This is a genomic window from Neisseria sp. P0024.S006, from assembly GCF_051956595.1.
Lineage (GTDB): Bacteria > Pseudomonadota > Gammaproteobacteria > Burkholderiales > Neisseriaceae > Neisseria.
Genome location: NZ_JBQCXH010000002.1, coordinates 1 through 115,343 on the forward strand (window position 1 = coordinate 1; position 115,343 = coordinate 115,343).

102 protein-coding genes, 2 tRNA genes and 1 riboswitch (1 of these 105 running past the window's edge) are annotated in these 115,343 nt (G+C 50.0%); of the genes, 43 read left to right on the forward strand and 61 right to left on the reverse strand.

Annotation, left to right across the window (positions count from 1 at the left end; genetic code table 11):
• The 15 genes from ACTHUF_RS03745 to ACTHUF_RS03815 form a co-directional block, all read right to left on the reverse strand.
• Positions 1 to 2,500 (reverse strand): ESPR-type extended signal peptide-containing protein (locus ACTHUF_RS03745; protein WP_440407129.1); only part of this gene is annotated, 2,500 nt, incomplete at its 3' end.
• A gap of 762 nt (positions 2,501 to 3,262) precedes the next feature.
• A complete protein-coding gene (locus ACTHUF_RS03750; RefSeq protein WP_256388401.1) occupies positions 3,263 to 3,391 on the reverse strand; it encodes a hypothetical protein in 129 nt (42 codons plus the stop codon).
• 185 nt (positions 3,392 to 3,576) lie between these two features.
• Positions 3,577 to 4,092 (reverse strand): SMI1/KNR4 family protein, encoded by a 516-nt coding sequence (locus tag ACTHUF_RS03755; protein ID WP_440407131.1) that lies wholly within the window; start codon positions 4,090 to 4,092, stop codon positions 3,577 to 3,579.
• Between the two features lie 73 nt (positions 4,093 to 4,165).
• On the reverse strand, positions 4,166 to 5,746 hold the full coding sequence (purH, locus tag ACTHUF_RS03760; protein ID WP_440407133.1) for a bifunctional phosphoribosylaminoimidazolecarboxamide formyltransferase/IMP cyclohydrolase: 1,581 nt from the start codon (positions 5,744 to 5,746) through the stop codon (positions 4,166 to 4,168).
• A gap of 162 nt (positions 5,747 to 5,908) precedes the next feature.
• Positions 5,909 to 7,078, reverse strand: coding sequence for a chloride channel protein (locus tag ACTHUF_RS03765; RefSeq protein WP_440407335.1), 1,170 nt, complete (start codon positions 7,076 to 7,078; stop codon positions 5,909 to 5,911).
• Positions 7,079 to 7,186: 108 nt separating this feature from the next.
• Entirely contained in the window at positions 7,187 to 8,005 is an 819-nt protein-coding gene (locus ACTHUF_RS03770) for a hypothetical protein (RefSeq protein ID WP_440407135.1), read from the reverse strand.
• Between the two features lie 63 nt (positions 8,006 to 8,068).
• Complete coding sequence (locus tag ACTHUF_RS03775; RefSeq protein WP_440407137.1) at positions 8,069 to 8,944, reverse strand: DMT family transporter; 876 nt, start codon at positions 8,942 to 8,944, stop codon at positions 8,069 to 8,071.
• A gap of 76 nt (positions 8,945 to 9,020) precedes the next feature.
• Positions 9,021 to 9,755 carry a glutamine amidotransferase-related protein gene (locus ACTHUF_RS03780; protein WP_440407139.1) on the reverse strand — a complete coding sequence of 245 codons (735 nt, stop codon included), beginning with the start codon at positions 9,753 to 9,755 and terminating at the stop codon, positions 9,021 to 9,023.
• A 43-nt stretch (positions 9,756 to 9,798) separates the two neighbouring features.
• Complete coding sequence (locus ACTHUF_RS03785) at positions 9,799 to 10,038, reverse strand: Fis family transcriptional regulator (protein WP_003684241.1); 240 nt, start codon at positions 10,036 to 10,038, stop codon at positions 9,799 to 9,801.
• A gap of 128 nt (positions 10,039 to 10,166) precedes the next feature.
• Complete coding sequence (locus tag ACTHUF_RS03790) at positions 10,167 to 10,688, reverse strand: hypothetical protein (protein ID WP_440407141.1); 522 nt, start codon at positions 10,686 to 10,688, stop codon at positions 10,167 to 10,169.
• A gap of 31 nt (positions 10,689 to 10,719) precedes the next feature.
• Positions 10,720 to 11,091, reverse strand: a complete 372-nt coding sequence (locus ACTHUF_RS03795) for a toxin (protein WP_188213011.1) — start codon at positions 11,089 to 11,091, stop codon at positions 10,720 to 10,722.
• A gap of 38 nt (positions 11,092 to 11,129) precedes the next feature.
• A complete protein-coding gene (dusB, locus tag ACTHUF_RS03800; RefSeq protein WP_440407143.1) occupies positions 11,130 to 12,134 on the reverse strand; it encodes a tRNA dihydrouridine synthase DusB in 1,005 nt (334 codons plus the stop codon).
• A gap of 131 nt (positions 12,135 to 12,265) precedes the next feature.
• Positions 12,266 to 12,916: a site-2 protease family protein gene (locus ACTHUF_RS03805; RefSeq protein WP_070836974.1), complete on the reverse strand. Its 651-nt coding sequence runs from the start codon at positions 12,914 to 12,916 to the stop codon at positions 12,266 to 12,268.
• A gap of 384 nt (positions 12,917 to 13,300) precedes the next feature.
• Positions 13,301 to 14,719, reverse strand: coding sequence for a type I glutamate--ammonia ligase (gene glnA / locus ACTHUF_RS03810; protein ID WP_003748442.1), 1,419 nt, complete (start codon positions 14,717 to 14,719; stop codon positions 13,301 to 13,303).
• Between the two features lie 238 nt (positions 14,720 to 14,957).
• A complete protein-coding gene (locus ACTHUF_RS03815; protein WP_440407145.1) occupies positions 14,958 to 15,344 on the reverse strand; it encodes a surface-adhesin E family protein in 387 nt (128 codons plus the stop codon).
• Between the two features lie 168 nt (positions 15,345 to 15,512).
• Between ACTHUF_RS03815 and aroE the strand changes: the two genes are divergently transcribed.
• Positions 15,513 to 16,322: a shikimate dehydrogenase gene (gene aroE / locus ACTHUF_RS03820; protein ID WP_440407147.1), complete on the forward strand. Its 810-nt coding sequence runs from the start codon at positions 15,513 to 15,515 to the stop codon at positions 16,320 to 16,322.
• A 2-nt stretch (positions 16,323 to 16,324) separates the two neighbouring features.
• Positions 16,325 to 17,026, forward strand: a complete 702-nt coding sequence (mtgA, locus tag ACTHUF_RS03825) for a monofunctional biosynthetic peptidoglycan transglycosylase (RefSeq protein ID WP_003748438.1) — start codon at positions 16,325 to 16,327, stop codon at positions 17,024 to 17,026.
• Between the two features lie 39 nt (positions 17,027 to 17,065).
• Here mtgA and pncB read toward each other — a convergent pair whose 3' ends face one another.
• Both pncB and ACTHUF_RS03835 read right to left on the reverse strand, forming a co-directional pair.
• Positions 17,066 to 18,286, reverse strand: coding sequence for a nicotinate phosphoribosyltransferase (gene pncB, locus ACTHUF_RS03830; protein ID WP_070712162.1), 1,221 nt, complete (start codon positions 18,284 to 18,286; stop codon positions 17,066 to 17,068).
• Between the two features lie 94 nt (positions 18,287 to 18,380).
• Complete coding sequence (locus tag ACTHUF_RS03835) at positions 18,381 to 19,676, reverse strand: M23 family metallopeptidase (RefSeq protein WP_440361994.1); 1,296 nt, start codon at positions 19,674 to 19,676, stop codon at positions 18,381 to 18,383.
• A 363-nt stretch (positions 19,677 to 20,039) separates the two neighbouring features.
• Here ACTHUF_RS03835 and ACTHUF_RS03840 point away from each other — a divergent pair, with 363 nt between their 5' ends.
• Entirely contained in the window at positions 20,040 to 21,023 is a 984-nt protein-coding gene (locus ACTHUF_RS03840) for a hypothetical protein (protein WP_440407150.1), read from the forward strand.
• Between the two features lie 6 nt (positions 21,024 to 21,029).
• Here the strand turns inward: ACTHUF_RS03840 and rfaQ are convergent, their stop codons facing one another.
• Entirely contained in the window at positions 21,030 to 22,103 is a 1,074-nt protein-coding gene (rfaQ, locus tag ACTHUF_RS03845; protein WP_440407152.1) for a putative lipopolysaccharide heptosyltransferase III, read from the reverse strand.
• 147 nt (positions 22,104 to 22,250) lie between these two features.
• Positions 22,251 to 22,295: riboswitch (PreQ1 riboswitch) on the forward strand.
• A gap of 3 nt (positions 22,296 to 22,298) precedes the next feature.
• On the opposite strand from rfaQ, the gene queF reads away from it, so the two are divergent.
• Positions 22,299 to 22,772, forward strand: a complete 474-nt coding sequence (gene queF / locus ACTHUF_RS03850) for a preQ(1) synthase (protein ID WP_003748427.1) — start codon at positions 22,299 to 22,301, stop codon at positions 22,770 to 22,772.
• Positions 22,773 to 22,872: 100 nt separating this feature from the next.
• Entirely contained in the window at positions 22,873 to 23,550 is a 678-nt protein-coding gene (locus ACTHUF_RS03855; RefSeq protein WP_070814256.1) for a 7-cyano-7-deazaguanine/7-aminomethyl-7-deazaguanine transporter, read from the forward strand.
• A gap of 68 nt (positions 23,551 to 23,618) precedes the next feature.
• Here the strand turns inward: ACTHUF_RS03855 and ubiM are convergent, their stop codons facing one another.
• The 3 genes from ubiM to rplU form a co-directional block, all read right to left on the reverse strand.
• Positions 23,619 to 24,803 (reverse strand): 5-demethoxyubiquinol-8 5-hydroxylase UbiM, encoded by a 1,185-nt coding sequence (ubiM, locus tag ACTHUF_RS03860; protein WP_315094229.1) that lies wholly within the window; start codon positions 24,801 to 24,803, stop codon positions 23,619 to 23,621.
• 274 nt (positions 24,804 to 25,077) lie between these two features.
• Complete coding sequence (gene rpmA / locus ACTHUF_RS03865; RefSeq protein ID WP_002212328.1) at positions 25,078 to 25,350, reverse strand: 50S ribosomal protein L27; 273 nt, start codon at positions 25,348 to 25,350, stop codon at positions 25,078 to 25,080.
• Positions 25,351 to 25,377: 27 nt separating this feature from the next.
• Positions 25,378 to 25,686: a 50S ribosomal protein L21 gene (rplU, locus tag ACTHUF_RS03870; RefSeq protein ID WP_002216394.1), complete on the reverse strand. Its 309-nt coding sequence runs from the start codon at positions 25,684 to 25,686 to the stop codon at positions 25,378 to 25,380.
• Positions 25,687 to 25,949: 263 nt separating this feature from the next.
• Here rplU and ispB point away from each other — a divergent pair, with 263 nt between their 5' ends.
• The 3 genes from ispB (at position 25,950) to ACTHUF_RS03885 (ending at position 27,468) form a co-directional block, all read left to right on the forward strand.
• Positions 25,950 to 26,924, forward strand: a complete 975-nt coding sequence (gene ispB / locus ACTHUF_RS03875) for an octaprenyl diphosphate synthase (protein ID WP_440407154.1) — start codon at positions 25,950 to 25,952, stop codon at positions 26,922 to 26,924.
• Positions 26,925 to 26,928: 4 nt separating this feature from the next.
• Entirely contained in the window at positions 26,929 to 27,375 is a 447-nt protein-coding gene (locus tag ACTHUF_RS03880) for a DUF441 domain-containing protein (RefSeq protein ID WP_254343702.1), read from the forward strand.
• Positions 27,376 to 27,393: 18 nt separating this feature from the next.
• Positions 27,394 to 27,468, forward strand: a tRNA-Arg gene (locus ACTHUF_RS03885).
• Between the two features lie 101 nt (positions 27,469 to 27,569).
• Here ACTHUF_RS03885 and ACTHUF_RS03890 read toward each other — a convergent pair.
• A complete protein-coding gene (locus ACTHUF_RS03890; protein WP_440407156.1) occupies positions 27,570 to 28,727 on the reverse strand; it encodes an NnrS family protein in 1,158 nt (385 codons plus the stop codon).
• A gap of 86 nt (positions 28,728 to 28,813) precedes the next feature.
• Complete coding sequence (locus ACTHUF_RS03895; RefSeq protein WP_440407158.1) at positions 28,814 to 29,194, reverse strand: hemerythrin domain-containing protein; 381 nt, start codon at positions 29,192 to 29,194, stop codon at positions 28,814 to 28,816.
• Positions 29,195 to 29,340: 146 nt separating this feature from the next.
• Between ACTHUF_RS03895 and ACTHUF_RS03900 the strand changes: the two genes are divergently transcribed.
• Positions 29,341 to 29,799: an RrF2 family transcriptional regulator gene (locus ACTHUF_RS03900; protein WP_004518811.1), complete on the forward strand. Its 459-nt coding sequence runs from the start codon at positions 29,341 to 29,343 to the stop codon at positions 29,797 to 29,799.
• 598 nt (positions 29,800 to 30,397) lie between these two features.
• Here ACTHUF_RS03900 and ACTHUF_RS03905 read toward each other — a convergent pair.
• The 8 genes from ACTHUF_RS03905 to ACTHUF_RS03940 all read right to left on the reverse strand — a co-directional run bounded on the left by ACTHUF_RS03905 (position 30,398) and on the right by ACTHUF_RS03940 (position 37,101).
• A tRNA-Ile gene (locus ACTHUF_RS03905) sits at positions 30,398 to 30,473 on the reverse strand.
• Positions 30,474 to 30,566: 93 nt separating this feature from the next.
• A complete protein-coding gene (gene folP / locus ACTHUF_RS03910) occupies positions 30,567 to 31,418 on the reverse strand; it encodes a dihydropteroate synthase (protein WP_440407160.1) in 852 nt (283 codons plus the stop codon).
• Between the two features lie 83 nt (positions 31,419 to 31,501).
• Entirely contained in the window at positions 31,502 to 33,163 is a 1,662-nt protein-coding gene (locus tag ACTHUF_RS03915) for an electron transfer flavoprotein-ubiquinone oxidoreductase (protein ID WP_440407162.1), read from the reverse strand.
• A gap of 132 nt (positions 33,164 to 33,295) precedes the next feature.
• Positions 33,296 to 33,733, reverse strand: coding sequence for an ExbD/TolR family protein (locus ACTHUF_RS03920; RefSeq protein WP_440407164.1), 438 nt, complete (start codon positions 33,731 to 33,733; stop codon positions 33,296 to 33,298).
• A gap of 3 nt (positions 33,734 to 33,736) precedes the next feature.
• A complete protein-coding gene (locus tag ACTHUF_RS03925) occupies positions 33,737 to 34,396 on the reverse strand; it encodes a MotA/TolQ/ExbB proton channel family protein (protein ID WP_049348756.1) in 660 nt (219 codons plus the stop codon).
• A 102-nt stretch (positions 34,397 to 34,498) separates the two neighbouring features.
• Positions 34,499 to 35,422, reverse strand: a complete 924-nt coding sequence (locus tag ACTHUF_RS03930) for an energy transducer TonB (RefSeq protein ID WP_440407166.1) — start codon at positions 35,420 to 35,422, stop codon at positions 34,499 to 34,501.
• A gap of 352 nt (positions 35,423 to 35,774) precedes the next feature.
• Positions 35,775 to 36,671, reverse strand: a complete 897-nt coding sequence (locus tag ACTHUF_RS03935) for a tyrosine recombinase XerC (protein WP_440407168.1) — start codon at positions 36,669 to 36,671, stop codon at positions 35,775 to 35,777.
• A gap of 1 nt (position 36,672) precedes the next feature.
• Entirely contained in the window at positions 36,673 to 37,101 is a 429-nt protein-coding gene (locus ACTHUF_RS03940) for an acyl-CoA thioesterase (RefSeq protein WP_440407170.1), read from the reverse strand.
• A 150-nt stretch (positions 37,102 to 37,251) separates the two neighbouring features.
• Between ACTHUF_RS03940 and fba the strand changes: the two genes are divergently transcribed.
• Together fba and ACTHUF_RS03950 are read left to right on the forward strand one after the other, a co-directional pair.
• Positions 37,252 to 38,316 (forward strand): class II fructose-bisphosphate aldolase, encoded by a 1,065-nt coding sequence (gene fba / locus ACTHUF_RS03945; protein ID WP_003748401.1) that lies wholly within the window; start codon positions 37,252 to 37,254, stop codon positions 38,314 to 38,316.
• A 128-nt stretch (positions 38,317 to 38,444) separates the two neighbouring features.
• Positions 38,445 to 39,374, forward strand: coding sequence for a glycosyltransferase family 2 protein (locus tag ACTHUF_RS03950; protein WP_440407172.1), 930 nt, complete (start codon positions 38,445 to 38,447; stop codon positions 39,372 to 39,374).
• Between the two features lie 65 nt (positions 39,375 to 39,439).
• On the opposite strand, the gene ACTHUF_RS03955 is transcribed toward ACTHUF_RS03950, so the two are convergent.
• Positions 39,440 to 41,116, reverse strand: coding sequence for a formate--tetrahydrofolate ligase (locus ACTHUF_RS03955; protein WP_440407174.1), 1,677 nt, complete (start codon positions 41,114 to 41,116; stop codon positions 39,440 to 39,442).
• A 176-nt stretch (positions 41,117 to 41,292) separates the two neighbouring features.
• Here ACTHUF_RS03955 and ACTHUF_RS03960 point away from each other — a divergent pair, with 176 nt between their 5' ends.
• Complete coding sequence (locus ACTHUF_RS03960) at positions 41,293 to 41,724, forward strand: EamA family transporter (RefSeq protein ID WP_003680126.1); 432 nt, start codon at positions 41,293 to 41,295, stop codon at positions 41,722 to 41,724.
• Between the two features lie 75 nt (positions 41,725 to 41,799).
• Here the strand turns inward: ACTHUF_RS03960 and ACTHUF_RS03965 are convergent, their stop codons facing one another.
• The gene (locus tag ACTHUF_RS03965; RefSeq protein ID WP_036492029.1) at positions 41,800 to 42,942 is read right to left on the reverse strand and encodes an extracellular solute-binding protein; all 1,143 of its coding nucleotides are present in this window, start codon (positions 42,940 to 42,942) and stop codon (positions 41,800 to 41,802) included.
• Positions 42,943 to 43,250: 308 nt separating this feature from the next.
• On the opposite strand from ACTHUF_RS03965, the gene rpsT reads away from it, so the two are divergent.
• From rpsT to lpxH, 6 genes are all read left to right on the forward strand, one after another.
• The gene (rpsT, locus tag ACTHUF_RS03970; protein WP_002212556.1) at positions 43,251 to 43,514 is read left to right on the forward strand and encodes a 30S ribosomal protein S20; all 264 of its coding nucleotides are present in this window, start codon (positions 43,251 to 43,253) and stop codon (positions 43,512 to 43,514) included.
• A 168-nt stretch (positions 43,515 to 43,682) separates the two neighbouring features.
• On the forward strand, positions 43,683 to 44,822 hold the full coding sequence (locus ACTHUF_RS03975) for a phospholipase A (RefSeq protein WP_315094201.1): 1,140 nt from the start codon (positions 43,683 to 43,685) through the stop codon (positions 44,820 to 44,822).
• 152 nt (positions 44,823 to 44,974) lie between these two features.
• Positions 44,975 to 45,676 (forward strand): DUF502 domain-containing protein, encoded by a 702-nt coding sequence (locus ACTHUF_RS03980; RefSeq protein ID WP_440407177.1) that lies wholly within the window; start codon positions 44,975 to 44,977, stop codon positions 45,674 to 45,676.
• A 65-nt stretch (positions 45,677 to 45,741) separates the two neighbouring features.
• Entirely contained in the window at positions 45,742 to 47,550 is a 1,809-nt protein-coding gene (gene aspS, locus ACTHUF_RS03985) for an aspartate--tRNA ligase (protein WP_004518826.1), read from the forward strand.
• Positions 47,551 to 47,789: 239 nt separating this feature from the next.
• Entirely contained in the window at positions 47,790 to 49,175 is a 1,386-nt protein-coding gene (locus tag ACTHUF_RS03990) for a PIG-L deacetylase family protein (protein ID WP_004518827.1), read from the forward strand.
• A gap of 151 nt (positions 49,176 to 49,326) precedes the next feature.
• The gene (gene lpxH / locus ACTHUF_RS03995) at positions 49,327 to 50,037 is read left to right on the forward strand and encodes a UDP-2,3-diacylglucosamine diphosphatase (protein ID WP_198400576.1); all 711 of its coding nucleotides are present in this window, start codon (positions 49,327 to 49,329) and stop codon (positions 50,035 to 50,037) included.
• Positions 50,038 to 50,108: 71 nt separating this feature from the next.
• Here the strand turns inward: lpxH and serB are convergent, their stop codons facing one another.
• The gene (serB, locus tag ACTHUF_RS04000) at positions 50,109 to 50,939 is read right to left on the reverse strand and encodes a phosphoserine phosphatase SerB (RefSeq protein ID WP_315094191.1); all 831 of its coding nucleotides are present in this window, start codon (positions 50,937 to 50,939) and stop codon (positions 50,109 to 50,111) included.
• A gap of 311 nt (positions 50,940 to 51,250) precedes the next feature.
• Between serB and ACTHUF_RS04005 the strand changes: the two genes are divergently transcribed.
• The 4 genes from ACTHUF_RS04005 to argC all read left to right on the forward strand — a co-directional run bounded on the left by ACTHUF_RS04005 (position 51,251) and on the right by argC (position 59,364).
• The gene (locus ACTHUF_RS04005; protein ID WP_440407179.1) at positions 51,251 to 53,464 is read left to right on the forward strand and encodes a TonB-dependent siderophore receptor; all 2,214 of its coding nucleotides are present in this window, start codon (positions 51,251 to 51,253) and stop codon (positions 53,462 to 53,464) included.
• 429 nt (positions 53,465 to 53,893) lie between these two features.
• Entirely contained in the window at positions 53,894 to 56,101 is a 2,208-nt protein-coding gene (locus ACTHUF_RS04010; RefSeq protein ID WP_315094187.1) for a TonB-dependent siderophore receptor, read from the forward strand.
• 129 nt (positions 56,102 to 56,230) lie between these two features.
• Entirely contained in the window at positions 56,231 to 57,934 is a 1,704-nt protein-coding gene (locus tag ACTHUF_RS04015) for an ABC transporter ATP-binding protein/permease (protein ID WP_315094185.1), read from the forward strand.
• A 383-nt stretch (positions 57,935 to 58,317) separates the two neighbouring features.
• Complete coding sequence (gene argC, locus ACTHUF_RS04020; protein ID WP_049348769.1) at positions 58,318 to 59,364, forward strand: N-acetyl-gamma-glutamyl-phosphate reductase; 1,047 nt, start codon at positions 58,318 to 58,320, stop codon at positions 59,362 to 59,364.
• 76 nt (positions 59,365 to 59,440) lie between these two features.
• Here the strand turns inward: argC and ACTHUF_RS04025 are convergent, their stop codons facing one another.
• Complete coding sequence (locus ACTHUF_RS04025) at positions 59,441 to 59,716, reverse strand: hypothetical protein (RefSeq protein WP_003748371.1); 276 nt, start codon at positions 59,714 to 59,716, stop codon at positions 59,441 to 59,443.
• 261 nt (positions 59,717 to 59,977) lie between these two features.
• On the opposite strand from ACTHUF_RS04025, the gene ACTHUF_RS04030 reads away from it, so the two are divergent.
• From ACTHUF_RS04030 to ACTHUF_RS04040, 3 genes are all read left to right on the forward strand, one after another.
• Complete coding sequence (locus ACTHUF_RS04030; protein ID WP_315094181.1) at positions 59,978 to 60,664, forward strand: helix-turn-helix transcriptional regulator; 687 nt, start codon at positions 59,978 to 59,980, stop codon at positions 60,662 to 60,664.
• Positions 60,665 to 60,795: 131 nt separating this feature from the next.
• Positions 60,796 to 61,134 carry an iron-sulfur cluster insertion protein ErpA gene (gene erpA, locus ACTHUF_RS04035; RefSeq protein WP_003680162.1) on the forward strand — a complete coding sequence of 113 codons (339 nt, stop codon included), beginning with the start codon at positions 60,796 to 60,798 and terminating at the stop codon, positions 61,132 to 61,134.
• Between the two features lie 335 nt (positions 61,135 to 61,469).
• The gene (locus ACTHUF_RS04040; RefSeq protein ID WP_440407182.1) at positions 61,470 to 62,144 is read left to right on the forward strand and encodes a hypothetical protein; all 675 of its coding nucleotides are present in this window, start codon (positions 61,470 to 61,472) and stop codon (positions 62,142 to 62,144) included.
• A 79-nt stretch (positions 62,145 to 62,223) separates the two neighbouring features.
• On the opposite strand, the gene ACTHUF_RS04045 is transcribed toward ACTHUF_RS04040, so the two are convergent.
• Positions 62,224 to 64,413, reverse strand: coding sequence for a primosomal protein N' (locus ACTHUF_RS04045; protein ID WP_440407184.1), 2,190 nt, complete (start codon positions 64,411 to 64,413; stop codon positions 62,224 to 62,226).
• A 135-nt stretch (positions 64,414 to 64,548) separates the two neighbouring features.
• Here ACTHUF_RS04045 and ACTHUF_RS04050 point away from each other — a divergent pair, with 135 nt between their 5' ends.
• The gene (locus ACTHUF_RS04050) at positions 64,549 to 65,340 is read left to right on the forward strand and encodes a DsbC family protein (protein WP_188213342.1); all 792 of its coding nucleotides are present in this window, start codon (positions 64,549 to 64,551) and stop codon (positions 65,338 to 65,340) included.
• A 134-nt stretch (positions 65,341 to 65,474) separates the two neighbouring features.
• Here the strand turns inward: ACTHUF_RS04050 and ACTHUF_RS04055 are convergent, their stop codons facing one another.
• The 7 genes from ACTHUF_RS04055 to ACTHUF_RS04085 all read right to left on the reverse strand — a co-directional run bounded on the left by ACTHUF_RS04055 (position 65,475) and on the right by ACTHUF_RS04085 (position 75,412).
• Positions 65,475 to 66,158: a 2,3-diphosphoglycerate-dependent phosphoglycerate mutase gene (locus ACTHUF_RS04055; protein ID WP_036493345.1), complete on the reverse strand. Its 684-nt coding sequence runs from the start codon at positions 66,156 to 66,158 to the stop codon at positions 65,475 to 65,477.
• 102 nt (positions 66,159 to 66,260) lie between these two features.
• Positions 66,261 to 67,013, reverse strand: coding sequence for a class I SAM-dependent methyltransferase (locus ACTHUF_RS04060; RefSeq protein ID WP_440407186.1), 753 nt, complete (start codon positions 67,011 to 67,013; stop codon positions 66,261 to 66,263).
• A gap of 48 nt (positions 67,014 to 67,061) precedes the next feature.
• Positions 67,062 to 68,690 carry a sigma-54-dependent transcriptional regulator gene (locus tag ACTHUF_RS04065; RefSeq protein WP_440407188.1) on the reverse strand — a complete coding sequence of 543 codons (1,629 nt, stop codon included), beginning with the start codon at positions 68,688 to 68,690 and terminating at the stop codon, positions 67,062 to 67,064.
• Positions 68,683 to 70,269, reverse strand: coding sequence for a two-component system sensor histidine kinase NtrB (locus ACTHUF_RS04070; RefSeq protein ID WP_440407190.1), 1,587 nt, complete (start codon positions 70,267 to 70,269; stop codon positions 68,683 to 68,685). Before ACTHUF_RS04070 ends, ACTHUF_RS04065 begins: the two co-directional genes overlap by 8 nt.
• A gap of 70 nt (positions 70,270 to 70,339) precedes the next feature.
• On the reverse strand, positions 70,340 to 72,643 hold the full coding sequence (gene parC, locus ACTHUF_RS04075) for a DNA topoisomerase IV subunit A (RefSeq protein WP_440407192.1): 2,304 nt from the start codon (positions 72,641 to 72,643) through the stop codon (positions 70,340 to 70,342).
• Positions 72,644 to 72,851: 208 nt separating this feature from the next.
• On the reverse strand, positions 72,852 to 74,174 hold the full coding sequence (locus ACTHUF_RS04080; RefSeq protein ID WP_440407194.1) for an MFS transporter: 1,323 nt from the start codon (positions 74,172 to 74,174) through the stop codon (positions 72,852 to 72,854).
• 194 nt (positions 74,175 to 74,368) lie between these two features.
• Positions 74,369 to 75,412 carry a LacI family DNA-binding transcriptional regulator gene (locus ACTHUF_RS04085; RefSeq protein WP_049344511.1) on the reverse strand — a complete coding sequence of 348 codons (1,044 nt, stop codon included), beginning with the start codon at positions 75,410 to 75,412 and terminating at the stop codon, positions 74,369 to 74,371.
• A gap of 258 nt (positions 75,413 to 75,670) precedes the next feature.
• On the opposite strand from ACTHUF_RS04085, the gene pgi reads away from it, so the two are divergent.
• A complete protein-coding gene (gene pgi / locus ACTHUF_RS04090) occupies positions 75,671 to 77,311 on the forward strand; it encodes a glucose-6-phosphate isomerase (RefSeq protein WP_004518847.1) in 1,641 nt (546 codons plus the stop codon).
• A gap of 171 nt (positions 77,312 to 77,482) precedes the next feature.
• Here the strand turns inward: pgi and ftnA (ACTHUF_RS04095) are convergent, their stop codons facing one another.
• From ftnA (ACTHUF_RS04095) to ACTHUF_RS04105, 3 genes are all read right to left on the reverse strand, one after another.
• Positions 77,483 to 77,980 (reverse strand): non-heme ferritin, encoded by a 498-nt coding sequence (ftnA, locus tag ACTHUF_RS04095; protein ID WP_003686798.1) that lies wholly within the window; start codon positions 77,978 to 77,980, stop codon positions 77,483 to 77,485.
• A gap of 16 nt (positions 77,981 to 77,996) precedes the next feature.
• Positions 77,997 to 78,482, reverse strand: a complete 486-nt coding sequence (ftnA, locus tag ACTHUF_RS04100; RefSeq protein ID WP_107696729.1) for a non-heme ferritin — start codon at positions 78,480 to 78,482, stop codon at positions 77,997 to 77,999.
• Between the two features lie 842 nt (positions 78,483 to 79,324).
• Positions 79,325 to 79,468, reverse strand: a complete 144-nt coding sequence (locus ACTHUF_RS04105; protein WP_254321482.1) for a hypothetical protein — start codon at positions 79,466 to 79,468, stop codon at positions 79,325 to 79,327.
• A 390-nt stretch (positions 79,469 to 79,858) separates the two neighbouring features.
• On the opposite strand from ACTHUF_RS04105, the gene ACTHUF_RS04110 reads away from it, so the two are divergent.
• The gene (locus ACTHUF_RS04110; protein WP_199903539.1) at positions 79,859 to 81,109 is read left to right on the forward strand and encodes an AmpG family muropeptide MFS transporter; all 1,251 of its coding nucleotides are present in this window, start codon (positions 79,859 to 79,861) and stop codon (positions 81,107 to 81,109) included.
• A 73-nt stretch (positions 81,110 to 81,182) separates the two neighbouring features.
• Here ACTHUF_RS04110 and hpf read toward each other — a convergent pair whose 3' ends face one another.
• From hpf to ACTHUF_RS04145, 7 genes are all read right to left on the reverse strand, one after another.
• A complete protein-coding gene (gene hpf, locus ACTHUF_RS04115) occupies positions 81,183 to 81,497 on the reverse strand; it encodes a ribosome hibernation-promoting factor, HPF/YfiA family (RefSeq protein WP_049335299.1) in 315 nt (104 codons plus the stop codon).
• A 49-nt stretch (positions 81,498 to 81,546) separates the two neighbouring features.
• Complete coding sequence (gene rpoN / locus ACTHUF_RS04120; RefSeq protein WP_440407197.1) at positions 81,547 to 82,902, reverse strand: RNA polymerase factor sigma-54; 1,356 nt, start codon at positions 82,900 to 82,902, stop codon at positions 81,547 to 81,549.
• A gap of 165 nt (positions 82,903 to 83,067) precedes the next feature.
• Positions 83,068 to 83,802 (reverse strand): LPS export ABC transporter ATP-binding protein, encoded by a 735-nt coding sequence (gene lptB / locus ACTHUF_RS04125; RefSeq protein ID WP_003679854.1) that lies wholly within the window; start codon positions 83,800 to 83,802, stop codon positions 83,068 to 83,070.
• Positions 83,803 to 83,873: 71 nt separating this feature from the next.
• Complete coding sequence (lptA, locus tag ACTHUF_RS04130) at positions 83,874 to 84,404, reverse strand: lipopolysaccharide transport periplasmic protein LptA (RefSeq protein ID WP_003748337.1); 531 nt, start codon at positions 84,402 to 84,404, stop codon at positions 83,874 to 83,876.
• Complete coding sequence (gene lptC, locus ACTHUF_RS04135) at positions 84,385 to 84,966, reverse strand: LPS export ABC transporter periplasmic protein LptC (RefSeq protein ID WP_003748335.1); 582 nt, start codon at positions 84,964 to 84,966, stop codon at positions 84,385 to 84,387. The genes lptA and lptC overlap by 20 nt, the downstream gene beginning before the upstream one ends.
• Positions 84,963 to 85,499, reverse strand: a complete 537-nt coding sequence (locus tag ACTHUF_RS04140) for a KdsC family phosphatase (RefSeq protein WP_049348781.1) — start codon at positions 85,497 to 85,499, stop codon at positions 84,963 to 84,965. The genes lptC and ACTHUF_RS04140 overlap by 4 nt, the downstream gene beginning before the upstream one ends.
• 66 nt (positions 85,500 to 85,565) lie before the next feature.
• Positions 85,566 to 86,540 (reverse strand): KpsF/GutQ family sugar-phosphate isomerase, encoded by a 975-nt coding sequence (locus tag ACTHUF_RS04145; RefSeq protein ID WP_070646357.1) that lies wholly within the window; start codon positions 86,538 to 86,540, stop codon positions 85,566 to 85,568.
• 134 nt (positions 86,541 to 86,674) lie between these two features.
• On the opposite strand from ACTHUF_RS04145, the gene tal reads away from it, so the two are divergent.
• From tal to ACTHUF_RS04160, 3 genes are all read left to right on the forward strand, one after another.
• The gene (gene tal, locus ACTHUF_RS04150; RefSeq protein WP_315094152.1) at positions 86,675 to 87,730 is read left to right on the forward strand and encodes a transaldolase; all 1,056 of its coding nucleotides are present in this window, start codon (positions 86,675 to 86,677) and stop codon (positions 87,728 to 87,730) included.
• A 152-nt stretch (positions 87,731 to 87,882) separates the two neighbouring features.
• Positions 87,883 to 88,770: a tRNA glutamyl-Q(34) synthetase GluQRS gene (gluQRS, locus tag ACTHUF_RS04155; protein WP_440407200.1), complete on the forward strand. Its 888-nt coding sequence runs from the start codon at positions 87,883 to 87,885 to the stop codon at positions 88,768 to 88,770.
• A gap of 239 nt (positions 88,771 to 89,009) precedes the next feature.
• Positions 89,010 to 89,744, forward strand: coding sequence for a LytR/AlgR family response regulator transcription factor (locus ACTHUF_RS04160; RefSeq protein ID WP_003686784.1), 735 nt, complete (start codon positions 89,010 to 89,012; stop codon positions 89,742 to 89,744).
• Between the two features lie 275 nt (positions 89,745 to 90,019).
• On the opposite strand, the gene pilC is transcribed toward ACTHUF_RS04160, so the two are convergent.
• Positions 90,020 to 93,484, reverse strand: a complete 3,465-nt coding sequence (pilC, locus tag ACTHUF_RS04165) for a PilC family type IV pilus tip adhesin (RefSeq protein ID WP_440407202.1) — start codon at positions 93,482 to 93,484, stop codon at positions 90,020 to 90,022.
• A 500-nt stretch (positions 93,485 to 93,984) separates the two neighbouring features.
• On the opposite strand from pilC, the gene carA reads away from it, so the two are divergent.
• The 12 genes from carA to ispH all read left to right on the forward strand — a co-directional run bounded on the left by carA (position 93,985) and on the right by ispH (position 107,010).
• Entirely contained in the window at positions 93,985 to 95,115 is a 1,131-nt protein-coding gene (gene carA / locus ACTHUF_RS04170) for a glutamine-hydrolyzing carbamoyl-phosphate synthase small subunit (RefSeq protein WP_188212057.1), read from the forward strand.
• Positions 95,116 to 95,207: 92 nt separating this feature from the next.
• Complete coding sequence (locus ACTHUF_RS04175) at positions 95,208 to 95,465, forward strand: SemiSWEET family transporter (protein WP_049331825.1); 258 nt, start codon at positions 95,208 to 95,210, stop codon at positions 95,463 to 95,465.
• Positions 95,466 to 95,731: 266 nt separating this feature from the next.
• A complete protein-coding gene (locus ACTHUF_RS04180) occupies positions 95,732 to 96,040 on the forward strand; it encodes a hypothetical protein (RefSeq protein ID WP_315094140.1) in 309 nt (102 codons plus the stop codon).
• Positions 96,041 to 96,078: 38 nt separating this feature from the next.
• Positions 96,079 to 99,294 carry a carbamoyl-phosphate synthase large subunit gene (carB, locus tag ACTHUF_RS04185; RefSeq protein WP_440407205.1) on the forward strand — a complete coding sequence of 1,072 codons (3,216 nt, stop codon included), beginning with the start codon at positions 96,079 to 96,081 and terminating at the stop codon, positions 99,292 to 99,294.
• Between the two features lie 403 nt (positions 99,295 to 99,697).
• Positions 99,698 to 101,377 (forward strand): type IV-A pilus assembly ATPase PilB, encoded by a 1,680-nt coding sequence (gene pilB / locus ACTHUF_RS04190; RefSeq protein WP_036493391.1) that lies wholly within the window; start codon positions 99,698 to 99,700, stop codon positions 101,375 to 101,377.
• Between the two features lie 79 nt (positions 101,378 to 101,456).
• Positions 101,457 to 102,698 (forward strand): type II secretion system F family protein, encoded by a 1,242-nt coding sequence (locus ACTHUF_RS04195; protein WP_440407207.1) that lies wholly within the window; start codon positions 101,457 to 101,459, stop codon positions 102,696 to 102,698.
• Position 102,699: 1 nt separating this feature from the next.
• Positions 102,700 to 103,587 carry an A24 family peptidase gene (locus ACTHUF_RS04200; RefSeq protein WP_314553116.1) on the forward strand — a complete coding sequence of 296 codons (888 nt, stop codon included), beginning with the start codon at positions 102,700 to 102,702 and terminating at the stop codon, positions 103,585 to 103,587.
• Positions 103,587 to 104,207 carry a dephospho-CoA kinase gene (coaE, locus tag ACTHUF_RS04205; protein WP_070823709.1) on the forward strand — a complete coding sequence of 207 codons (621 nt, stop codon included), beginning with the start codon at positions 103,587 to 103,589 and terminating at the stop codon, positions 104,205 to 104,207. The genes ACTHUF_RS04200 and coaE overlap by 1 nt, the downstream gene beginning before the upstream one ends.
• On the forward strand, positions 104,204 to 104,386 hold the full coding sequence (yacG, locus tag ACTHUF_RS04210; RefSeq protein ID WP_070823707.1) for a DNA gyrase inhibitor YacG: 183 nt from the start codon (positions 104,204 to 104,206) through the stop codon (positions 104,384 to 104,386). Before coaE ends, yacG begins: the two co-directional genes overlap by 4 nt.
• Before the next feature lie 81 nt (positions 104,387 to 104,467).
• Positions 104,468 to 105,367 (forward strand): glycine--tRNA ligase subunit alpha, encoded by a 900-nt coding sequence (glyQ, locus tag ACTHUF_RS04215; RefSeq protein WP_003685919.1) that lies wholly within the window; start codon positions 104,468 to 104,470, stop codon positions 105,365 to 105,367.
• A gap of 154 nt (positions 105,368 to 105,521) precedes the next feature.
• The gene (gene lspA, locus ACTHUF_RS04220; protein WP_315094130.1) at positions 105,522 to 106,028 is read left to right on the forward strand and encodes a signal peptidase II; all 507 of its coding nucleotides are present in this window, start codon (positions 105,522 to 105,524) and stop codon (positions 106,026 to 106,028) included.
• 13 nt (positions 106,029 to 106,041) lie between these two features.
• A complete protein-coding gene (gene ispH / locus ACTHUF_RS04225; RefSeq protein WP_049331909.1) occupies positions 106,042 to 107,010 on the forward strand; it encodes a 4-hydroxy-3-methylbut-2-enyl diphosphate reductase in 969 nt (322 codons plus the stop codon).
• A 121-nt stretch (positions 107,011 to 107,131) separates the two neighbouring features.
• Here the strand turns inward: ispH and ftsZ are convergent, their stop codons facing one another.
• From ftsZ to ACTHUF_RS04260, 7 genes are all read right to left on the reverse strand, one after another.
• Positions 107,132 to 108,331, reverse strand: a complete 1,200-nt coding sequence (gene ftsZ / locus ACTHUF_RS04230) for a cell division protein FtsZ (RefSeq protein ID WP_003748303.1) — start codon at positions 108,329 to 108,331, stop codon at positions 107,132 to 107,134.
• A 252-nt stretch (positions 108,332 to 108,583) separates the two neighbouring features.
• Positions 108,584 to 109,837 carry a cell division protein FtsA gene (gene ftsA / locus ACTHUF_RS04235; protein WP_003682483.1) on the reverse strand — a complete coding sequence of 418 codons (1,254 nt, stop codon included), beginning with the start codon at positions 109,835 to 109,837 and terminating at the stop codon, positions 108,584 to 108,586.
• A 74-nt stretch (positions 109,838 to 109,911) separates the two neighbouring features.
• Positions 109,912 to 110,631 (reverse strand): cell division protein FtsQ/DivIB, encoded by a 720-nt coding sequence (locus tag ACTHUF_RS04240; RefSeq protein WP_293203804.1) that lies wholly within the window; start codon positions 110,629 to 110,631, stop codon positions 109,912 to 109,914.
• Complete coding sequence (locus ACTHUF_RS04245) at positions 110,621 to 111,535, reverse strand: D-alanine--D-alanine ligase (RefSeq protein ID WP_254324425.1); 915 nt, start codon at positions 111,533 to 111,535, stop codon at positions 110,621 to 110,623. The genes ACTHUF_RS04240 and ACTHUF_RS04245 overlap by 11 nt, the downstream gene beginning before the upstream one ends.
• A gap of 87 nt (positions 111,536 to 111,622) precedes the next feature.
• Entirely contained in the window at positions 111,623 to 113,032 is a 1,410-nt protein-coding gene (gene murC, locus ACTHUF_RS04250; RefSeq protein ID WP_036493406.1) for a UDP-N-acetylmuramate--L-alanine ligase, read from the reverse strand.
• Positions 113,033 to 113,197: 165 nt separating this feature from the next.
• Complete coding sequence (gene murG, locus ACTHUF_RS04255; RefSeq protein ID WP_293203814.1) at positions 113,198 to 114,265, reverse strand: undecaprenyldiphospho-muramoylpentapeptide beta-N-acetylglucosaminyltransferase; 1,068 nt, start codon at positions 114,263 to 114,265, stop codon at positions 113,198 to 113,200.
• A gap of 4 nt (positions 114,266 to 114,269) precedes the next feature.
• Positions 114,270 to 115,343, reverse strand: the 3' portion of a protein-coding gene (locus tag ACTHUF_RS04260; protein WP_003748295.1) for an FtsW/RodA/SpoVE family cell cycle protein. 189 nt of this gene lie beyond the right edge of the window; the window shows 1,074 of its 1,263 coding nt (coding positions 190–1,263); its start codon lies beyond the right edge, outside the window; the stop codon is at positions 114,270 to 114,272.

The window sequence follows — 115,343 nt, forward strand, 5'->3', positions numbered from 1 at the left end:
CTTTAGCACCAGTTGCACCGGTATCGCCTTTAGCACCAGTTGCACCGGTATCGCCTTTAGCACCAGTTGCACCGGTATCGCCTTTAGCACCAGTTGCACCGGTATCGCCTTTAGCACCAGTTGCACCAGTATCGCCTTTAGCACCAGTTGCACCAGTATCGCCTTTAGCACCAGTTGCACCGGTATCGCCTTTAGCACCAGTTGCACCGGTATCGCCTTTAGCACCAGTTGCACCGGTATCGCCTTTAGCACCAGTTGCACCGGTATCGCCTTTAGCACCAGTTGCACCGGTATCGCCTTTTGCGCCGGTAGCACCAGTATCGCCTTTAGGACCAGTTGCGCCAGAAGCACCAGTAGAACCACCACCGATTACGCTCAGGGTGTATTCGTTAGTGCCGTTTGAAGTCATCTTCAGGCCGTCACCAGCGATCAGTTTCAGGGTGTTATTGGCATTTGATTTAGGATCGTATTTGTATGTACCTACAGCTGGTGAGCTACCGCTACCATCGTGACCTTGGAATACAAACGGATTCAGGTTTTCGATACGATTTGCAACAGCGTACAATTGAGAGCCGTTGATTGCATCGGTAGAAGTTGCAGAGATACGACCTGCGGCAACGTTTTGGATTTGACGTTCGTTACCTGCAGAACCTACAGACAATACTGCGCCATTGCCCAAACCGCTGGTTGCACCTGCGAAGCCGCTGTAAGTGTAGCTGCCAACAGTAGCAGTGTTAGTAGGTACGAAGTTGCTGGTTGTAGAACCGTTACCCAAAGCTACGCTGTTTTCGATAGTAGATTTAGCTTCAGTACCCAAAGCCAGAGTGTTTTTAGCTGTTGCTTGAGCACCGTTACCCAGAGCAGTTGCATATTCACCGCCATTAGCTTGAGCACCACGGCCCAATGCAATTGCTTGTTTAGAAGCAGCGTTACTTTGTACGCCCAAAGCTACTGAGTATTTACCAGTTGCTGTAGCAGCAGGACCGAATGCTGCAGCAGAAGTACCGTCAGCTACGGAACCACGACCGATTGCTACGTCAGAACCTTGTTTGGCTTGAGCGTCGCCACCCAATGCTACCGCGCCGTTTGCCAGAGCTTTAGAGCGCTCACCGATGGCTGTTGCTACGATACCGGTTGCTTGAGCTTCTGTACCGATTGCCATTGCCGAACCGGCATTATTTACTACGCCGTCGCCATCAGCGCCAGTAGAAGTACCGTCAGCTGTAGCAGAATGACCTACGGCAACGTCAGCAGCTTGCTTAGCAGTTGCACCGTTACCTTGAGCGATAGAGTTATTGCCAGCAGCTTTAGATTGAGTACCCAAAGCGATAGAGTTGTTACCGATTGCTTTAGCAGCAGAACCTGCTTTATTACCGAAATTACCATCCATCGCACCGCCAATAGCTACAGAATTTTCACCTGTTGCTTGAGCAGATGCACCACCAGCAAATGAGCCTGTGCCATTAGCTTGAGACAACACGCCGATAGCGGTAGCACGGTGAGCAGTTGATTCAGCATAAGCACCGACACCAATTGCGTTATCACCTCTAGAAACTGATTTAGTACCGACAGCAATGGAGTTATTGTTAGACGCAGTGGCAGTTTGACCCACAGCAATAGAGTTAGACTGAGCAGCAGTAGCGTTAGAACCTACAGCAATTGCAGCTTCTTTATTGGCTTGCGCATATGGACCAACTGCAACTGTCAGATTACCTTCTGCTTTTGTATATGAACCAACGCCGACAGCTTGAATACCTGACGCATTTGCGCTAGTACCTGCTGCAATCGCGTGGTCTTGGCTTGCCACAGTATCTTTACCGACAGCAATAGCATTGGTCCAAGCACCATGAGCGTTGTTACCAATAGCGATAGAATCTTGTTTTTCAGCGTTTGCATGCGTACCTACAGCAACTGCAGCAGCATTTGCATTGGAGTTATCACCAATAGCTGTTGCAAATTGTGCACCAGCATTTGCACGGTTACCGAATGCACTTGCGGAGTCTTGAGTAGCAGTTGCACGGTTACCTACTGCAGTCGCACGAATTTGAGTTGCTTGGGCTACATTACCGATTGCAACAGAAGCTTCACCACTTGCAACAGAGCTTACACCCATTGCAGTCGATGCACCGCCGGTTGCGATATTGTTATTACCTACTGCCAATGCTGCGTTTGCAGTCGCAGTATTGTTCGCACCGTAAGCAATAGTGCCATCTTGACTGCTGGCAGTATTTTGATAACCCACTACAACAGAGTTGACACCAACGTTTCTGTTAGAACCGTTGTAAGTACCATCAGGAGTAATGTCTACTGCACTACCTCCCAATCTTACAGCGGCCTCTGCTCCGCTAGATGCCATCAAAGCACCTGCAGCAACCACCGCAGCAGCTACGGCTTTACGCTTGTCAGAAGCGGATTTTTTGCCGTGTGCATGGCTGATTTCGGAAACCGCGGTCCATGTCTGGGTCGCGTGGTTCCAAATGACTTTAAAGACTTTATTCATATCGATTTTCCTGTAAGGGGTTTGATTTCTTTTGGGACGTTTGCTCGGCTATAAACCGCCTGCCCATACATATGCCGCACTTCAGAGTCTCCCCTTTATGCGGTTTTACGTCGTAATCTCTTGTATGCAATTCCCGTGCCAAAAGTCTCCACTCGGCCGAATGGCAGCTAAATTCCTGTTTTATGGGATTTTATGCTGATACATTTTGGGAAGCTTGTGAAGTTTGGGAAACGATGTGCCGTTTTTTGTCAGCTTGTTTCTTAACCAGTCACTTTTTGTCAGCTTCTTTCAATGCATTCGGAATCCTTGTCCAAATTTTATATGCGTTTGGTTTTACAAATCAACTCTTCCGATAAAGTGTTATTTTTTCGCCCTCAACGGTCATGCTGGTTAGATTTACTTGTTGCTTTTTTAAAACGATTGTTTTAAGTATTTAATTTTTATTGATATCTTAAATAAAAATGATTATTAGATATTATACAAATAGGATAGTTATTTTAGTGATAGATTTATATGTCAGCTTTTATTTAGAAATTTAATGAGACTTGTATTGAAGGTTGATTTGAATCATGTGATGGGTTTATACAGTCTGTTTTCAGACGGCCTTTAACGTTTTCTAACATTTAAATGGCGGCTTAATGATGCGAATTTATGCGTTATCGAGCCGATGAACAGTGCAAAAAAGGCAAGTGTAAAACTTGCCTTTACGTTTGGAATCGGTCTGTTTTTATGGTGTAACACCATGCCGTATTTCAGACGGCCTTACCAACGGAATGTTTGGGTTACGCCTGCGGATGCTCCGTTGTTGCCGGCATAGCCGTAGCCACCGGTATGGCTGGAGGCGCAGGCGGTGAGTGTGGCAAGGGTCAGGATGAGGAGGATGTGTTTCATGTTTTTTCTCTGAGTGGGTTGGTTTTAGACTTGGGACGTTTTTTTGCTGCATGAATCGGAATTTGCTTTGTCTTGATTTAATACATTGAAAAGGCCGTCTGAAATCGGTTTTCAGACGGCCTTTATTTTATATCAGCTTATTAGTAACAAGAATATTTGAAATCCTAACTACTTATCCGCCCTGCTTACTCATCTGCAGTCAAACGGCGAATAAAAGCAGCAAAGCTGTCGGCAATATATTCTTCATGAAAATTATCCAAATAAATATTGATAACCGGTGGCTCACCATCGGCATTTATGTTGCGATAATCCAGCGCAAAAAATCCGTGTCCGCTATCTTCTTCGGCAAAGTAAACGCCAATATGCGGTAATGCGTGATTTTTAGGATCTTCCAAAAAACGACTGCCCATTTTACCGCACAGGGCATTATTATTCGTAAACCCAATTCCATATATGCCACGAACCATAAGTTCGCATTCATATCCATCCGTATCGGTATAACGAAAAAAATAACGTTTCAAACTACCGCCATTTTTCTGGCGCATCAAAGTTATATAGTCAATAGGCAGAGAATAGCCCAGCTCCTCTTCCACGCGCGCAATAATCTTATCCGTAAGCGGCGTATCCCCTTCAAAACCTTCGTCATAGTTAACAAAAAGATTGGCAGCAAAATCTGCCAATTCGGTTTGGCTAAAAGACATGACTTATCCCATATATTAAAACTTAGGCCGTCTGAAAATGGGTTTCAGACGGCCTTTATTTTATATCAGCTTATTAGTGGCGGAAATGGCGGATGCCGGTTACGACCATGGCGATGCCGTGTTCGTCCGCTGCGTCGAAGACTTCTTGGTCGCGCATGGAGCCTGCGGGATGGATGATGGCTTTGATGCCCTGCTCGGCAATGACATCTACGCCGTCGCGGAATGGGAAGAAGGCATCGGAAGCGGCACATGCGCCGTTTAAGTCCAAACCTGCGTCCTGCGCTTTGCGGGCGGCGATGCGGGTGCTGTCCACGCGGCTCATTTGGCCTGCGCCGATGCCGTAGGTTTGGCCGCCTTTGCCGAAGACGATGGCGTTGGATTTGACGTATTTGGCGACGTTCCAGACAAACATCAGGTCATTCCATTCTTGCTCGGTCGGTTGGCGTTTGGAGACGACTTTCAAATCGGCGCGGTTAAGGCGGTGGATGTCGGGGGTTTGTACCAACAGTCCGCCGCCGACGCGTTTGAGTTCAAAGCGGTTGGCACCTGCTTCGAGCGGCACTTCCAATACGCGCACGTTTTTCTTGGCGGCGGCGATTTCGAGGGCTTCGGCGGTAAACTTCGGCGCCATGAGGACTTCCATAAATTGGTTGTCGGTAATTTGTTTGACGGTTTCGCCATCCACTTCGCGGTTGAAGGCGATGATGCCGCCGAATGCGCTGGTGGTATCGGTAGCGTAGGCGAGTTTGTAGGCGGTCAATGTATCGGCTGCAACGGCAACGCCGCACGGGTTGGCGTGTTTCACGATCACGCAGGCGGGCGCGTCGAAGGATTTGACGGCTTCCCATGCGGCATCGGCATCGGCGATGTTGTTGTAAGACAATTCTTTGCCTTGCAGCTGTTTGTAGGCGGAAAGGCTACCTGCGGCAGGGTAAATATCGCGGTAGAACGCGGCGCGTTGGTGCGGATTTTCGCCGTAGCGCATGTCTTGCACTTTAATCCAGCTTTGGTTGAACTGGCTTGGGAATTCGCCGATTTCGGGCTGACCGCTCAAGACGTCGTCTGAAAGCGAAGTCAGGTAGTTGGAAATCATGCCGTCGTATTGGGCGGTATGGCTGAATGCTTTGCGTGAAAGGTTGAAACGGGTTTTGTCGCTCAAGGTGCCGTTGTTGGCTTCGAGTTCGGCGGCGATGGCCGGGAAATCGGCTGTGTCGGTAACGATGGCGACGTGTTTCCAGTTTTTCGCGGCAGAGCGCACCATGGTCGGGCCGCCGATGTCAATGTTTTCAATCGCGTCTTCCAATGTGCAGTTTGGTTTGGCGATGGTGGCGGCGAAGGGGTAGAGGTTGACGCACACTAAATCGATGTTGCCAATGCCGTGTTCTTCCATCTTGGCGACGTGTTCGTCCAAATCGCGACGACCGAGGATGCCGCCGTGGATTTTCGGATGCAGGGTTTTCACGCGACCGTCGAGCATTTCGGGAAAACCGGTATAGTCGGCAACTTCGATAACGGGAACGCCTGCATCAGCCAAGAGCTTTGCTGTACCGCCGGTAGAGAGGATTTCTACACCGAGCTTGGTTAGGGTTTGGGCAAATTCGACTGCGCCTGTCTTGTCGGACAGGCTGATCAGGGCGCGTTTGATGGAAGACATGGGATTTCCTTTGTTGAAGGTTTAATCGATATGGGATGAATTTTCAGGGCGGTATTATCCGCTATTTTCGCCTTTTTGGCAGTAGGTTTTTATAGATATTGTTGACAATTTTATTGTAAAAGGCCGTCTGAAACTCGGTTTCAGACGGCCTTTTGCTTTTGCCTATTTAAATCCCATTTTCTTCGCCACGCATACTGCGCCTGCCATGCCTGCGCATAAGGGCATGAGTAAGGCAACGGGGGCGTAGGTGAGTTCTAAGACAAAGACGATGGCCGTCAGGGGCATTTTGAGGGAAACGCCGAGGAAAACGGCGGCGCCGACAACGGCCGCACTTTCGGACGACATGGCAGGAAAGAAAGTATTCCACGCGGCTGCGGCGGCAAAGGCGATGGTACTGCCGAGCATCATGGACGGGGTAATCAGGCCGCCGTATGCACCTGCCGCCAGCGCCATCAAGACGACCAGCCATTTGACGGCGGTCAGCTCAAGGCTGTGTTGCCAGTCGGTCATGCCACCAAAGGTCAGTTGGTTGCCTGCTTTGCCGTTGCCCAAAATTTCGGGAAACCAAACGGCAATCACGCCGATGAGTGCAAACATGCAGACGGCCAAGGGAATGATTTTGATGTTGTCGCGCTTGATGAAGGGGAATTTTTGGGCGGTGCGCTGGAAAAAGACGGCGGTTACGCCCAGTATCGGGCCGATGATGGCGGAAAACCAAAGTAATGAGGTGTTGATGGAAAGGTTGGTCGGATGATATTGCTGTACGTCACCCAGGCCGATGCGTGCGACGGCGGTGGCGATGACGGAAGTCAGCAATGCGGCGGCGACGGCTTGCTGCGTCCATACGCCCAGCATGGCTTCGAGGATGAAAAGTGTGGAGGCGAGCGGCACGTTATACACGGCCGCCAAACCTGCACCCGAGGCGCAAGCAATGACCAGCCTTGCGTCGTCTTCGCTCAATCCGAAACGGTTGACACCGACTGAGGCGAAAGCGGCGGTCATTTCGCGCGGCGCAACTTCGCGGCCGAGCGGCGAGCCCAGCCCGACAGTAATGATTTGCAACAGGGCATGGCTGACGGTTTCCAAAAACGGAAAACCGGCAAGCGGATTTTTAACCACGGCTTTGATACCCGGTTGCGGCCTGCCGTAGCGTTTGAGCAACCACCACCCCAAGCCGACCACCACGCCGCAACAGGCCACGACCACGATACGCCGCGCAGGACTTGCCTGCGCTACGCCCTCTCGGAATGAAACGTATAGGCCGTCTGAACCGTAACCATAGGCAAGATGTTGAATCGTATGCATAATTTCGGTTAATACAATGCCGACCATGCCGCCGATGATGCCGGTAATGATGAGGGCGGCCCAGAGTTTATGAGTGTCTTTCACGGGTTTTGACTTGAGGTAGTAATGGTTTGATCAAAGCGTTTTTCGGGAGAACTATTGTCCGCCCAAGGGATAGTTTTTGGGGGCAACGTGGGTTTTACCGTTATAAGGGAAAATATATTTCTGATTTTTATAATTTTTCTTTCCTGATACGCCGCTGAGTTTTGCAGTCAGCGCCCATACGCCGGATACGGCAGGACGGCTTTTGTCAAAAGCAATTTTGGCTTCCAGGCTGGTATATCTGTCTTTGCAGTCTCGTTTTTCACGCCCTTTCAATTCATCGCAATCGCCAAAATATGCGCCGTTATCGTTACCGCTGATAATAAAGCTTTTACGGATGCGGTTGCTATCATCGGTAAACAGGAAGTTTTGCGAAGTCGTCGTGTCGCCTTGGCCTGTATAACTTGACTCGACAGTGTAGCCCCAGTTTTGCGCGCCCACCTGAACAAACTTCCACGCCTTATTCTCCGGCACATCCCCCCATGCGCCGATTTCATCTCTTCCGTGCTGTTTGATTGCCCACTTGCCGTCTGTTTTTTCCAAAACAAACAATTCTGCCAAACCCGAAGAGGCGTGCGCGTCATTTTTTTCTTTCTCTTCTAAATCGTAGGCAAAACCTGTGTACAACACATAGCGCGCGGCTTTGCCGTTGCGTGTTACGGCATGGTCGGCAACAGGTTTCATGCAATACATGATGTTGTTAGATGGTGCCTGTCCGTCTTTCGGCGGCTCGGTAAGCTGGCATTTGTGCGCGGCAAGCGGTCGGTTGTAATGTTTGGCAATGACGGCCTGTACGGCGGCTTTGTCGTTATCGGGTGCAGCCGATGCCAAGATAGGGCAGGCAAGCAAAAGCAGGGAGATGATGCGTTTCATAGAAATTTTCCCAAAATGTTTGATTGAAAAAGTACGGCTACTTCAGGCCGTCTGAAACTGTTTTCAGACGGCCTTTTTGTGTTTGCTACCGATACGCGCCAACACTCCGGCGACAAAAGTGGACGAAATGACGACGGTAATGCCTAGCGCGGCCATGCTGCTTAAATGTTCGCCCAAAATCAACACCGCCATGATAACGCCGATGACGGGCTCAAGCGAAATCAGCAGGCCGGAGACGTTGGCAGGGACTTTGTTCATGCCTTTGTTCCACAACAGATAGGCGAGCCAACTGCAGCCAATCCCCATATACAACACCGACAGCGTACCGCCCCACGACCAGTTGATTTGATAGCTGTCTGCCAACACCAGCGAAAACGGCAGGCACAACAGCGCCGCCGCCGCCATGGAAGCCGCGGTAAATGCAGGCGCACCGATACGGACAATCATCTGCTGGCTCGGACGTATCACGCCTGCGAAACCCAATCCCGCAAGCAAAATCAGCAGACAGCCGAACCAGTCAATCGTACCGCCCTCTTCTGCGCCGCCCATTACCATCATGCCCACGCCGGCAAACGCTACCGCGCAGCAAATCCAGTGGTAAAGTTTGGCTTTGTCGTTGAAAAAGAAATGACCGACAAAGACCACCAGCAAAGGCTCCAACCCCACCATGGTAACCGCGCTGGCTGCGGATGTATATTTCAAACCGATAAACTGGAGCATCAAAACGACAACGTAGTTGACAAAGGAAATCCACAACAACGGCTTCCATTCGCTCCGCGGAATCCTGCCCAAATGGCGGCGGCACGACGGCAGCACCATCAACGCGGCAATCAACAACCGTGCCTCAACCATCAGCGCCGGGTCGATCATCTCGTAAGAATACTTAGCAGCGATAAACGAGCTGCCCCAAATCAGCAGGGCAAGTATTTGATAGAACATGGTCCGACCTTTTAAAAAGGGTTAATCGTTTCTTCTCTATATTTATTATTCAGACGGCCTGGAGGGTTGGCCTTTTTTATTTTGTCTGCGTCAACGAATCCAAAAAGTCGAAGAGTTTGGCATTCATTTCACTGAAATCCGCCGCTTCGATTTTATCCGGATGCTGGACATAAGTTTGGACTTGGCTTTGTTCGGCTACATTTTCGCGCCCGTCCGCCGCAATCAGCAGCCCGACGGCTTCGCGGTCAAACTCCAAATGAGCCTGGAAGGCATAATGTTTGGGCGCAAAACGGATAATCTGGCGCGGACAGCCTTTGCTGGTTGCCAACACAACCGCCTCATCCGTCAAACCGGGCATATCGCCGTGCCAATGGCCGGTATCCAGGGTTTTGCCCAACAGGGAAACATGGGCATCCGCCAAACCTTCCGCCGTCAGCTCAATTGGATAAATGCCGATTTCACGCTCAGGACTGCGCGTGTGTCGCGCTCCGTAGGCAACGGATAAAAGCTGCGCACCCAAACACACGCCGACAATATATTTATCCGCCGCCATCGCCTGACGCATCAGGCGCAGCTCGGATTGGGGGTCGTAATACGGAAATGCCTGCCTGTCTTCATCAGGCGATTGCGGTCCGCCCATCACAATCAAAAAATCTATATCGTCCACATTGTCAGGCAGGGCTTCCCTTTCGTACACTTTGGTTGCACTGATGTTGTGCCCGCGCCATTGCGCCCATTTCAAATATGCGCCCGGCACTTCAAATGCCTCGTGCAGGATAAAATGGATATTTAATTTATTCAGATTTTTCATTGTTATTTCTCCTTCGACCGTCAGGACGGATTGCCCTGCCGTATTACAGCATACCGTGCTGTTGTAATTTTTTACGCAGGGTATTGCGGTTCAAACCCAAAATGACCGCCGCTTTAGACTGGTTGCCGCCGCATTGCTCCATCACGCAGGCCAGCATCGGCTTTTCCACTTGATGCAACACCATATCATACACGCCGCAAGGTTCCGTACCATCCAAGTCTTTGAAATATTGTCGTAAGTTTTGTTCAATACATTGCGCAATGTCAGTCGTCGTTTGATTCATCGTGATTGTCTTTCTTTAGATTTGTTTCTAAATGATGAGGCCGTCTGAACATTCAGACGACGTTTATTTGATTTGTTTGAATTCGCCCTATCCGATTTATATTTATTTTTTGATTAGCTATCAATATTTTATTTTGAAATAGATTTCTGTAATTTACTGTCCCAAAACGCCTGCCATACGCCATTTTCTTGAGCCAGATAAATAACAAATTCATTATTGACATGATCGGCAACGTAATGGATGGAATACGGTTTTTCTTCACAATTGACTATCCAAACATGAAATTGCCGCACCTTTTTCCAAGATTGGCGGTTATATCCTATTTCTTGATAAGCTCTAGGAATCGGCGATTGAGCCTCTTTTTCCAAAGATGCTTGAACCTGATTATCCCATGCGTTCAAATTCTGCAGGATTTCCATGTATTGAGCTTCATCTCCTGAAGCAAAATACAGCAGGATATTATGCGCTCCCTCACTTAACTCCAGCTCAACCGTATTGCCGTGTTCGTCATAATGTCCATCATCATTGACCAGACGACGAGCAGCATCGGTCAATTCCTGTTCCCAATCCACATGTTCGAAACGATTGCGCGGAAACATGGAATCAGCTTGATGCTTTTTGACAAACAATTGTTTTAACAACTTAAACATAGGGCTTCCTGAAACCATCTCCTCACGCAACCTACTCCCCCAAGCAGGTAATCTTGCCAACCTTTTCTCCGTCCGGTTCGATTTCCGCTACATGATCTCCATATTTATCATCCCAAAAGAAACGCCCGTTTTCCTCATACCAAGGCTTACCCAGTACATACCAAGCCTTGTCTAAACTGTCACCGGGGCGGATGGTTTCGCATGTTGCTCTACTCTTAAACGCACTCATCACGCAAGCATCATGTTGACGGCAATCGGGATTCATGCACCTGCCTTTGTCTTCATTCCAATAGCGATTCATTAATTTACAAGCTATCAGATTGTAGTCATAAGCGTAAATGCTGAATCCTGTCAGCAACAGCGCGGCTATGCCGAAGCGTTTGAGACGTGGGGTCAATTTCATATTTACTTTCAAAAAAGAAAATGGCCGTCTGAAACCCTTTAGCCTTCCCGATAGTGGCATACCCAGCGGTCGGTTTTCTCTGAAAGCGCCTCAAGATAGGCGGCAAGGGTATCGTATTGTGCCGCGGCGCTGTCCAAGCGGTTGATTTCCCGGCGTGTTTGCTCGCCGTCGGGCATTTCGTCGATATACCAGCCGATGTGTTTGCGGGCAATGCGTACGCCGGCAAATTCGCCATAAAACGCGTGCATGGCGCGGATGTGGTTCAAAATGGTGGCGTTGCATTCTGCCAAGCTCAAGGCCAGCGGCAAAACGCCGTGTTCGGCGTAATGTTTTAAATCGCGGAAGAGCCACGGCCTGCCTTGTGCGCCGCGCCCTATCATGATGCCGTCGGCGGCGGTTTGTTTGAGGACGGCGGCGGCTTTTTGCGGCGAAGTAATGTCGCCGTTGACCCAAACGGGGATGTTCAGACGGCCTTTGGTTTCGGCAATCAGTTCGTAACGCGCTTCGCCTTTGTACATCTGCGTGCGTGTGCGGCCGTGGATGGCAAGAGCTGCAATGCCTGATTCTTCAGCGATTTTGGCGATGGTCGGCAAGTTTTGATGTTCGTCGTGCCAGCCCAAACGGGTTTTAAGGGTAACGGGTACGTCCACCGCGTTGACAACGGCTGCCAAGATTTCGGCAACCAGCGGCTCGTTTTGCATCAACGCGCTGCCTGCCTGCACATTGCAGACTTTTTTGACCGGACAGCCCATGTTTATATCAATCACCTGAGCGCCCAAGCCGACGTTATACCGCGCGGCTTCCGCCATCTGTTGCGGATCGCTGCCTGCAATCTGCACGGCCACCACTCCGCCCTCGCCTTCAAAATCGCTGCGGCGCAAGGTTTTTTTGGTATGGCGCAAGCTTGGATCGCTGGTCAGCATTTCGCATACCGCCCACCCTGCACCAAACTCGCGGCAAATCCGGCGGAACGGCTTGTCCGTAATGCCTGCCATAGGGGCAAGTGCGATGGGGTTGTCAATGAAATAGCCGCCGATGTGCATGATATGTGCGCCAAGTTGAAAGGGCTGAGATTGTACAATTTTTAAGCAACTTTTCCAATCGTATTTACATGTTGCACAATGAAAAAGGCCGTCTGAAACTGGGTTTCAGACGGCCTTTTCAGCCAAAACATTTAAATAAACAGCATGACAACCATCTGCACTGCAGCCTGAATCATGTCGATAATCGGCCAAATCAGTTTAGCCAGCAGGCCGGTAAACAACAGGATCAGGATAATCCATGTGCCGTATGGCTCGATTTTACGGAACTGCATGGACTGCTTGGCATTAAGGAAGGTATCGATAAAAATACCGCCGTCCCAAGGCAAAATCGGAATCAGGCTGAATGCGACCCAAATCGAGTTCACCATCACGCCGTAACCGGCCATCTGTGCCAACGGTGCTTGATAAGACTCAGGCACATACGCGGCAAGTACGACCACAAAACCCCAGAAGAATGCCAAAATCAGATTGGCTATCGGGCCTGAAATCGACACCCAACGCCACGCGCGGCGCGGATCACGGAAATTGCGCGAATCGATGGGCATGGGACGCGCCCAGCCGAACAGAAAACTGCCTATCATCAGACACACCAGCGGCACGACAATCGTACCGACAGGATCGATGTGCGGCAGCGGATTGAGCGTCAAACGTCCAAGCTGCTCGCCGGTATGGTCGCCCCAATAACGCGCCGTATAACCGCGTGCCACTTCACGCACGGTAATGGCCAACAACACGGGCAATACTGCCAGCAGAAATACGCCTAAATCAAAATTTGCAAACATGTTTTTCCTTATCAAACACGCCGTCTGAAAACAAAAAATATCCTTAAATACCCTTTCAGACGGCCTGAGGCTTTAATCTTCCTGTTTTTTGTCCGAACCGAAAGACTCTTTCAGCTCTCGCCAAGTAATGCCTTTACCTTGCGGATTCAGCTTGAAGACTGATTACTACAAAGTAATGGCGAATATCTTTAATAAAAGGCCTGTCATGCTGAAATTTAACACGTAGAACCGATTCCATAAAGGCTTTCCAACGGCATGATTCATTGCTTCTCGCTATCATACCCAATTCGATCGCCCTATCTATTTTAAGCCTAAAGGCCGTCTGAAACTTCAAATCCAGTTTCAGACGGCCTTTGATTTCCTATTTAAAATGTTTCAGCTGTTTTACAGGCTGTAATACATTTCAAATTCCAGCGGATGCGGCGCCATGCGAATACGGCGGACATCTTCCTCTTTAAAGGCGATGTAGCTGTCGATCCAGTCTTTGCTGAACACGCCGCCGCGCAGGAGGAATTCGTGGTCGGCTTTGAGGGCGGCCAGTGCTTCTTCCAAAGAGGCGCAAACGGTTGGCACCAATGCATCTTCTTCCGGAGGCAGGTCGTAGAGGTTTTTATCGGCAGGGTCGCCCGGATGGATTTTGTTTTGAATGCCGTCCAAACCGGCCATCAACAAAGCGGCGAACGCCAAGTATGGGTTGGCGGTCGGGTCAGGGAACCGCGCTTCAATGCGGCGTGCCTTGCTGCTATTCACAGACGGAATGCGGATGGAAGCGGAACGGTTTTTGGCGGAGTAGGCCAGTTTGGTCGGCGCTTCAAAGTGCGGCACGAGGCGTTTGTAAGAGTTGGTGGACGGATTGGTAATCGCGTTCAGGGCTTTGGCGTGTTTGATGATGCCGCCGATGTAGTAGAGCGCGGTATCGGACAAACCGGCATAGCCGTCGCCTGCAAACAGGTTTTGACCGTCTTTCCAGATGGATTGATGGACGTGCATACCGCTGCCGTTGTCGCCCATAATGGGTTTGGGCATGAAGGTGGCGGTTTTGCCGAAGTTGTGGGCAACGTTTTGAATCACGTATTTCATGTCTTGGGTTTGGTCGGCACGTTTAACCAGAGTGGCAAAACGCGTGCCGATTTCCATTTGGCTGCCGGTACCGACTTCACTGTGGTGCACTTCCACTTCGATGCCGAGTTCTTCCAAAATATTGACCATGGCAGAACGCAGGTCTTGGCCGCAGTCAATCGGTGCAACAGGGGCGTAGCCGCCTTTGACGGCCGGGCGGTGGCCGGTGTTTTGACCGTCCAAATGCAGGCCGCTTGACCATGCGCCGCTTTCGGACGTGATTTCGTAACGGGTTTTGTGCATGTCGGTTTCAAATTCTACGCCGTCAAAAACGAAGAATTCAGGCTCAGGGCCGAAGTAGGCGGTGTCGCCGATGCCGGAAGATTTCAAATAGGCTTCGGCGCGGCGTGCGATGGAGCGCGGGTCGCGGTCGTAGCCTTGGCCGTCGGCCGGGTCGATAACGTCGCAGGTAAAGACAACGGTGGTATCGTCGTAGAAAGGATCGACGAAGGCTGTAGATGCATCGGGACGCAGCTGCATATCGGAAGCCTGAATGCCTTTCCAGCCGCCGATGGACGAACCGTCAAACGCCTGACCGTTTTCAAACCATTCTTCGGGATCGTCGAGGACGATGCGGGCAGGTACGGTAAAGTGGTGCTGCTTGCCTTTGGTATCGGTAAAGCGCAAATCTACGAAGCGGGCTTCGCTTTCTTCAATCAGTTTTACAGCGTCTTTGATGGACATCTTCAGCTCCTGAGGGATTGGGTATAATTTGTTATTCTATCACGGTAAGGCCGTCTGAAATACATCAGGGCGCCCGTTTTTACGCAATGAAATATAGTTTCAGACGGCAAGATTGTCAACAATATGCTTCGGTTTGTCTGTTCAAAAGCGGAATGCCCGCCCTTTTGTCCGAATGCCGACAAAACAGATGCCGTCTGAAAGCAGTTCAGACGGCATCTGTTGTTTGGTTTGAAAACGGTCAGCGAGGATAGCGGTTGCAGACAAATTTGTACATACTCTCTCCAACCGTATCGGGAATAACATAACGCCATTCGGCATAGGATGGTGTAATAGTGTCGATAGAGTTTCCCGATTTGGAATACCACGTTGCCGTCAAAGTCCTAGAACGTTTACCGCGGCAATCCATTTCTTCCAACATTTTCATTGTATTATAAAATTCCCCATCGCCAATCTTTTTTGGCTTGGCGTACCTTCTTTCAAACCATGCTCTATCGTCCGTACGGCTGTCTGCATCACCAAACGTGGTAGCATTGTCATCGTTAATACTTACAAACACCCAATCCGCCGCCACCGCCGGCGTTGCCAACCCTAATGCAAATACTGCCAAGCACAACATCTTTTTCATGTCCGCCCCTTAAATTGTAAAAAAATAAAGTTAAATTGTAAAAAAGAAATGACTTTTTTTCAAGAAACAAATATTCCATCATGCTACCTGACAACTGTTTCAGACGGCATCGTTTCCATCTGTACGCCGCCGTTATAAAATAGCCGTCCCGTCTTTTGGAACACGACCATGACTACCCTCCCCCGTTACGCCGTTTTCGGCAATCCCGTTGCACACAGTAAATCGCCGCAAATCCATCAGCAGTTTGCGCTGCAGGAAGGCGCGGCCATCGAATATGGACGCATTTGTGCCGAAATCGGCGGTTTTGCCGAAGCTGTTGCGGCGTTTCGTGCCGAGGGCGGGCAAGGTGCGAATGTAACTGTTCCGTTCAAGCAGGAAGCTTTTGCGCTGGCAGACGAGCATTCCGAACGCGCGTTGGCTGCCGGTGCAGTCAATACGCTGGTGTGGTTGGAAGACGGCAGGATACGCGGCGACAACACCGACGGCATCGGTTTGGCCAACGACATCACGCAGGTCAAAAACATTGCCATCGAAGACAAAACCATTTTGCTTTTGGGCGCAGGCGGCGCGGTGCGCGGCGTGATTCCGGTTTTAAAAGAACACCGCCCTGCCCGTATCGCCCTTGCCAACCGTACCCATGCCAAAGCCGAGGAATTGGCTCGGCTTTTCGATATTGAAGCCGTCCCGATGGCGGATTTGAACGGCGGGTTCGATATCATTATCAACGGCACGTCCGGCGGCTTGAGCGGTCAGCTTCCTGCCGTCAATCCTGAAATTTTCTGCGACTGCCGCCTTGCCTACGATATGGTTTACGGCGAAGCGGCGCAGGCGTTTTTGAACTTTGCCCAAAGCAACGGCGCGGCCGAAGTTTCAGACGGCCTGGGCATGCTGGTCGGTCAGGCTGCCGCTTCTTACCATATTTGGCGAGGATTTACGCCCGATATCCGCCCTGTTATCGAATACATGAAAGCCCTGTAACCATGTTCCGCATCATCAAATGGCTGATTGCCCTACCCATCGGCATCTTCATTTTCTTCAACGCTTATGTGTACGGCAACATCATTACCTACCGCGCCGTCGCACCCAGCAAAACCGCCTTCATGTCCATGCGCATGAGCCAGTTTGCAAGCGAAGGGCGCGATGTCGAGCTGGACTACCGCTGGGTGCCGTACGACCAAATTTCCGTCAACCTCAAAAAAGCCCTGATTGCTTCCGAAGACGCCAATTTTGCCGAACACAGCGGCTTTGACTGGAACGGCATCAAATACGCCATGAAACGCAATAAGCAAAGCGGCGAAGTTAAAGCCGGCGGTTCGACCATCAGCCAGCAACTGGCGAAAAACCTGTTTCTCAACGAAAGCCGCAGCTACATCCGCAAAGGCGAAGAAGCGGCGATTACGGCGATGATGGAAGCCGTTACTGACAAAGACCGCATTTTTGAGCTGTATCTGAACTCAATCGAATGGCACTACGGCGTATTCGGCGCGGAAGCGGCGTCCCAGTATTTCTACAAGAAACCTGCCTCCGCCCTCACCCGCCAACAAGCCGCCAAACTCACGGCGCGCGTTCCGGCTCCGCTGTTTTACGCAGACCACCCTAAGAGCAAACGGATGCACAACAAAACCAATATCATCCTGCGCCGCATGGGTTCGGCAGAATTGCCCGAAAGCGATATGGATTAATTCAAAAGGCCGTCTGAACATTTCAGACGGCCTTTGTTTTTAGGCTTTCTCTTCCGGCTCCGGTACGTCAAACACTTGGCGCAGGTAAGCGAGGAAGGTGTTGTTGGTGGTCATGGTTTTGCCCGGGGAGTCGGAGAGCTTGGCGACGGATTGGCCGTTGCACTCGACGAGCTTCAAAACAATGTTCAAAGGCGTATGTCCCAAGTCGTTGGTCAGGTTGGTACCGATACCGAAACTGGTTTTGAAACGGTCTTTGAAGTATTGGTGCAACGCCCATGAACGCTCAATATCGAGGCCGTCTGAAAAGGTCAGCATTTTGGTGCGGCTGTCGATTTTGAGTTTTTTGTAATGTTCGTAGGCTTTGTCGCCCCAAACATAAGGATCGCCGCTGTCGTGGCGCAGGCCGTCGAAGAGTTTGGCGAAGTAAAGGTCGAAATCGCGCAAGAAGGCATCCATGCCGACCACGTCTGTCAGGGCGATGCCGAGGTCACCTCGGTATTCATGTACCCAGCTTTCCAGCGCGGCTTTTTGGAAGTTGCGCAAACGTACGTCCAAGGCTTGGAAGGCTTGGAGGAACTCGTGCGCCATGGTGCCGATGGGTGTGATGCCGAGTTTTTTGGCCAGATAAACGTTACTGGTACCGCGCACGATGTCGGGAGCAGCTTCCAGCAAGGTACGGATAACGTGTTCCTGCCATGCGAGGGTGTAGCGGCGGCGCGTGCCGAAATCGGAAATCAGGAACGGCGGATCATTCGGATTCTGAGTGGCTGCGATTTCTTTCAGCTGTTGCGCTTTGGCCTGCAAACGGCGCTCGCCCTCTTCAATGACGGCAGGCGTTTCCAAGCGGCGGAAATAGAGTTCGTTGACAATGGCAAGAATGAAAATCTCGAAGAACATCGCCTGTATCATCGGGCCTTCGATGCGGATGTTCAGACGGCCTTGGTCGTCGGGGCTGACTTGGACGAAGCGGCGTTGGAGTTGGAAAAGTTCGAGATAATCGACAAAGTCGCTTTTGATAAAGCGCAGGCTGCGCAAGTAGTCGAGTTCGTCATGCGTAAAGCGCAGCTGGCACAGGGCGTCGAGTTCGCGTTCCAAGTCTTCTTGAATATCGGCCAGCGGATACACCATCTCTTTGTTGCGGCAGCGGAATTCGTAGAGGCTGTGGGTTTGCGGGAATTGGTGCAACACGACTTGCAGCATGGTGAATTTGTACAGGTCGGTATCAAGCAAGGATTGAATAATGGGCTGATGAGCAGACATAAGCTTTCTCTGAGTAAACGTGGGCGTTGAGGTATCGATTTTAATGGAAAAGGCCGTCTGAAAGAAACCTTATTCAGACGGCCTTTATCTTAATTTAATCCAGCTGCGCTACGGAAACCGGCAAAGAGCGGATGGTAGACAACATCGTGCTGGCATCTTTTTGCTGTTTGCGGAACGCGGCCATATTGGTCGGGGTCAATTTCGGCGTCGGCAGGGCGACGGTAGTCGGGTTGACCGGCTGGCCGTTGACGCGTGCTTCGTAGTGCAGGTGCGGACCGGTCGAACGGCCGGTTGTACCGACAAAACCAATCACTTCGCCGGCGCGGACTCTGCCGTCGGCAGGGCTGAACGCGCTCATGTGGCCGTACAGGGTTTCCACACCGTTGGCATGGCGAATCATCACGGTATTGCCGTAGCCGCCTTTCCAACCTTTGAAAATCACTTCGCCGTCGGCAGCGGCCTTAATCGGCGTACCGGTCGGCGCGGCATAGTCGATACCGGTGTGCATACGGACAGTATGCAGAACCGGGTGGACACGGTAGCCGAACGGGGAAGAAATGCGCGTGTATGCAACAGGTTCGGTATTAAAGCCTTCTTTTTGTTGCAGGGACTTACCGTTTTGGTCGTAGTAGCTACCGCTTTCTTCGTCGCCTTTGCCTTGGCTGTAATAATAAGCTTGGTAGGTTTTACCGTCTTTAACCACTTCAGCCGCCAAAATATCGCCAACCGCCATTTGCTGGCCGCGGAAATACATGCTGTTGTACAAAAGACGCACGATATCGCCTTCTTTCAAATCGCTCATATTGAATGAGTCGGCAAAGATTTCTTTGAGCTGGATATACACTTCGGAAGGGATTTCGGCACGGAGCATATCGCCGATGGCAGAAGTGCGGATTTGCACGGAGCGCAGGGTCGGCATGGTTTTCATGTCGATTTCGGCATTGGAGATGCGCCATTTGCCTTTGACTTTTTCCAAAGCCACCAAGTTGCGTTCCAATTCTTCATCGGTAAAGAATTGAACGTCGGTCACTTGGCCTGAAGAATCGATGCGGATGTTGACGGATTGGTTGGTCCGCAGGTTTTTCATGTCGAGGTTGGCATTGTTTTTCGCCATGATTTGCTTGATGTCTTCTTGGTTGACACCCATGCGCGTCAAAACGTCTGCCAAAGAGTCGCCGGCTTGGACGACTTCTTGCACCCAATAGCTGGATTGATAGGTATTGGTTTCCACATAAACGGCAGGCAGCTCTTCGGAAATACGCTCGACTTTGAAATCGGTTTGTGCTGGTTGAGGGTCGGTAATGGCGTATGCGGTCATGATGCCTGAAGCCGGCAGCAGAAACGCTAAGAGGGTTGCTTTGAATCGAGTGGAATATTTGTTTTTAATCACGCGTTATCCTTAATGGGGCGGTCTGTTTTTTTAGGTTTGCAGAATGCCGGCACATCCGGCCTGCCGCGACCGCCTGCTGGTTTAAACAGTTTTGGGGATAAAGGACTTGGAGTCTTTTTTCCGATCTGAAAATCAGGTTTTCATTCGGAATGAATGAGGTCGTGTTTGAGATTGACGTTATTATCAGGGCTATTGTGTTGATTTACACCCTGTTTTTCTGAAATTTACGCCACGCATTTTAACATGACAGCCCGTTTTTTCCAAACCGGCCGTCTGAACGGCTCTTTTTGAGTACGTGAGGGCAAGGTTCCGAAACGCATCATTTGTCGCGTAAAATAACGGTTTTTCTATCTATTTGCGCTTATGAAGCTGACCCTCGCCCTCCCCTCGCTCAACCGCTTTGCCGACGAATCCGTCCCTGAGCTTGCCTTACCTGCTTTTAACCGTCTTTTGCGTTATGGCACATTACGCAAAGAAACACTCAGGCCGTCTGAATTTTACGGACGCCATTTGTGGGGCAGCAGCCTCATTGCCCAAGTGCAACGTTTACGCCACACAAGCCAAAAACGCGCGGCCGCTTTTGCCTCTCCGGTTTGGCAACAGATGGGCATGCACCATGTCAACATTATCAGCGGTGAGTTTATCGGCATCCAAAAAGAGGAGGCGCAACGGTTATGTGCGGATTTGTCGGCGTTTTATCAAGATAAAGATTGGCAATTCGAGCCGCTTTGCGAAAGCATGTGGCTGCTCAGTATGCCGAGGATAGAAGATTGGGGGGCGGAATGTGTTCTGGATGTGTGCGGGCAGCCGGAAATGGACGGTCAGGCGCACGGCCAAGATGCGGTGTCTTGGTTGGCCATGCAGACGGAAATCCAAATGTTTCTCCACACGCATCCGATTAACCAAGCGCGGGAACAACAAGGATTGCCGGAAATCAACGGTTTGTGGCTGTGGAATGATGCAAGCGGCGGCACACAGTCTGCGGATATCGTCGCTTCAGACAGCGCATGGGCGCGTTTTTCGGATACGCCCAAACTCGATGCGCCGTATGATTTGAAGGCTTGGTTTGAGATGGTTCAAGAAACAGGCAACACGGTTTCAGACGGCCTTATCTTTTTGGACGACTTGGTTTCCACCTTACAAACAGGCGATGTTTGGGCATACAAAGATATTTTGGAAAGCTGGGAAACCCGTTGGTTTGCGCCTTTATGGGACGCTCTTGATTCAGGCCGTCTGAAAGCCGTATACATTGCCACAGACGGCGAAAACGGCGGCACGCTGGAAATCGGCCGCCGTTCCAAATGGGCATTTTGGCGCAAAGCCAAAACGTTTAACGGATCGTGGTAAGCGGTTTTAAGCCTCCAATTTGGCCGAAATTTTATCCCACACATCCTGCAACGGAATCGCTTTCAACAAACGGGTCGGATCGTTGGTATCGATACTGTCGGGATTGGGCAACTCGGCATAATCGCCGGCATAAATAACTTCGGCCTGCTCGGAATACGGACGCCATTTGTCCACCCATGACGCGCCAAACAAAGCGATTTGCGGTTTATCCAAAGCAGCGGCGATGTGCATCGGTGCGGAATCGACACCGATAAACAGTTTGGCGCCCTCAATGGCCGCCGCCAATTCACGCAGGCTCAGGCATCCGGACAACACCCAAACTTTTCCGCCTTCAGGAATATTCAGACGGCCTATAATTTCCTGAAGCATGTATTGCTCGACATTGTCGGGGGAAGCGGTCAATACGACATTCTGCCCGCTGTTGAGCAGAAGCTGTACGATGGCGGCGTTTTTGCCGTCTTCCCAACATTTGAAATGCCAACGCGCACCCGGGTGCAGCAACACATAATCTTCGCCGCTCCAACCCTGAGCACGCAATTTCTGCCGCATGCTTTCCCTTGCATCTTGTGCCACCCAAAGGCGTACCTTCGCATCGGCTACGTCTTCCGGCTGGATAAGCGGCGCGAGGATATTCAATTGGTTTTCAACGATATGATGGCTGGGATCCAGCTCATGGTTGATAAAATCATGACAGAAACGCCACCAGAAACCGTCGCGCTTGATGCAGTCCAAACCCACGCTGCAACGGGCGCACAGTTTGGCGATTATTGCCGCACGCCATTGGTCGGACAGGTTGAAAGCCCAGTCGTAATCGCGTGCCTTCAGCTTTGAAAAAAGGTTTTTCTCACACTTCAACTGCTTGAATACGCCAAGCTTCTTCCAATTTCGATCAATGGTAAAAATCTGCGCAATCTGCGGATTATCGGCAATCAGCTGCTCCGTACCGGCATACACCAGCATATCGATTTCGCAATCGGGGAAACGGGTTTTCAGCGCATCGACCACAGGCGTGCTTAAAAGCACATCGCCATGATGGCGCAATTTGATGATCAGGATGCGTTTGGGTTGGGCTAAAGACATACAAAACTTTCAGACGGCCTGTTGATTGGCTGCTATTGTAAAGCGGAAAACAGGTTTCATAAAATACAAAACAGGCCGTCTGAAACCTATCCTGCTGATTCATCGCTATAAAATCCGCACAAGCCATGCAATTTATATTACAATCCGCACCCCGTGGTTCGAAAACCTCCCACATTAAAAAACTAAGGAAACCTCATGTCCCGCAACAACGAAGAGCTGCAAGGCATCTCCCTTTTGGGCAACCAAAAAACCCAATACCCGAGCGAATACGCGCCTGAAATTTTGGAAGCGTTCGACAACAAACATCCCGACAACGACTATTTCGTCAAATTCGTCTGCCCCGAGTTCACCAGCCTCTGCCCGATGACCGGCCAGCCCGACTTTGCCACCATCTACATCCGCTACATCCCCCATATCAAAATGGTGGAAAGCAAATCACTGAAACTCTATCTCTTCAGCTTCCGCAACCACGGCGACTTCCATGAAGACTGCGTCAACATCATCATGAAAGACCTCATCGCCCTGATGGATCCGAAATACATCGAAGTGTTCGGCGAATTCACACCGCGCGGCGGCATCGCCATTCATCCGTTTGCCAACTACGGCAAAGCAGGCACAGAGTTTGAAGCTTTGGCACGCAAACGCCTGTTTGAACACGACGCACAATAATTCCGTTCAGACGGCCTAACGCCCTTTTCATGGCAAGACTTTATTTATTGCACAGTCTCGCAAGGCTTCATGCCGTCTGAAAAACCTCCGAAAGATTTCCATGTACGAATTTACCGCCGCACAGCAGAAGAAAGCGCTCTTCTGGCTGGTGCTTTTCCATATTTTTATTATTGCCGCCAGCAACTATCTGGTGCAGTTCCCCTTTCAAATTTTCGGTATCTTTACCACTTGGGGCGCATTTTCCTTCCCCTTTATCTTCCTCGCCACCGACCTGACCGTGCGCATTTTCGGTGCGCCGTTGGCGAGACGGATTATTTTTTGGGTAATGTTCCCCGCCCTGCTGCTCTCTTACGTCTTCTCCGTCCTCTTTCATGACGGCAACTGGACAGGCTGGGCATCTTTGGCCGAATTTAATACCTTCGTCGGCCGTATCGCATTGGCTAGCTTTTCCGCCTATGCGCTTGGGCAAATCCTCGATATTTTCGTGTTCAACAGATTACGCCGTCTGAAATCATGGTGGGCTGCCCCTACTGCTTCCACCGTTGTCGGCAACGCTTTGGACACGCTGGTGTTTTTCGCCGTTGCCTTTTATGCCAGCAACGATGAATTTATGGCGGCAAACTGGCAGGGCATCGCATTTGTCGATTATCTGTTCAAACTCGCCATCTGCACCCTCTTCTTCCTGCCTGCCTACGGCATCGTATTGAGCATCTTGACCAAAAAACTGACTTCCTTAAACGTCCGTCAAGAAATGCCCGAATCGGTTTTAGCCGAATAAGCAATAGATAAAAAAACAAGGCCGTCTGAAACTTCAATCGTTCAGACGGCCTTTTATGTTTTAAACAATTAACCGGTCAATTGTTTGGTAATCAGTTTTTTCAGCGGCAGGAAGTTATTGCTTGCACGCAATACCAAACCGCGCAGCAGTTTCGCCGGAGCAGTTTCATTGGTAAAGAGTTTCAGCAGCATATTGGTGCCGTGGTAAATCGGATGGGCGTGGAGCATATGCTTGGTGCTGTATTTTTCCAGCAGGCTCTTCGCACCAATATCCTGACCGCGTTGCTCGGCTTCGAGAACCAATTTAGCCAAAAGATCGGCACTTGCCAGACCCAAGTTGAAACCGTGCGCAGTAACCGGATGCATACCGACCGCAGCATCGCCGATCAACGCGCTGCGTTTGCCGTAGAAACGTTGGGCAATCATGCCGACCAAAGGATAATTGTGAATGGTGCTGACCAATTCCATATCGCCCAAACGGCCTTTGAGTTGCTCTTTCACGCTGGCTGCCAATTCTTCCGGCGACATGTTTTTAATCGTTTCGGCTTTATCGCTGTCCACCGTAATCACCGTATTGGTCAAATGCTCTTCCAAAGGCAGCAACGCAATGGTGCGGCCGTAGTGGAAGCATTCATATGCAGTATGCAGGTTGGACAGAGTATGCTTCATGCGGCACACAAACATGGTGCGGCTGTAATCGTGCATATCGGAAGAAATGCCTAATTGACGGCGCGTTTGCGAGAAACGGCTATCGGCAGCCAACAACAGACGGCCGGTCAATACTTCGCCACTTTCCAAAATAACTTGCGCCTCATCGTCAGAAGTTTTGACTTCTTTAACATTGGTACCAGTCAGAATTTTCACGTTGTCCAATTGGGACACGACTTCATAAGCGGCTTTACGGATGTTGTGATTGGAAATCAAATAACCCAAGCAATCAGCAGGCTCGCCGCGCGCCTCAGTCGGTTGCGGGAAGTGGAGCTGGTAATCGGAATGACCGTTCAACACTTTGGCATCGCGCAAAGGATAAATTTCGTCTTTTGGAATCAAATCCCACATCCCCAATCGCTGCATGATTTCGCGCGACAAGTGCGTCAGTGCGATTTCACGGCCATCATACGGCGGATTTTGCAACACTTCTAAAGGACTTCTTTCAATCAGGGTTATGTTCAACCCGCTTCCGGCCAACTCTGCGGCAAAACTTAATCCGGCAGGGCCTGCGCCGACGACGAGAATATCACTGTGTAAGCTCATGGGAGGAATTCCTTGTATTCAACTGATACGGATTTTTTCAGACGGCCTTAAGTTTACTGTGTTTAGCTACATGAGGGTAAATCAAAGGCATTTGATAGATTATATAGAAAGCATTGATAGAATAAAACAAATGTTATCAATTGTAAGCGCGTTTTTACTTTGGCCTTAATATAAATCAAGCTTCACGACATACGATTTTATCAAACAGGCAAAACAGTCTGACAAACAAAAACCGCATTCCGAAAAGGGAATGCGGTTTTCAATCGTAAAACGATTATTCTTCAGAACCGGTGTAAGGACGGATGCTGACAGTTTTACGGTTCAGCGCGCCTTTGGTTTTGAATTCAACGTAACCGTCGACTTTAGCAAACAAAGTATGGTCTTTGCCCATGCCTACGTTGTCACCTGCGTGGAATTTAGTACCACGTTGACGAACGATGATGGAGCCTGCCGGAATCAGCTCGTTGCCGTAGGCTTTAACGCCCAAGCGTTTGGCTTCTGAATCGCGACCGTTGCGGGTGCTACCGCCTGCTTTTTTACTTGCCATTTGTAATACTCCTGAACTTACTTGAAATTAGGCGATTGCCACGATTTCGATTTGGGTGAAATTTTGGCGATGGCCTTGGCGTTTTTGGTAGTGTTTGCGACGACGCATTTTGAAAATGCGTACTTTCTCGCCACGACCATGAGCAACGACTTTGGCTGTTACTTTTGCGCCTTCGATAAAAGGTGCGCCTACTTTTACAGATTCGCCGTCAGCAATCATCAAAACTTCAGTCAGTTCGATTTGGCTGTCGAGTTCGGCTGGTATCTGTTCTACTTTCAATTTTTCGCCAACGGAAACTTTGTATTGTTTACCGCCGGTTTTTACGACCGCGTACATACTCAACTCCATGAGAATTAGGTTAACATTCCGCACACCATGTGCGAAACGAGCTATTCTATTTCTATTTGCCTGTTTTGTCAAAATTTATTTTATTTACAACTGAAAAGGCCGTCTGAAAGATATGTTGCATGCTTTTTAACTGATATAATCACGCGCTGGATTGCTGATATTTTTATGCAACGTTATTACCCCGACCGAATGTACGGGTTTAAACAGATTCATTGGAGCCGTCGCTCCGTTTTGCCAACAGAGAATGTTTTATGCTCGAAAACCTGCCTTACTTCCAACGCCACCTGCCCGATGACCTTGCCAAAGTGAACGCGGTCATCAACCAAGCTGTTCAATCCGATGTCACGCTGATTTCGCAAATCGGCACATACATCATCAGCGCGGGCGGTAAGCGACTGCGTCCGATTATTACCATTTTGGCAGGCAAAGCAGTCGGGCATGACGATGAAAAGCTGTATTCGCTGGCGGCGATGGTGGAATTCATCCACACCTCCACCCTCCTGCACGACGATGTCGTTGACGAAAGCGAATTGCGCCGCGGCCGTAAAACCGCAAACAACCTCTTCGGCAACGCGGCGGCCGTTTTGGTCGGCGACTTCCTCTATACACGCGCCTTCCAACTGATGGTCGGTTCAGGCAGCATGCGTATTTTGGAAGTGATGGCCGATGCGACCAACATCATCGCCGAAGGCGAAGTCATGCAGCTGATGAACATCGGCAATACGGATATTACCGAAGAGCAATACGTCCAAGTTATCCAATACAAAACAGCAAAATTGTTTGAAGCGGCCGCGCAAGTCGGCGCAATTTTGGGCAAGGCTTCCCCCGAACACGAGCAAGCCTTGAAAGACTACGGCATGTACGTCGGTACAGCTTTCCAAATCATTGACGATGTATTGGACTATTCAGGCGAAACCGAAGAAATCGGCAAAAACGTCGGCGACGATTTGGCAGAAGGCAAACCTACCCTGCCATTGATTTACCTGATGCGAAACGGCTCCGAGCAGGCCGCCAACGATGTGCGCCACGCTTTGGAAAATGCCGACCGCAGCTATTTTGAAAAAATCCACGACTATGTCGTCAACTCCGATGCTTTGCCGTATTCGATTTCCGAAGCGAAAAAAGCCGTCGACAAAGCCATCGCTTCATTGAACGTGTTGCCTGACAGCGAAGTCAAAGAAGCCATGATCCAACTGGCAAAAGAATCTTTGGCCCGAGTATCTTAATCCGATGAATTTCAGCTTTGTCCCTTTGTTTCTGGTTACGCTGATTTTTTTGGGCGTCGTCAGCAACAACAACTCGATTACGATTTCGGCGGCGGTATTGCTGCTCATGCAGCAGACGGCCTTGTCGCAATATCTTCCCTTGGTGGAAAAACACGGTTTGCATCTGGGCATCATCCTGCTGACCATCGGCGTATTGAGCCCGCTGGTTTCCGGTAAAATCCAGATTCCGCCGGTTTCCGAGTTTCTCAATTTTAAAATGATTGCCGCCGTCCTTATCGGCATTTTCGTTGCTTGGCTTGCCGGACGCGGCGTTCCATTGATGAGCGAACAGCCTGTTTTGGTAACCGGATTATTAATCGGCACAGTCATCGGCGTTGCCTTTGTCGGCGGCATTCCGGTCGGCCCTTTGATTGCCGCCGGCTTATTGTCTTTTTTTGCCGGAAAGGTTTAAAATCCCCTCCTTTACCGCCTCGCCATAGTTCAACGGATAGAACGTATGCCTCCTAAGCGTAAAATACAGGTTCGATTCCTGTTGGCGAGGCCACAGTTTCAATAAAAGCCTTTCATACTTTGAAAGGCTTTTTTATTATCAATAATAAAGGCCGTCTGAAACTTTTCAGACGGCCTTCTTATTTCGCCAAACCGTTAACCCGGACGACCATCCGAACGCGGACGGATCAACCAAGGAATATATTTCCATGCGTACAACAGCAAAGAAGCGGCAAACAAAGCGGCGGAGCAGCGGATACTGTGCGTATATGCCGTACCGTTCACAAAAGTTGCCAAAACACGGACAACCGTTGCGGCAATCATCAGCCAAAAGGCAACAGGAACCACTTTAGGCGGCGGATAAATAGAGTTGCCGGTATGGCCAAGCGCGGTTCGCGCCATCATGCCCAAAGTCAGCACACCGATACCGCCAACGCCGATAAGGTGCACGCCCAAATTCAAGAAACTTGAAATCCAATAAGAAAGACCGACAGCAATCAAGCCCAAACCTGTAAACAGATAGCCTGCAAACAAAATCCAAAGCATAGGTTCTTTCAGTACGGCTTTATACCACCAGCGGTACACCTGCACGGTAAAAATCACACCGGCAGCCAGAGCAAACAACGCGGCCAGTCTCGGCAAAATGTTATGCGCCATCAGCATGGCGGTCAGCATAGGCAGCCAAAGCGATGCGTGCGCCACCCATTGAGGGCTGGGAATTTGCGGCACGTTCAGGCGCTTGGACGTAAAGAACGAGATAATCCGCATACCGATCAAACCGATAAATCCGGCCACCATAATCAAACCGGATTGCAAACCGGTCATCAGCGCGATGGCATCAAATGGCTGTACTTTCAGATGGAAGGCGAAATGGGTGCCGCCCAAAACAAAAATAGCGAACACAGCAACATAGTTGCGCTTGTTTTGAGAACGGATTACCGGCAAAGCCATGCATACCGCGCCATACCAGAAAAAGATCGTACCGAATATGCCACTTGCCGTTACCCCCCAACCGGGGATAAACATACAAATGCGGGCCAACAGCCAAAATGCGGTCAAACCGGCCAACGCCTTACCGCGTGTCGGCGGCTGGCCTGTCCAAGTCGCTACGGCCGTCAATAAAAATGCAATGACAACCAATCCGGCATAGCCCCAAATCATTTCATGGGCATGCCAATAAAAACCCGACAACTCAGGCGTACCCTGAAAGCCGAAGCCCCAAAGCAGTATAGACAATGCGCCATACAAAGCCGCCAACGAATAAAACGGGCGGAAGGCCATTGCCCAAACCGGGTGTTTGAACAAATCGGTCATGGTGGTTCCTTCAATTTTTATATCATCATAAAACAGCAACAGAGGCCGTCTGAAACTTTTCAGACGGCCATCGACTCCTTTCCCTGTTACACATTTTCAGGCAAAGGCAAAAAAGGTTCAATCACAGGAAAAAGCTCGCGCTCCTCAAAGCGCGCATGATCGCGCAAAGTAACAGCAAACTCCTTATTCCATGATTCATTCATATATTCAGGATGCGCCATCATCGCGCGCAATTTGGCATGATCGCCTTCAAAACGCTGCCGCAACGCAGGGTCAATTTTATCCCAATATGGCGCAAACATGGCTTCCTCTTCCAAAAAATGTGGCTCAAGCTCAATAAAATGAGGATCCAGCTCCGCCTGATGGCTTTGATCGGGCGTACGCAGGAGACGGACGCACAACGACAGCGAGCCATGATGTTCGCGGGAAAGTTCTATTAAGGCAGGATGGCGTTTCAAGGGCTTCATAAGTTCGTTATAATGGTAACAGTTTGTCAAACTGGATTAATTCAAATGTTTCAGATATTATGAAACCCAATCCCACATAAAGTCAAACAACCCCTCTCCAAGCACTACGCTTTTGACATATAATAAAAATATCTAAAGAGCCAGCCATGTATCTGACCCAACATACCGATTACGGATTGCGCGTATTGGTTTATACCGCCATCAACGACGACACCCTCGTCAATATCGGCACCATTGCCGAGACTTACAATATTTCCAAAAGCCATTTGATGAAAGTGGTTACCTCATTAGTCAAAGGTGGTTTTCTGGTCAGCGTACGCGGCAAAGGCGGTGGTTTGCGCTTGGCAGACAATCCTGAAAACATCAATATCGGTGCAGTGGTACGCCATCTTGAGCCGATGCAGGTCGTCGAATGCATGGGCGACAACAACGAATGCCTCATCACCCCTTCCTGCCGACTGACCGGTATCATCACCGGCGCCATCAAAGCTTTCTTCAATCATTTAGATCAATACTCACTGCAAGATCTGCTGGACAAGCCGACTTACGACATACTTTATACACCGCGCATCCCAATCAACGAAATACGCGGAACGGCCGACTAAATCCTCAGGCCGTCTGAAAACAATCCAGCCATACTGAAATGGTATTACTTAAATAATAAAAAATGCCGTCTGAAATGAAGATTTTCAGACGGCATTGGTTTACAAAACACTCTACAGCTTAAATAGCTGACTTTCATTTGATAGGTTATTTTTATACTAAATATGTCGAATATAAGACAATAGAAAAACCTAAAATAAGAATAATCATAGCAACCGTAAAATTTATTCTTAATACTTTCAAATAAAATTTATTGGAGATTTTTTGCATTCCAAACAGCACCTTGAAAAAATTAAATTGCATTCTTCTAGCAATAAACAAATATTCAAAAAAACCCGCATTCATCCCTTCTAATTTTGATATTTTATATAGCATTACTAGATTAATGATAATTACAATAAAATACACAAATACTAAAAAAAACAGAAAATAAGGCAATAACTCCACCAAACTACTCCTTCTTTTTTAAAAAGAATTTTTCCTAAAAAACATATTAGACGACATAACCGAATTGCTATTATCGACATTATATTCCAATCTTTCGCAAACCAATGAATACAAAAATGCCCGAAGCCAAAAGCTTCGGGCATTTTTAATATTTGGTGGGTCCGGTGGGTTTCGAACCCACGACCAAGGGATTATGAGTCCCCTGCTCTAACCCCTGAGCTACAGACCCGTCAAGAGTAGAAGCGGATTATAGCATAACTTGTTGCTTGTTCAAGATGCCGGGCAAATGTTTCAGACGGCCTGTCGGTTTTCTATTCGGGCATTATGCCGATATGCCCAATGCTTCCCAAACTTTCAAAGCATCCGATGTTGCTTTGACATCGTGAACACGGATGATTTGCGCGCCTCGGGCGACAGTGGCCAAAGCGGCTGCGACGCTGCCGTGTATGCGTTTGGCGGCATCTTGTTCGCCTGTCAGCTCGCCAATCATACGCTTGCGCGATATGCCGATCAGGAGTGGGAATCCGGTTGCGTCCATCAACTCAGGCAAATGTTGTATCAGGGTAATGTTGTGTTGCAGGTTTTTGCCGAAACCGAAGCCGGGGTCGAGCGTAATGCGCTCGGGGGCAATGCCTGCTTGAACGCATTCTGCCGCGCGTGCTTTTAAATAACGCGCGACTTCTTCGACGACATCTTGATATTGCGGATTAAGCTGCATGGTTTTGGGCAAACCCTGCATGTGCATGAGACACACGCCTGTCTTCGGCTGTTGCGCCAGCAAGGCGACTGCGCCGTCATCATTTAAGGCGGCAACATCGTTGATAATATCGACGCCGCCTTGCGCCAAGGCTTTTTCCATGATTGCCGTGTGGCGCGTATCCAAGCTAACGGGAACATTCCACTTGGCCACCTCTGCCAAAACCGGCTGCACCCTGGCCCATTCTTCTTCGAGAGAAACATCATCCGAACCCGGGCGGGTAGATTCGCCGCCGATATCGAGAATATCCGCGCCGTCTTTCAGCAGCTGCTCGGCATGTGCCAATGCTATTGAGACATTTTGCGAATAGGTGCCGCCATCGGAAAATGAATCGGGGGTCAGATTGACGATGCCCATGATTTTCGGTTTGTCCAAGGCGATTTCAAATCGGCCTGCCTGCCAAATGCGTGTATTCATAATGCTTCCATTGATGAAATAATAGGATAGAGGCCGTCTGAAATTTTTCAGACGGCCTTTAGGTTTTGACTTCAAACAGTCAATTACATTCCGCCGTAATTCGGCCCGCTTGCGCCTTCGGGGCAAATCCAAGTGATGTTTTGCATCGGGTCTTTGATGTCGCACGTTTTGCAGTGCACGCAGTTGGCGGCGTTGATCTGCAGGCGCGGTCTGCCGTTTTCTTCGACGATTTCATACACGCCGGCCGGACAATAGCGCGTTTCGGGCGAGGCGTATTCTTTGTAGTTTACGTCTATCATGACCTGCGGATTTTTCAGCACCAAATGGTCAGGCTGGTTTTCTTCGTGCGCAATGTTGGCAAGGAAAACGCTGCTCAAGCGGTCGAAGGTCAACACACCGTCGGGCTTCGGATAATCAATCGGCTTGCATTCGGCGGCTTTTTTGAGCTGCTCGTTGTCTTTGCCGTGATGTTTCAAGGTCCACGGGGCTTTGCCTCTGAAAATCATCTGGTCGATGCCGGTATAGATTGAGCCGAGGTAAACGCCCCATTTGAATGACGGACGGACATTACGCGCGGCGTAAAGCTCTTGATACAGCCAGCTTTGTTCAAAGCGTTGCTGATAATCGGCCGCCTCTTTGCCACTGTCGAAGCTTTCCACTTCTTCGAGGTTTTCCAACAAGGGGAACACGGCTTCTGCGGCGAGCATGGCGGATTTCATGGCGGTATGGATGCCTTTGATACGCGGCATATTCAGGAAACCTGCGGCATCGCCGACCAAAACACCGCCTTTGAACGAGAGTTTCGGCAGGCTTTGCAAACCGCCTTCAATCAGCGAACGCGCGCCATACGCGATACGGCGGCCGCCTTCAAAGGTTTTGCGGATTTCAGGATGGGTTTTGAAACGTTGGAACTCTTCAAACGGCGACAGATAAGGGTTTTGATAATCCAAACCGACCACAAAGCCGACAGCGACTTTGTTGTCATCAAAGTGATAAATAAACGAGCCGCCGTAGGTTTTGCTGTCTAGCGGCCAGCCTGCACTGTGCATCACCAAACCGGGCTGATGTTTTTCAGACGGCACTTCCCAAATTTCTTTAATACCCAAGCCGTAAGTTTGCGGCTCGCTGTTTTGGTCGAGCTGGAAACGCTCGATGATTTGCTTGGAAAGCGAACCGCGACAGCCTTCGGCAAACAGGGTTTGTTGCGCCCAAAGCTCCATGCCGGGTTGGAATGAATCGGTCGGTTCGCCGTCTTTGCCCACGCCCATATTACCGGTCGCAATGCCTTTGACCGAACCGTCTTCGTGATACAGCACTTCGGCGGCGGCAAAGCCCGGATAGATTTCCACGCCTAAACTTTCCGCCTGCTCTGCCAGCCAGCGGACAACTTCGCCCAAGCTGGCAATATAGTTCGCATGGTTGTCGAAATTCGGGGTAACCGGTAGGTTGAAGGCTTTTTTCTCGGTCAGGAACAAAACCCTGTCCTTCGTCACTGTACGCGTCAGCGGCGCGCCTTTTTCTTTCCAATCAGGAATCAGCTCATTCAAAGAAATCGGATCAATGATGGCACCGGCAAGCGAGTGCGCACCGGCCTCCGAACCCTTCTCCACCACGCAAACGCTGATTTCGCGTCCATTCTTTTCGGCAAGCTGCTTGAGTTTGATGGCGGCAGACAAACCCGACGGGCCTGCGCCGACAATCACAACATCGTATTGCATACTGTCGCGTTCGATGGTTTCTGTCATAGTGGTTCCTGTATTGTCATTATTCAATTTAATCCGCTAATTATACAGCCTGGACATATAGTTACCAAATACAACAAAAGGCCGTCTGAAACTTTACTCAAATTTCAGACGGCCTTGACTGTGTTCAAAAGATTACTGCGCTTTGGTTTCCGTTACAAAACCGATTTTGCTGATACCGGCTTCGCGCGCCGCTTGCAGGGCTTGGTTGACATAATCGTATTCAACCGATTTATCCGCCGCAATCGCCACAATCACATCTTCGTTTTTCGCTTTGGCTTCTTTCAGCTTGGCAGTTACCGTTGCCAAATCCACTTTGGCATCAGAATCGCCGCCAACAACATAAGCACCACTGGCATCAATGCTCAAACGCAAAGGATCTTTAGGCTGCTGCTTATCCTCTTTTGCCGCTTTTTCCGAAGCAGTCGGCAACTCCAAAGGAATCGAGTGGGTCAGCACCGGCATGGTAATCATAAATACAATCAGCAACACCAGCATCACGTCCACCAAAGGCGTAACGTTGATATCTGACATCGGCGCATCATCGCCGGAATTCATTGATCCGAAAGCCATGGTTTAATCCTTTTGGTTCAGCAGGCGGACATGTAGGTCATGTGCAAATGCATCCATATCTTGCGCGATGGTTTTTGTACCGCGATTGAGGAAGTTGTACGCCAATACAGCTGGAATCGCTACAAACAGGCCGACGGCAGTCGATACCAAAGCCTCACCAATCGGACCGGCTACCGCGGCAATGCTCATTTGACCGCTTTCGCTGATGCCGATCAGGGCATGGTAAATACCCCAAACAGTACCCAGCAGGCCGATAAACGGAGCGGTTGCGCCGATAGAGGCCAAAGCAGTCATACCGTAGTCGAACTGACGCATGGTTTGGGACATGCTGTTGCGGATATGAACAACCAAGTATTCGTTCAAAGGCAACTCGTCAATCAGCGATTTGCTTGTTGTTTGACGGTAGTTTTGGTATGCGCGCAGAGATTCATCGGCAACGCGGCTCATCGGTGCTTCTACCGCTTTGGCTTTTTGTACGGCGTCAGCCAGCGTAAACGCATTCAGCATCAACTCTTTTACCTGAGCATTGCCTTTTTTCGCTTTGCGGTATTTGATGCAGCGGATCACGATGACGCTCCACGTTACCACGCTCATCAACAACATCAGGACAAATACACCAATCAGTACCACATCACCTGATTTGAAAACTAAACTTAAATCCATAATTTTTCCAAGTTAAAAATAAAATTAAAATTTCTATCGGGTCATTTAAAACCATTTCCCAATAGCATATATTTTCTAATCCATCAGCTTGTGCCTGGATGCTTATTCGAGCGTGAATTTGACAGGTACTTTAAATTCAGTCCAAACACTTGCATGGCAACTGCCATCCTTAACGGCCTTACGCGCCGCATTATCCAGACGACTATAACCACTTGACTTATTCACACTAATTGAATCCACTTTACCGCCCGGACCAACCAAGACTTTCAGCACGACCAAGCCCTCTTCGCCATTTTCAGTTGACATTGTCGGATATGGGGGTCTCGGAATATGGCACGTTCCTTTTGCAGGATTGCCTTTACTGCTGCCGGCACCTGTACCGCTGCCACCTCCGCTACCGCCGGTGCCGGAGCCATGTTCGCCTTTTGCACCGCCGCTGCCGGAGCCACTGCCTTCGCCGCGTCCGCTGCCAGTACCTTTCGTACCGCCGCCGTTGCCTTTTCCTTCTCCGCCCAAGGCTTTGCCTTCGCCGTTGCCTTTACCGTTTTCAGCAGTATTCGGCCCGGTTTTGCTGCCTGAGTATTCAGATGCTTTTGGAGATGGTTTAGGTTCTGCCTTCGGCTCTGGTTTTGGTTCAGGTTTTGGCTCGGGCTTCGGCTCAGGTTTGGGTTCCGGCTTAGGCTCGGGCTTAGGTTTCTCGATAGGTTTCGGTTTTTCCTTTTGCTGTACGATATCCGCTTTTTCTTTTTTCGTTACCACAGGTTTGATAACAGGTTTGGGCGGCTCGACAGGCTTAGGTTTGGGTTTCGGCTTCGGTTGTTCGGGAGCAGGCTCGGGGGCGGCAGGTGCGCCTTCGCCCTCAGGACTACCGTCGCCACCGCCGAAATCGCCTAAATCGACAAATTCAATATTCGCCATTTCGACAGGAGGCGGTTTGTGCGAGTGCCATAAAAGTGCAACCAAGCCGACGTGAATCAACGCAACGGAAGTCACGACGGCTGGAGTTAAAATTCGTTTTTTATCCATAATTCCGTTATGTTAATAGCAACAATTCCCGTTTGCAAGTCGTTTTACAGTCAAAATAAGCATTAATGCTTATAGAGAAAGTTTATAGACCTGCTGTTTTAAAGGCTGCATATCATAATATGATATTAGCTCTCATTACTAATATTATTAAACAAAAGGTCGTTTTAAAAGATAAGCGGTAAGACAAAACAGTCTATTCTTCCGGCGTTTATGCTATCCGCACATTTAAGCCAATATCGAAACTTCATCAGACCGATAAAAATTCAAATGGTTTCAAATCATCTGTATTTTTTATCCATAAAACATCAGGCCGTCTGAAAACATTCTTTCAGACGGCCTGATTCAAACAAAATCATTTTTTCCGTTTCGCCCTTGGGTGCGCCTCATCATAAACGCGCGCTAAATGATCGAAATCCAACTTGGTATAAACTTGCGTGGCGGAAAGGTTGCTGTGGCCCAACAATTCCTGTACGGCACGGATATCGCCCGATGCCTGCAAAAGATGGGTTGCATAGCTATGGCGCATCATGTGCGGCGAGATATGGCTGGCGCTGCCCACACGCACTGCCCACGCCTGTAGGCGTTTTTGGATTTGACGCTGCCCCAGCCTGCCGCCGTTTTTATTGGTGAACAAGGCCTGCTCGCCTTCTTTGGCAATACGCACCACCAAATAATCGCGCAATGCCGCAATGCTTTTGCCCACCAAAGGCACTTGCCGCTGCTTGCCGCCTTTACCATTTACGCTGACCCAGCCTTCGTCCAAGACGATACTGTTCAGATTCAACCCTTGTATCTCGCTCAGGCGCAAACCGCTGCCATACATCAATTCAAACATGGCCTTATCGCGTACATCCAACTCGCCATCAACCGGCGCATGGTCAAGGATATGGTTTAAAGGCTCCTGCGGCAACGCTTTGGGGAGTCGTTCGGGCAGGCGCGGCGCTTTCATATTAAACGTCGGGTCGCTTTCCATGACTTCTATCTGCACCAGCCAACTGCAATACTGCCGCCACGCCGACAATTTCCGCGCCAAGCTGCTTTCACTCAAGCCTTTTTGCGACAGCTTTTTCAATGCCGCCACAAAATCACGGCGCGTCGGCAGGCCGTTTTCCAGATTATCGGGCAACAGGCGCATCAATTCGCTCAAATCGCGCCGATAAGCGGAAACGGTATGCTGCGACTTACCTTGTTGCGACAAGGTTTTCAGATAGCGCTCAAGATGAAGCGCAAAATGATTTGATTCCGCCATTTCAGACGGCCTCCAATGCTGCTTTCAAGGCAGAAGGCAGACGGCAGACGCGTTGTTTGCCATAGTCGAAACACACCATGCCTGTCTGTACTTTCGCCAGCACAAGGCCGTCTGAAATCCTGCGGATACGGTACAGCAAAGAAAAACCCACACCGGCCACGCCGGCCGCACCCATCTCCACCGACAGCTCATCGCCATGATGACCTTGCGCCAAATACTGCACCGCCGCATCCGCCATAATCAGGCCAGCCCCGCCGGCATCCATTTCACTCCAACCCAGCGCCGCCAGCCAACGCATCCGCACTTCATGGCACAAACGCAACACTGCATCGTTCGCCAAATGACCACCATAGTTCACATCGCCCACCTGAACCGTCAAGGCCGTCTGAAACAAAGGCTTATCACATTCGGCCACCGAAATCCTATCCATTTTGCACACCCGTTTTCAATACTCTGCCATTATAAACCGAGACCCTGTTCGTTAATATATAAAAACAATGTAGCGGCTTGTAGTTTTTCATGGCAAAAAACATTATAATTTATCGGATAAATTTACCCTTTACTACTTCAGGAGCTTCTCATGGCACTCGTATCCATGCGCCAACTGTTGGACCATGCCGCCGAAAACAGCTACGGTCTGCCCGCATTCAACGTTAACAACCTCGAACAAATGCGCGCCATTATGGAGGCGGCCGACCAAGTCAACGCCCCCGTTATCGTTCAAGCATCCGCAGGCGCACGCAAATACGCAGGTGCCCCATTCCTACGCCATCTGATTTTGGCCGCAGTCGAAGAATTCCCGCACATCCCCGTCGTGATGCACCAAGACCACGGCGCATCGCCCGATGTGTGCCAACGCTCCATCCAACTGGGCTTCTCCTCCGTGATGATGGACGGCTCGCTGCTCGAAGACGGCAAAACTCCGTCCACCTACGAATACAATGTCAACGCCACCCGTACCGTGGTTAACTTCTCCCACGCCTGCGGCGTGTCCGTTGAAGGCGAAATCGGCGTATTGGGCAACCTCGAAACCGGCGAAGCCGGCGAAGAAGACGGCGTAGGCGCAGTGGGCAAACTTTCCCACGACCAAATGCTGACCAGCGTTGAAGATGCCGTACGTTTCGTTAAAGATACCGGCGTTGATGCATTGGCTATTGCCGTCGGCACCAGCCACGGCGCATACAAATTCACCCGTCCGCCCACAGGCGACGTATTGCGTATCGACCGCATCAAAGAAATCCACCAAGCCCTGCCCAACACCCACATCGTGATGCACGGCTCCAGCTCCGTTCCGCAAGAATGGCTGAAAGTCATCAACGAATACGGCGGCAAAATCGGTGAAACCTACGGCGTACCCGTAGAAGAAATCGTCGAAGGCATCAAACACGGCGTGCGCAAAGTCAACATCGACACCGACTTGCGCCTCGCCTCTACCGGCGCCATCCGCCGCTTCATGGCAGAAAATCCGTCCGAATTCGACCCGCGCAAATACTTGAGCAAAACCGTCGAAGCCATGAAACAAATCTGTCTCGACCGCTACCTCGCATTCGGTTGCGAAGGCCAAGCCGACAAAATCAAACCGATTTCTTTGGAAAAAATGGCAACCAAATACGCCAAAGGCGAATTGAACCAAATCATCAAATAATCTGTACATCGGATTGATACTAAGGCCGTCTGAAAACTTGGCAATAAGGTTTCAGACGGCCTTGGCTTTTGGAAACTTATAGTAAAATCCCCCCGCCGACTACCCATCAAAACACATCGAAAGCAAACATGAAACTCGCCGTTATTTTGCCGGCCTATTGCGCCGAAGCTTATTTGCCCGAATGCTTGGATTCAATATTGAATCAAACATTCTGCGACTTTTTCGTCATCGCCGTCAACGATGCTTCAACAGACAAAACCGGTGAAATCCTCGAAACTTACGCAGCCGAAGACTCACGTTTGCAGGTTTTCCACCTCCCGGAAAACAGGGGTGAACCGTTTGTCTGCCAATTTGCCATGGATATGCTCAAAGATGTAGAGGTTGAATACGTGGCGCGGATGGACGCGGACGATATTTGCACCCTGGATCGTTTTGAAAAACAAATTCAGTTTTTAGACAGCCATCCCGAAATCGATATTGTCGGCAGCCAAGCCACCATCTTTTTCGACGACCAAACCGGAAGAGAACCCGTTTTAAGCGATCTGCCCTTGCTCGACAAAGACATTAAAGCCTTTTTCTCCAGGGCCGCCCAAAACATGTTCAACCCTACCACCATGTGGCGGCACGACAGCATTAAAAACCTCGGGATAAACTACACCGCGACGGAAACCGCGCCCGATTTCCATATGTGGGTGCAATGTGCCCTACATGGCAAAACCTTTGCCAATCTGCCCGAACCTTTGTTGTTTTACAGGATACATCAAACTCAAGAAAGCAAAAAAAGAGACAAAATCAGCAGATCCGTCCAATACACCATGGAGTTGTGGATCAGTCATCTCTTCCCTGATTTGAACGCGACGGAAGTAACGCTCTTAAGCCGCATCTTGTACGAAAAGCAACTGCGCTTGACCACTGAAGAGCTGAAAACCATTTTTGCCGCTTATGACAGAATCAGAAAAGACCGCAGCATTTCATTGTTTGGCGAAGACCGCAATACGATGTTCGACATGATAGACAATTTCTTCAATTTCTTAAAAAGCCGGTTGAAATTCACTTAAATCATAAAAGGCCGTCTGAAACCTAAGTTTCAGACGGCCTTTGTCTATTTCAATATCAATCCAAATCAGAACAAGCCGTGAATCACACCGTCTGCGTCCACGTCGATTTTCTCGGCGGCCGGAACTTTCGGCAGACCCGGCATTTTCATCATATTGCCGCACAACGCAACGATGAAGCCTGCGCCGGCGGAAACAGTGATACCGCGCACGGTAATGCGGAAGCCTTCGGGGCAGCCCAACAATTTGGCGTTGTCGCTCAAAGAATATTGGGTTTTCGCCATGCAGATCGGCATTTTGTCCAAGCCCAGTTTTTCCAGTGAAGCGATTTCGGCAGACGCTTCCGCGCTGAAATCAACATCTTCCGCGCCGTACACTTTTTGGGCAATCGCACGGATTTTGTCTTTAATGCTCAATTCGACATCGTAGGCGAAGCCGAAGTTATTCGGTTGATTTTCGATGGCGTTGACGACTTTGTGCGCCAAATCCGCGCCGCCCGCGCCGCCTTTGCACCATACTTCGGTCAGGGAAACTTCGACACCGTGTTCCGCGCAGGCTTTTTCAATCATGGCCAACTCGGCATCTGAGTCGGACACAAAGCGATTGATGGCAACCACCACAGGCAGGCCGAATACGTTTTTCAGGTTGGAAATATGTTTCAGCAGATTAGGCAGGCCTTTTGCCAGCGCTTCAAGGTTTTCTTCGCCGAGGTTGGCACGTTCTACGCCGCCGTTATATTTCAACGCGCGGACGGTGGCCACGACAACAGCCGCATCAGGTTTCAAATCCGCCAGACGGCATTTGATGTCGCAGAATTTTTCTGCACCCAAATCCGCGCCGAAGCCTGCTTCGGTTACGGCGTAATCGGCAAGGTGTTTCGCCAGACGGGTGGCGGTAACGGAGTTGCAGCCGTGGGCAATGTTGGCAAACGGGCCACCGTGTACAAAGGCAGGCGTACCTTCGATGGTTTGTACCAAGTTAGGCTTAATCGCATCTTTGAGCAATGCCGCCATCGCGCCATTCGCTTTCAAATCTTTGGCGTAAACGGGGCTGCCGTCTTTGGCGTAGGCGACGAGGATGTTGCCCAAACGCTCTTTTAAATCGCTGATGTCTTTAGCAAGACAGAATACCGCCATCACTTCGGACGCAACGGTAATGTCAAAACCGTCGGGACGCATCACGCCGTCAACAGGTTTGCCCATGCCGTCGATGATGTTGCGCAACTGACGGTCGTTCATATCGACCACGCGACGCCACAGCACGCGTTTCGGATCGATGTTCAACTCGTTGCCTTGGTAGATGTGGTTGTCGAGCATGGCGGCGAGCAAGTTATTCGCCGCGCCGATGGCGTGGAAGTCGCCGGTAAAGTGCAGGTTGATGTCTTCCATCGGCAAAACTTGGGCATAGCCGCCGCCAGCCGCACCGCCTTTAACACCAAACACCGGACCTAAAGAAGGCTCGCGCAGGGCGATAACAGAATCTTTGCCGATATGGCGCAATGCGTCCGCCAAACCGATGGTTACGGTGGTTTTACCCTCACCCGCAGGAGTCGGATTAATGGCGGTAACCAAAATCAGACGGCCTTGTTTTTGCGGCAGCTTGAATGCTTCGGCAGGATTGATTTTGGCTTTGTAATGACCATAGGGCTCGATGTTGTCAACGTTCAAACCCAGCTTGGCGGCAATTTCACCAATCGGGCGCATGGTGGAAGACTGGGCAATTTCAGCATCGGTTTTGAAGCTCATGATTTTCCTTTATTGAGTGAGGGAAGGCCGTCTGAAACAATCTCAAGAGACGGCTGGAAGAAAAAGAATATTCGTTCTATTATAACGTTTTCCAAAGATAAACCGCAGTGAAAATTTCGATATTTCATCAACAAGCGGATTCATATTGTCAACAATTCAAAACAAAAGGAAAAAACATGAGCAGCAACGCATGGCTGTTTTGGGCATTGGCATCGGCAGGCTTCGCCTCATTGACCGCCATCTTCGCCAAAATGGGTTTACAAGGAATAGATTCTGATTTTGCCACCTTTATCCGCACCTTGGTCATCCTCGCCGCTTTGGTATTGTTTTTAACCTACACCGGCAAATGGCAGGGCGTGAACGGCTTTACCGGCCGCAACTGGACATTCCTCATCCTATCCGGCCTCGCTACCGGCGCATCCTGGCTGGCCTACTTCAAAGCCCTGCAATTGGGTAACGCCTCGCAAGTCGCCCCCGTCGACAAATTCAGCCTGGTCTTGGTCGCCCTGATGGCCGTCGTATTCTTAGACGAACGCCCAAGTACACAGGAATGGATAGGTTTAGGCCTGGTAACCGCAGGCGTATTGACTTTGGCTTTGAAACGATAAAGATTGGGACATCAAAAAAGGCCGTCTGAAAAATTTCAGACGGCCTTTGCTTTACTTCAAACAATCAGCTCACAATTAATTTGAACCGACTTTGATTTTTTGCCACAAGTTGACAGACAGTTTTTTCGCATCTGCGCTCATTTGAGGCATCACGAAACCGTCTTTCATGTCTTGCTCGTTCGGGAAAATAGAGCGAGTGTTCACCAGTTCTGCAGGCATTTTTTCGCGTGCAGGTTTGCTGGCAGGTGCGAAGGTTACGGCGATACCGTTTTTCGCAGCCACTTCGGGATCAAGCGTGTAGTTGATGTATTTGTGGGCATTGGCGATGTTTTTCGCATCGGCCGGAATCAGCCAAGATTCAATCCAGAAGCCCATGCCTTTCGGCGTCAACACTTCGATGCCGACGTTGTTTTTCACTTCTTCGGAACGCGCTTTGGCCAAGTTCAAATCGCCGCCGTTACCTGCAGCCAAGCAGATATCGCCGCGCGCTAATTCGTCAATGATGGAAGGGCTGAAACGTTTTACATCAGGACGGATAGACTTCAACACTTCTGCCGCCGCTTTCAAATCTTCAGGATTCGAGCCTTTAGGATCTTTACCCAAGTAGTTCAACAAGATTGGGAACATTTCGCTCGGTGTATCCCACAAAGCGATGCCGCAAGATTTCAGCTTGTTGGTGTATTCAGGTTTGAACAGCAAATCCCAGCCGTTTTCAGGCAATTTCCCGCCCAAAAGCTCCTTGCCCTTCGCCGTAATCGCAATCGTATTCACACCTGAGAAGTATGGAACGGCGTATTGATTGCCCGGGTCGGCGGTTTCCAACATCTTCAGCAATTCAGGATCGATGTTTTTATAGTTCGGAATCAAGTCCTTATTGATTTTTTGGTATGCACCTGCCTCAATTTGACGCGGCAGAAAGGCAATACCGGGCACAACCAAGTCATAGCCGGATTTACCGGTCAGCATTTTGGCTTCCAGCGTTTCGTTGTTTTCATACAAATCGTAAGTCAGCTTCAAATTATTGGCTTTTTTGAAGTCTTCGACTGTACTTTCGTCAACGTAGTTTGACCAGTTGTAGATATTCAAAGTATCGGTGGCGGCTGCTTCGGCATTGGCAGCAGGCGCACTGCCTGCTTGAGGTTGCTCGGCTTTTTTCTCGCCACCGCCGCACGCGGCCAAAGACAATGCGGCCAATACGGCTAATACAGATTTTTTCATACGGGCAGATTCCTGATGAAAGAGTGGTTAATGTCAATAAATAAGAAACCCTGCACCCCATAAACACCCCGGCGCAGAGTTAGGCTATTGTAATGGAAACGTAAGCAAACGCAAAGCAATATCCATCTGATTTTTATTGAAATAAGGCAAAGCAACACCATCTTTTTACCAAAAGCGTTGCACCGGCTGTCGTTTTTGGGCAAAATACGGCTGATCTGCGCGCGTTTATAGAGAAAAAGCTTGCATACAAGGAAATCTGTCTTTAAAATTGCGCGTTTACAGAATTTATTTTTCAGGAGATATTCAATATGGCAAACAGCGCACAAGCCCGCAAACGTGCCCGCCAGTCGGTTAAACAACGCGCCCACAACGCCAGCCTGCGTACTGCATTCCGTACCGCTGTGAAAAAAGTGTTGAAAGCAGTTGAAGCCGGCGACAAAGCTGCTGCTCAAGCAGTTTACCAAGAATCCGTTAAAGTCATCGACCGCATTGCTGACAAAGGCGTATTCCACAAAAACAAAGCAGCCCGTCACAAAAGCCGTCTGTCTGCTAAAGTAAAAGCTTTGGCTTAATACTGACGCAGATGCCGGAAATCCTGACATCAAAACAGGATGAATCGAGCTGATACGATGCCCCTGAGGCCCTGCCTTTCAGGGGCATTGCCGTATTCACAGCCCAAACCAACCAAATAAAACCATTTACCCTTTCATCAGGCCGTCTGAAAAACAACGGAAACTCTCATGAACAAGATGTTGAAACATTCCCTAAGTATCGGATTCATTGCCGCCGCCCCGCTGGCTGCCGCCGATACCGCCCTACACTGCACCACCATTCAAGACAACGCCACCCGTTTGGCGTGTTATGACAACATCTACTCGGCGCAACTCCCCCCTCAATCCCCACTACCGCAAGCACAAACCGAAACGGCCAAAACACCGGTTGACCTCGAAAAAAGCGTGCGCAAGAGCATTGAGAAAAAAGAAGCGGCCATCGTATTCGACAATCCTACCCATCCGAATATTTCAGACGACGTATTAAGCGAAACTGCCGACAGCTACACGCCTCTAAGTCTGATGTACGATTTGGATAAAAACGACACGCGCGGCCTATTGAGCGTACGCGAGCACAACCCTATGTACCTCATGCCCGTTTGGTACAACAGCAGCCCCAACTATTACCCGGAATCCCCCAGCCGCGGCGTAACCACACAGGAAAAATTCAGCGAGCAAAAACGCCTCGAAACCAAAATGCAGGTTTCTTTCAAAAGCAAGATTGCCGAAGATTTATTCAAAACCCGTGCCGACGTATGGTTTGGCTATACCCAAAAATCCGACTGGCAAATCTTCAACCAAGGCCGCAAATCCGCTCCGTTCCGCAATACCGACTACGAGCCTGAAATCTTCATTACCCAACCCGTTAAAGCAGACCTGCCTTTCGGCGGCAAACTGCGCATGGTCGGCGCAGGTTTTGTTCACCAGTCCAACGGTCAAAGTCGCCCCGAATCACGCTCATGGAACCGGATTTACGCCATGGCCGGCATGGAATGGGGCAAGCTGACCGTCATTCCCAGGGTTTGGATGCGCGCCTTCGACCAAAAAGGAGACGACGACGACAATCCGGATATCAACAAATACATGGGTTACGGCGACTTGAAAGTCCAATACCGCTTCAATGACAAACAAAATGTTTATTCCGTCCTGCGTTACAATCCGAAAAGCGGACGCGGCGCCGTTGAAGCGGCCTATACTTTCCCCATCAAAGGCAAACTCAAAGGCGTTGTCCGCGGCTTCCACGGCTACGGCGAAAGCCTGATTGACTACAACCACAAACAAAACGGCATCGGCTTCGGCCTGATGTTCAATGACTGGGACGGTATCTAAATGACCCCATATTGTTTCAGACGGCCTTTGCAATCAAGGCGGCCGTCTGAAACAATAAAACAAAACAAGCCATTCGTTTAAAATACTCGTTTCCTAGCGTCCAAACGCGTATAATGCAAAGTTTGGGCAAAACTTGCCGGAATGAAACAAAGATGACAGAAGCCACAGCCGAAAGCGGAAAAATCGCCAAGGCTTTAAAGAAATACCTGATTACAGGCGTGCTGGTTTGGTTGCCGATTGCCGTAACCATCTGGGCGATGAGCTATATCATCTCCGCCGCCGACAAACTGATCAACCTATTACCGGAAAGCTGGCAGCCCCAGCATTTCTGGGGGTTCAACATTCCCGGCTTGGGCATCGTCGCCGCCACAGTCGTCTTGTTCGTTACCGGTGTATTCGCCGCCAACGTATTGGGCAGACGGATTCTCGGCGCATGGGACAGCCTTTTAGGACGCATTCCCGTCGTCAAATCCATCTACTCCAGCGTTAAAAAAGTTTCCGAATCCCTGCTCTCCGACAGTAGCCGCTCGTTCAAAACCCCCGTACTGGTTCCCTTTCCGCAACCGGGCATTTGGACGATAGCCTTTGTTTCCGGCCATATCCCCGACAAACTCAAAGGCAGCCTGCCGCAAGATGACGACTATATTTCCGTTTACGTCCCAACCACGCCCAACCCGACCGGCGGCTACTACATCATGGTTAAAAAAAGCGACGTTCGCGAGCTGGACATGAGTGTGGATCAGGCATTGAAATATGTAATTTCACTGGGCATGGTGATGCCGGACGACTTACCAGTTAAAGCCCTACCTGCCCAAAAGCCGTCTGAAGACGGTGATACCGAACACAACAATTAAGGTCTTCTTTTTTTTCAGACGGCCTTTCCTTCTTTTCAAATTGAACAATATAAAAAGGTGATTTTATGCGTACCAACTATTGCGGCCTTATCAGCGAGCAATACTTAGACCAAACCGTTACCGTCAAAGGCTGGGTACACCGCCGACGCGACCACGGCGGTGTGATTTTTATCGACCTGCGCGACCGCGAAGGCATCGTTCAAGTCGTGATTGACCCTGACACTCCGGAAGCATTTGCTGCTGCCGACTCTTCCCGCAACGAATATGTTTTAAGCATTACTGGCCGCGTACGCAACCGTCCAGAAGGTACGACCAACGACAAAATGATTTCCGGCAAAATCGAAATTCTCGCCAAAGAAATCGAAGTGTTGAACGCCGCTGCTACGCCCCCGTTCCAAATCGATGACGAAAACATCAGCGAAAACGTGCGCCTGACCAACCGCGTTATCGACTTGCGCCGTCCTGCCATGCAACGCAACCTGCGCCTGCGTTACCAAGTGGCCATGGGCGTTCGCCGCTACTTGGACGCACAAGGCTTCATCGACATCGAAACACCGATGCTGACCCGCTCCACTCCGGAAGGCGCGCGCGACTACCTCGTACCAAGCCGCGTTCATCCGGGCGAATTCTTCGCGCTGCCGCAATCTCCACAATTGTTCAAACAATTGCTGATGGTTGCCGGTTTCGACCGTTACTACCAAATCACCAAATGTTTCCGTGACGAAGACTTGCGTGCCGATCGCCAACCTGAATTTACTCAAATCGACTTAGAAACCTCGTTCTTGAACGAGGATGAAATCATGGACATCACTGAAGGCATGGCCAAACAAGTCTTCAAAGATGCTTTAAACGTAGATTTGGGCGACTTTCCTCGCATGCCTTACTCTGAAGCCATGTTCTACTACGGCTCTGACAAACCGGATATGCGCATCAACTTGAAATTCACCGAGTTGACCGACCTAATGAAGACCGAAGAATTCAAAGTCTTCCGTGGTGCAGCCGACATGAAAGGCGGCCGCGTAGTCGCTCTGCGCGTGCCTAACGGTGCGAAATTCAGCCGCAAAGAGATCGACGAATATACTAAATTTGTCGGCATCTACGGCGCGAAAGGTCTGGCATACATCAAAGTAAACGATGTCAGCAACCTCTCCAACGGCGAAAACAGCGGCCTGCAATCTCCAATCGTGAAATTCCTGTCCGAAAACGCCCTGAAAGAAATCATCGAGCGTACCGGCGCGCAAAACGGCGACATCATCTTCTTTGGCGCAGACAAAACCAAAGTTGTGAACGAAGCCATCGGCGCATTGCGTATTAAAGTCGGCTTGGAACACGGTAAAGACAACGGCTACTTCGTAGACGAATGGAAACCTTTGTGGGTTGTCGATTTCCCAATGTTCGAATACGACGAAGAAGCCAACCGCTACGTAGCCGTACACCATCCGTTTACAGCGCCTAAAGAAGGTCATGAAGACCTGATGGTTTCCGACCCTGCAAACTGCCTGGCCCGTGCCTACGACATGGTATTGAACGGCTGGGAAATCGGCGGCGGCTCTATCCGTATCCACCGCGCAGACGTACAAGAGAAAGTGTTTGCCGCGCTGAAAATCAGCCCTGAAGAGCAACAAGAGAAATTCGGCTTCCTCTTGGACAACCTGAAATTCGGCGCGCCTCCTCACGGCGGCCTTGCATTCGGCCTCGACCGTCTGGTTACCCTGATGACCGGTGCAGAATCTATCCGCGACGTGATTGCCTTCCCAAAAACACAACGTGCACAATGTCTGCTGACCAATGCACCTAATGTGGTCGACGACAAACAACTTCGCGAGTTAAGCCTACGTCTGCGTCAGAAAGCAGTTGAAACAAAAGAAGCATAATTTACCGGCTTAACCTTTAAAATATCAAGGCCGTCTGAAATTTTTGAAATTTCTTTCAAATTTTTCAGACGGCCTTTCTACATTTTGGTCGTTTATATATAATCAACCCGCAAACTGTTTTATTTTAAATGTTCACTTTAATGACGTTAGAGTATGAAAAACAACCGTTTGTAAGAAAAACAAACAAATAAGCTCCACAAGCACTATCATGACTGTTACAACAATAAAGGAACCAAACAATGTTTCTGATACTGACGGGGCTGATACTGACTTTTTTTATTTTGTTGTTTATTATTACTTCAATTATTCACAAAAAACAGTTTGCCTATAACACACACCAAGACTATAACTATCCCTCCCTTCCCTCTACCGCGCATGCTACCCTCAAAGGCGGCAGCCTAACCTTGCCCGCCACTGTCAGCGGACAGGATACCGTCATTGCCAAAATCCGTATCAAGTCCAACTGGATGGGACTGCTGTTCTTGCCTTTTATCGAAACCATTTCATCCAAAGGCAAATGGAAGCAATATTTCGAATACGGCGCAAAAGGCGTGCGCTATATCAATCTGAGCGACACCTTCTCCGACAGTGACAAAACCATCCGTTTGGAAGGCAAATACCTGTCCTTGCCCGATCAAGAAATCGAACTCTCCGTTTATCCGCGTGAAAACCTCGACGGCAAAAAAATCCTTGTCCTCGCGCCCCATGCCGACGATGCTGAACTCAGCGCATACGGTTTGTACGAAAAACACGCCGCCAATTCAATGATCTGCACCTTAACCGCTAGCGAAGGCGGCAGCTTCCACTATGGCAACCTTTATAGCACGTGCGACTGCGACACCCAGGCACAATATCTGCAAAAAGGCCGGATGCGCGTTTGGAACAGCCTGACCGTTCCCCTTTTGGCCGGTGTGCCGTCTGAAAACATCCTGCAACTGGGCTACTTCGACAGCACATTGACCGCCATGCGCCAAAATCCGGAAAAAGAGATTAAATCGACCAAGATCGATACGACCGACGTCTATATTTTCCGTCGTGCCAATACATCCCCATTGGCGAAACACCTCAAACCCGGCTCAACTTGGAACAGCTTGGTAGACAACCTTGGCTATCTGATAGAAACGTTCCAGCCGGATATTATCGTGTCGCCGTCCCCCAATATTGATGCGCATCCCGACCACCAACATACTGCGCTGGCCGCCATCGAAGCCCTGCGCAAAATCGATTACCGCCGCGGCAATCTGTTTTTGCACACCATACATTATCTGAGCGACGACTTCCCTATCGGCAAAGTAGGCTCTTCCCTCAGCCTGCCGCCATCCTCCGAGCAACCGTTTTACTTCCAAAGCATCTATTCCCATCCTTTGGATAGAGAAGAGCAAAACCGCAAACTTCTCGCCCTTGACGCCATGAACGACATCCGTCCTAATTCAGACGGCTATATGCGTTGGAGTACCATGATATTCAAAGGCCTAAACAAACTGCGACACCATGTCCTCCATCTCGACAAAGACTTGGTCAACCGCTTTGTCCGCAGCAACGAATTCTTCTATACCGTCCCCATCAGCGACTTGTACCAAGAAGATACGCTGAAACAAATCACTTATCAGGGCAAAGCCCTATAAACCACAAAGGCCGTCTGAAAAGATGTTTCAGACGGCCTTTATCACACCAAATCAAAACAATAAAATCACTACATTACAAACGAAAAACACCAAACCCAACCAAACGCGACAACCCAAGTTATAATAAAACCCTTCCCACACGTCCCACATCATCATGCCGATTTACTTCATCGCCGATTTGCACCTGAGCGAATCCCATCCTCAACTGACCGCACTCTTCCAGAAATTTATCCAAGAAAAAGCCGTTCATGCCCAAGCCGTATACATTCTTGGCGACCTTTTCGATTTTTGGATCGGCGATGACGAAAACAGCCCTTTGGTTCAAATCATCAAGCAAACCATCCGCAGCCTGACCGAGCGTGGTGTCGCCTGCTATTTCATCCACGGCAACCGCGACTTCCTCATCGGCAAAACCTTCGCCCGCGATACCGGCATGACCTTACTGCCCGAGTACGCCGTTATCGACTTGTTCGGCACACCCACCCTGCTCTGTCACGGCGACACCCTCTGCACCGACGATCATTCTTATCAAAAATTCCGCCGTACCGTCCATCAAAAATGGCTGCAACGCCTGTTTCTGCTCCTGCCGCTCACACTCCGACTGAACATCGCCACCAAAATCCGCAAACAGAGCAAACAGGACAAGCAACACAAAACCGCCGACATCATGGATGTCAATCCGGCCTTTACCCACGAAACCGTCCAACGCTTCCACACGCCCCTGCTCATCCACGGCCATACCCACCGCGAAAACATCCACCGCAACGCCGATTACACCCGCATCGTACTCGGCGACTGGCGCGACAATTACGCCTCCATTCTCGAAGTCGATGCCGAAGGCTACCGTTTTATCGCCTTATAAAACATCAGGCCGTCTGAAAACCGGTTTCCCGATTGTTCAGACGGCCTGACTGACAAATATCCTCAACCGGTTTACGCAAACCAACCGCGTATCCGCTCCAAACCACCAAAGCGCACACACGCATCCGCATTCGCTTCAGTTTTCGGTTTCGCCCTATAAGCAATGCCGAATCCGGCTTCCAATATCATCGGAATATCGTTCGCACCATCGCCCATCGCCACCACCTGCCACGGAGCCAAACCCAGATGCTCACGGTATTCACGCAACAAATCCGCCTTAGCCTGCGCATCGATAATCCGCCCTTTCAGACGGCCTGTCAGCTTGCCGTTTTCCACTTCCAACACATTCGCAAAATGGAAATCCAAGCCCAAACGCCGTTGCAGGCGTTCCGTAAAAAACGTAAATCCGCCCGACACCAGCATAAACTTCACATCATTCCGTTTACACGCTTCCAACAAAAATTCCGCGCCCGGCGACAGCTGCAACACATTCTCGTACACCTCTTCCAACACGCGCTCGTCCAAACCGGCCAGCAAGGCCACACGCTTGCGCAAAGACTGCTCAAAGTCCAGCTCGCCGCGCATCGACTGCTCCGTAATCTTGGCCACCTCATCCTTCAGCCCGACACCGGCCGCAATCTCATCCACACACTCAATCGTAATCAGCGTCGAATCCATATCGCTGACAATCAGCCCCAAATCGGCAAAAGCCACATCCGGCAACACCGCGCCATCTATCTGCTGCGCAATTAACGCCGCACGCATCCCGTCCGTCAGTTCAAAATCATCCGAAACCGGCACACGCAACACCGACTTCCCTGATGGCGCAGACACTAAACCGCCAAACGCCGACCAGTCGCACGCGCCCAAATCCCCATGTTGCAACACCAAAACTTTCTTCATCTCTTTCTCCTCATGCCCCAAAACCTTTGCAAACAAATCCGGTACACATTCAGCTTAAAGCAACGCAAACCGTATTTTTGCAAAGGCCTTAAAAAAACAAAACAGCATTATAGCCGAACCACCCCGAAAATTTTCAGACGGCCTGTCACTTGATTCCTTTAGCTAGTTTAATTTCAAAAATACCTTCAAAAACCATACAAACAACATAAATCCGCTAAAAACCCTCAAAATCTTGTTCTTAAATTACAAAACAACAAAATTATCGTAAAATATAATTATTATTATTTTATTTTAATTATAGAAAGACGTTCATGAACGCCCCAACCCTTAAAACATTAGCACTCATTATTGCCACCCTGCCTTATGCAGCCTTAGCAGAAAACACGGCAACACCCCGGCCCGAACAAACTGCCGAGCTGCAAACCGTCAACGTAACCGGCAAAAACCGTTCCACCCGCACCGAAAACCGCGACTCCTACACAACTTCAGCCATGCGCACCACCACCGGCCTTGCCTTGTCTCCGAAAGAAACGCCGCAGTCGGTGAGCGTGATTACCAAGACACAAATCAATGAGCAGGGGATTACCGACTTGGTTGATGCCCTGAAAACCACCACCGGTGTCAACGTCATCCGTGATGCCGGCATTCCGCGCTTCCAATCGCGCGGGTTCTATATCGACCAAATCGAAGAAGACGGAATCTCATCTACCGTCCCCGGCGCCATCAACAATCCGATGTATGACGCGCAAAGCATGAACGACATCGCCGTTTACGACCATATCGAAGTTGTGCGCGGTGCGACCGGGCTGACGCAGGCAAACGGCGAGCCGGGCGGTACGGTGAACGCCGTACGCAAACGCCCCACCGGTGAACGCATTATTCAGGGTGAAGCCCAAATCGACCGCTTCGGTAAAGTCCGCACCACCGGAGATTTTTCAGGTCGTCTGAACGATGAAGGCACTTTGCGCGGCCGCGCCGTCGTCGCATTGGAACGCGACAAAAATTTCAAAGACCGCGTCAAAGGCGGCAATGCCACGCTTTACGGCGTGATAGACGCATCCGTCGGCGACAACACCAAAATCACTTGGGGTGGCCTCTATCAGCGCAAACACACCAAGCCCGACGACTGGGGCGTGGCATTGAACCTGCCGCGCGATACCTATCTGGGCTACAACTGGAACAAAGGCATTTACGACAAAGCGAACGCATTCGCCGAAGTGGAACACTATTTCAACGACAACTGGCGTTATACCGGCAAGCTGGATTACAACTACAACGAAAATACCAAGAAAAACAGCGGCATTTACAATACATCCACGTCCTACGCAGGCTACACGCCCGGCGGCACATTAGCCTCCGGCTGGTTGAGCCGTTACGACAATAACGAAAAACAACTAACCTTCAAAAACAATTTGAACGGCAAATTTGAAATTGCGGGCGTGCCGCAGGAAATCTTTACCGAATACACTTACACGCACACCAAAAACAACGGCAGCCGCCGTCAATACAACCCGGGCGTTTCCTTCGACCCGATGACCTCTACCGGCAACGAAATCGCCGAACCCGCCGACTGGTACGCCACACCTTATCAGATGTATTGGGAAACCCATTCCAAACGCACCACCCACGCGCTGCTTTTGGGCTTCCGTTTCAATATGTTGAAAGAAAAACTGCACATCATGGCAGGGACGCGCTGGAACCACATCAAATCGAAATATATAACCGACTATTTCTACACGGACGGCAAGATAGACAACGATCCCGATTCGGTTACCGACCGCAAAACCGTCCGTTTCAATCCTTATTTCGCCGTTACCTACAATTTGACGCCGAACCAAAGCCTGTATGCCAGCTACACATCCATTTTCAAACCGAACAGCAATCAGCGTAAAGACAAATCCTATCTAGACCCCGTTACTGGCGCGAACTACGAAATCGGCTGGAAGGGCGAATGGTTTGACCGCAAGCTGAATACCTCGCTTGCCCTGTTTGACATCGAACAGAAAAACCGCGCGGTGCAGGTTTGGGATACGGCAGACCAAAAATGGTATTGGGAACCCGTCGGCAAAGTCCGCAGCCGCGGCATCGAAGCCGAAATATCCGGCAATCTGAGCGAAGATTGGAAACTGTTTGCAGGTTATACGTTCAACCGGTCCAAATATCTTGAAGCGGAAAGCAAAGGCACCGTCCCCGCAGGCACCAATTTCAGCCTGCACACGCCCAAACACATGCTGCGCCTCCACACCAGCTACAACCTGCCTTTTGATGGCAAAAAATGGACCATCGGCGGCGGCGTAACTGCACAAAGCAAAACCTCCAGCCTCTACGGCGTGAAGCGCGGCGGTCATGCGGTATTCAATGCCAACATTGATTATCAGGCATCGAAAAACCTGAAACTTGCACTGATTTCGACCAACCTGTTCAACCGTTACTACTACGAGAACAACAAAGTCAGCAGCAAAGGCGCGAACAACTACTATGGCGAACCGCGTAACGTCATGTTCAAAGTCGATTACAAGTTCTAACCCCGCTTGATTCAAAGGCCGTCTGAAACCGATTCTTTCCGTTTTCAGACGGCCTTTTCCAATCAAACCTTTTTTTAAATCTTGATATAAAGCAAACAGTCTAAAAAATTTTCTCAACCGAAAAAAATTCCTGTTGATTTTTCTCACCGTTTCGATATAGTTATTTATAGCTAGTTTGATACTACCCTTTGTATCTAGCTTTCATTGCATTACCACCTCCATTCGTTGCCAACGGCTCCCTTTCCGGCGGCAACCTTTTTTTGACCCGATGGTTTGGCAAAATCGAAATTGAATCAAATAAAATGATTCGGGGACTTATATTTATTTTTAAAATAAAACGGCTTATAAAAAACAACGGCTCAATTTAAACGGATATTGCCGCCAATATTTAAAAACAAACAGACCTTTCTTTATCAAGGACCCCTCCCAATGCACCATTCTGAGAAACTATTCAAACTGAGCACATTTGCCCTCTGCCTTGCCGCACTGCCCCAAGCCGCGCAGGCTGCCGAAGAAGTACAACAGGCTGAAGTGGAACAAGTTACCGTAGTAGGTAAAAACAAAAGCCTGCGTACTGAAAGTCAAAACAGCTACACCGTATCCGCCCTGCGCTCAACCACAGGGCTGATCCTCTCTCCTCGGGAAATTCCCCAATCCGTCAGCGTCATTACCAAAAAACAAATTGAAGACCAAGGCTTCACCGACTTAGAAGGTGCGTTGCAAAACGCTACGGGCATCAATGTTTTCAAAAGCGGCGGACGCACGCATTTCATGTCGCGCGGCTATTTTATCGAACAGTTTGAAGAAGACGGTATTGCCACGCAACTCGGCTCTCCCGGCGGATTCGGCTTAGGCGGTCCGGCCGGCGACCCGACCAGTGCAACCGATATGGCAATGTACGACCACATTGAAGTGGTGCGCGGTGCGGCAGGTTTGACACAGGCAAACAACGAACCCGGTGGCACGGTCAACGCCGTCCGTAAAAAGCCGACTGCAAAACGCCAACTTTCAGCCGATTTGATGGCAAACTCATGGGGCAAAGTAAACAGCGTCTTTGATGCATCCGGCACCTTAAGCCAAGAACACGGCCTGCGCGGACGCTTTGTCGGCTCGGTAGGCAGCAACAAAACCTTCAAAGACCAATCCGGCGGCCGCGACGTCCTTCTGTATGGTGTGATGGACAAAGACATCGGCGACAACAGCAAACTTACTTGGGGTGCAAGCTACCTCAACCAAACCGAAACACCCGACCCCGACGGCCTGCCTATGCGTGCAGACGGCAAAGAGTGGAAACGCAGCCGCTATCTGGGTGCGGATTGGAACGAAGCCCGCCTGAAAAAATACAATCTTTTTGCCGAGTTTGAACATTATTTCAACGACAACTGGAAACTGAGCAGCAAGTTGGACTGGCGCAAGAACACCAGTTCAAAAGAATATTACACGCTGGGCGGCACGGGTAACGGCATCGGTACAGACGGCCTGGGGACTACATACAGCTTCGACCGTTACGATGCAGGCAACCGCCAGTTCACTTTCCAAAACAACTTGACCGGCCGCATCTTCGCTTTCGGCCAAAATCACGACCTCTTCTTCATGCACAGCTATTCCAAAGAGAACGTGAACTCAAGCAACCGCTGGTTTGATGACAGCAGTACCTATGACGCAGATGCCTTCAACGGCAGCGAAAAAGCCAAACCCGATTGGGATTCCGCCACAGCCAAAGCCCGTGGCGGCGACGGCCGTTATACTACCCACGCCTTTGGTTTGGGCGCGCGCATCAATCCTACCGACAAACTGCACATCATCGCAGGCGGACGCTATACCAGCTGGAAACGCGACTTCTATTGGGATCGCGACCTCAAAGACGGGGTAGCAGGTTCATCAGACTCGCTCAAACGCAACCGCTTCGTTCCTTATGCCGGCATCACTTACGACATCACGCCCAAGCAAAGTATTTACGCCGCCTATACGTCCATTTTCAAACAAACGATGAACCGCGACTACAACGACAACCTGCTGCCTCCGATTATGGGACGCAACTACGAACTCGGCTGGAAAGGCGAATGGAACGAAGGCCGTCTGAATACTTCCGTCGCCCTCTACCGTACCGACAAAGACAACAACAACCAACGTGTCAATGCCAAACCGCATCCCTATTGGGAACCGCTCAATCAAAGCAGCCGCGGCTTGGACGCCGAAATCTCCGGCAGCCTGACCGACCGTTGGCAAGTTTACGCAGGCTACACCTTTAACCGCAGCACCAACCGCAACAGCGTCGGTAACAATGTTGAATCGCGCCTAAAAGGCTACAACTTCAGCAGCCATACGCCGAAGCATATGTTCCGCCTCTACACCAGCTATGTCCTGCCGGTAGATAACGGCAAATGGACAGTCGGTCTTGGCTTGAAGAGCAGCAGCAAAACCGCCAATTCCTACGGCTCCATCAAGCAAGGCGGCTACACCATTTGGAATACCAACGTCCAATACCGCCCGAGCAAAAACCTGCAACTGGGGCTGGCGGTCAACAACCTGACCGACAAACGCTACTACGAAAACCAATACAACCGAGCTGCCAACAGCGACAACTTCTACGGTGAACCGCGCAATGCCGTATTCAGCCTGAAATGGAAGATGTAAATAGCAACATAGCAAGCACGGTTTGACTGCTCATTTTTTAAAAGCATAAACCAACTATTGCTGATAAAAAGGCCGTCTGAAAGTACAATTTCACTTTCAGACGGCCATTCGCACGCATTCGCAAGCATTATGAAAACACTCAGAAAATTCTTTTACCTCGCCCGTCCTTTCTGGTCGGGGGCGCACGGCCGCCTCCAATGGCTGATGCTCGCCGTCCTCATCGGCTTCACCCTTTGCTCCATCACCATCAGCGTTTGGATCGCCGCTTGGGACAAACGCTTCTACGACGCGCTGGCCGCATTTGACGGCGCATCCATGCCTTCGCTCATTGTCGAATACCTCGGCTACATGGCGATGATCATCGGCTGCATCGTTTGCGGCGACTGGCTGCAAAAACGCCTCATCTTCCGCTGGCGTACCCACCTGACCGAACAATTCCAAACAAACTGGCTCGAAGGCCACAAACACTACCGCCTGCGCCTGACGGGCGAACCCGACAACCCCGACCAGCGTATCGCCGAAGACATCTACCTCCTCGCCGACAAAAGCATCAGCCTCTTTCGCTCCTTCATCAACAACGTTGCCAAATTCAGCGCGTTCATCGCCGTACTGTGGACGCTCTCCGGCGTGCAGACCTTCAACATCGGCGGATACAGCATCACCATACACGGCTACCTCGTCTGGGTTGCCCTGATTTATTCAATCTTCAGCACCGTCATCGCCCACCTTGTCGGCCGCAAACTGAAAAACCTCAATATCGACCGCCAGCACCGTGAAGCCGACTACCGCGCCGCCCTCCTGCGCGTGCGCGACCATGCCGAACAAATCGCCTTTTACAACGGCGGCGAAGCGGAAACAGGCCGTCTGAAACAACGTTACCTCCGCATCCGCGACAACTGGCGGCGACTGACCAACTGCGAATTTCGCCAAGAAACCTTCTGGGCGACCTATGTCCGCATCAGCATCTTCATCCCCATCCTCGCCACCCTGCCCATGTACCTCGCCAAAACCATGACCTTCGGCGACATGATGCAGACGCGCACATCGTTTGCCCGTGTCCAAGACAGCTTCGGCTGGTTTACCGACTCCTACCGCCGCCTGATTGAATGGGCGGCAGTCATCGAGCGGCTTTCCGGTTTTCAGACGGCCTTAGAACAAGCAGAACACAAAAGCCCCGTCCTTCAGCCACACCAAGCAAATTTGCCGCATCATCACGGCAAGGCCGTCCTGCAAAACCTTACCGTCCACACCCAAACCGGCACCCCCCTGCTCTCCGGCATCAGCGTTGAAGCCCATGCCCCAGAATGGCTATTGCTCGAAGGCAAAAGCGGCATCGGTAAATCCACGCTGTTGCGCGTGCTGGCCGGTTTATGGCCGTATTATCAAGGCAGTTTTTCACTCGAAGGCAGCCGCCTGTTTTTCCCGCAACGCCCTTACCTGCCTACCGATACCCTGCGTCAAACCGTCAGCTATCCCTATGCAGCCTGCCAAGACGACCATTTGATTCAAACCGTTTTGGAACAAGTCGGCCTAAACAGTCCCACGGGTAGGCTGCACACGTTGATCAACGATTTGGACACCCCATACGAATGGCACGGCATCCTCTCCGGCGGCGAACAGCAACGCCTCAGCCTCGCACGCGCACTGCTGCACAAACCGCAAATCCTGTTCCTCGACGAAGCCACCAACCAGCTTGATGACGAATCCGCCCTGATGTTGATGCAGACCCTCAAACAACATTTGCCCGACACTTTGGTCATCGGCATCAGCCACCAACCTAAGATTCAAGCTCTGTTTGATAGCTCGCTGAATTTGAATGAAAAAATTATTTGAACGTTAAAATGTGCAAAACGCTTGCTTTCCATCCTAACAAGGGATATAGTACCAAGTAACTAGTTCTTATTGATGAGAGCTACTCCTTGGATACTTGCCTCCGGTCCTCCAGTCCGGGGGCATTTTTTTACATTTTTATTTTGTGTTCGTACGGATAGGATAAAGACGAAACACCCACCACAAATCAACAGACAAATCAAACCGCAAACTGCGTTTTCCAAACGCTCAGGCCGTCTGAAATCCGCTCTCGAATATTATTTATTCCATATTTCAGACGGCCTGTTTAACCGTCTATTGCAAAGCTTGGCACAAGCACCGCTGACCGACGGCAATCAATTACTATATAATCAAACGCATCGTCATCCCTACAAAGGAGCCACACCATGACCACAAAAATTAAAATCGGTATTGTCGGTGCAACCGGATACACAGGCGTCGAATTGTTGCGCCTGCTCAGCAGCCACCCCAACGCAGAAGTCACCGCCGTTACCAGCCGAAGCGAAGCCGGTATTGCCGTAGCGGACTACTTCCCCAGCCTGCGCGGCATTTACAACCTTGTATTCCAAACGCCCGAGGATGCCGGGCTTGACCGTTGCGACCTCGTATTCTTCGCCACACCCAACGGCGTAGCCATGAAAGAAGCACCGGCCCTTGTCGAAAAAGGCGTACGCGTGATTGACCTGTCTGCCGACTTCCGCATCCGCGACATCCCCACATGGGAAAAATGGTACAAAATGACCCATGCCGCGCCGCAACTCGTTTCCCAAGCAGTGTACGGTTTGTGCGAACTTCACAAAGACGACATCGCCAAAGCCATGTTGGTGGCCAATCCGGGCTGCTACCCCACCTGCGTTTCCCTGCCCTTATTGCCGCTGCTTCAAGCAGGCCGTCTGAAAGCCAATGCGCCGCTGATTGCCGACTGTAAATCCGGTGTTTCCGGCGCAGGCCGCAAAGCCAGTACCCACGCCTTGTTGTGCGAAGCAGGCGACAACTTCAAAGCCTACGGCGTCGGCGGCCACCGCCATCTGCCTGAAATCCGACAAACCCTGTCCGGACTGCAAGACCATGTTTCAGATGGCCTGATTTTCGTGCCACACCTTGTTCCGATGATACGCGGTATGCACGCCACCCTGTATCTGCACCTGCAAGAACATACCGATCCTGAAGCCTTACTGCGTGAATACTACCGCGACAGTCCTTTTGTCGATATTTTGCCTTCAGGTTCGACACCTGAAACCCGCAGCGTGCGCGGCGCTAATATTTGTCGTATCAGCGTTCAAAAAGCGCCTGATCAAGACAATGTGTGGATTGTGCTTTCCGTCATCGACAACTTGGTTAAAGGCGCAGCCGGTCAAGCCGTACAGAATATGAACATCATGTTCGGCCTGCCCGAAACCACCGGCCTGACCAATGCACCATTGATGCCTTAATATCATCCTTATTGAAAACACAAGGCCGTCTGAAACAATGGTTTTCAGACGGCCTTCATTAATTCATACGCAAACATCACTCATACACCACGCCGGCAAGCATTTCTTCTTCATTCAAGTTACCGTACTGTTGTTCCCAATCGTGGGTGGCCTCCACCATATCGCATTCTTTGGCAAAAGCCAGCAGCCTGCCGTCCATCTGATCCAGACTCAAGCTGCCCAAGCGTTCGCACTCCGAAGCCGTCAGATTACCGTCCGCTTCATGCGCTTCCGAAGATCCGAAAGGCAGGGCAAAAAAACCCAGCACCAACGCCAGCAGCACCCAAAAAATATTTTTACGCGAACGAGTCATTTCATACCTCTCATCATAATCACATAGCAGGTTTAAGTCAGAAAAACTAAACCAAATAAAACTAAACTAAGAAAAATCGAATAGAAAATTAGAAATATCGATTCATCTAAGACAAAACGAATAATACTAAGAAAAAATAAAATATGCAATACTTTTTCTTATATTTAGTAATTTTTTTCTTACAATTTTATAAAAACTAAGGTAAAATACACTCAAATCATCCAAACCATATAAAAAACATACCTCCATAAAGGCATAAACATGGATACCTTTAAAGACCGCCTGGCTTTCTTATGGAAAGATGAAGCCCGCCAAGCCAAAATCGCCGCCGACATCGATATGACCATCGCCGGATTCAGCCGTATCTGGAATGAAGGCGGCCTGCCGAAATCGGAAACGCTAAAAAAAATCAAACAACTTAAAGGCTGCAGCATAGACTGGCTGTTGACCGGCGAAGGCTCCCCCTTCCCCGATTCCGAAGCCCCAAAAGCCACGGCCACCGACACACTGGGCAACCCTGTCGATATAGACGAATTTGTCTTCGTACCGCGTTACGACATCCAAGCAGCGGCCGGACACGGCCAGCTCGTCGGCGATGAGCAGCCCATGTTCGCCATGGCGTTCCGACGCTATTGGATAGAAAATTATGTGACGCGCGACATCAGAAACCTTTCCGTTATCTCAGTCAAAGGCGACTCGATGGAAGGCGTGCTGAATGATGGCGACACCATCCTCATCAACCACGGCCAAACCACGCCGCGCGACGGCCTCTATGTTTTGCGTCTCAACGAAAACCTTCTGGTCAAACGCCTGCAACTGATACCCGGCGGCATCGTCAACGTCATTTCCGCCAATGAAGCCTACCCTACTTTTGAAATCGACCTGAAAAACCCGACCGACGACGTTGCCATCATCGGCCGAGTCGAATGGTTTGGTAGAAGCATCTAAATCTGACATACTGACGCTTGAAATTTCTGCCATGCCCTCCATGTAAGCTGGCAGACCTGTCTGCACAAACTTGCTTTGGCCAACGGTTTGCGCGACAATAGTAAAAACATTCATATAAAAGGAATCACATCATGTCAGACGAAAGCCCTATTATCTTTACTGACAGCTGCTGCACCAAAGTTGCCGACCTGATTGCCGAAGAGAACAATCCCGACCTGAAATTGCGCGTATTCGTCAACGGTGGCGGCTGTTCCGGCTTCCAATACGGTTTTACCTTTGACGAAATCAAAAACGACGACGATTTCGAAATCCAAAAAAACGGCCTGACGTTCTTGGTCGACCCGATGAGCTACCAATATCTGGTTGGTGCGGAAATCGACTACACCGAAAGCCTGCAAGGTTCTCAATTCGTCATCCGCAATCCGAATGCCGAAACGACTTGCGGTTGCGGCTCGTCCTTCTCCGTATAAACAATCCGTTTCTTCACGAAAAACAGGCCGTCTGTATCTTCAGACGGCCTTTTGTGTGAATTTATTTTAAACAATATTGGATTTATCTTATAATAATAATATCGGGCGTGAATATTTACTCTACAATAGACATAACCTTGGACATGCATATTGCCATATAAATAAAAAATCATTGTCCAACCGATTAACGACACGAAGGCATCCCCTATCCGGTCTGCCTCAGACTGCAGCCTCTGTTTTTGCCTGCATCGCAAGCCAAAACAGCTCAAACACAATAACAAAACCTCAGGCCCAACCCATTGGGTTGACGCAGTCGAAATATTCATGGGATATCAATGAGCAAACAAGAAAAATTTTTCGACGTATATGTTTCTTATCCGCCGAACACGGATAAGGAGCGCATCCATGCCTGCCTGTATGACAACCTGCCCGAAAACGAAGCCGAGAGCCTGATTCAAGCCTTGGCAGAGCGTCCGCAAGCCATTGTGGCCGAAAAATGCACGCAAGACGAGCGCGAAAATGCACAGCATTACTTCAGCTATTTGGGTTTGGACGTCATTGTCCGTCAGGCCATGGAATTGGAGGCGCTCGAAGAAGAACCCGTATCGGCAGTCAATATCCTCGACCCCATCCAATGCCCCGTCTGCATGACGATTATTGACGAACTCGATGCACAAGAATGTAAGACCTGCCACTTTGATTTGACAGAAAAAAATGAGCTGGCCATCCAGCGTAAGCGCATTGAATGGCAGGAAAAAATCTCTTTCGAGCACAAAAAACAAACCGAAATTGCCCACAAGCTCAAATATGAGCGCGAGCAGGAAGAGAAAAAACTACGCAAGAAAATCCGCGCCGAATTAGAATCCCAACTACGCGAAGAGTTAGGCCAAAATCCAGAGTTGGCCGCACTGGCAGCGAGGAAGAAAACACAGTTTCTGCTTACAATGGCCATCGTATTCGCCGTTTTGAGCCTGCTTGCTCTCGGCTATATCGCTGCAAAATTCTTCTAAACTGACTTCAAAACTTAAGGCCGTCTGAAAACAGATTTTCAGACGGCCTTTTATATTTATATTGATTGCATCATTCCAATCAAACCTCTTGCACATCCACATCCACCGACCATCGGATTTTGCCGTCACGGTTTTGCTGCAACACCTGCACCCACAAACTCACGGCGCGGTGCAAATCCTGTCGCGATGTCGATTCGAGAAAGATTTGCGCGCGTTCACGTTCGGCGAGGCGCACCATCAGCATGGGGGCGGCGCCGAACTGGGAGACGCTTTCGGGCAAAAGCGGGGCGAGGGTTTCTTTGGCGGCGTTGAGAAATTCCATCGCATCGGCAACGCGCGGCGCGTCGGCGCGGACGGCCGTCTGAAAACCGAAAGGCGGCATGGCGAACATTTGCCGCTCGTTCAATTCGTTTTCGGCAAACACGGCGTAGTCCTGCGCTTTGACGGCGGCGAAAACGGGATGTTCGGGCAGTTGGGTCTGTATCAGCACCTTGCCGGGTTTGTCGGCACGCCCCGCCCTGCCGGACACTTGCATCAGCTCGGCGAACAACCTTTCCGGTGCGCGGAAGTCCGCACTGTACAGGCTGCCGTCGGCGTTTAAGACGATAACGAGGTTGAGCCGCGCGAAATCATGGCCTTTGGCGAGCATCTGCGTGCCGACTAAAATGTCGATTTCGTTGTCGGCGATGCGGCGGTACAAATCCGCCCAGTCGTTTTTGTGCGCGGTGCTGTCCCTGTCAACACGAACGACGGCGGCCTTGGGCAGGAAGGCGCGCAGGGTTTCTTCGACGCGCTGCGTGCCGTGGCCGACGGCGGTCAGGTCTTGGTTGCCGCAGTCGGGGCATTTGAACGGGATGGGTTCGCGGTGGTCGCAGTGGTGGCAGCGCAGTTGGCGGGCGCGTTGGTGCAGCACCATTTTGGCGGAGCAGTTCGGGCAGCCGAAGGTATGGCCGCAGTCGCCGCAAAACAGCGCGGGCGCAAAACCGCGCCGATTGAGGTACACCAGCGACATGCCGCCTGCTTCAAAATTTTGTTTCAAAAGCTGCAAGGCTTGCGGCGAGAAGCCGTTGTCTAGTTTCAGACGGCCTACGTTGAGTATTTCCACTTGCGGCAGTTGTGCTGAAGCATGAGCGCGCTCAGTCAGTTGCAGCAGGCGGTACGCGCCGCTTTGCGCCTTGTGCCAGCTTTCCAAGCTGGGTGTGGCGCTGCCCAACACGACGGGGCAGCCGCTCTGCTTCGCCCGCCACACCGCCAAATCGCGGGCGTGGTAGCGCAATTCGTTGTCTTGTTTGAACGAGCCGTCATGTTCCTCATCGACTACAATCAGCCCGACATCAAGCAAAGGCGTGAACACCGCCAGCCGCGTGCCGATGACCAATTTCGCCTGCCCCAACATGGCGCGCAGATAATCCTGCGTGCGCTTGCCTGCCGCCATCTGGCTGTGCAACACGGCGGTCGGCACGTCGGCAAAACGGCTTTCCACCCGCTTCAAAAGCTGCGGCGTGAGGTTGATTTCGGGCAACAAAAACAACACCTGCCGCCCCTGTGCCAACACTTTCGCCATCGCATCGAAATACACTTCAGTCTTGCCGCTGCCGGTAATGCCGTACAGCAGAAACGGCTGAAATTTACCAAAGGCCGTCTGAATTTCATCGGAAGCCTTCTGCTGGTCGGCATTCAACACAAATTCAGAGTGCGAAGCCTGCCCATGGCACGACTCTAAAACGGACTTCGCCGCTTCCGTCGTTTCAATCCAGCCCTGCTCCGCCCAATCTTCGATTAATTTCGCTGCCTGCGCGTTCACCTGCTTCAACGCCGCCATCGTCATTCCACCCGACAGCAGCGCGTCCCACAAAGCCGCTTTTTTGTTGAACCGAGACGGCGGCGGCGTTTGCGCCCTACCCGCTTCGTTCAAAGCGTAAAACAACGGCGGCTGCGGCATTTCCACCGCGCGCGTTTCCTTCAAACCCTGCGGCAGTGCGGCAAACACCGCCTGCCCGGTCGGATAGTGGTAATAACGCGACGTAAACGCCAACAAATCACGCCAGCTTTGAGGCAACGGCTTTTCTTCCACAAAGGCCGTCTGAACACTCAAAATCCGCGCCGTATCCATATCAGGCGCAATATCCGTTTCCCACACAATCCCGACAACAGTTTTATTGCGGAAAGGCACAAGCACCCGCGTTCCCGGAGGAAGCGGCTCAGAATAGGAATACGTCAAAAGGCCGTCTGAAAGCGGCACGTTTACGGCAATACGATGGTAGAACATACAAACAATCAAATCATTTTTTCGTATTTTAACAGCCGAAAGCTAATTTCAGACGATAATTTGAGCCTGAGTACAATGCAGACATGACGGAGGTTTGATACAATGCCTTACTTTCAACACACGCAAGTCTCTCGCATGAAAACCAAGTTAATCAAAATCTTAACACCGTTTGCCGTCCTTCCTTTGTTGGCATGCGGTCAACCTGCCGTATCCAACGCCAACGCCGCGCCTGCGCCGGCTGCCAAAGCGGAAGCGCCTGCCGACAAATCCGTTGCCGCTTCTTTGAAAGCGCGTTTGGAAAAAGTCTATGCTGCCCAAGATTTGAAAGTTTTGAGCGTCAGTGAAACACCGATTAAAGGCATTTACGAAGTTGTCGTCAGCGGCAAACAAATCATCTATACCGATGCCAAAGGCGACTATATGCTCGTCGGCGACCTCATCAACGTCAACACGCGCCAAAGCCTGACTGAAGAACGCGCAGCCGACTTGAACAAAATCGACTTCGCTTCCCTGCCTTTGGACAAAGCCATCAAAGAAGTGCGCGGCAACGGCAAACTGAAAGTCGCCGTTTTCTCCGATCCGGACTGCCCGTTCTGCAAACGCTTGGAGCATGAATTTGAAAAAATGACCGACATCACGATTTACACCTTCATGATGCCGATTCCGAGCCTGCACCCTGATGCCGCGCGCAAAGCCGAGCTGTTGTGGTGCCAACCTAATCCGACTCAGGCATGGATTGACTGGATGCGTAAAGGCAAACTCCCAAGCGGCAAAGCAAACTGCGAAAACCCTGTTGCGGAAACCACTTCATTGGGCGAACAATTCGGCTTCAACGGCACGCCGACCCTGGTCTTCCCTAACGGCCGCAGCCAAAGCGGTTACAGCCCTATGCCCCACCTCAAAGAAGTTATCGAGAAAAACCAGTAATACAGGGTTTAATCTCCATCAAGGACGCTTTACGCGTCCTTTTTTCATGTCGCCCGCCATCAATTGCTTTCAGACGGCCTCAAACAGACAAATACAAAAAAGGACGTGTCCGCCACGTCCTTTTTCCCTTTACCTTACAGGTAGAATTTCTCAACCACTTTCAGGTTTTCGTCCAATTTGTACACCAGCGGCTGGCCGGTCGGGATTTCCAAGCCCATGATGTCTTCGTCGGAAATGCCTTCGATGTGTTTGGCCAACGCGCGCAGGGAGTTGCCGTGTGCCGCAACCAAAACACGTTTGCCGCTCAGGATGGCCGGAGCGATTTGGTCTTCCCAGAAAGGCAGGACGCGCTCGAGGGTAACTTTGAGGTTTTCGCCATCGGGAATAACATCGCTAGGCAGGTTGGCATAGCGGCGGTCGTTGTGGGCGGAATGCGGGTCTTTAGGATCGAGCAGCGGAGGCAGGGTGTCGTAGCTGCGGCGCCAGATGTGGACTTGCTCGTCACCGTATTTTTCTGCGGTTTGTTTTTTATCCAAACCTTGCAGCTGGCCGTAGTGGCGCTCGTTCAAACGCCATGATTTGATTTGCGGAACAAACAGTTGGTCGGATTCTTCCAAAACGATGTTACAGGTTTTGATGGCACGGGTCAGGACGGAAGTAAAGGCGATGTCGAACTCATAGCCTTTTTCTTTCAGCTTTTTACCTGCTGCGGCGGCTTCTGCCAAACCTTGCTCGCTCAACTTAACGTCGCGCCAGCCGGTGAAAAGGTTTTTCGCGTTCCATTCGCTTTGTCCGTGACGGATGAATACTAATTCCATGATTGTTTGCTCCAATGAAGTTTGGGAAAAGGTATTTATAGCACACTTTGCCGCCGCGCTGATAACGTCGGCGGCTTCTTTTGATATGTTGCAAGTTTGCTTCTAGTCTTCAGACGGCCTTGTCGGAAGATAAACGTCAAACCGCGTGCTTTTGCCGGTGTATTGATATGCCGGTTTGCGCCCGTCGAGAAACTCTCCCAAGCGCGGGCGTTTGACGACAATGCGCTTTTTGGCGGTATCCAATGCCGCATCCAACAACTCGGCTTCGTCTTGTGCCGCACCGACCAAGTCGTGGAAATAGGCCATTTCTTTTTTCACGGCGGCGGTTTTGCGGCGTTCCGGGTACATCGGGTCGAGGTACACCACATCGGGCCTGCCGTTTTGCGCAGATAATTCCTGCATCAAATCAACGGCATTGCCGAAATACAAAGTAATTCGCCGGGCAATCTCCCGTGTCTCTTCACTTTGCCCTGCTCTGTTGAGGCCGTCTGAAAGTAGACAGGCAACCGCAGGATTTTGTTCAAAAGTGTGTACATTCAAACCCAACGAGGCAAGCACAAAACTGTCGCGTCCCAGTCCGCCGGTAGCATCCCAGACAGTCGGTTGCGCAGTGTGGTTGACGGCTTTGGCAATCAGCTCGCCACCGCCTTTAGTGCGCCGGTAATGGGCGGCACCGCCATCAAAATCAACGCGGACACGGCCTTTTTCACCGGCACGGCACAAACTAATGCCGCTTTCGTCAGCGATAAGGAAACTGCCTGCTTCAGGCTGCCGGTCGATAATGGTCAACCCAAAAGGCGCGGCAAGGCTGCGAAGTTCGGCAGATGCGGTTTCGTCAAAATAAATCTTGTACATAAGGCTTATGTTTCAGACGGCCTGGAAAACTTGGGCCGTCTGAACGTTTTAATTGATGTCCAAGCGTTCCATGCGGTAGCGCATGGAGCGGAAGCTGATGCCCAAAAGTTTGGCGGCTTGGGTACGGTTGTAACGGGTTTGCTGCAAGGCCTGCTCGATGATGCTGCGTTCCACTTGGTCAAGGTAATCCTGTATCTGCATGGTGCGCGGATCAAACGGCGGAATGGGGCTGTGATTGAGCGTGGTTTCGCGCGCGTCAGGTTCGGCGATGTCGTCAAAAGAAAGGCTGCTGCGATCGGCTTTGGCCTGCGGGGCGTTTTGAATCTGCAAATCGTCCACTTGTATCACTTGGCCGACCGTCAGTGCAACGGCGCGTTCGAGGATATTCTCCAGCTCGCGGAAGTTGCCGGGATAGCTGTAATGCAACAGGGCTTCTTGGGCTTTCGGGCTGAGTTTGTAGGTTTGATTGCCGTGACGGTGTTTGTACAGCAAATACAGAATCAGCGCGCCCAAGTCTTCGCGCATTTCGCGTAAAGGCGGCATGTGCAGGGAGACAACGTTGAGGCGGTAATACAAGTCCTGGCGGAATGCGCCACTTTCAACCAAGGCTTCGAGGTTTTTGTGGGTTGCGCAAATAATGCGCACATCCACAAAGGTTTCCCGCGCATCGCCGATACGGCGCACGGCTTTTTCTTGAATGGCGCGCAAGAGTTTGACCTGCATGGCAAGCGGCAAATCGGCAACTTCGTCGAGAAACAGTGTACCGCCGTCGGCATGTTGGAAAAAGCCGAGACGGTCTTGATCCGCGCCGGTAAAGCTGCCTTTTTTGTAGCCGAAGAATTCGCTTTCCATCAGGTTTTCAGGAATCGCGCCGCAGTTAACGGCAATAAACGGTTTGTCGGCGCGGTCGGACAGCTCGTGAATCGTGCGTGCCGCCCGCTCTTTACCCGTACCGGATTCGCCGGAAATATAAACGGGAACAAGGCTGCGTGCCAATCTGCGAATCAGGTGGCGCACTTCGACCATTTGCGGCGAAGTACCCAACAGGCGCGGCATATCGTCCTCGCCTTCCAATATAGGTGCGTCTTGTTGCAAAGCAGGATTGATGTTGCCGGCCGAAAAACGCTCTTTTAAGGAATTGAGCCCTTCCGGAACAGTCAAAGGCCGGTTAAATTCGCTCTGTACGCTCTTAGGCGGCGTAACGACAGGCTTGGCCGGCTGAGGTTCGGGTTTATACAGGGCGGCAGAAACAGGCGCAGGCTGCGATTTGACTTTTTCAGACGGCGTGGGTTCGGCAGTATTATCGGAAACCGATACTGCCGATTTAACCAATGAACGCAACTGCGACAGCGTAATCGGTTTTTGCAGATAATCAAATGCCCCTGCTTTCAAGGCTTCAACGGCTTGGTCGGCATTGCCGAAAGCCGTAATCACGGCAACGGGTGTGTCAAGCATCAGCTCGTCGATGTATTGGACAACCTCGAGGCCTGAGCCGTCGGGCATACGCATATCGGTCAACACCAGCGAATAATCGTTGTTGTCTAGCCTGTCTTTGGCTTCTTCAACACCAGCCGCAGTATCGACGCGCAGACCCATTTTCATCAGGGTCATTTCCATCAGGTCGCGGATGTCTGCCTCGTCATCGACAACCAAAACTGGCTCTTGCAATTTATTCATCCTGCGCTTGCTCCTTCGGTAAAATCAGTTCAAACCCGTTCATTTCAGGGTGATAATGCAGCTGCCCCATATTGGCGTGTGCCAACTCGCGTGCGACGTAAAGCCCCAAGCCGGTGCCTTGTTTTTCGGTGGTGTAAAACGGCTCGAACAGATGATTTCGTACATCGGGCGGCACGCCTTTGCCGTTGTCCGCCACTACGATAGAAATGTGCATCCTGCCGCTTGAACGGATAAGGACGGTAATGGCGTTTTCGTCCTGACGGCTGTGTCTCCAAGCATTGTTGCACAAGTTCCACATCACTTGCTGCAAATGCATGGGGTCAACCAATACGGTCAGATTGTTGCCGTCCATATTCATACGCAAACAGCCGATGGCATCGGGATTGTTCAAGGTAAATTCCTGCTTGAACTCCAACCAGAATTTCATCAGATTAATCGGCTGGCGGCTGATGTTGTCTCGTTTGTTAAGCAGGGATACGTCTTCCAACATCTTGTCGATACGTTGGATATTGCTGTCGATGATGTTGTAGAGCTTGGCCTTTAGCGGATCTGCCTCATCGCCTTCCTGCAATAAATCGCTGGCATGACGGATGGCGGACATCGGGTTGCGGATTTCGTGGGCAAGGTTGGCAGTCAACTGTCCAAGCGAAGTCAGCTTGGTGGACATGGCCTCAGCAGCCACTTCACGCAATGAGCGGACATACAACATCAGCAGCTCGGTTTGCTCCTGAATCAGCGGAACGGCTCGAACGTGCATGGCGTGTTGGAAAATATGGATATCGGTTTCAAAAGGTTTGTCGGGTTGGCGCTGCCAACGTGCCACCAGTTCGCCAAACACGATTTCCTGCTGATCGATAATCAGGCTGGGGAAATAGATTTTTGCCTGTTTGTTAAACAGCCACACGCGTTGGGTCGCATCAATCACCACAACCGCTTCCTGTACGCGGTTCAAAACCAAATGGTTCAAGCCGCTAATACGGCGGTAGGCCAGTTGATGACGGCTGGCGGACTCTGTGGCCTGCTCCAGATAACGGGCAGCAAACGATGTCAGCATCGCCACCAGATAGCCTGCGCCGATCAGCATCGAAGAATTCACCATTGATTTCGCGTCCCAATTAAACGAATCGAAACGCATGCTGCCGTCTAAAAACAGGTTCAAAATAAACAGCATGGCCGTATAGCCTGCATACAGCATAGGGTAGTGGCCATAACTGAGCAGACACGACGTAGCAACAAACGGCAAAACCAAAATCCCGAAACCGGAAGCCGTACCGCCGGAGATATACACCAAAACCATCATCATGGTGATGTCGACCACGGCACTGGCATTGGGCAAATCCAAAGACTGCCACTGCCAGCCCGGGCGGAACACGGAGAGCATAATCAGGAGGAAATACAGCGTTACCCAGATATAAAACTCAACGTCCGGCAACGAAATGCCAATCAGGTTGCCACCCGTGTAGCTGCCGAAAGCGTGCAAAACCAAAAGCGGTAAGACGATGGCTATTCGGGCAATGTTGATTACACCGGGAATCCGCTCCCTCAGATTACCCAGTTCTTGAAGATTGGCTCTGTTCATAAATGAACCTTTTTTTATTATCATGCAATGTCGTATAAATTTAATTTATTTAGATATATTTGTTCTTGTTTCAGGACAAACTTTTCAGACGGCCTGATATTTCCAATACCTTGCCTTTTTTACCGCGTTTGCCGTCAATATCGGCAATACGCAGTTTTTCCTGATGTTCTGCACCGCGTCGGCCGACCGATACAACGGTAAATTCAGGAGAAGTCGTCACCATAATGTGTTCCAAAGATGCACCATCAGCCAACGACATCAGCTGCAAACCGCGGCCTTTAGGCATGACTTTAAGCTCGCCGATGGAAAACGCCAAGAGGCGGTGGTCGCTGCTGGCCAGTACGACTTTGCAGTCGGGATTGATCAGCGAAGAAGCATAGACGGCAACCGGCGGCAGGACGGTTTCGCCGCTGTCCACGGTCATCACCACTTTACCCGCTTTCACGCGTCCGACCATATCGGCCAACTTGGTGATAAAGCCGTAGCCGCCGCTGCCTGAAAGCAAGTAATGCTGTTCGGGCTGGCCGGTGAGCATGGCGACGGGTTTCGCGCCGTTTTGCAGCTCGATTAAGGATGAAACCGGTACGCCGTCGCCGCGTCCTCCGGGGATTTCGGCGGCATCGAGCGTGTAGGTTCTGCCCAATGAATCCAGGATGACGACGGGTAAAACAGTGCGGCCTTCAAGGGTTTGTTTGAGACGATCGCCTTCTTTGAACGCGGTTTGGCTCAAATCGAGGTTGTGTCCGGCGCGGCTGCGTATCCAGCCTTTTTCCGACAGGATCAGCGTGATGGGTTCGTCGGCGGTGGTTTGCGTCAGCACGGCGCGTCCGGCTTCTTCCACCAGCGTGCGGCGCGCGTCGCCAAACTGCTTCATGTCCGCCTGCATCTCTTTGATAATCAGCTTGCGTTTTTCGTTTTCGTCGCCCAAAAGGATATTCAGACGACCTTGTTCTTCGCGCAATTCGTTCAATTCTTTTTCGAGTTTGAAACCTTCCAAACGCGCCAACTGGCGCAGGCGGATTTCCAAAATGTCTTCGGTTTGGATTTCGGTCAGCCCGAACGCCGCCATCAAATCGGCTTTCGGGTCGTCTGATTCGCGGATGACTTTAATCACTTCGTCGATGTGCAGAAAGACTTTCAGACGACCTTCGAGGATGTGCAGCCGTTTTTCCACTTGGTTCAAACGGAATTTCAGACGACGTGTTACGGTCACGACGCGGAAATCCAGCCATTCCTGCAAAATCGTTTTCAGGTTTTTCTGCGCGGGGCGGTTGTCCAAACCCATCATCACCAAGTTCATGGACACATTGCCTTCCAGCGAAGTTTGCGCCATAAGCGTGTTGATGAAGGTATCGGTATCGATGCGGCTGGATTTCGGCTCGAACACCAGACGCACGGGATGTTCGCCGTCGGACTCGTCACGCACGCGGTCGATTAAATCCAGCATCAGCTTTTTAGTATTGAGCTGGTCTTGGTTGAGCTGCTTTTTGCCTGCTTTCGGTTTCGGGTTGGTCTGCTCTTCGATTTCGGCAAGGATTTTGGCGGAATTGGCGTTCGGCGGCAGCTCAGTCACAATCACGCGCCATTGTCCGCGCGCCAGTTTCTCGATTTCGTAACGCGCACGCACGCGCACGCTGCCCTTGCCGGTTTCGTAAATCCGGCGCAATTCGTCCGCCGGCGTGATGATTTGACCGCCGCCGGCAAAATCGGGCGCGGGGATGTACTGCATCAGGTCGGCGGTTTCCAGCATCGGCTTCTTCAACAGCGCAATCGCCGCCTGCGTGACTTCGTTCAAATTGTGCGACGGAATTTCGGTCGCCATGCCCACCGCGATGCCTGATGCACCGTTGAGCAACACCATGGGCAGGCGGGCGGGCAGGTGCAGCGGTTCGTCAAACGCGCCGTCGTAGTTCGGCACGAAATCCACCGTCCCCTGATTGATTTCGGACAACAGCAATTCCGCAATCGGCGTCAGCCGCGCTTCGGTATAACGCATCGCCGCCGCCCCGTCGCCGTCGCGCGAACCGAAGTTGCCGATGCCGTCGATTAAGGGATAGCGCAAGGTAAAATCCTGCGCCATGCGAACCATCGCCTCATAGGCAGAACTGTCGCCGTGCGGATGGTATTTACCCAAAATCTCGCCGACCACGCGTGCCGATTTCACCGGCTTCGCCCCCGCCGTCAAACCCATATCGCGCATGGCAAACAAAATACGTCGTTGTACAGGCTTTTGGCCGTCTGAAACTTCAGGCAGCGCGCGGCCTTTGACCACGCTCATGGCGTATTCGAGATAGGCACGTTCGGCGTACTGACCTAACAGCAGGTAGTCTTCGCCGATAGGAGATGGGCTTGGAGCGGAAATGTGTTCTGTCATCAGGATGGTAAAACGAAATAAATTAAAGAAGGATATTGTAAAGCAAAATCGGTAGTCATAGCCAATTTGAGTGATGAACGGTAGTGCAGCGACAATAAGGCTTACAGAATCAGGTCAGCAAATGGAATCCGTTTCGACAAAAAAGGCCGTCTGAAACCCTTTCATGTTTCAGACGGCCTTTTCATTTTGGTTTTAAATCAAAACTTCGTTATTCTGCAGTAGCCGGTTTGGCCGTAGTTTTAATGGTTAAGGTCAACGCGGCGGCAATGGCCAGGGAAACACCGGCAAAAGTCATCGCGTTGGCAGGGTTTGAACTCAAGAAGGTTTTGTACACCCAGCCGAAAGATACGGTTTCAATCAGCATTGGAATCACAATCATCATGTTCACAATACCCATGTACACGCCGTAACGTTCTTTAGGGATAGAGCCGACCACAATCATAAACGGCACACCCATCATACTTGCCCAACCGACACCGAAACCAATCATCGGCGCAAACATCAGGTATTTGTTGCCGATGTGCGGAATGGTGAGCAAGGCCAGCGCGGCAAGGGTTACGGCAAAGGCGTGAACATATTTGGCGGCGTATTTGCGCGCCATCCACATCAGGCCGAAGGCGGAGATAAAGGTTACAACGTTGTAGAAACCGTTTACCAGGCCGGTCCATGCAACCGCTTGGCTATACGCTTCGGTATTTTCAACGGTCGAATCCCAGACGGATTGGACGATACTGTGGGAAATATATTGCCAGTAGATGAAGAGCGCGTACCATTGGAAGAGATAAACCAAAGCCAGTTGCCACAGGGCAGTCGGCATTTCGCGCACGGCAACGACAATATCTTTAACAGCATGAGCCGGACCGCTCGGCTGGGCTTTAATGGCCGCCATTTCTTCAGGGCTGGGCTCGCGTTCGGCCGTTGATAAAACGGTAACCAAAACCGAACCGATGGAGCAGACCGCACCAATATAAAACGAACCGAATACCCAATACGGAATGCCTGCTTCGGAAGTTTGTTGCAACCAGCCGATTTGCTGGAAGATGTAGAGGGAAACGTTGGCCAGGGTAATACCCAAACCGGTAAACACGGACTGCATCAAGAAACCGGTGGATTGCTGGTGTTCAGGAACGGTATCGGCAATGAAGGCACGGAAAGGTTCCATTGCAGTATTATTACTGATGTCCAAGAGCCACAGCAGCAATACGGCCACCCACAAGGCGGTAACGTGCGGATAGATAAAGAGACAGAGACTGCAACCAATGGCGCCAATCAAGAAATACGGACGGCGGCGGCCCAATCCGGGCACCCAAGTGCGGTCACTCATCGCACCAATCATCGGCTGCACCAGCAAACCGGTAATCGGGCCTGCCATATTCAAAATCGGCAATTGGCTCGGATCGGCATGAAGAAAGCTGAAAATCGGGTTAATCGCAGTTTGCTGCAACCCGAAGCTATATTGAATACCGAAGAAACCGAAGTTCATCAGCATAATCTGGCGAAGTGTCATCGCCACTTGTGGGGAGATTTTCATAGTAAGGCTACTCCTGGATAATAAACTATGGAAACAACAAACTCCAATTTCAGCGGTATGACGCTTTTATTGTATTGGGCCGCCTTTTTAATGAGGCAATCCTGTTTTCAGACGGCCTTTATTTTGACCGTTTACATAATCTTATTTTGATGTGTGTTTGCGTTGTTTAAAGCTTATTTTCAGGCCGTCTGAAACTATTTATTAATCACAGACTGACGCCAGATGGTTTCCCCAACGACCTTGACTGACTGAACCGAGCCGGTCGGGTGTTCAATGTATTGAAACAGCAAATCCGCCGCCATCGCGCCCATGCGCAGATAAGGCAGCTCGGTACTGGTCAACGGCGGAAACAGCGTCTCCGCAATCGCGCTGTGGTTATCATAGCCGGCAACCGAAACTTGCTCGGGAACCCGCACGCCGCGCGTCCTCAAAATCCCGTACACGCGTACTGCCATTTCATCGTTACCGCAGCAAATGACCGTCGGCGGAAGCGTCAAAGACAACAGTTTCAAAATAGCCGAAATCAAAGATCCGCTGTCATTGCTGAAGTCAGGATAACCAGTTTGCACCAAATCAGGATCGAAGACAATATCCGCATCCGCCAAAGCCCGGCGGTATCCGGCCAATCTCAATCTCGTTGCTTCTACGCCCGGCTGCAAAGTCACATAAGCAATCCGTTTGTGTCCGCTTTGGATAATCCGGCGCACCAAGCCATACTGCCCTGCTTCATCGTCCGGCAAAACCGACGGCGTACCTGCCAAATCGAAACAGTTGACCAACACCATCGGGCAACGGTTGGGCACTTCCGGCAGCAATACTTCCTGATGGAAACCGGCCACATATAAAATCCCCTCGGCACGATGCTCCATAAAGGTACGGATCAGCGGCTCCATCTGACCGGGCTGCCCTGGCTTGTTGTCGATGTCGGCAATCATCAAAATCTTGCCTTGTGCACGAATCTGCTGCTGAATGCCCTTAATCAAGAACATATCCGGTATGCCGTGTCCGCCCGTATTCTCGCCTGTCCGCGAAATGGCGCCGGTAATCAGACCGACCAAGCCGGAACGGTGTGACCGCATAATCCGCGCCGCAGAAGACGGGATATAGCCCAAAGCAGCAATCGCTGTTTCTACTTTAGAACGGGTTTTATCACTGACCGGCGCATCGCCGTTAATCACCCGGCTGACCGTCTTGGGAGATACCCCGGCATAAGCAGCGACATCATAAATTGTAGCCATCTTACGGACCCGTCCCGACAAGATTTCAATAATGTTACATAGGATAACACAGCAGACATCGGTGTCATACCCCTTTTTTTTACAGAAACTTGATGATAATCAATCATTTCTTTTTCATTTTGCATACATTTCTTAAACAAAAACACCCCCGCCACCTCCCAAAACCTGTTCAAATTTGTTAAACTACAAGCCACTACAAAAAAGCAGGAAATACCTATCTATCCTGCTTATTTTACCGTTACATACTAAGGAAACGAGATGTCCGCATACTCAGACGCATGGCAGGCCTTGGAAACCCATCATGCCGATACTCAACACGTTACCCTGCGCGAACGCTTCGCCGCAGATGCCGAACGTTTCAATAATATGCACGAAATTCTGCATGGTTTGTTATTTGATTACAGCAAAAACCGCCTAGATGAAAACACCCTTGATTTATTGTGCCAACTGGCCGAAGCGGCCGATTTGCCACAATATATGCAGGCCATGAGCAGCGGTGAAAAAATCAACACCAGCGAACACCGCGCCGTTCTCCACACTGCCCTACGCCTGCCTGCCAATGCCAAACCTGTTTACGTTGACGGCGAAAACATCGTGTCCAAAGTTCATCACGAGCTCAACCGCACCCTCGAATTCGCACGCCAACTCCTAGACGGCACCCACGCAGGCATTACCGGCAAACCCATTACCGATTTGGTTCACATCGGCATCGGCGGCTCCGATTTAGGCCCGCGCATGGCTACACAGGCGCTGCAGCCTTATTGGCAAAACATCCGCGTCCACTTTGTCAGCAACTCCGATGATGCCGACCTGACCCAAACCCTTCTCGGCCTCAATCCCGAGACCACCGTATTCAGCATTGCCAGCAAATCATTCCGCACACCAGAAACCCTGCTCAATGCCTACGCCGCTCGCACTTGGTATCGCGATGCAGGTTTGCCCGATTCCGGCATCTACCGCCACTTCTGCGCCATTTCCGCCGATGTGGCCGCAGCCCAAAACTTCGGCATCTCCCCAGACAAAGTCTTCGCCATGTCCGACTGGGTCGGCGGCCGCTATTCCGTCTGGTCGCCCATCGGCCTGCCGCTGATGGTTGCCGTCGGCGAAAAAGCATTCCGCAAAATGCTGGCCGGCGCACACGCGATGGATACCCATTTCTTCGAGACACCATTCCGCCGCAACATTCCCGTCCTGATGGCACTCATCAACGTTTGGTACAACAACTTCCAACATTCAGACGGCCAAACCGTTGTCCCATACAGCCACAATATGCGCCTCTTTACCCCGTGGCTCAACCAGCTCGATATGGAAAGCCTCGGCAAACAGCGTACTTCAGACGGCCAACCCGTTTCCTGCACCACCGGCGGCATTGTCTTCGGCGATGAAGGCGTCAACTGCCAACATGCCTACTTCCAGCTTCTACACCAAGGTACGCGTCTGATTCCCGTTGATTTCATCGTTCCCATGACCACAATCTACGGCAACCACCGCCAACACCGCTTTACCGTTGCCAACGCCTTTGCCCAAGCCGAAGCGCTAATGAAAGGCAAGACCTTAGACGAAGTACAAGTCGAATTGGCCGCACTGCCCCAAGACGAACGCGACCGTCTTGCGCCGCAAAAAGAATTCCCCGGCAACCGTCCGAGTAACAGCTTGCTCATCGACAGCCTGACACCTTTCAACCTCGGCATGCTGATGGCAGCCTACGAACACCGCACCTTCGTTCAGGGCGTAATTTGGCGTATCAACCCCTTCGACCAATGGGGCGTGGAATACGGTAAAGAGCTGGCCAAAACCATCGAACCCGAACTCGAACGCGGCACCCCGGCACACGACAGCTCCACCAACGGTCTGATTGCCTTCTACCGCAACTGCAACGCAGCATCGAAGGCCGTCTGAAAATAAAATATCCGTAAAACAAACATATCTGCCTGTCTTACGGGCATTTCAAAACCTAATCGGCGGTAAGAATGAACCGTTAAAGCACCGCACTTTTAGACAAAAGTAGCTAGATTTTGATATAAAAAAAGGCTAAATCGATAATGACTTAGCCTTTTTCATCAGACTTGATTAGTTATTTGTTGTTAATGCGCCTAAATCTTTATCAACTAAGAACAAACCTTTACCATCTTCACCAAGAAGATTTAATTTATCCAAAATTCCACTGAATAATTTTTCTTCTTCATGTTGTTCAGCCACATACCATTGTAAGAAGTTAAAGGCAGAGTAGTCTTTCTCTTCAAAAGTTCTACCAACTAATTCATTGATTTTAGAGGTAATTAACTTTTCATGTTCATAAGTTAATTCAAGTACTTGTTTCAATGATGAAAATTGATGAGGTGGTTCATCAATTTGTGTGATGATAGCCAATGCGCCGGTCTCATTTAAATAAGTGAAGAGTTTACGCATATGCTGCATTTCCTCAGCCGCATGCTCTGATAAAAATTTTGCAGCTCCTTCGAAACCTTGTTGTTCGCACCAGGCGCTCATTTGTAAATATAAGTTAGAAGAATAAAACTCTAAATTCATTTGATCATTTAATAGTTTAATCACGCTATTTGATAACATTTTATTTCTCCTATTCTTATAAAGTTTTTAATTCACGATCAATGTAGTAGAGCGCTGTACCACTTTCACCAAGAAGTTTGAATTTATCAACAATACTGTTAAATAATTTTTCTTCTTCATGCTGTTCAGCTACATACCATTGTAAGAAGTTAAAAGTAGAGTAATCCTTTTCTGCAAAAGTACTCTCAACTAACTCATTAATTTTAGATGTCACTAGTTTTTCGTGTTCAAGTGTTGTTTCAAAAACTTCTTTTAATGAAGCGTAATCGTGTTTAGGGGTGTCAATTTTACCTAACAAAGGCATTCCACTGGTTTCGCTCACATAAGTAAACAACTTTTGCATATGTTCCAATTCTTCATCGGCATGACGAAGTAAAAATGCTGCAGCGCCTTCATAACCATGTTTATGGCACCATGCACTCATTTGCAAATAGACATTTGATGAATACAACTCGAGATTAATTTGTTCGTTTAATTTTGCTGTAATTGACTTACTTAGCATAACTAACTCCTTTTCTTAATGCGGTTAATAGATGTATCACAATACAAAATTTGTATTTGCGGATGAATTTTACTCATTTTATTGAGAATAGTCAATTTTATTTTATCAATTTTTATTGTAACCCATTAATTTAAAAGGATTTTATAAATAAATGATTCTCATTTGGTTCCATTTAATGAAATGAGTTATCAATATCGCCTTTGCCTAAATTCTCTAGAGAAATGATGAGGTGTTGGAAGGAGAATCGTAGATTTCCAAAGTTTTTTGCTCTCACTTATCAACTCCAAAATACTGGATAAATAGAAAACATGAAAATTCAATGTTTTTTATAGAATTACGCATCAAAGCGATATAGTTTCAAAGTAGGTTATCCTTAATATTTGAATGTGACAATTACCATTTATTATTTAACATAATATACATATTGTTGAAAAATCTACTGGTTAACTTCAATCAGGGAAAGCATGAAGAAGTTAGGAAGTTGGTTGGAAAGTTGATTAGGGTAGATTTTATTCAAATGAAAGACTAGGCTATGAAATCAAAATTTGTGTATAAGTTACTGGTAATTTCAAAGTACCTGTACATTTTAATTTGTATATCAATACCAATCGTTTTTATTTATGAAAGCTACCAAGGAGATAATGTTGATTTTATGATTTATATTCATGCTTTTATTATTTTTTCCATATTGGGTGTATTGACTCAATATTCTACATCTAATTTTTTTGAAAAGGAAAAATAACATGATTGAACTATCCATTGAGGATCTGGAACTAATTTATGGAGGAGGCTTAGGAGAGAGAATCCTTCAAGGAGGAGCAAATGGTGCATAAATAGGAGGATCAATTGGTGCAGGTATTGGTCTGGGTGTCGGTATAGCTTTTGGCAGTATTCCTGCCGGACCAGCTATTATGGTCGGTGGCACAATTGGTGCTGCTGTTGGTGCTGCAACTGGTATGGGTGTTGCAGCATATGAGTATTACCAAGAAACTCAGCCTAAAGGGACAGTAACGGTCGGTCCGATTTCTGCTTTTGCTGTGGACAAATCAGGAAACGGCTACACTGACGGCACAAATTACCACTGATATTTCTCATCGTTCAAACGATCTCTAGGGGTCGTCTGAAACTTTCTTAACTTCAATTTTATAAATACACCCAAGCAACCCTTCTTCCGTCCTGAAGTCTCCGTTGCCCGCCAAACCAGTTGTTCCAACAAAAGGCCGTCTGAAACTTAATTTGTCAAAGTTTCAGACGGCCTTTATTCAATAAAGATAGCAGAAGCTCATTCGCCATATTCCCCATCTTTGCTACAATATCCCTTTTCTTTTTTATTGTTTATTGATTCCACTATGACAACCGCACCCCAACCCAGCACTATGCAGCGAATTTTCTCGCGCAGTATGCTGATTTGTATCTTTACAGGCTTCACTTCGGGGCTGCCGCTTTATTTTCTGATCAACCTGATTCCGGCATGGTTGCGCAGCGAACATGTCGATTTGAAAACCATCGGCCTGATGGCACTTATCGGGCTGCCTTTCACTTGGAAATTTATCTGGTCTCCCGTCATTGATTTGGTCAGATTACCTTTTTTAGGACGGCGACGCGGTTGGATGCTGGTTACGCAAATTGGTTTGCTGCTGACCTTGCTCATTTACGCCTTCCTAAATCCTGCTCAGCATTTATATGTAATTATGGGCTTATCGTTGGTGGTCGCCTTTTTCTCTGCCAGCCAAGATATTGTATTGGATGCATTTCGACGCGAAATTTTGTCAGATGAAGAATTAGGCTTAGGCAACTCTATCCACGTCAATGCCTACCGTATCGCCGCTTTGGTACCCGGCTCGCTCAGCTTGATTCTGGCCGACTTAATGCCTTGGCACAACGTATTCATCATTACTGCACTATTTATGCTGCCCGGTCTGCTGATGACCCTGTTTTTAGCTAAAGAGCCTGACATTCCACCATCTGTGTCGCGTACATTTGCCCAAACAGTCTCTGACCCTTTCAGTGAGTTCTTCTCACGCAAAGGAATCAAACAGGCCATATTGGTATTGCTGTTTATCTTTCTCTACAAACTGGGCGACAGTATGGCAACGTCTCTGGCAACGCCGTTTTATCTGGACATGGGCTTCAGCAAAACCGACATCGGCCTCATTGCCAAAAATGCCGGTTTATGGCCTGCTGTCATTGCCGGTATTGTAGGCGGTATTTGGATGATAAAGCTCGGCATCAATAGAGCTTTGTGGATTTTCGGCGTGGCGCAATGGGTTACTATTCTAGGCTTTGCTTGGCTGGCAAATTTTGGCAAATTCGAAACCATCACACTGACAGAGCAAATGATGCTTGCCGCCGTGATTGGTGCGGAAGCGGCAGGCGTAGGCTTGGGTACGGCGGCATTTGTCGCCTATATGGCCCGTGAAACCAATCCTGCTTTCACGGCCACACAATTGGCCCTCTTTACCAGCCTGTCAGCCGTTCCCCGTACATTTATCAATGCTTCGGCAGGCTATCTGATTGAAGCGATGGGCTACTTCAATTTCTACTGGCTGTGTTTCGCTTTGGGCATACCGGGCATGTTGCTGCTGTTTAAAGTGGCACCGTGGAATGGTGAAAAAGTGAGTAACTAGATTGCCAGTCTAAAACATCTAGCAAAACAAAAGGCCGTCTGAATATTCAGACGGTCTTTATCATACAAAAACTTTATTCGGCAGCAGGTTTGACAGTACTGCGGACATCGCCGCTTTTTTCTTTATGTTTCAAAACAGCGCGGTCGAGCTTGTCCATCAAAACATCAATCGCGGCATACATATCCTGTTCGATCGCTTCAACGTGCAAATCTTTGCCTGCCAAATGCACATCGGCTTCGGCTTTTTGATTGACTTTTTCCACCGAGAGCGTAATGGTCACGGAGATGATGTTGTCAGCGTGGCGATTGATTCGTGCCAACTTATCGGAAACATAGTTTTTGATGGCTTCGGTAACATCAAAATTCAGACCGGTGATTTTCAGATTCATGATACAGCTCCTTCGGTTGATTAGTCCGTCAAAACGGATCGGAATATATCTACTCGGTAAATTTTCGTTTGTGTGCCGGTGGTATGTCTAATGATTCTCTATATTTTGCAACTGTACGTCTGGCGATTTCAATGCCGCGTTGTTTTAATAATTTGACGAGGGTCTCGTCCGAATAAGGTTTGCTGCTGTCTTCGCTTTCAATCAGCTGGCTCAATACGGCTTTGATTGCGCCTTGGCTGAACCCTTCGCCGTCATCGTCGGCATTCACTGCCTGTGTGAAGAAATAGCGTAACGCAAACAGGCCGCGCGGGCAAGACAAATATTTCTGGTTGGCGGCGCGCGAAATGGTGCTTTCCGCCAAACCCAATTCGGCGGCGGCATCTTTCATCAGCATGGGCGACAGACCGATTTCGCCGAAGATGAAAAAATCTTCCTGATTTTTGACAATATACTCGGCAAGGCGAAGGACTGTGCTTTTGCGCAGTTCCAAAGAATCAATGCGCTGTTTGGCTTCGCTGATTTTTTCCTTCCACTTCGGCGCGCCCTCTTCCGCCGATTTCATCAGGTCGCAATATTCCTGATTGAGCTGCAGCTTCGGCCAAGCCGCCTCGTTGCTGATGACTTCCCAGCCGTCCTTGCCCTCTTTGACCCAAACGTCAGGCTGAATATAAGGTGTAGGCGTGGCAGAGGCGAAACCGTAGGCCGGATAGGGATTGAGCTCGGCAATCATATCGAGCGCTGCTTCTATGGTTTCGCTGTCGGTATCGGGATAAAGTTTGCGGAAACGCAGAACGTTTTGTTTGCGGTTTTTGCCTAAGTCTTGAAGCGAACTTTGCACCAAATGCGCGGCCATTTGTCGGGCAGGAGAAGCCGGCAAACGCATTAACTGCAACATAAGCGACTCGGTCAAATCCGCCGCCGCCACGCCGGGCGGCTCAAAGGTTTGCAATACATCCAGCGCGTTTTGCAGGGCTTCTTCGTCCAGCATCCATTCCAACGGCGTGTGGTCGATAATTTCTTCGAGGCTGTCGGTGAGGTAGCCTTGTTCGTCCAAAAAATCAATCAAGACGTGAACATAGGCCGCTTCCACTTGCGAGAGCGGATGCTCGCACACTTGGGCATGCAGATAGTGTTTGAAATCCTCTTCTTCGGCGATGTTGCTCCAAATATCTTCGGCATCGTCGCCGCTCAACTGCTGACCTGCGCGCGGCATGGTGACGGCACGGTTGAGCACGCTATCGGCAAACTCATCGGTTTCCGGACGCTCAAGCAGAGGATTGTCTGACAACCAGTCTTCCACTTCGCGCTCAAGCTCAAGACCCGACATCTGCAAGATGCGCAGAGACTGTTGCAGCCGCTGGTTGAGCTGCTGGGTCTGTTTGAGTTTAAGGACGAGTGAAGACATAGTGTTTGATTCGAAATGTATGGATAGTTTTTCAGACGGCCTTTATACGGCAGGCCGTCTGAAAGATTAGGTTATCGGTATTATATTTGTATTTGTAGTGATTATTCCAATATTTATAGCCGCCCTCAATCAAAATGAGGGCTTCATATACCGTCAAATATACATTCAATATTTGAAATTTTCACCCAAGTAAACCGAACGGACTTGTTCATTGTTGACCAAATCATCCGGCTTGCCTGAAGCCAATACCGTACCGTCGCTGATGATGTAGGCGCGGTCGCAGATGCTGAGGGTTTCGCGCACGTTGTGGTCGGTAATCAATACGCCGATACCGCGTGATTTGAGGAACTCGATGATTTTCTGAATATCGATGACGGCAATCGGGTCAACGCCGGCAAAAGGTTCGTCCAACAAAATGAAACGCGGCTGCATGGCCAATACGCGCGCGATTTCGACACGGCGGCGTTCGCCGCCGGACAAGGACGGCGCGGGGTTGTTGCGCAGGCGTTCGATATTCAAATCGGCCAACAGTTTTTCCAGTTCGGCATCGATGCGGCTTTTGTCCTTCATGCTGATTTCCAAAATGGCGCGGATATTTTGTTCCACGGTCATTTTGCGGAAAATCGAGGCTTCCTGCGGCAGATAGCCGACGCCGAGGCGGGCGCGCTCGTGAATGGGCAGGTGGCGCAATTCTTGGCCGTCCAACATTACGCTGCCTGCATCGGCGGCAATCAGGCCGACTATCATGTAAAAGCTGGTGGTCTTACCCGCGCCGTTGGGGCCGAGCAGGCCGATGACTTCGCCGCTTTCGATTTCAAGGGAGAAACTTTTGACGACTTGGCGTTTTTTGAAACTTTTTTGCAGGTTTTGAACCACAAGACGGCTGTTGTTTGCGCTCATATTCTGTTGACTTTCGATATTGACCTCAGGCCGTCTGAACCTTTTTCAGACGGCCTTTTTTGTGTGTTTTCTTATTTGTTTTTCTGCGTGCTGGACGGCTGGATGACCACGCTGACGCGGCCGGATTTCGCGGCGGATTTCACACCGGATTTGGCGCTGCCGTTGATGGTGTAAACCTCGGTTTTGGTGTTGTAAGTGATGACCGCACCTTCGGCCACATCGCCGCCGCGCTGTACTTTGGCATTGCCGGACAGGGTAACGAGGTTGGCTGCGGAAGAATACGTCACGGTATTGGCTTGGCCGTTGACCACGCCTTTGCCGCCGTCCAACTCTTGGCTGAATTTGACGGGCGAGCCGGTGGCTTTCATCAACTGTTCGCTTTTGTCGTTGCGCGAAACGGTCACGCTGCCGGCACGGATATTGAGCGTGCCTTGTTTGATGATGACGTTGCCGGAAAAGGTGGTGCTTTGGTTGTTTTGGTCAAGCGAGCCTTGGTCGGCTTCGATTTGAATCGGCTGCTTGCTGTCGCTTTGCAAGGCAAAGGCCGGGCTGGCGGCAAAAACGGCAACAAGGGCTAAGGTTTTACAAATTTTTTGTATCATAAATTGTGGCTTTCACTTTGGAAGGGAAATTCAGCAAACCGGTTTTGTGATCATAAGTCATGCCGTTTGCCTGACCACCGGACTGTCCGTATTGGAAAGTAACCGGGCTGTCGGTATGGGCGTATTGTGCTTCGGTATCGACATTCAAACGTTCGGTTTTGACGATGCCGGCCAAACGCTTGGCATCTGCCGCTTTGTTTAAGACAACATTTTGTTCAAAAACGACTTTTTTGTTTTGGATATTGTACACGGCCTTGTCGCTGCCGACTTCGTACAACAGGCTGCCGTCGCGGTAAAACGAAAGATGCGGTTTGTCCAAATGCACGTCCGCGCTATTGGGATATTGAACGGCATCGGCCGCGCTCAGGTTTTCTTTCAGACGGCCTTCTTGGTCAAAACGTTTGCCGTTGATGCCTTTCATCGAATATTGCGGCTCATTCGGATTGAGGACGACTTCTTCGACCTGCACTTCGCTGATGCGGCCGAGCCACGCCGCCAGTGCGCCGAGTGAAACGGCCAACACCAGCGGAAAGGCGATTCCGTAACGCCATCTGATTTTCATCGTACATACTCTTTCAAAGCAGGTTCAAGCGTACCTTGGGCCTGCATAATCAAATCGCACACTTCACGCACCGCTCCTGCGCCGCCGGAACGTCGGGTTACATAATGGGCGTATTGCAAAGTAAACCAATGCGCTTCAGGGACGGCGACCGCCAATCCGCAACGCACCATCACGGGCAAATCGACAACATCGTCGCCGACAAAGGCGCACTCATGCTCCTCCACACCGGCCTGTTCGCGTAATTGGGCGTAGGCGGCACGTTTGTCATGAATGCCTTTGAAGTAATAGTTGATACCGAGCTGCTTCACGCGGATACCGACGGAAGGCGCATCGCGGCCGGTAATAATCGCCGTTTGCACGCCGCTGGCTTGAAGCATTTTCAAACCGTGTCCGTCCAAAGTGTGGAACGATTTGATTTCTTCGCCGTTGTCGCGGATAAAAATGCGGCCGTCGGTCAAAACGCCGTCTACATCCAGTATCAGCAGTTTGATGCCTGAAGCGCGTTGTTGCAGGTCGGAAGAGAGGTTTTGCATAAGGTTTCCTTATTTCAGACGGCCTATTCTAGCATAAGGCCGTCTGAAAACGTTTTTGCCGTCGATTCAGACAATTCGTGCCATCAATAAATCGTGCATGTTCAGCGCGCCAATCAGTACGCCGTTTTCTTCGACCACCAGCAAACCGTTCACATGGCCGCTTTGCATGGCTTTCAAAGCTTCGGTGGCCAGGCGGTCGGCAGAGATGGTTTTCGGCGAAGCGTGCATGATGTCGTCCACTTTCAAACCGGCAAAGCTGTCGCGTTCTTGAAACAGACGGCGCAAGTCGCCATCGGTAAATACGCCTTTCAGACGGCCTTCGGCATCGGTTACCGCCAACATGCCCAAGCCTTTTTCACTCATGCGGACAATGGCCTCTTTCAACGGCGTGCCCAACAAAACGGCAGGCAGGGCTTCGTCTTTGTGCATAATATCCGCCACACGCAGCAGCAGGCGTTTGCCCAAGCTGCCGGCCGGATGACTCAACGCAAAATCGTCGGGCGTGAACGCGCGTGCGCGCAGCAATACCACCGCCAGCGCATCGCCCAACGCCATGACGGCAGTCGTACTGGAAGTCGGCGCAAGGCCGAGCGGGCAGGCTTCTTTGGAAACCGCCGCGGTAATATGGATATCGGCATGACGCGCCATGGTGGAAGTCGGATGGGCAGTGATGCAGATAAGCGTGATGTTTTTGCGTTTCAACGCCGGAATAATCGCCGCAATTTCATCGCTTTCGCCGGAATTGGAAATGGCAACCACAACATCGTGGTCCACAATCATGCCCAAATCGCCGTGCGCCGCTTCGGCTGGATGGACAAAAAACGCAGGCGTGCCGGTCGAAGCCATGGTTGCCGCCATTTTGCGGCCGATGTGTCCGGACTTGCCCATACCGGTAATGACCACCCTGCCCTTGCAGTGCAACAACGCTTCCGCCGCACGGACAAAATCATGGTTCAAAGCCGCCGCAATTTCACGCAAACCTTCGGCTTCCGTATCCAATACATCGCGCGCCCAGTCGAGATAAAGTGTGTTTTCCGCCATCAAAGCCGCCTTTCATGCTTGAATTTAGGTTTGTTTTGCCCAAATTAATCAGCTGTAAACTGTTCAAATTCATCGAATCGGCGTAGCATTACCGCCACTTCACAAACAAACCTATTATGTAAAAGGAATCAGAGATGACTATTTTATCGGACGTTAAAGCATTAGGACAACAAATCTGGTTGGATAACCTCTCCCGTTCGCTGGTACAAAGCGGCGAATTGGCCGAAATGCTCAAACAGGGCGTGTGCGGCGTAACTTCCAATCCTGCCATTTTCCAAAAAGCCTTTGCAGGCGATGCCCTGTACGCCGACGAAGTAGCCGCGCTCAAACAGCAAGACCTGACCCCGAAACAACGCTACGAAACCATGGCGGTTGCCGATGTACAAGCCGCTTGCGACGTATGCCTTGCCGAACACGAATCCACCGGCGGCAAAACCGGCTTCGTCAGCCTCGAAGTTTCGCCTGAATTATCCAAAGACGCGCAAGGCACGGTTGAAGAAGCGCGCCGCCTGCACGCCGCCATCGGCCGTAAAAATGCCATGATTAAAGTACCGGCAACCGACGAAGGCATCGAAGCACTCGAAACCCTCGTTTCAGACGGCATCAGCGTCAACCTGACCCTGCTCTTCTCCCGTGCCCAAACCCTTAAAGCCTATGCGGCCTACGCGCGCGGCATTGCCAAACGTTTGGAAGCGGGACATGATGTTTCCCATATCCACGTTGTCGCCAGCTTCTTTATTTCCCGTGTCGATGCCGCGTTGGACGCTATCCTGCCCGACCACCTCAAAGGCAAAATCGCCATCGCGCTGGCCAAAGCCGCCTATCAAGATTGGGCGCAATACTTCGGCAGCAGCGAATTTGCCGCACTTACCGAAAAAGGTGCCAACCGCGTACAACTTCTGTGGGCATCTACCGGCGTGAAAAACCCTGCCTATCCTGACACGTTGTACGTTGACAGCCTGATTGGCGCCCATACCGTCAACACCGTTCCCGATGCGACACTCAAAGCCTTTATCGACCACGGCACCGCCAAAGCCACTTTGACCGAAGGTGTAGACGAAGCCCAAGCGCAGCTTGCCGAAACCGCCAAACTCGGCATTGATGTCGAAACTTTGGCAACGCGTTTGCAGGAAGACGGTTTGAAACAATTTGAAGACGCTTTCGCCAAACTGCTGGCTCCCTTGGCTTAAGCAGATTGAACAGACGGCCGAGAAACTTAAATCATTTTGAAAAGTCTCAGGCCGTCTGAAACCCATATTCGGGCGTGTACGGCACGCCCTTTTCTATCACGATTTAAATACCGCGCAGGCATACTTACCCTGCCCTACACAAACACCCTGCCATGTATATAGGACGTTTCGCCCCCAGCCCTACCGGCCTGCTTCATATCGGCTCCCTGCTGACCGCCGTCGCCTCCTATGCCGACGCGCGCACTCATCAGGGCAAATGGCTGGTCCGCATTGAAGACCTTGATTCCCCACGCGAAATGCCCGGCGCTGCTGCCGACATTCTACGCACGCTTGAGGCTTTCGGTTTTGAGTGGGACGGCGAAGTCGCCTATCAAAGCCGCCGTTACGGCCTGTATCAAGACACACTCGACCGCCTCAAAGCAGCCGGGCTGGTGTATCCCTGCTATTGCAGCCGCAAAGACTGGCAGGCGGCGGCAACTCAGGGCGCAGACGGATTTGTGTACAACGGCCGTTGCCGCGTTCCTCAGCAAAGACCCGACACGCAAAACAAAACGCCGGCATGGCGCATTCAAGTCCCCGATCGCGTGATCGATTTTTCAGACGGCATTGTCGGACATTACGCACAAAATCTGGCACACGACATCGGCGATTTCGTCCTGCTTCGTGCCGACGGCTATTGGGCCTATCAGCTTGCCGTGGTTGCCGACGATGCCGATCAAGGCATAACGCATATTGTCCGCGGCCAAGATTTGCTCGTTTCCACGCCGCGCCAAATCTATCTGCAACAATGCCTCGGCGTTCCCACGCCGTCCTACGCCCACCTGCCGCTATTGACCAATAGCCAAGGACAAAAGTGGTCGAAACAAACCCTTGCCCCGGCTTTGGATTTGAATCAAAAAGAACAACTTCTCCGCCAAGTCCTAACCTACCTCAACCTACCCGATGCCCCCGCCGTAAACCGTCCGCAAGAATTACTCGATTGGTCGGTGGTGCACTGGCAAATGAACAAAATCCCAAAATCGTCCATTATCACGAAATGAATTAGCACGATTACAACAAAATTACTCTAGGTATTACAATATTTCATAAAATTATGTAAGTAATCTTCAGATTCATTCCAAATCACGCCCAAGAAGCGAAAAATCATGTATATTTTAAAAATTTCCTAAAATTGTTGCGAAGTGATAATTTCAAGATTGCAACAACATACGGCTGGCGCGTTATTGAGGATGACAAAGCGCGGCAGATCTCCCACGATACAACAAAAAGAAATACCGCTATGCCAAGTGCCATTATTGTAGAAGACGAAGTATTAGCAGCAGAACGCTTGCGTGTATTATTGGAAGAATGCAATGTCGTACTGCTCAACGTCTTTCACCATGCCATGCCAGCATTGGAGTGGCTGAGCGTCCACGAAGTCGACATCGTCTTTGCCGACATCGGCATGCCGGAAATCGACGGTCTCGAGTTTGTCGAACGCATCAAGCGTACCGCCAAACGCCAGCCGGAGATTGTCTTCACCACAGCCTACGAAGAACACGCCCTGCGCGCGTTTGAGCTGGCTGCCGCAGACTATCTGCTCAAACCGATCAAAATGACCCGCCTGCAAACCGCGCTTGACCGCATCATCGAGAAAAACCGCGAAAAAGCAGACAGTTTCACCCATTTCAAAGTGTACAACCGCGAGCGCATGGTTGAAATCCCCTGGCAACAGGCGCGTTATCTGATGGCGGAACACAAAACCGTCTATCTGTTTACCGGCGACGGCCACAGCTACGAATTACCAAAAACATTGGTTTACTGGGAAGAATTGCTGGGCGACAAAGTCATCCGCATCCACCGCAACGCCCTCGTCTTCCGCCACACCCTCGACAGCCTGATTCGATTGGACGATGACGAAAACGACGAATACGCATCCACATGGGGCGCAAAAATTCTCGATATTCCGACCCCGTTGCCCGTCAGCCGCCGACAACTGTCCACCCTGCGGAAAATCATTAAAAACAGCATCTAACAATGCGCTCTTTAACTAGCTCTTTTTAAATCAAAGGCCGTCTGAAAATATCTTTTCAGACGGCCTTTTAACTTCTCATTTCAATAACAGAAAGCAGAAAAAAGAAACGACTAAAACCTACCGTTTGGACTTATCCAGACTTTTAATTTAATCAAACCGTTTTACCCACAAACAAGGTTTTCTATTTTTTTAATCCAACATCTCTCAATTACTACCACACAACAGAAAAGGCCGTCTGAACAATTCAGACGGCCTCGATATTCAATCCCTATCGGTTAAAAGAACAATTCACGCCAGCTGATGCGTTTAAGTCCGCATTTCCGGCCTTCTACTTTCAGACTGTGCATCTTATCAGAGTTGGTCAATAGACTGCGCTCGGCTTGGGTTGCAAAACATTTATTGTTTGGCACACTCGGCGTAGCGTTCAACTCTTTATCCGTACCCGTGCCGCCGCTATCGCCATCGGCGGTTACCGGAGAATCATCGGCCTTAGAGCCATTCAGATAAGTAAAGTTGACCACACCGTCAAACACCATACCGCTGGCGTAATAGACTTGGCCGTTGTTTTCACGTTTGATGAATTGGCGGTTTTTATCGGAAATACGCGCATCACGCAAACCCAAACGGCCGCCATTTTCCGCATTTACACCCAGAATAATCGTTTTCGCAGTCGTTTGTGTGGACGTACTGTCGGGCAGACAAACATCGGCACTGGAAGAATTTGTATGTATGACTTCCTGCTTGTATTTACGAATAGTTACCACCGCCGTACGCAAAATCATCGTCGGTTTGACAGTTACCCGCTCACCCGAACCCAACGCCAGCTTCCAACCTTTTTGATCTTCGCTGACCTTATTGTTGGTAACAGAAATATATTCACCGTCCGCTTGGACAGTTTGACCGGTCAGCTCATCACTTTTAGCCAAGACAGCTTCTTTGGAAGTATCGTCATAGATACCGTAAACCGCATTGTTCTGTGTCGCTACATCCAGCTCGCTATGGTAAATCTCGCTACCCGTACCAAAAATAACGACATACTTGTCTTTACCGCGGCGTGATACCGCAGGCGCAGACGTAATCGGTTGATTACCCGAACCTTGGAAAATCATCTGCGCAGACCATTTGGAAGGCGTTTCGCCACTCAAGTCGAAACGGAACATATTGCCGTAACGGTCGCCGGCATAGGCAATATCGACAATGCCGTCAAAATCGGTATCTACCAAAGTAGGGGTAGAGAGGCCGCCTTTGCCATTGGGTGCAGGAATTTTAGCCAAGAGCTTACCGGCGTCAGAAACATTACTTCCTGTACCTTTCGTCCCAGCCTCTTTGCCTGTCATATCATAGACATACAAGGCCGTTTCATTATCGGCACTGTTCACATCTTCAGTACGATAGCCGCTGGCCAAGAAGCCTGCATAACGTACATCAGATTCCAGATTAACCGGGGTAGCATTGCGTTTAATGGAAACACGGCCGATTTGTGTCGAACCAATGGTATAGCCCAGCTTATTGCCAGAGCCTTTTTCTGTTTCAAACAAAGGTACAGTCGTATTCCAACCACTACGGTCACTGTTCGCCACTGCACCGATATTCAACGCATACGCACCGCGTCCACCCTGACCCATCGCACCAAACATAAAGGTTTGCTTATCAGGCGTTTGGCGGAGAACAAAACCACCATTAACCATATAGCGGTGCGGCGTGCTGGAGCCGTAACCATCGCGAGCGACATCTTTCAGAACCTTGCCCAAAGTTGTCGCTTGACCTTGGTCGTCCTCACGCTCTATGCCTGCCGGAATATAGCTGAGTTTCAAGTCATAAGGATTGCTAGTCGTACCATTACGGAAAATATGTACCATGCCGTCATTAGCAGCGGCGACCAAAAACTCTTGACGGTTGTCGCGCTTATCGCCAATAGCTGCAACCGAACCGTCTAAAATATCGCCTAAATTACGTTCATCTTTACTTGAATCAGCAGAATCTGTCGGACGAATTCGATAAGACTGGCTATAACCTTTTGTCTCCGCATCCGCTTTGATGGCTTCATCACTACCTGCTCGACCAGTCCATTTCAGCAATGCATTTTTCCATTCCAACTTATCTTTTGCACTGCCGTCTGAAATACCAAAATCGGCATTTTTAGCCTCATTGTCTGCAATTCTATCGATGAAATAGGTTTTACTGCCATCATTAACCAAAGTAAGGCGGTTATTAAATGATGGCAGAACAAACTCTGTCGTATTGATAGGCGTACCATCACGGTTTAATTTATAAAACCGCAATTGACTGCTCCAAGAGCCGGTATTCAAATGAACCGTTGCCGCCATATCGGGAATACCTGTACTGGTCGTTGCAGGCGCAGTAGAGGATACTCCTTCAAATTTCGTATTTTGGCTGTCACTTTCAATATTGCTAACAATAGTTTTAAAGGCATCAACCAACTTTTCCGGTTCTGCAGCATTGAAATACCAATCAGGACGGCTAGCGCCTTTTTGCAGATACTCTTTACCTATATTAGAAATTTCACTACCAAAACCTACCGTGAAGGTCTGAACCAATTGCTTGCTATAATCCGCACCTTTAGGATCGCTTGGATCGCCATCCCAACTCTTACCCGCAGCATCTACACCATCTTTTGCCGCAGTTTTAATATCTTTCTCTGCCAAAGTCTGGCTAAAGAAACGCATACCGCGTTTTTCATCCTTATAGTTTCTATCCCAATAAGGAACAATAATTTCGCCAAGACCTTTAACTTCTTGCTTACCATCTTTTTCACCTAAAAGAACCCAACGCCCAAAGCTATCTTTTGCATAGTCAGTATATTGACATTGGAACTTTTTCTCCCCATCAGGAGTATTCAATCTCGGGTCATAAATCGGCAGATCAAAATATCCTGCAAGTCCGTTTCCTGAAAAATATTTGCCTTGTCCATGTTTATCTTCATAAGCTTTTACTTCAGACGGCCCGAAATATTCATAGATATCATCCGAGCTACGCTCAATAGCACGGTAATAGTTTGAATAATAATATTTTCGGTCATAGTTAAAGCTGGTATTACGCGATTTACTCGGATCCTCACCAGAAGACTGGTTACTACAACTTAAGTTCGCATCACCATCAGATACCACAACAACATAAGATTTCTGGCAGCGATATTTGATATTGGGGATGACGAAATTTTTGACGACTTCATAATAACGGCGCGTTGTCGGCGTACCTTGATAAGCCAACATTCCGTCTACCTTCTTACTGACATATTCCCAGTTGCGACCTGCGGAACCATCCGTAAAACCCTCAGAATCTTTCATATCGCCTTTGGTATCGTCGGGTCTAGGCAGTTCTGCATATGCGTAAATAGCATTATTCTTTTTCCTTTTTTCCTCATCCCATACCCAATACCGAGGATTATTGTGCAAAGTCTGCAAACCCCAGTTAAACTGATCTTTATATTGCGCCAAAACCTGCTTTAATGCCGATTTTGCAATATTGATTTTTTTTTGCTCATCTCGAGCATGATAATCACCCTTTGCATCAGCCAACATACTGCCCGAGTCATCAATCAAAAACATAATATTGTGTTTGACTTTGGGTTGGCCGTTGACGGCAGTTTCGTTTTGCAGGTAAAACGGGACTTTGGCAAATTGCTGCGTATTTGCCTGAACGGAAAAGCTGATAAGCGCTAAAGCGGAAGCGACGCTTGCATGAATGAGGCGATGGCGGCCTGATGGAGCGTTTTGCATAATGTGTTCTTTTTTCATCGGATAATCTCAGCTAAAAATGACATTGTTTTTATTTTTTATAATGCTACGATTTTAGCATAAACAGCCTGTTTCATGTTTGATTCGGCTGAATTTCCCTACGCCTGCATTTCAAACACAACAAAAATGAAACAATCTGCCTGATCAGTTTTCAGACGGCCCGACTGGATATTTAGTTCAACCTTACTCATCAGGCATTCCAAAAGCAAGGGATTGTCCCGTAAAGGTAAAACATTTTTAAATTATCGACTCCTTGCTCTATGCTTGAAATTCCTATCATTTTGACTTAAAATACACTGCTTCTACGGCATAGACCGCTATGTCTGAAAAAGCACGTTACACAGCAAAATCAAAGCTGCGGAGCGTGTTTTTTTTTAGCCGAGATTTCCGAAGGCTGTCTTTTTTGTAAACAATTTTTATTTTTCAGACGGCCTGACCCATTTTTTTCGAACCGACCATCATCAGGCAAACAGGATTCCATCATGACCACTCCGGCTCTTCTCGTTCTCGCTGACGGCAGCGTATTTCACGGCACATCAATCGGTTACGAAGGTTCGACTTCCGGCGAAGTCGTGTTCAACACTTCCATGACCGGCTATCAGGAAATCCTGACCGACCCGTCCTACTGCAAACAAATCGTTACCCTCACCTATCCACATATCGGCAACACCGGCACCAACGCCGAAGACGAAGAAAGCCGCAGCGTTTACGCCGCCGGTTTGATTATCCGCGACCTGCCGCTCTTGCACAGCAACTTCCGAGCCTCCGAAAGCCTGCACGACTATTTGGTACGCAACAAAACCGTCGCCATCGCCGACATCGATACCCGCCGCCTGACCACCCTGTTGCGTGAAAAAGGCTCGCAAGGCGGTGCAATCTTGACCGGTGCAGATGCCACGGTTGAAAAAGCACAAGAACTGATTGCCGCATTCGGCAGCATGGTCGGCAAAGACTTGGCAAAAGAAGTTTCCTGCACAGAAACTTACGAATGGACCGAAGGCGAATGGGAATTGGGCAAAGGTTTCGTTACCCCTGCCGAACAGCCTTACCACGTCGTCGCCTACGATTTCGGCGTGAAAACCAACATCCTGCGCATGCTCGCCTCTCGTGGCTGCCGCTTGACCGTCGTTCCCGCACAAACCAGCGCGGAAGAAGTATTGGCACTCAATCCTGACGGCGTATTCCTGTCCAACGGCCCCGGCGACCCCGAGCCTTGCGACTACGCCATCAAAGCCGTACAAAAATTAATGGAAAGCGGCAAACCGATTTTCGGCATTTGCTTGGGACACCAGCTGATCAGCCTCGCCATCGGCGCAAAAACCCTGAAAATGCGCTTCAGCCACCACGGTGCAAACCACCCCGTGCAAGATTTGGACAGCGGCAAAGTCGTCATTACCAGCCAAAACCACGGTTTCGCCGTCGATGCCGACACTCTGCCCGCCAATGCACGCATTACCCACAAATCCTTGTTCGACAACACCTTGCAAGGCATCGAGCTGACCGACAAACCCGTGTTCTGTTTCCAAGGCCACCCCGAAGCCAGCCCCGGCCCGCAGGATGTCGGCTATCTGTTTGACAAATTCATTGACAATATGAAAGCGGCGAAGCAATAAAGCGAATTTTTCAGACGGCCGTCAAATCCGGCAGGCCGTCTGAAAATCAAGCGATTCAAAATCCTGTAACTCAAGTCAGAAAGGAAACTCCCATGACTGAAAAACAAATGCGCATCCTCTCCGTAGTCGCCACCCTGACCGCCGTCGGCATGTACGTTTCCTATATCCCGCAAATCCAAAACAACCTGGCAGGCAACCCCGGCTCGCCGCTGCAACCCCTCGTCGCCGCCATCAACTGCACATTATGGGTTGCCTACGGCTTTTTAAAAGAAAAACGCGACTACCCCGTCATGCTGGCAAACGCCCCGGGCATCATTTTGGGCTTGATTACGTTTGTCACTAGTTTTTAAGGAAGTTTTCAGACGCCCCTGTGTAAAATTAAAACGCAAAAGGTCGTCTGAAAAAGAGTCATCAAAATATCAACGGCAGGAATTTTTCAGGTAGCTTTTTATCGAAAGGCAGATGAAACAAACGCCGCGAGCGTTTTTTTCAGACGACCTTTGAATCCATCGGTAGAGTGTATGCCGCAAGGCACGCACGCGGTGGGTTGGGGTCGCAGGGAAAATGGGGAACGCGTGCGTGCGTACCGCACACACCCTACCATGCGGGCTACAGCTTGCTAACAAAAGGCCGTTTAGTTTTGGAAGTTGTTAGAAAATATTGTGAAGACCACCCAGAAGCCGACTTTGCCAAATTGAGTCAAATTTTCCCTAAAAAATTACAAGGCTCAAATGGTGTATTAAATATATTTGGTGAGCTTAAGGATTATCAAAAAGAAGGTAGATTTTATATTAAGGATAAAGAAATCATCCAATTAAAAAATGGTGAGCAAATAGCAGTTTGTTCACAATGGAGAAAAGATAGTATTGAAAAGTTTATTGACCATGTTAAGCAAACTCTTGGTTATGAAATAGTTGCTCAATAATGAAATTTAAAAACCTGAATATCGTGTGAGAAAGTAAAATGCCCAAACGTACCGACCTAAAATCCATCCTTATCATCGGCGCCGGCCCTATCGTTATCGGTCAGGCCTGCGAATTTGACTATTCCGGCGCACAGGCCTGTAAGGCTTTGCGTGAAGAAGGCTATAAAGTCATTCTGGTGAATTCCAACCCCGCCACGATTATGACCGACCCTGAAATGGCAGATGTTACCTACATCGAGCCGATTATGTGGCAGACGGTGGAGAAGATTATCGCCAAAGAGCGTCCTGATGCGATTCTGCCCACGATGGGCGGCCAGACTGCGCTGAACTGTGCGCTGGATTTGGCGCGCAACGGCGTGTTGGCGAAATATAATGTCGAGTTAATCGGCGCGACGGAAGACGCGATCGACAAGGCGGAAGACCGCGGCCGCTTTAAGGAAGCGATGGAAAAAATCGGCCTCTCCTGCCCGAAATCTTTTGTCTGCCACACGATGAACGAAGCTTTGGCAGCGCAAGAACAGGTCGGCTTCCCTACCCTTATTCGTCCGTCTTTCACGATGGGCGGTTCGGGCGGCGGCATTGCCTACAATAAAGACGAATTTTTGGCAATTTGCGAACGCGGTTTTGATGCGTCGCCTACGCATGAGTTGCTGATTGAGCAGTCCGTCCTCGGCTGGAAAGAGTACGAGATGGAAGTGGTGCGCGACAAGAACGACAACTGCATCATTATCTGCTCGATTGAAAACTTCGATCCGATGGGCGTGCATACGGGCGACTCGATTACGGTTGCGCCGGCGCAAACGCTGACGGACAAGGAATACCAAATCATGCGCAACGCTTCGTTGGCGGTATTGCGCGAAATCGGCGTGGACACGGGCGGCTCGAACGTGCAATTTGCAGTGAACCCTGAAAACGGCGAAATGATTGTGATTGAGATGAACCCGCGCGTGAGCCGTTCGTCCGCGTTGGCTTCCAAAGCAACGGGCTTCCCGATTGCGAAGGTGGCGGCAAAGCTGGCGGTCGGCTTTACGCTGGACGAGTTACGCAACGATATTACCGGCGGCCGCACGCCTGCGTCGTTCGAGCCTTCCATCGACTATGTCGTGACCAAAATCCCGCGTTTCGCGTTTGAAAAATTCCCTGCCGCAGACGACCGCCTGACCACGCAGATGAAATCTGTGGGCGAAGTGATGGCGATGGGCCGCACGATTCAGGAAAGCTTCCAAAAAGCCCTGCGCGGCTTGGAAACAGGCTTGTGCGGCTTCAATCCGAGAAGCTCCGACAAAGCCGAAATCCGCCGCGAACTGGCCAACCCCGGCCCTGAACGTATGCTGTTTGTGGCAGACGCGTTCCGCGCGGGCTTCACGCTGGAAGAAATCCACGAAATCTGCGCCATCGACCCTTGGTTCTTGGCGCAAATCGAAGACTTGGTGAAAGAAGAGCGGCAGGTAAGTGCAGGCTGCCTGCAAGATTTGGATTTCGCCGCCTTACGCCGTCTGAAACGCAAAGGCTTCTCCGACAAACGCATCGCGCAGCTTTTGGGCGTAAAAGAAAAAGAAGTGCGCGAACACCGCTACGCGCTGAACCTGCATCCCGTCTATAAACGCGTCGATACCTGCGCCGCCGAGTTCGCCACCGAAACCGCCTACCTCTATTCCACTTACGAAGAAGAATGCGAAGCGCGCCCTTCCGACCGTAAAAAAGTGATGATTCTCGGCGGCGGCCCGAACCGTATCGGTCAGGGCATCGAGTTTGACTATTGCTGCGTTCACGCCGCGCTCGCCCTGCGCGAATCGGGCTTTGAAACGATTATGGTGAACTGCAACCCCGAAACCGTGTCCACCGACTTCGACACCAGCGACCGCCTGTATTTCGAGCCGCTGACGCTGGAAGACGTGTTGGAAATCGTCCGCACCGAAAACCCGTGGGGCGTGATTGTGCATTACGGCGGTCAAACCCCGCTCAAACTCGCCAACGCATTGGTTGAAAACGGCGTGAACATCATCGGTACGTCCGCCGACAGCATCGACGCCGCCGAAGACCGCGAACGCTTCCAAAAAGTGTTGAACGACTTAGGTCTGCGCCAGCCGCCCAACCGCATCGCCCACAACGAAGAAGAAGCCCTCGTTAAAGCCGAAGAAATCGGTTATCCGTTGGTTGTACGTCCTTCTTACGTACTCGGCGGCCGCGCCATGCAGATTGTTCACTCTGCCGAAGAGTTGCAAAAATACATGCGCGAAGCCGTACAAGTTTCCGAAGACAGCCCCGTATTGCTCGACTTCTTCTTGAACAACGCCATCGAAGTGGACGTAGACTGCGTTTCAGACGGCCAAGATGTCGTGATCGGCGGCATCATGCAACACGTCGAACAAGCAGGTATCCACTCCGGCGACTCCGGCTGCTCATTGCCTCCATACTCATTGGACGAAGAAATTCAAGACGAAATCCGCCGTCAAACCAAAGCCATGGCATACGCACTGGGCGTGGTCGGCTTGATGAACGTACAGTTTGCCGTACAAGACGGCGTGGTCTTCGTACTGGAAGTGAACCCACGCGCCAGCCGTACCGTACCGTTCGTATCCAAAGCCACCGGCGTACCGCTCGCCAAAGTCGGCGCACGCGTGATGGCAGGCATTTCGCTGAAAGAGCAAGGCGTAGAAAAAGAAGTCATCCCAGACTTCTACGCTGTTAAAGAAGCCGTGTTCCCATTCATCAAATTCCCAGGTGTGGACACCATTCTCGGCCCTGAAATGCGCTCTACCGGCGAAGTCATGGGCGTAGGCGCAAGCTTCGGCGAAGCCTACTTCAAAGCCCAACTCGGCGCAGGCGAACGCTTGAGTACAACAGGCAAAGTGTTCCTCGCCGTACGCGACGAAGACAAACCGCTCATCGTCAAAACCGCACAAAACTTCCAAGCACTCGGCTATGGTGTCTGCGCCACACGCGGTACCGCCGAATACTTGAAAGAACACGGCATCATCGTGCAAGCGGTCAACAAAGTACAGGAAGGCCGCCCACACATCGTGGACGCAATTAAAAACGGCGAAATCGCACTGGTGGTCAACACCGTCGGCAGCACAGTGCAATCTGTTACCGACAGCCACAGCATCCGCCGCACCTCCCTCACCCAACGCGTACCGCAATACACCACCATCGCCGGCGGCGAAGCCATGAGCGAAGGCGCAAAAAGCCGCGAACACTTGGGCGTGTACAGCGTACAGGAATTGCATGGCCGTCTGAAAAACAAAGCCTAATCAATCCTATCGGATTTAAATAGTTAAAAGGCCGTCTGAAACCTGATTACTCAGTTTCAGACGGCCTTTTCATATTTCAAATTCCAACCGTCTGTCCATCAAAACAACCTTTTCTGCCATCTCCAAACAAGCAATAACAACATGAAATATAATTTCGTTATTGATCGGATTCATACGACAAAATTGTTGTTTTTTCATCATCATCCCAAAATATTGAGTTTAACGCCTATTCTCCTTGCTTTATAATGGCCGTCTGAAAGAAAAATACAATTAAAGCAGAAGCATGTCTTTGCAACTTAAGCAGATTTGCATAATTAACCATATGCTTTAATCATAATAATGATAAAATAATACGGCTTTCCTCTAAATTAAAGGGAAAACTGCACAAGAAACGGAAAATAAAATGAGTGTCGGATTATTGCGTGTTTTGGTCCAAAGCCAAACCATCTCAAATCAACAAGCGGAACATTACAACAGCCTTTTACAATCGGGCAAAGAAATCCTGCCCGACTTGTTTTCAGACGGCATCATCACCCCTAAAGCCTTGGGCGAATTGGTTGCGCGCGTATTCAGCTATCCCCTTTTGGATTTACACTATTACCCGCGCAATAATGTAGTCAGCGACATCCTGACGGAAGAGCAAATGGTGCAAAACCGTTGCGTTCCGATTTTCAAACGCGGACGCAAGGTTTATTTCGCCGTATCCGATCCGACTCAAATCCAAAACTTCCAAAAAATCGCTTTTTCTTCAGGTCTAAGCGTTGATTTGGTAGTGGTTCCCGATGACCAACTTAGCTCCTTGCTAGAATGGTTGGGTCAGCGTTCGACCACTATTCTGAAAGAAATCAACGAAGAACATGAAGCAACGCAGCAATCTCAATCGCTTTATATCGATAATGAAGAAGCTGAAGATGGCCCTATCCCCCGCTTCATCCACAAAACCTTATCCGATGCCCTAAACGCAGGTGCATCAGACATCCACTTTGAATTCTACGAGCAAATGGCGCGCGTCCGTTTCCGCGTGGACGGGCAACTGCGCGAAGTCGTACAGCCGCCTGTCGCCGTACGCGGTCAGTTGGCATCGCGTATCAAAGTGATGGCGCGTTTGGATATTTCCGAAAAACGTATTCCGCAAGACGGTAGAATTCAAATTGCCTTCCACAAACACGGCCGTCCGATTGACTTCCGTGTCAGCACATTGCCGACATTGTTCGGCGAAAAAGTGGTGATGCGTATCCTAAATTCCGATGGTACATCGCTCAATATCGACCAGCTCGGCTTAGAGCCTTTCCAAAAAGAAATGCTGCTTGAGGCCATCAACCGCCCTTACGGCATGGTGTTGGTTACCGGTCCGACAGGTTCGGGCAAAACCGTTTCGCTCTATACCTGCCTGAGCATTTTGAACACGGAAGATGTGAATATTTCGACGGCAGAAGATCCGGCCGAGATTAACCTGCCGGGTGTCAACCAAGTCAACGTCAATGAAAAACAAGGCCTGACGTTTGCCACCGCACTCCGATCCTTCTTACGTCAAGATCCTGATATTATTATGGTCGGTGAGATTCGTGACTTGGAAACCGCCGACATCGCCATTAAAGCTGCCCAAACCGGCCACATGGTTTTCTCTACCCTGCATACCAATAATGCACCGGCCACGCTGTCCCGCCTTTTGAACATGGGTGTCGCGCCTTTCAACATCGCCAGCTCGGTCAGCCTGATTATGGCGCAAAGGCTGTTGCGCAGACTGTGTCCAAACTGCAAACGCGAAGTGGAGCGCCCGCCGGTTCCGGCATTGAAAAAAGCCGGCTTTACCGATGCGGACTTGGCTCAAGATTGGAAACTCTACCGCCCGGTTGGTTGCGACAGCTGCCGCGGCAAAGGCTTTAAAGGCCGCGTCGGTATTTATGAAGTCATGCCGGTCAGCGATGAAATGCAAAAAGTCATTATGAACAACGGTACAGAAGTTGATATCATGAACATGGCCTATCAGGAAGGCATGGTAGACCTGCGTCGCGCCGGCCTCATGAAAGTCATGCAAGGCCTGACTTCGTTGGAAGAAGTAACTGCTCATACCAATGACTAAACTGCCATATTTTCGAAAATTACAATAAAGCGGCACGGGGAAACAGTCCGCTTTATTTCTTACTAACAAGGGATAACTCATGGCTCAAGCAGAGCAAAATAGAAGTCTGTTCGGTTCAAGAAGCAAAGGTAAGCGTTTTACATTTGAAGGAAAAAACATCGAGACCGAACGTCTTGTCCGCGGCGAAGTAGTTGCCAAAGACGAAGAAGAGGCACGCAAAAAACTCCAGCGCAGAGGCATTCGTCCTTTGCGCATCAGCAAAGTCAAAACCGCACGCAAACGCCGTATTACCCAAGAAGACATCACAGTGTTTACGCGCCAACTGGCAACGATGATGAAGGCAGGCTTGCCACTGATGCAGGCTTTCGAAATCGTTGCGCGCGGCCACTCCAATCCGAGCATGACCGAAATGCTGATGCAGGTTCGCTCCGATGTCGAACAAGGTAGCGCATTGGGTAAATCGTTCTCCAAATATCCCAAATATTTCGACCGTTTCTATTGCAATTTAGTCAGCGCAGGCGAGTCCGGCGGTGTGCTGGAAAGCCTATTAGATAAACTGGCTGTCTATAAAGAAAAAACCCAAGCCATTAAGAAAAAGGTTAAAACCGCGCTGACCTACCCGATTGCCATTATCGTGGTGGCCATCGCGCTTATCTTCATCATGATGATGTTTGTACTGCCTGCCTTTAAAGAAGTTTATGCCAATATGGGTGCAGAGCTGCCAGGCCTTACCCAACTCGTCATGAGCTTGTCCGATTTATTTGTCGATTACGGCTGGATTATGATCATCCTTTTGATTGCTTCCGCCTTCGGCCTGTACAAACTCCATGAGAAATCGCCCACCTTCCAAAAGCGAATCGATGCTTTGATTTTGAGGTTGCCTATCTTCGGTACCATCGTCCGTAAAGCGACCATTGCCCGTTGGGCGCGTACGACTTCTACCCTCTTCGCGGCCGGCGTTCCTTTGGTGGAAGTATTAGATTCAGTTGCAGGCGCATCCGGCAATATTCTCTATGAAGAAGCCACTCAAGACATCCGCGCCAAGGTAACCCAAGGTCTGTCGCTGACATCCAGTATGCAAAGTACTGATATGTTCCCCAACATGGTGATTCAAATGGCGGCCATCGGCGAAGAGTCAGGCTCTTTGGATGATATGCTGAACAAAGCAGCCGAATTCTACGAAGATGAAGTAGACAACTCCGTCTCCCGATTGTCTGCCTTGATGGAACCTATCATCATGGTGGTATTGGGTTCGCTCATCGGTATTTTGCTGATTGCCATGTATCTGCCGTTGTTTAACTTGGGCAATGTCGTAGGTTGATATGCTTGATAGTATTTACTCTGCCATCGACGCCCTCTCCGTTCTTGCGCCATTCGCTATTCCTTTAGCCGTTATTTTAGGATTACTGATTGGTAGCTTTCTGAACGTCGTCATTTATCGCACGCCGATAATGATGGAGCATGAATGGACACAATTTTCCAAAGAGCATTTGGGCATCGAGCTGACAGACGAAGAAAAACAGCCATTTAATCTGCGTAAACCAGACTCACACTGCCCAAAATGCAAAAGTCCGATCAGAATTTGGCAAAATATACCCATCCTCAGCTATGTTTTCCTAGGTGGGAAATGCCACACCTGCAAAACCCATATCAGCATACGCTATCCGTTGATTGAGCTGCTGACAGGTGTCTTATTCGGTATTGTTGCGTGGCAATACGGCTGGTCATGGGCAACTATTGGCGGATTGATTCTGACTGCCATATTGATTGCGCTGACCTTTATCGATGCCGATACGCAATATTTGCCCGACGGCCTGACTCAGCCCCTAATTTGGATCGGCCTGCTGTTTAATCTGAACGATACATTCGTACCCCTTCATTCAGCCGTTTGGGGTGCAATCGCAGGCTATATGAGCCTTTATACTTTATGCGCTGTCTATAAACTTCTGACCGGTAAAATCGGCATGGGCAATGGCGATTTCAAACTTTTGGCCGCACTCGGCGCATGGCTGGGCGTAGGGATATTGCCTGTTCTGATCTTCATGGCTGCCTTAGTCGGGCTGGTGGGCGCGCTCATCGCCCGTGTCGGTAAAGGTCAGTATTTTGCTTTTGGTCCCAGCCTCGCTGTAGCAGGATGGATTATTTTGGTTGCCAATGCACCTATTACCCAACTGGTACAATGGTGGCTCATACAATCAGGATTCCGATAATGACATTATGGATAGGCTTGACCGGCGGTATCGGCAGCGGCAAATCATCTATCGCCCAAATGTTTGCCGAACTTGGCGTACCCATTATCGATGCCGATGCCATCAGCCGCTCACTGACCGCTGAAAACGGCGAAGCGCTTCCAGCCATCCGCCAGCTTTTCGGCGATGAGGTTTTTGATCATGAAGGCCGTCTGAATCGTACGGCTTTACGGGAAGAGGTTTTCAGACGGCCTCAATCTAAAAAACAACTGGAAAAGCTGCTTCTGCCATTAATCTTAAACAAAATCCAACAGCAGAAACAAAAGCTTGCTTCCTCTGCCTACGGCATTGTCGATGTCCCGCTTTTAATTGAGAATCCGGCATTTAAAGCGGAGACTGACCGCATTTTAGTTGTAGATGTTCCAGAGTCCGTCCAAATCGAACGCGTACACCAACGCAATGGTTTTTCAGAAGAGCAGACGCGCCAAATCATGGCTACCCAAGCTTCCCGATCTGACAGACTGCTTCATGCCGACGACGTATTGGACAATACTCATAGCTTGGAAGAAGCAAAAATCAAGGTTTTCCGCCTGCATCAATACTATCAATCCATTGCACAATCACTGAAAGAAACTGCATGACCACTCCTGTTGTAAAATGTCCGACCTGCCACAAAGAAGTCGTTTGGAATACTGACAGCCCCTACCGCCCTTTCTGCAGCAAACGGTGTAAACTCATTGATTTAGGCGAATGGGCACAAGAAAAATACACCGTTTCTTCAGAAGACGACCCTTTTTCAGACCTATTGGACGGCAAATAACCTACGCCGCTTCCTTCAGCCTATCCAAAACAGGCTCAAAACAGTAAAATACCCTCTTTATTCCAATCTATTCCATCCACCATGCTCACCTTCCAACAAATTATTTTCAAATTACAAAACTACTGGGCAGACAAAGGCTGCACCGTTATCCAACCTTTCGATATGGAAGTCGGTGCCGGCACTTCCCATCCAGCCACCTGTCTGCGCGCCTTAGGCCCGGAGCCTTGGTTTGCCGCTTACGTTCAACCCAGCCGCCGCCCCAAAGACGGCCGCTATGGCGACAACCCCAACCGCCTGCAACACTACTATCAATTCCAAGTTGCGCTCAAACCTGCACCAGCCAATATTCAAGACCTCTACCTCGATTCCCTGCGCGAATTGGGTATTGACCCTAAAGTACACGACATCCGCTTTGTCGAAGACGACTGGGAAAACCCTACTCTCGGCGCTTGGGGTTTGGGTTGGGAAGTTTGGCTCAACGGCATGGAAGTAACCCAATTCACCTACTTCCAACAAGTCGGCGGTATCGACTGCTCCCCCGTACTCGGCGAAATCACCTACGGTATCGAGCGTCTCGCCATGTATTTGCAAGGCGTGGAAAACGTGTACGACCTCGTTTGGGCAAAAACCCTTGATGGCAACATCGTCACTTACGGTGATGTTTATCATCAAAACGAAGTCGAACAATCCACCTACAACTTCGAATACAGCGATGCCGATTGGCTCTTGCGCCAATTCAACGACTATGAAGAACAAGCTAAACGCCTGCTTGCAGTTGAAGACACCAGTCTTGCCCTGCCTGCTTACGAGCTTGTACTCAAAGCCGGCCACACGTTCAACCTCTTGGATGCACGCGGCGCCATTTCCGTTACCGAACGCGCAACCTACATCGGCCGCATTCGTGCACTGAGCCGTATCGTTGCACAAAAATTCGTTGAAAGCCGCGAGAAACTGGGCTTCCCATTGCTTAAAAACCAATAAGCCCGCACATGCTTACCACGCCGATGCCGCCCTTTGATACATTCAAGTGGCGGCGTTTCTATTTTCAGACGGCCTTCCCGTCATTGCCATCGCAAACACTTCCTGCCTGCTTTCAGGTAAAATAAGCCCTTTATTACATAAACCGTCTGAAAACATGAGTTCATCCTCTTCTGCAAAAACACCCTTTTTCTTACTTTCCCTCGTTGCCATCATTCTTGACCAACTGAGCAAATGGGAAATCTTGAAACACTTTACCGAAGGCGAACGCCTCAATATTATTCCAGACTTTTTTGACCTGACGCTTGCCTATAATCCAGGCGCGGCATTCAGCTTTTTGGCCGACCAAGGCGGCTGGCAAAAATTCTTCTTTTTAGGTCTGGCCGTCGTCATCAGCCTGTATTTGGCCCGTACCATCTGGCGCGATGAGTTTGGACGCTGGGGCAAACTGGGGGCAGCCATGATTATCGGCGGCGCAATTGGCAATGTGGTTGACCGTCTGATTCACGGCCACGTTGTCGATTTTCTGCTTTTCTATTGGCAAAACTGGTTTTACCCAGCATTTAACATTGCCGACAGCTTTATCTGCGTTGGCGCGGTTTGCTTGGTATTAGATGGTTTGCTGCACAAAAAAACATCTTCAAACGACACAAAGGCCGTCTGAAAACGGAACACACATGACTCAAAAAACCATTATCCTTGCCAATCCCCGCGGCTTCTGTGCAGGCGTTGACCGCGCCATCAGCATTGTTGAACGTGCACTCGAAGAGTTCGGCGCGCCTATTTACGTCCGCCATGAGGTCGTTCACAACAAATTCGTCGTGGACAATCTACGGGCAAAAGGTGCCGTCTTTGTCGATGATTTGGCGGATGTACCCAAGGGGGCCACGCTGATTTACTCTGCTCACGGCGTATCCAAAGCCGTACAGGAAGAAGCGGCACAACGCGGTTTCCGCGTTTTTGATGCCACCTGCCCTTTGGTAACCAAAGTCCACAAAGAAGTAGCCCGTCTCGATGCCCAAGATTACGAAATCATCATGATCGGCCACAAAGGCCACGTCGAAGTAGAAGGCACAATGGGACAATTGCCCCCGGGTAAAATGTTTTTGGTCGAGACAGTGGAAGATGTGGCCGGGCTGAACGTCAAAAATCCTGACAAGCTTGCCTACGTCAGCCAAACCACTTTATCGGTGGACGAAACCAAAGACATCATTGCAGCTTTGAATCAACGCTTCCCCAATATCCGCAATCCGCACAAAGAAGACATCTGCTACGCCACAACCAACCGCCAAACTGCCGTTAAAGAATTGGCGGAAGAATGCGACCTCGTGATTGTTGTCGGCTCGCCCAATTCTTCCAACAGCAACCGGTTACGTGAAGTAGCCGCATTGCGCGGAGTCGATGCCTATATGGTCGATAATGCTTCCTATCTGAAAAAAGAATGGTTTGAAAACAAAACCAAGGTCGGTGTTACTGCCGGCGCATCCGCTCCCGAAGTCTTGGTTCGAGAAGTCTTACAAACCATTCAAGACTGGGGACATGAGACCATACGTGAAGGAGAAGGTGCAGAAGAAAGCATTGTATTTGTCTTGCCTAAAGAATTGCGCCGCGAGGGCGAAAACAAGCAAATTCTCAATAAAGGGTAGGCTTGTTATTTGCTTTATTTGAAAACTTAAGGCCGTCTGAAAATTTTCAGACGGCCTTAAGTTTATTTTACTAATAAAAAAGACCTGCCTTAAAGGCAGGTCTTTTCATACTTTATCCTGATTATTTCTCAGGAGTGTGTTGCTGACGGCGCAAGATTGCCGGAATTTCAAAGTCATCCAGTACAGACTGGTTGCTGAAATCAGCCGCAGTCAGGTTCATAGAACGGATATTGCGGTTGGTACGAACCAAGCTTTCAGCGCTGCTTTGGCTTTGAGCTTGAGGCGCTTCTTCCGCACCGCGTACCAATTGTTGGGTACGGGCAGCAGCACGCAGTTGGTTGTCAGTACCGTTTTCTTTCAAGCCGGTAGCAATAATGGTAATACGGATAGCGTCTTCGCTCATGCTCTCGTCTTCGGCAGCACCAAATTTGCATTCCACTTCAGGGTGTGCATTTTGGTTGACGATGCGCATAATCTCGTTGAACTCAGACATTTTCAGGCAGCCAGGAGCAGTGGTAATGTTTACCAATACACCGCGTGCACCATCCAAAGTAACATTATCCAAGAGCGGGCTGGAGATAGCTTGATCGGTAGCCAAACGGGCACGGTCGATACCTTGCGCAAAACCTGAACCCATCATGGCGATACCGCGATTGCTCATCACAGTTTTCACGTCGGCGAAGTCCAAATTGATCATGTCGCTAGGGCAAGTCACCACTTCGGAAATACCGGCAACCGCATCACGCAGTACATTGTCGGCCGCACGGAAAGCTTCGCGCATGGTCACATCTTCGCCCAAGGCAGTCATCAATTTGTCGTTCGGGATAATAATCAGGGAGTCAACGCGCTCTTTGAGCTGATCCAAACCTGCTTGAGCAATGTGTACGCGTTTACCTTCGTAAGCAAACGGACGGGTTACAACCGCAACGGTCAGGATACCCATTTCTTTAGCGATTTCAGCCACAACAGGAGCAGAACCGGTACCTGTACCGCCACCCATACCGGTAGTGATGAACAGCATGTTTGCACCGCGGATGGCATCTTCGATGGCTTCGCGATCTTCTTGGGCTGCGGCGCGGCCGATTTCAGGATTTGCACCGGCGCCCAAACCGCGAGTCAGGTTTGTACCCAATTGAATGCGTTTAGCCGCATTGTTTTTAGCCAATGATTGCGCATCGGTATTGGCACTGATGAACTCAACACCATGAATAGTGTTGGCAACCATGTTGTTGATGGCATTACAGCCGCCGCCACCCAAACCGATAACTTTAATAACAGCAGGGCTTGTTGCTGATTCTGCTACGTCGTAAACAAATTCCATTCAATAATCCTCCGCGCCCCGCTTTATAAGGACGGTTCAAAAATAACTTATTATCCGTATTATATAAGAAGTATCCTGATACTGGCAAAAATCTTCTTATCATCCGACTGTTGGCGTTATATTTTTACTACAATTTTTAACAGAAAATATACAAGTTTTAAATTATTCACTTAGCAATTATTTAAAACCGTTTAATTCCACTTAAATATTCAGGACAAACGGATTTTACACCGCTTGCCCTGAACGCTTTTATCAGAAATTGTCCCTGAAGAATCTTTGGATTTTTTCCCACAGACCCATTTTTTTGCCTGAATCATTCAGGGCAATCGCACCAGTTCGGCTGGTTTGCTCACCCTCTTCGGCAGCATAGGCCGTCTGAAGCAGGCCAATTGCTGTTGAATAGCGTGGATTGCGGATACGCTCGGATACGCCGCCCATTTCTTGTGGAACACCGATACGTGCCGGCAAATTAAAGACTTCTTCCGCCAACTCAACAATACCGGTCAACATAGAGGCACCGCCGGTCAAAACGATACCGGAAGTCAGCACTTCTTCAGGGAAGCCGGAACGGCGCAATTCGTTCAGCGTCAATTCCAAAATCTCTTCTACGCGCGGACCGATGATTTCAGCCAATACACGGCGTGAAATTTGACGTGATTGACGGTCGCCAACGCTAGGAACTTCAATCATTTCATCCAAGCCATCCATAGTCGGAATGGCGGCGCCGTAATGGATTTTGATGTACTCGGCGGCACTGTGCGGCGTACGCAGGGCTTGTGCCAAGTCTTTGGTAATCAAATCGCCGGCAACGGGAATAACCGCAGTATGGCGGATGGCGCCATTAGTATAAACCGCGATGTCGGTCGTACCGCCGCCGATATCGATGACGCACACGCCCAAATCTTTTTCGTCTTCAGTCAAAACGGCGTGACCGCTCGCCAAAGGCTGAAGCATGATTTGATCCATTTGCAGGCCGCAGCGTTGGATACATTTTTGGATATTTTGCAAAGCAGTGTTCGCACCGGTAATGATGTGCACGCGGGTATCCAAACGCACGCCGCTCATGCCGATAGGCTCTTTCACACCGGGTTGGTTGTCGATGATGTACTCTTGAACCACGGTATGTAAGATATTGTGATCAGGCGGAATATTGATGGCTTTGGCCGTTTCGATGGCACGATCGATGTCGGCTTGCGATACTTCGCCATCTTTAATTTTGACCACGCCTTGTGAATTCAGGCTGCGGATATGGTTACCGGCAATACCGGTGACAACGTGGGAAATTTTGGTATCTGCCATCAGCTCGGCATCTTCTACCGCCTGACGAATGGCTTGCGCGGTAGCATCGATATTGGTCACCATACCTGCACGCAGGCCGCGTGAAGGACTTTGGCCCAAGCCGACAATGTGGATTTCATTATCTTCCCGAATCTCGCCGATTAAGGCGATGACCTTGGACGTACCAATGTCTAAGGCACTGATATATTTATTTTGTTGTTGTTCCATAATTGCTCGTTCGCTATGTTGTCTGACTGACGGTTTGATTATTTTTGAAACAAGATTGCTTCACGTCTAATCGGCTATTCACTGTCGGAAGGGTTTTCAGACGGCCTGTAACGGACTGAAAAACCATCCTTATAACGCATATCGACATACTCGATACGACTTTGTTTTTTACGCAGCAACGATGGCCAAATCTGGGCAAACTGCTGCAAACGTTTGATTTCGTTTTCACGCCCCAAGCGCACGGTAATGCCGTTGTCCAATACAAGCAGCCATGCCGAACGCGGCGTGTAAATCAATTCTTTGATGGTCAGTTTCAACGGACTCAAAATACCGGAAAAGTCCGCATAATGTTTGACCATGTCTTTGCCTGTCCCCTGCTGCCCTTCAAATATAGGCAGGTCCTGTTTCAGGCTTGCGGCAAACACATTGCCCTTACTGTCCACCAAGCCGCCAGCGCGCCAGTGTGCAACCGGCACGCGCTCGGTCAGGATAATTTCCACGGTTTCCGGAAAACGGCGGCGCACCATTGCCGAGTCAATCCAAGGCAACTCCTGAAAAGCGGCCTGCGCCGCATCAATATCGGCGCGGAACATATTACCCCTGATATGCTCTCGTGCAACAGTTTGCAATTCTTTGCTGGAAGCATATTTCAGCTTACCCTGAATGGCAATCTGTTTCACAGGGAAATATTTGGAATTGTAAAGCCAAGCTATGCCCGAACCTATCAGCAGAAAGGCCATCAGCAACAATAGCCGGCGGGTCAGCCGACCCAGTGCGCCTGCATCATCCCACATGAGCGGTCTTCAAAATCTCAATACATAAATCAGCAAAATCTACGCCGGTATGGGCTGCAGATTTTGGCACCAAACTATGACTGGTCATACCGGGCAAGGTATTGATTTCCAAGAGATACAGCTTACCGTCCGTATCTTTTAGGAAGTCCACGCGCGAACAGCCGTCCGCACCAATCGCCTGTGCGCCACGCACGGCCAGTTCGCGCATCAGGTTTTCCTCATCCTCGCTCAAATCTTCCGACGGACATTGATAAACCGTATCGTCGCGGTTGTATTTGGCTTCGTAATCGTAAAACTCGGTAGCCGGAATAATATGAATGCTCGGCAGACCTTTGCCGTTCAATACCGGGCAAGAATACTCGCCGCCGCCGATGAAGCGTTCGGCAATAATTTCACCCTGCAAATGTTTCAATTCTTCGTAAACGCTTTTCAGACGGCCTTTTTCTTTGACTTTTACCACACCGACGCTGCTGCCTTCCGCGGCTGGTTTCACAAACATAGGCAGGCCCAATTTTTCTTCAACGGCATCAAAGTCGCTGTCGTCATGCAATACAGCAAACTCAGGAACAGGCAAACCCACGGCCTGCCAAATCAGTTTGCAGCGGTATTTGTCCATACCCAGCGCGGAAGCGGCCACACCGCTGCCGGTATAAGGAATACCCATCAGTTCCAATGCGCCTTGAATCGCGCCGTCTTCGCCGAAAGTGCCGTGCAAAATATTGAAGGCCGTCTGGAACCCTTGGGTTTTCAATTCAGACAACGGGGTTTCTTTGGGGTCGAACGCATGGGCATCGACACCTTTGCTTTTCAAGGCAGCCAAAATAGCGGCGCCGCTGTCCAGCGAAACTTCACGCTCGCTGGAGAAGCCGCCCATCAACACGGCCACTTTGCCAAAATTCTGCATAATTTCCACTTTCTTAAATACTGATACAGGCCGTCTGAATATTGTTCAGACGACCTATCTGTCCTCAAAGGCCAATATGCCTGTTTATTATGATTGTTTCGACAATTCCACCAATGCAGACGGAACGCGGTTGATGCTGCCGGCACCCATATTCAACACGACATCGCCGTCTTGCAAAACATTCAGCAGCATTTGCGGCAAGTCGGCAACATTTTCGCAGTAAATCGGCTCAAGTTTGCCCAATACGCGGATGGCGCGTGCCAGAGCGCGAGAATCGGCTGCGGCAATCGGCTCTTCCCCTGCGGCATAAACTTCGGTCAACACCAGCGCATCGACGGTATTGAGGACTTTGGTAAAATCTTCGAACAAATCACGCGTGCGGGTATAGCGGTGCGGCTGGAAAGCTAAGACCAAGCGTTTTTCAGGGTATGCGCCGCGTGCGGCGGCCAGAGTTGCCGCCATTTCGACAGGATGGTGTCCATAATCGTCCACCAGCAGCGCGGTTCCGCCGTTTGGCAATTTGATGTCGCCATATTTTTGGAAACGACGGCCAACGCCTTCAAAGCCGAGCAAGCCTTTTTGAATGGCTTCAACCGATGCGCCAACTTCCAACGCAACGCCGATAGCCGCCAACGCATTGAGGACGTTGTGGCGGCCGGGCATATTCAAAACAACTTCAAACGGCTCTTGCTCATGTCCTTTCATTTGAACATGAACGGTAAATTTCATTTGCGCGCCGACGTTTTCAATATCGGTCGCGTAGATATCGGCAGTATCGTCCAAGCCGTAAGTGGCGTAAGGTTTGCTGATTTTCGGCAAAATCGCGCGGACGTGTTCGCTGTCGATACACAAAAAGGCTTTGCCGTAGAACGGCATACGGTGAATAAAATCGACAAACGCCTGATGCAGTTTCTCAACGCTGTGGCCGTAAGTGTCCATATGGTCTTCGTCGATATTGGTTACGACGGACATAATCGGCGTCAGATACAGGAAAGAAGCATCGGATTCGTCGGCTTCGGCAACAATGTATTCGCCTTTACCCAAACGGGCGTTGGTACCCGCGGCATTGAGCTTGCCGCCGATAACAAAAGTCGGGTCGAGTCCTGCCGCGCCGAGAATAGAAGCGGTCAGGCTGGTGGTCGTGGTTTTGCCGTGCGTACCGGCAATGGCGATACCGTCGCGGAAGCGCATCAATTCTGCCAACATCAGTGCACGCGGAATCACGGGAATCTGCTGTTCCAACGCAGCGACGACTTCGGGATTGTCTTTTTTGACGGCGGTAGAGGTAACAACTACGTCGGCGCCATTGACATGTTCGGCAGTATGGCCGGGATAAACTTGGATGCCGAGAGCGCTCAAATGCTCGGTAACGGCATTACGCGCCTGATCCGAACCGGAAACTTTAAAGCCCAAATTGTGTAAGACTTCGGCAATACCGCTCATGCCGACGCCGCCGATTCCGACAAAATGGATGTTGGTGACTCGATTTTTCATCATAATGTTGCGTTCCGGTTGGTTTTTAGTGCGTAAAGGCGTTATTTTAAAGGGCTATCCGCTTCTGCGCTATGCTTTTATTGTAAAGGAATTTTAACAAAAGCAATAAAGGCCGTCTGAAACGCCGTTAATCAACTTTTCAGACGGCCTTGAACAAAGTCTGCCTGCTTATTCGGTACAGGATATGGCAATTTCCGCCACATCGTCCGCACTGTGCGGCAACGCCAGCGTACGGGCATTTTTCGCCCATTTCAGGCATTTTTCGCGATTCAGGCCGCCGAGGATTTCGGCCAGTTTTTCTGCCGTCAGTTGAGTTTGCGGCAGCAGCAAACCGGCTTCGGCCTGCACCATAAAACGCGCATTGGCTGTTTGATGGTCGTCCACCGCGTGCGGATACGGCACCAGCAACGCCCCCAAACCCGCAGCCGTCAGCTCGGCAATCGTCAGTGCGCCGGCACGGCAAATTACCAAATCGGCATCACGGTAGGCGGACACCATATCGGTAATAAATTCCACGCACTCGGCTTGCACACCCAACGTATCGTAATCCGCCTGCAGGTTGCCCAATTTATTGCGGCCGGACTGATGATACATTTGCGGACGGGCCGCTTCAGGCAACAATGCCAAAGCTTGCGGAACGGTTTTATTCAACACATCCGCACCCAAACTGCCGCCCACCACCAAAACTTTCAGACGGCCTTGACGGTTTTCAAAGCGTTCTTCAGGAACAGGCAATGCCGCAATATCGGCACGGACAGGGTTACCCACCAATCCGCCTTCATGTTGAAAGGCTTTGGGGAAAGCATACAGAACACGTTTTGCCCAACGCGACAGTTGGCGGTTGGACAAACCGGCTACGGCGTTTTGCTCGTGAATCACAATCGGCACCCCGGAAATTTTTGCCGCCACGCCGCCGGGGAAAGTAACAAAACCGCCAAAACCGATAACACACTCGACACGGTGTTTCTTAATAATCTGCTGCGCCTCGCGGACGGTTTTGTACAGCGTAAACGGCAACATCAGCTTACGCTTGATGCCGTTGCCACGGATGCCTTTAATCGCCAGCGTTTCCAAGCGTATGCCGTATTGCGGCACGATACGCTCTTCCATCGAATCTTTACTGCCCAGCCAAATCACATGATGGCCGCACTTTTGCAGCGACTCGGCAACCGCCAATGCAGGGAAAATATGACCGCCCGTACCGCCGGCCATCAGCATAAAAGTTTTACCGCTCATGGTTTTACTCCACCGAATAACCGCGCATTTTTTGGCGGTTTTCATAATCAATGCGCAATAACAAAGTAACGCACACCAGCATGATAAAGACAGCCGAACCGCCGTAAGACATAAACGGCAAAGTCAGGCCTTTAGTGGGCAGGATACCGATGTTTACACCGATATTGAAGAAACTTTGAATACCAATCCAAATACCGATACCGTTGGCAATATACGCGCTGAACATCAAGCCCGAATCACGCGCCTGTTTGCCGATGGAAAATGCGCGCCACACCAGCCAGCCGTAGCAGAACACCAAAACCAGCATCCCTAAAAAGCCGAATTCTTCGCCGATGACGGCAAAAATAAAGTCCGTGTGCGCTTCCGGCAGGTAGAAACGTTTTTCCAAACTTGCGCCCAATCCCTCGCCAAACCAGCCGCCGCGCGCAATCGCCATCAAAGAATGCGTCAACTGATAGCCTTTACCCAAAGGATCGCTCCACGGATCCAAAAACGCCGCCACACGCGCCATGCGGTAAGGCGCGGCCAAAATCAGCAAACCCATTCCGCTCACAACGGTCGCCACCAATACGGCAAAGTACTTCCACGGAAAGCCTGCCAAAAACAGCATACCCATGGTAATCACGACAATCACGACAAACGAGCCGAAATCCGGCTGGCCCATAATCAAAACCAAACCGACCGCCACCGACATAATCGGCAAAATCAGGGTTTTAAACTTACGGAAGCGTTCCTTTACCCTTACCCAAGCTTCACTTTTAAAAGGGCTGCACACCAAATCGCCAATACCGGTAAACAAAGACGACCAACCCAAAGAATCCAAATCGCGCAACATTTCTTCACGGCGCGTAAACAGGCTGGACAAATACAAAACCGTTGCCAATTTGAAAAACTCGGTTGGCTGCAAGTTGAGCGGCCCGATATGAATCCAGCGCGTCGCGCCGTTAATCTCACGGCCGACAAACAAAACCAGCAACAACAGCAAACCGGAAACGACAAAATAAAACGGAATAATCCGCCGCCAAAAGCTCATCTTCAACAGGAAAAGCGGCAAGCACATGGCCACCGTAAACAGAAT

Coding starts and splice junctions, on each gene's coding strand:
- ACTHUF_RS03750 (WP_256388401.1), bottom strand. CDS start 3,391: ATGAAACACATCCTCCTCATCCTGACCCTTGCCACACTCACCGCCTGC.
- ACTHUF_RS03755 (WP_440407131.1), bottom strand. CDS start 4,092: ATGTCTTTTAGCCAAACCGAATTGGCAGATTTTGCTGCCAATCTTTTT.
- purH (WP_440407133.1), bottom strand. CDS start 5,746: ATGTCTTCCATCAAACGCGCCCTGATCAGCCTGTCCGACAAGACAGGC.
- ACTHUF_RS03765 (WP_440407335.1), bottom strand. CDS start 7,078: ATGGTCGGCATTGTATTAACCGAAATTATGCATACGATTCAACATCTT.
- ACTHUF_RS03770 (WP_440407135.1), bottom strand. CDS start 8,005: ATGAAACGCATCATCTCCCTGCTTTTGCTTGCCTGCCCTATCTTGGCA.
- ACTHUF_RS03775 (WP_440407137.1), bottom strand. CDS start 8,944: ATGTTCTATCAAATACTTGCCCTGCTGATTTGGGGCAGCTCGTTTATC.
- ACTHUF_RS03780 (WP_440407139.1), bottom strand. CDS start 9,755: ATGAAAAATCTGAATAAATTAAATATCCATTTTATCCTGCACGAGGCA.
- ACTHUF_RS03785 (WP_003684241.1), bottom strand. CDS start 10,038: ATGAATCAAACGACGACTGACATTGCGCAATGTATTGAACAAAACTTA.
- ACTHUF_RS03790 (WP_440407141.1), bottom strand. CDS start 10,688: ATGTTTAAGTTGTTAAAACAATTGTTTGTCAAAAAGCATCAAGCTGAT.
- ACTHUF_RS03795 (WP_188213011.1), bottom strand. CDS start 11,091: ATGAAATTGACCCCACGTCTCAAACGCTTCGGCATAGCCGCGCTGTTG.
- dusB (WP_440407143.1), bottom strand. CDS start 12,134: ATGCACATCGGCGGCTATTTCATTGACAACCCCATCGCACTTGCCCCT.
- ACTHUF_RS03805 (WP_070836974.1), bottom strand. CDS start 12,916: ATGTTTGCAAATTTTGATTTAGGCGTATTTCTGCTGGCAGTATTGCCC.
- glnA (WP_003748442.1), bottom strand. CDS start 14,719: ATGTCCATCAAAGACGCTGTAAAACTGATTGAAGAAAGCGAAGCCCGC.
- ACTHUF_RS03815 (WP_440407145.1), bottom strand. CDS start 15,344: ATGAAAAAGATGTTGTGCTTGGCAGTATTTGCATTAGGGTTGGCAACG.
- aroE (WP_440407147.1), top strand. CDS start 15,513: ATGACTACCCTCCCCCGTTACGCCGTTTTCGGCAATCCCGTTGCACAC.
- mtgA (WP_003748438.1), top strand. CDS start 16,325: ATGTTCCGCATCATCAAATGGCTGATTGCCCTACCCATCGGCATCTTC.
- pncB (WP_070712162.1), bottom strand. CDS start 18,286: ATGTCTGCTCATCAGCCCATTATTCAATCCTTGCTTGATACCGACCTG.
- ACTHUF_RS03840 (WP_440407150.1), top strand. CDS start 20,040: ATGAAGCTGACCCTCGCCCTCCCCTCGCTCAACCGCTTTGCCGACGAA.
- rfaQ (WP_440407152.1), bottom strand. CDS start 22,103: ATGTCTTTAGCCCAACCCAAACGCATCCTGATCATCAAATTGCGCCAT.
- queF (WP_003748427.1), top strand. CDS start 22,299: ATGTCCCGCAACAACGAAGAGCTGCAAGGCATCTCCCTTTTGGGCAAC.
- ACTHUF_RS03855 (WP_070814256.1), top strand. CDS start 22,873: ATGTACGAATTTACCGCCGCACAGCAGAAGAAAGCGCTCTTCTGGCTG.
- ubiM (WP_315094229.1), bottom strand. CDS start 24,803: ATGAGCTTACACAGTGATATTCTCGTCGTCGGCGCAGGCCCTGCCGGA.
- rpmA (WP_002212328.1), bottom strand. CDS start 25,350: ATGGCAAGTAAAAAAGCAGGCGGTAGCACCCGCAACGGTCGCGATTCA.
- rplU (WP_002216394.1), bottom strand. CDS start 25,686: ATGTACGCGGTCGTAAAAACCGGCGGTAAACAATACAAAGTTTCCGTT.
- ispB (WP_440407154.1), top strand. CDS start 25,950: ATGCTCGAAAACCTGCCTTACTTCCAACGCCACCTGCCCGATGACCTT.
- ACTHUF_RS03880 (WP_254343702.1), top strand. CDS start 26,929: ATGAATTTCAGCTTTGTCCCTTTGTTTCTGGTTACGCTGATTTTTTTG.
- ACTHUF_RS03890 (WP_440407156.1), bottom strand. CDS start 28,727: ATGACCGATTTGTTCAAACACCCGGTTTGGGCAATGGCCTTCCGCCCG.
- ACTHUF_RS03895 (WP_440407158.1), bottom strand. CDS start 29,194: ATGAAGCCCTTGAAACGCCATCCTGCCTTAATAGAACTTTCCCGCGAA.
- ACTHUF_RS03900 (WP_004518811.1), top strand. CDS start 29,341: ATGTATCTGACCCAACATACCGATTACGGATTGCGCGTATTGGTTTAT.
- folP (WP_440407160.1), bottom strand. CDS start 31,418: ATGAATACACGCATTTGGCAGGCAGGCCGATTTGAAATCGCCTTGGAC.
- ACTHUF_RS03915 (WP_440407162.1), bottom strand. CDS start 33,163: ATGACAGAAACCATCGAACGCGACAGTATGCAATACGATGTTGTGATT.
- ACTHUF_RS03920 (WP_440407164.1), bottom strand. CDS start 33,733: ATGGCTTTCGGATCAATGAATTCCGGCGATGATGCGCCGATGTCAGAT.
- ACTHUF_RS03925 (WP_049348756.1), bottom strand. CDS start 34,396: ATGGATTTAAGTTTAGTTTTCAAATCAGGTGATGTGGTACTGATTGGT.
- ACTHUF_RS03930 (WP_440407166.1), bottom strand. CDS start 35,422: ATGGATAAAAAACGAATTTTAACTCCAGCCGTCGTGACTTCCGTTGCG.
- ACTHUF_RS03935 (WP_440407168.1), bottom strand. CDS start 36,671: ATGGCGGAATCAAATCATTTTGCGCTTCATCTTGAGCGCTATCTGAAA.
- ACTHUF_RS03940 (WP_440407170.1), bottom strand. CDS start 37,101: ATGGATAGGATTTCGGTGGCCGAATGTGATAAGCCTTTGTTTCAGACG.
- fba (WP_003748401.1), top strand. CDS start 37,252: ATGGCACTCGTATCCATGCGCCAACTGTTGGACCATGCCGCCGAAAAC.
- ACTHUF_RS03950 (WP_440407172.1), top strand. CDS start 38,445: ATGAAACTCGCCGTTATTTTGCCGGCCTATTGCGCCGAAGCTTATTTG.
- ACTHUF_RS03955 (WP_440407174.1), bottom strand. CDS start 41,116: ATGAGCTTCAAAACCGATGCTGAAATTGCCCAGTCTTCCACCATGCGC.
- ACTHUF_RS03960 (WP_003680126.1), top strand. CDS start 41,293: ATGAGCAGCAACGCATGGCTGTTTTGGGCATTGGCATCGGCAGGCTTC.
- ACTHUF_RS03965 (WP_036492029.1), bottom strand. CDS start 42,942: ATGAAAAAATCTGTATTAGCCGTATTGGCCGCATTGTCTTTGGCCGCG.
- rpsT (WP_002212556.1), top strand. CDS start 43,251: ATGGCAAACAGCGCACAAGCCCGCAAACGTGCCCGCCAGTCGGTTAAA.
- ACTHUF_RS03975 (WP_315094201.1), top strand. CDS start 43,683: ATGAACAAGATGTTGAAACATTCCCTAAGTATCGGATTCATTGCCGCC.
- ACTHUF_RS03980 (WP_440407177.1), top strand. CDS start 44,975: ATGACAGAAGCCACAGCCGAAAGCGGAAAAATCGCCAAGGCTTTAAAG.
- aspS (WP_004518826.1), top strand. CDS start 45,742: ATGCGTACCAACTATTGCGGCCTTATCAGCGAGCAATACTTAGACCAA.
- ACTHUF_RS03990 (WP_004518827.1), top strand. CDS start 47,790: ATGTTTCTGATACTGACGGGGCTGATACTGACTTTTTTTATTTTGTTG.
- serB (WP_315094191.1), bottom strand. CDS start 50,939: ATGAAGAAAGTTTTGGTGTTGCAACATGGGGATTTGGGCGCGTGCGAC.
- ACTHUF_RS04005 (WP_440407179.1), top strand. CDS start 51,251: ATGAACGCCCCAACCCTTAAAACATTAGCACTCATTATTGCCACCCTG.
- ACTHUF_RS04010 (WP_315094187.1), top strand. CDS start 53,894: ATGCACCATTCTGAGAAACTATTCAAACTGAGCACATTTGCCCTCTGC.
- ACTHUF_RS04015 (WP_315094185.1), top strand. CDS start 56,231: ATGAAAACACTCAGAAAATTCTTTTACCTCGCCCGTCCTTTCTGGTCG.
- argC (WP_049348769.1), top strand. CDS start 58,318: ATGACCACAAAAATTAAAATCGGTATTGTCGGTGCAACCGGATACACA.
- ACTHUF_RS04025 (WP_003748371.1), bottom strand. CDS start 59,716: ATGACTCGTTCGCGTAAAAATATTTTTTGGGTGCTGCTGGCGTTGGTG.
- ACTHUF_RS04030 (WP_315094181.1), top strand. CDS start 59,978: ATGGATACCTTTAAAGACCGCCTGGCTTTCTTATGGAAAGATGAAGCC.
- erpA (WP_003680162.1), top strand. CDS start 60,796: ATGTCAGACGAAAGCCCTATTATCTTTACTGACAGCTGCTGCACCAAA.
- ACTHUF_RS04040 (WP_440407182.1), top strand. CDS start 61,470: ATGAGCAAACAAGAAAAATTTTTCGACGTATATGTTTCTTATCCGCCG.
- ACTHUF_RS04045 (WP_440407184.1), bottom strand. CDS start 64,413: ATGTTCTACCATCGTATTGCCGTAAACGTGCCGCTTTCAGACGGCCTT.
- ACTHUF_RS04050 (WP_188213342.1), top strand. CDS start 64,549: ATGAAAACCAAGTTAATCAAAATCTTAACACCGTTTGCCGTCCTTCCT.
- ACTHUF_RS04055 (WP_036493345.1), bottom strand. CDS start 66,158: ATGGAATTAGTATTCATCCGTCACGGACAAAGCGAATGGAACGCGAAA.
- ACTHUF_RS04060 (WP_440407186.1), bottom strand. CDS start 67,013: ATGTACAAGATTTATTTTGACGAAACCGCATCTGCCGAACTTCGCAGC.
- ACTHUF_RS04065 (WP_440407188.1), bottom strand. CDS start 68,690: ATGAATAAATTGCAAGAGCCAGTTTTGGTTGTCGATGACGAGGCAGAC.
- ACTHUF_RS04070 (WP_440407190.1), bottom strand. CDS start 70,269: ATGAACAGAGCCAATCTTCAAGAACTGGGTAATCTGAGGGAGCGGATT.
- parC (WP_440407192.1), bottom strand. CDS start 72,643: ATGACAGAACACATTTCCGCTCCAAGCCCATCTCCTATCGGCGAAGAC.
- ACTHUF_RS04080 (WP_440407194.1), bottom strand. CDS start 74,174: ATGAAAATCTCCCCACAAGTGGCGATGACACTTCGCCAGATTATGCTG.
- ACTHUF_RS04085 (WP_049344511.1), bottom strand. CDS start 75,412: ATGGCTACAATTTATGATGTCGCTGCTTATGCCGGGGTATCTCCCAAG.
- pgi (WP_004518847.1), top strand. CDS start 75,671: ATGTCCGCATACTCAGACGCATGGCAGGCCTTGGAAACCCATCATGCC.
- ftnA (WP_003686798.1), bottom strand. CDS start 77,980: ATGTTATCAAATAGCGTGATTAAACTATTAAATGATCAAATGAATTTA.
- ftnA (WP_107696729.1), bottom strand. CDS start 78,482: ATGCTAAGTAAGTCAATTACAGCAAAATTAAACGAACAAATTAATCTC.
- ACTHUF_RS04110 (WP_199903539.1), top strand. CDS start 79,859: ATGCAGCGAATTTTCTCGCGCAGTATGCTGATTTGTATCTTTACAGGC.
- hpf (WP_049335299.1), bottom strand. CDS start 81,497: ATGAATCTGAAAATCACCGGTCTGAATTTTGATGTTACCGAAGCCATC.
- rpoN (WP_440407197.1), bottom strand. CDS start 82,902: ATGTCTTCACTCGTCCTTAAACTCAAACAGACCCAGCAGCTCAACCAG.
- lptB (WP_003679854.1), bottom strand. CDS start 83,802: ATGAGCGCAAACAACAGCCGTCTTGTGGTTCAAAACCTGCAAAAAAGT.
- lptA (WP_003748337.1), bottom strand. CDS start 84,404: ATGATACAAAAAATTTGTAAAACCTTAGCCCTTGTTGCCGTTTTTGCC.
- lptC (WP_003748335.1), bottom strand. CDS start 84,966: ATGAAAATCAGATGGCGTTACGGAATCGCCTTTCCGCTGGTGTTGGCC.
- ACTHUF_RS04140 (WP_049348781.1), bottom strand. CDS start 85,499: ATGCAAAACCTCTCTTCCGACCTGCAACAACGCGCTTCAGGCATCAAA.
- ACTHUF_RS04145 (WP_070646357.1), bottom strand. CDS start 86,540: ATGGCGGAAAACACACTTTATCTCGACTGGGCGCGCGATGTATTGGAT.
- tal (WP_315094152.1), top strand. CDS start 86,675: ATGACTATTTTATCGGACGTTAAAGCATTAGGACAACAAATCTGGTTG.
- gluQRS (WP_440407200.1), top strand. CDS start 87,883: ATGTATATAGGACGTTTCGCCCCCAGCCCTACCGGCCTGCTTCATATC.
- ACTHUF_RS04160 (WP_003686784.1), top strand. CDS start 89,010: ATGCCAAGTGCCATTATTGTAGAAGACGAAGTATTAGCAGCAGAACGC.
- pilC (WP_440407202.1), bottom strand. CDS start 93,484: ATGCAAAACGCTCCATCAGGCCGCCATCGCCTCATTCATGCAAGCGTC.
- carA (WP_188212057.1), top strand. CDS start 93,985: ATGACCACTCCGGCTCTTCTCGTTCTCGCTGACGGCAGCGTATTTCAC.
- ACTHUF_RS04175 (WP_049331825.1), top strand. CDS start 95,208: ATGACTGAAAAACAAATGCGCATCCTCTCCGTAGTCGCCACCCTGACC.
- carB (WP_440407205.1), top strand. CDS start 96,079: ATGCCCAAACGTACCGACCTAAAATCCATCCTTATCATCGGCGCCGGC.
- pilB (WP_036493391.1), top strand. CDS start 99,698: ATGAGTGTCGGATTATTGCGTGTTTTGGTCCAAAGCCAAACCATCTCA.
- ACTHUF_RS04195 (WP_440407207.1), top strand. CDS start 101,457: ATGGCTCAAGCAGAGCAAAATAGAAGTCTGTTCGGTTCAAGAAGCAAA.
- ACTHUF_RS04200 (WP_314553116.1), top strand. CDS start 102,700: ATGCTTGATAGTATTTACTCTGCCATCGACGCCCTCTCCGTTCTTGCG.
- coaE (WP_070823709.1), top strand. CDS start 103,587: ATGACATTATGGATAGGCTTGACCGGCGGTATCGGCAGCGGCAAATCA.
- yacG (WP_070823707.1), top strand. CDS start 104,204: ATGACCACTCCTGTTGTAAAATGTCCGACCTGCCACAAAGAAGTCGTT.
- glyQ (WP_003685919.1), top strand. CDS start 104,468: ATGCTCACCTTCCAACAAATTATTTTCAAATTACAAAACTACTGGGCA.
- lspA (WP_315094130.1), top strand. CDS start 105,522: ATGAGTTCATCCTCTTCTGCAAAAACACCCTTTTTCTTACTTTCCCTC.
- ispH (WP_049331909.1), top strand. CDS start 106,042: ATGACTCAAAAAACCATTATCCTTGCCAATCCCCGCGGCTTCTGTGCA.
- ftsZ (WP_003748303.1), bottom strand. CDS start 108,331: ATGGAATTTGTTTACGACGTAGCAGAATCAGCAACAAGCCCTGCTGTT.
- ftsA (WP_003682483.1), bottom strand. CDS start 109,837: ATGGAACAACAACAAAATAAATATATCAGTGCCTTAGACATTGGTACG.
- ACTHUF_RS04240 (WP_293203804.1), bottom strand. CDS start 110,631: ATGTGGGATGATGCAGGCGCACTGGGTCGGCTGACCCGCCGGCTATTG.
- ACTHUF_RS04245 (WP_254324425.1), bottom strand. CDS start 111,535: ATGCAGAATTTTGGCAAAGTGGCCGTGTTGATGGGCGGCTTCTCCAGC.
- murC (WP_036493406.1), bottom strand. CDS start 113,032: ATGATGAAAAATCGAGTCACCAACATCCATTTTGTCGGAATCGGCGGC.
- murG (WP_293203814.1), bottom strand. CDS start 114,265: ATGAGCGGTAAAACTTTTATGCTGATGGCCGGCGGTACGGGCGGTCAT.